A 115343-nucleotide genomic window follows, 5' to 3' on the forward strand; every position below is an offset into this window, starting at 1 on the left:
TCCAGACCACCTACTCGGCGTCCTTCGACGAGGGCTTCGCCAACTCCAATACCGCCGCGAAGTCATCGACGGATGCCTCGCCGTAACCGGTCTGAATCTGACGACATCACGCCTTCAAGCTCGTTAACGGGCTTCACAGCCCGGAGGAATCACCGAAGCAAGCTTTCGGGTCTACAACGGCCCTGCCCTCGCTCACCTCGAGCGAGGCCACACATACTTCTGCCGCGGCTGGCACGCCCAAGAAAAAGGTCAAGGCCCCGAAGAAGGCGCTGCCGCAGGAAGAACGCGCAGGCGTCAGGCGCCACGCAAGAACAGCGACCGCACCGCGGAGCGGCTCTTCGGCGATCATGGCTCAGATGGCGGCCGAGCCGCCTTGCGGTTCCTATGAGCCGTGGAGATATGGCGTCTATGTCGCGTACGGGACCGTGGTCCACTCCGACAGGCGGGTCTGGAAGGCCATCCAGAACATTCCCGCCAGCCTCAATACGTTCCCGCCGCATCGTGAACCGACAGGATGGTCGCTGATCGGCCCCTGCCCCCCGCCTCCCGCGCCGACGCTCACCTCGATGGCGCCGGACAACGGCCTGCAGCTGATGACCACCACTCCCACGTTGAGCGCCACGGCTACGACCTGGTCGGGGGGCACGATCAGTTTCGAGTTCGAGGTGTGTGAGAACCCGTCGATGTCCGGGTGCCGCACGTACGACGACTGCTGTTGGACGTCGTCCGGCAGTTGGACCGTGCCGGAGGGCACGCTGGCCTGGGGACGCCAGTACTGGTGGCGCGTCAAGGTCACCGACGCCTCCACCATCGGCGGCCAGGGCGCGTACTCCGAGACACGGACCTTCATCATTGGCGTGCGCCAGCCCACGATCACCTCGCACCTTGCGACACCTGGTGTGAACGGGCAGGAGTTCCACCAGGCGTCGGGCAACTACACCACCACCGTCACCGACGTGCAGGTGCCGGTGGCGGGGCCACCGCTTTCCGTCGTCCGCTCCTACAACAGCATGGATCCACGCCGCGACGGTGCATTCGGCGCGGGCTGGTCCACCCGCTGGGATATGCGCCTGGTGGAGGAAAGCATTCGCGGGCTGGCGTCGGCGCTGGTGACGTACCCGGACGGGCGGCAGGTGCGCTTCGCCAAGAAGGACGACGGCAGCTACCAGCCTCCCCCCGGCATGTTCGCCACCCTCGGCAAGAACACCGACGGTACCTGGCGGCTGATGGACAAGTCCTCCACCTCCTACCTGTTCGACACCAACGGGCGACTGCTGAAGGTCACCGACCAGCGGGGCCGCAGCCAGAACCTCCAGTACGGGAGCGACGGCAAGCTGGCCAAGGTGACCGCGCCCGGCGGCCGGTCGCTCAGCTTCACCTGGGCCGGCGCGCACGTCGCGACGGTGAGCACAGATCCGGTCGATGGCAAGGCGCTGACGTGGAGCTACACCTACAACGGCGACGTGCTGGAAAAGGTGTGCGACCCAGCGCAGGGATGCACCATCTACGGTCACAATCCCGGGTCGCTGTATCGCAGTACCGTGCTGGACTCCGACCCGATGGGGTACTGGCGCTTCGGGGAGACCTCCGGATGGAGCGCCAAAGGCTTAGGCTGGCTCGGCGATGCGGACTACAACAGCGACTACACGCTGGGCCAGCCCGGCGCGCTCGCCGGAACGCCGGACACCGCCGTCGGTATCCCCGCCTCGACCACAGGCGCAATCCACCTGCCTCCAGGGATCATCCCGCGCGCCGGCGCCTGGGCCTCGATAGAGGCCTGGTTCAAAACGGCCGAGAGCGGAACCATCATGACCGTTCAAGGCAACTGGTCCGTCTATACCTTCCCCATGCTGCAGGTGACCGCCGATGGCAAGCTGGCGGCCGGTTACGATGCCGCGTCCCGCATCGTCACCACCAAGGTGGTCAAGGACAACGCGTGGCACCATGCCGTCCTGACCGCCGAAGGAGACCGGCAAACGCTGTACGTGGACGGGGCGGCCGTCGGGACCTTCAGCGGTGAGATCACTGACACTGATCCCAGTTACGCGGATTACCTGATGCTCGGCGGCGTGTCCGGGACCGTCGACGAGGTCGCCGTCTACGACCGTCCGCTGTCCCCGGCGGAGGTCGCCCGCCACTACGCGGCAAGGGCCGAGGCGCCGCATAAGCTCACGAAGATCACCCTGCCATCGGGGAGGGTCTGGGCCGGCAACACCTACGACGCCCTCACTGACCGCCTTAAGACCCACACCGACAGCAATGGCGGAACCTGGCAACTAGGCGAGCTCGTCTACGACACCACCACGGGCATGTCCAGTGTTACGGTCACCGATCCCGCCAACGGCACCTTGAAGTCCGTTCATGACGCATGGCGCGGCTACCGGATCGTCTCAAGCATTGATCAGCTCGGCAAGACGACCAGCTACAGCTACGACACCGGTGGCTACCTCAGCGAGATCACCGACCCGAACTACAGCACCGTTGAGGTGGCCAACGACAAGCGCGGCAATCCCATCGCTAAAACCACCTGCCGCGACGTGGACTCTTGCCAGACGGTCTACACCGAGTACTACCTGAACAGCGACGACCAGTTCGATCGGCGCAACGACCTCGTCGTGAAGATCCGCGACGCCCGCTCAGCCAGCGCCACCGACAACACCTACGCCACCACGTTCGAGTACAACTCCTACGGCGAGCAAACCAAGGAGACCACCCCGGCCACACTCGACTTCCCACAGGGCCGATCCTTAACGATCACGTACACCGACGGTAGCGAGCCCGCGGTCGGGGGCGGCAGCACGCCCGCGGGCCTCGTGAAGACCAGGACCGACGCCCGGGGCAATGTGTGGCAGCAGCGCTACACCGCGGCCGGTGATCTGGCCGAGCAGGTGGAGCCGGAAGGGCTGATCACCAGGTACGAGTATGACCCGCTGGGCCGTCCGATCTCCCGCACAGAGATCTCGAAGGCGTTCCCGGACGGGATCAAGACCAGCCTGGCCTACGACGCGCTGGGCCAGCTCGTCAAGCACACGGGCGCTCCGGTCAAGAACGAGATCACCGGCAAGACGCATACCGTCGAGACCCGCCACACCTATGACCCGGACGGCAACAAGCTGACCGACACCGTGGTGGACCTGACGGGCGGCGATCCGGAACGGACGATCACCTACACCTACGACGCGTTCGGCCGCATGGAGACGGTGACCGGGCCGGAGGGCGGCGTCGTCCGCAGCACCTGGGACAACACAGGAGCCCGTACGTCGGTAACCGATGAGCTGGGCTCGGTGTTCGGCTACACCTACACCCAGCGTGGCGAGCTGGCCACCCGAACGTTGAAGAACTGGACGGGCAGCCCGGTCGACCCCCAGCCGGCCCGGGAGATCGTGCTGCAGTCGTATTCCTATGACCCCGGCGGGCGACTGGCGGCCCAGGTCGACGCAATGGGCCGCAAGACGTCCTACACCTACTTCTCGGACAACCGCCTGTCGCAGGTGATCGCTGACGACGTCAAGCTGAACGGCGCCACCACGGTCAAGGACGTGGTGCTGGAGACGAGAACGTACAACGCCGCAGGCCACCTGACGGGCCTTACCACCCCCGCAGCGCAGACCACATTCTCCCTCGATGCGGCCGGCCGGCTGACCTCGTCCACGTTCGATCCTGCGAAACTGGCGCGCAAGGTCACCAATGCCTACGACGCCAACGACAACCTCGCCAAGCAGACACTGACAGCGGCGGGCACGACGCGGGCCGAGAGCGTGGAGTTCGCCTACAACAAGGAGAACCAGCTGGTCCGCCAGACCGTGGAGAACGGCGACACGGACCTGACCACCACGTGGACGGTGGACGAGCGCGGCCTGGTCACCGCGAGCGTGGACCCGCGAGGCAACGTCAGCGGCGCCCCGGCAGCCGACTTCACGACAAGCTACCGCTACGACGCGCATGGCCGGCTGGTCGAGGTCAAGTTGCCCACGGTCAAGGCCGAGCGTGGCGGGACTGCTGAGCAGGTACGTCCCAGCACCCGGTACGGCTATGACAGCGCGGGCCGGTCGACGCACGTCATCGATCCGGAGGGCCGTCAGAGCACGACCTCCTACGACAGGCTGGGGCGGGTGACCGCGGTGACCGGCGCCCCGTACACGCCGCCGGGGGGCACCCAGCTCGTCCCTCAGCAGTCGTACGCCTACGACGCGGCCGGTCAGCTCACGAAGATCACCGACGAGCGCGGTCACAGCAGCACCGCCGAGTACGACGCACTGGGCAACCAGGTACGGGTCACCGAACCAGCGGTCGACGGGCAGCCGGCCGGTCAATGGGTCACCGAGTACGACTTGGCGGGCGAGCCGCTGGCACAGGTGGACCCGACGGGTGCCCGGACGCAGGCCACCTACGACGATCTCGGCCGCCTGATCACCCGCACCCTGGTCGAACGCCGCCCCGCCGCAGCCGCGTACACGACCAGATTCACCTACACCGACGCCGGCTTCCCGGCCGCCAGGACGCCGCCCATCGGGAAGCCGGCCGCCTACACCACCAACGCGGCGGGCGAGGTCACCAAGGTCACCGACCCGCTCGGCTACGAGACCTCGTTCGCTTATGACGCCGCAGGCCGGACGGTCAAGACCACCACCCCGCTGGGATACGCCACCGTGTCCGAGTTCGACCTGGCCGGGCGGCTGACCGCGCACAAGAACCTTGATACCACCGGCGCCACGCTGCGCACCGTCGGCTACGGCTACGATGCGGCCTCCAACCTGGTGCGCACCACATCGGGCGAGGGTCATGTCACCACCCGGGCCTACGACGCCACCAACCTGCTGACCGAGCTGGTCGAGCCGGTGTCGGCCACCGAGTCGATCACCACGACGTTTGGCTATGACGCCACCGGAGCGCCGACCCGCAGCACCGACGGCCGCGGCAACACGGTATGGACCGCCTACAACTCCCTGGGACTGGTGGAGACGGTCACCGAGCCCTCCACCGCCGCCCACCCGGCCCCTGCGGACCGCACCTGGACCCAGTCCTACGACGCGGCCGGAAACATGACCACCGTGCAGCAGCCGGGCGGCATCCGCATCGACCGGCACTACGACGCACTGGGCCGCCTGACGAAGGAGACCGGCCAGGGCGCCCCGGTGGCCACCCCGGAACGCACCTACCGCTACGACGCCGCCGGCCGCCGGATCGGCATCGGCGACTACGGCCTCGAATACAACGACCGCGGCCTGCTCACTAAGGTCACCCGCGGCAGTACACAGATCGCGGCCTTCACCTACGACGCCCTCGGCAACCCGCTAACCCGCGCCGATACCTCCGGCAACGCCACCTTCACCTGGGACGACAACTCCCGCCTGGCCACCGCGGCCGACCCGGTGACCGGCCGGAGCTTCACCTACGGCTACGACGAGAACAACCGGCTGAGGTCGCTGAACTCCACCAGCCCTGTCAACAGCCAGGACTTCACCTACGACCCGCTCAGCCGGTTGGCCACCCACACCCTGAAGAGCAGCACCGGCACCCAGCTCGCCAAAATCACCTACGGCTGGGACAAAGACGACAACCTCATCTCCAAAACCACCGCCGGCACCGCCGGAGCGGGCAGCAACGCCTACGGCTACGACCACGCCGGCCGCCTGACCTCCTGGACCGCCCCCAACGGCAACGTCACCACCTACACCTGGGACGCCGCAGGCAACCGGACCAAAGCCGGCGACCACACCTTCACCTACGACGAACGCAACCGGCTGCTGACCGGAGCCGGAACCACCTACACCTACACCCCACGCGGCACACTGGCCACCGAAACCACCGGCACGACCACCCGCACCCTCGTCTTCGACGCCTTCGACCGGATGGTCAGCGACGGCGAGGCCAGCTACACCTACGACGCCCTCGGCCGGCTCGCCTCACGCAAGCAGGGCACCGACGAGACCCGCTTCACCTACTCCGGCCTGGCCAACGACATTGCCACGGTGACGGACCAGACCGGCACGATCAAGGCCAAGTACGGCCGCGACCCCTACGGCGGCCTCCTCAGCCTCCAAGAAGGCACCAGTCCCGCCCTGGGCGTCATGTCCGACCTGCACGACGACGTGGTCGCCACCTACTCGAGCACCGCGATCGTCGACTCGGTCGCCTACAACCCCTTCGGCGAGCCGATCACCCGCACCGGCACGCAACGCTCGCTCGGATACCAGGGCGAGTACACCGACCCGGACACCGGCAAGGTCAACATGCACGCGCGCTGGTACCTGCCGGGCACCGGCGGATTCGCCTCACGCGACGACTGGACACTGTCCCCCGACCCGTCCAACCGGCTCAACCGCTACCTATACGGCCAGGGCGACCCGCTCGTTCAAAAGGATCCGTCCGGCCATGACATGTATATCAAGATCGATTTCTCGCCGCCGGCTCCAGGATTCAGAGCAGGATGGTCCGACAGATACTGCGGTGCCGGGTGGAGCAGCGCGGCATGCAACGCGGCTCAACATTACGAGCAGCGTGGCAAGACCGAGCGGCAGTTCTACGACAGAGCTATCGCACCAGCTTTGGAAGACCACGCAGCAACCGAGAAAGAGTTTTTACAGAAATGGGGGGACGGGAACGGGACGGGTGGTACCGGCAAGGGCCCCAGGGGCGGAAAGACCGCCGGTACCGGTAAGACCGCCGGTACCGGTAAGACCGCCGGTACCGGTAAGACCGCCGGTACCGGAAAGACCGGTCCTATCGGTAAGGCTTGCAAGAAGGTCAGGTGCAAGAAGGACCGTGACGGATCCGACGACGACGATCGAGTCACTACCCGGGACCGTGACGGGTCCAACGACCCGCGGAGCTGCACCCGTAACTGCCCGCGGAAGAAGACCACTGAGACTAGGAGACCGACTCAGCCCAAGAAGATTGTCTCGGGCTCGGCCAAGGCTGGTGCCGGCTCCTCATTGCCCCGTCGGAAAACCAAGCAGGAACGCATCGACGAGCAATGCCGCACCGGCCCCTGCTCGGGCAGTTACGGCGGTCACAGAGGCGTCGACCTCGGTCCCAGTGCCACCATCGGTCCGGAGGGCTCCCGTATCGAATGGAAAAAGGACGTCGTCGAAGAAATCAGGGAGACGACGACCGAATCCCTCATCGACGACATCCTCGACGACGTCGCCCCTGACCTGCCGCCGGACGTCCCTCCCGGCATCGGCCCCGGCCGCTGTACACCTGGCGGCAACAGCTTCGTGCCCGGCACCCAGGTGTTGATGGCCGACGGCAGCCACAAAGCCATCGAGGACATCGAAGTCGGAGACCATGTCCTCGCCACAGACCCGATAACCGGTCACACAACCTCCAAGCCGGTCACCACCTTGATCACCGGCCACGGCACCAAGAACCTCGTCAAGATCACCGTGGACGTTGACGGCACACGCGGCACTGCGACCGACGACATCACAGCTACCGACAACCACCCCTTCTGGGTGCCCGCCCTGAAGGAGTGGGTCGACGCCGGGCAACTACAGCCGGGCATGTGGCTGCAAACCTCCGCGGGCACGTACGTCCAGATCACCGCAACAAGGGCCCGAACGGTCGTCCAGCGGGTCCACAACCTGACCGTCGACGACCTGCACACCTACCATGTGGTAGCAGGCGATCAAGCCGTCCTTGTCCATAACACAAGCCCTCGTGGTGACTGTGGGCCGATTGACGACGATGCAGGCGCGCGGGCGAGATGTGAACGGGATAACGCAGGCAACGCCCTTGGAAAGAAACACGCCACTTACTGCGGTGGTTACGATGCTGATGGTAATGCATATGCTGGATGCTCTGGAAATCCGACCGGATGTGCTGAGAACGATATTGAGCGCCAGGCAGGTAGGGGTCCTGGCGGTGTGAGATTTGAAGGAGCTTTCGGCTGGCGCCAAGGCGAATGGACCGAAATTCCAGTATGTAAGAGGTGCCAGGAGAGATATGATAGGGATCAATTTCCTCCAGGCATAACGTTTGATCCCGGAGGGAGGTGGAGTCGTGAGCGATAGTATGGTTAGAACGGAGCTGAGCCGTCACGACTGGGGAGCGCTTCGGGCGATGGGGGGCGAGGCTGACCGTGTACCAGAAAGCATTCTGGCTCTCGTCTCAAGCGAAACCGAGGACGAAGCCTGGGCTGCATATTGGGAGCTCGAGAACTATGTCGTGGTTCAAGGGCAACTGTTCGAGGCGTCGCAGCATATGGTCCCTGTCTTGCTTGCGGCCCTTGCGGGGGAAATTCCGCAGGCAGCTCGCAAGGCTCTTCTTGAACTGCTTTTGCAGTTGGTTTCTGGTGAGTCCGATGCGGAAGAGATGGAGAGAGGGAATTCGGATCTCGGATCCATCTGTCGGAAAAACGCCCGGGAAGGAATCTGGATAATTTACCGAGAGCTATGCTCGGGGTACTATGATCTTGCCAGGGATATTCTTGAAGTGATCGATCTAGACAGGGATAGGCTTGCTCATTTTATGAATGCCTATCCAAGCGGCAAGCGAAAGAAGCAGCGGGGGCGAATTAGCTAGGGGAAAATGAGAGGGGGCCCACGCCCCGCTCTTTGGATATGCAGCGTGGGGTTCCTTATTTAGCCCTCAGCTGATCACCATCGTCCGCGACCTGATCGTCGAGCACCGCACCGACACGCTGACCGGCACGCTCGCCCACGAGTTGGCCATCGAGACCTGCAGCAACCACAAGCGGAGCCTGCCGGACTGGCTGGCCGCCGCCCGCGGCGTGCAGCTGATCCGCGTGCTCGAAGCACAGTGAAGGTCCCCATGGCGCGGGCTCTCGGAGTCCGGCTAATCCAGTCCGGTCTCAACCCGGACCAGGAAGCCGACGTCGGCGGGCAACCACCCCGATTTTCGGTCCGAGGGCTCTTCCGTAGGGGGAGATGAGGGACTAATCCGATACGATCTTGTCGAGAATCGAACGTTTCTCGACAAGATCACCAAGGCGCCGCGAATCCCTTGATCGACGCCGCGCGAGTGTCCAAGAAACGTGTTGAAAAGTCGGAGTGTCCAAGAACTCCGAAGGGGCCGTTTCTCATACAATGGCGCGGTGACGATCACCCCGCCCGCCGCCGGCCTTGCCGTCGACGACCCTCTGGCCGCCGAACCCGCCAACGCCAGCGGTGCCCTCATCGGTTACGCCCGAGTCAGCACGGCCGGGCAACTTCTGGACCGTCAGATCACCGCGCTTGAGGCGGCCGGTTGCATGCGGATCTTCTCCGACAAGAAGTCCGGCAAGAACGCCGAACGTGAAGAACTGGCCAAGGCGCTGGACTACCTCCGTGAAGGCGACACCCTCGTGGTGCCCTCCGTCGGGCCGCAGGGCGGCAGGGACCGTTTGACGGCTACGTTGACGGCTACAGCGGTCATGATCGTTTTTCGGACGGCTACGTTTTGGGGTGGTCGTTAAAGCGGTCCGCTACGCGGCCCGCCGCGCGTCGGGTGGTCGCTGGCCGCGCTGCGGCTCTTCGGCCGGTCGCGGCCGCGCCGCCCAAGCGCGCACTGCTGGACAGGCGCTCCTGCAAAGAACCGCCCCGCCAACGGCAGCGGTAAGACCACGAGGGCGATGCGTCAGGTACGCGGGAGAAGCTGCTGATAACCCAGGGGCTCCGTCCCTGTACCCTTGCCCTCCTCGGAGAGGAGAGGACATGGCCGGCGTGGAAGGGCGGCCACCACAAGGGAAGCCAGACCAGCCACCCGGGGTCAGACTGTCGTGTGCAGGCAGGGCAAGTAGTCGAGGCGGAAGGTCACCAGGAGTATGTACACGCGAACGACGGCTTGACCCCCGGGAGTCCGGCCCGGCATGGCGAAGCCTGCTCGACGAGGAGATGACCAGCCAGGCCGAGGACTGCGGGTGGAAGGCGAAAACCGGGCGCTGCAAGAGCGTCGGATGCCCGATAAGACCGCGCCCGATAAAACAGCGCCAGCGGAATGACGACCACATGCTTGAGCTCCCCGAGTTGATCGGAAGCTCCCAAGACTGGAAGGCTGGGAGCCAGGCCCGCCCAGGGGACGTACCCCTAAGAGTTGCATGATGGGGCCGCAAAAGATGGTTCGAGTTATGCGGCGTGGGTGTCGGTGCCGCGCAGGATGTACACGTCATCGCCGAACACGGCGAGATCTGGAGATGCCCGCCGAGGGCCTGTACGTAGCGGGCGATGGCCTCCACGGTGGACACCTCACCGCGTTCGATCTGCGAGACCTGGCTCTTGGTCACTCCCCATCAGGTCAGCGACCTCGGTCTCTGACAGGCCCAGGCTCTTGGCGCCGTTCGGCCAGCCGGTAGCCGTCGATGTAGGCCTGATTGCCCCGCCGGGCCTCAGCCACGGCCTCCTCGCCGCCGGAGGTGGCCATGTCGGCGCGGACGTCGCTCCACTTGGGAAAATTCGTCATCGGTCCTTCTCCTCCGCCTCGCGTTCGGTCATGTACTCCGCATACAGCTCTTCGGCGCAGGGGATGGCCTGCCGATACCAGCCGGACCAGTCACCGGACTTATCCCCGCCGACCAGCAAGATGGTCGGCCGCCACGGATCGAACACAAGCGCGATCCGAATCTCGGAGCGACCCGCCGGCTGGGACGCAGTTCCTTCAAGTTGTGAACCTGGGAGCCCTCCAACTTGTCGCCCAGCGGGCGGTACAGGTTCGGATCCACGATCTTGTTGGTGACGCGGATCTCCCACTCCTCCACATCCAGAAGTGTAGAAACTCCTTTACCCATGGCAGAAAACAGCACCCGCATACGATGCCTATCGTTGCGGTTCTCACCTGCGAGAACGACGATCGGCTTCCGCGTCGCCTTGACACGGGAACCTGCGTCTTGGCCCTGAAGTTGTAGCCTTCTTCGGGTTCGGCTCGGTTGTTCAGTTTCCGCGCCAAGCTGTGAGCAGCTTTTCCGGTCCGTATGCTGCCTGGAGCCCGGAGCAGTTGACGCCGCTGCGGGAGACCGCGACCAGCGGTACGGGATCATCGGTGATCGACGCCCGGTGCTTGTGCAGTGCGGCCAGGTCGTGGCTGTCGAATGCCGAGTTCTCCAGCCACTTGATCGATCCGAGGAAGAGCAGTCGCTTGGCCACCGGCTGGCGGTCGGCACCGACCAGGTCGATCTCGATGTCGTTGCTGCGGGTCCAGTAGCCGCCGATGGCTGGGGCGGCAGGGAGCCCGCCGTCGGGGAGGAGTCGGCCGAGGGATTCGCGGACGAGCGGCTCGACGGCCCGGCCTCGCCAACTCGTCCACTTCTCTTTGATCCGGCTCAGGGTCAGGTCGCCCCGCATTCGTTCGATCTCCGCCATGTGCGGGTCGAGGAAAGCCAGCCAGAAGCGCAGATACGGGTCGACCACCCGGTAGCGACGTTCTTTGGAGGGCCGCAGGGAAATTGGTAGTTCGGCGGCGACCACGCGTTTGTCGGCCAGGACGTCGGTTGCCCGGGTGAGGGTGGTATGTGCGATGCCGCCCGCGGCCCGAGCAATGTTGGTGAATGTGCGCTCTCCGCTCCCGATAGCCCGCAGTACTTCCCTGCTCATCGCCTGGGGCGGGAACTCGGCGGCCAGCGACCGCTCGGCCGATACCAGGAGCGCGGAGATGGGGTTGTCGAGCGAGTCGCGAAGGAACTCCCATAGTGAGGCATTCGGTCGCCACTCGGCGCAGATCAGCGGCAGTCCGCCTGTCACCAGGGCGGCATCGAATGCGGCAGCAGGCTCCAGGCTGAGCATGTCGCTGATGTCAGCGGGATTCAGCGGACCAAGGACCATCTCCGTCCCTCGCTGGTGGAAGGGCCGGTCGTAGCTGTTCAGGGCCTCCATCATCGATAGATCGGAACCGACCAGCAGCAGAAGCACCGGCTTGCGGCTGAGCAGGCGGTCCCATGCCCGCTGCAGCATGCCCTCGAAGGCGTCGACCCTTTCCATGAGGTACGGGATTTCGTCGATCACGACAACACTTGGAGCGTCATCGGGCAGGATTTCCGCCAGCAGCCTGAAGGCTGCGTTCCAATGCCCTGGCTTCTCCTCGGCGAAGAGGGACCGCTCCGGCAAAGTGGAGGATGCGACGGCGTCGAGAAGCTCCGCCAACTCGTCCGCAGCAGATCCGCTTGCTGCGGTGAAGAAGAGATAGGGGACCTCGGCCCTGCTGAGGAACTCCTCGACAAGGCTTGACTTGCCAACCCGTCGTCGGCCGCGCAGCAGGATGCACTGGCCAGGCTTCTGAGAGCCGACCCCCTCACGAATCTTCTCGAACGCCGCGCCCAATACGCGCAGCTCCCGTTCTCGCCCGATGAACCGACGCACCGCGCCCTCCAGCCTCTCGCTCGGAATAGTATCCAAGGAGATAGTATCATGCGCGATACTATCTTGGCCTGCTCAAGCGCCTCGCGAGCGCCGGGGAGAGATGTTCAGCACCAAACTCAGCGGCGCCGTGGGACACCGCGCCGCCGTGGGACACCGCGCCCTGGGACGCCGACCCCGACTGGGACTTCTACTCGGCCGCCGACGACAGCCCCGAAGACCTCTACGCGCTCTGGGACGCCACCGTCGAACGGTCCCGGGCGAAGCTCGACGCGGCCCTGGCCGCCGGCGGATTCGACCACCTCGTCCACCTCGCCTACCCCGACGGGCGCCGTTTCAGCCTGCGCCGGCTGGTCTGCGACCTGATCGAGGAGTACGGGCGGCACACCGGCCATGCCGACCTGCTCCGCGAGGCAGTGGACGGGCTGGTTGGGGAGGACCCTGCGGCTGGATGGCACGTGAAGTCCAACCGGCCACGCCTGCGCGGTTGACCGGTATACCCGGCAGGCGCGATCCGCCAAGTGTCATCGCGGCACTCGAGGGGTCGTCATGGCCCCGTCCTGCATCAGGGACTTCCTGATCTGCCGCGTGATCCGCTGACCAGACGTCCGGATGCCTACAGGATGCCCGGTGGCTCCTCGAAATCCGGATGGCATGACGTGAGGAAGGCGAAGGCAGCGGTGGCGTCCTTGGTCCGATAGAAATCAACCATCATGGCGTTGAACTCGGCCCGCCGCGCCGCCGGGACACTGATGGCGTCGATTCCATGCGTCATCAGGTGCCCGTTCATCATGGTCCGGCCGGTCCGCTTGTTGCCGTCGAAATAGAACTGCTGCAGAGCGGCGAACAGGAAATACGCCATGGCTTGCTCGAAGGGAGACTCTATCTCTGCCAGGATTGCCTTCACCCCTTGAGAGAAGATGCGACGCAGGTTTTCGCCGCCTGGCTCCGTTGGTGGAGGCATGTAGCGGCCATATTCTCCCAAATTGACGCCAGGCGTGAGGGTGAGCGGGCCTTCTCCCCGGAAATGACCCACCTCGAGTGCCTCGCCCTGAGCGATGATCTGCTGGAATCTATCCGAAGTCGGTTTGTCCAGCCTGAACTCCCCTGACTTCACCACTCTGGCGAGTTCTCTTGCGGACTCGGCAAGATTGATCACTTGGCGCTCATCGCTGAGTTTCCGCCCACCCACTGTGATGCCGTCCATGAGGGTCTGCACTTCAGGGTAAGTGAATGGGTTGCCTTCCAGGACCGCAGCATCCCATACGAAACCCGGAAGGGCATGCTGATATCGCCAGACAGCGCGCTCAATCGTGTGCATTCCAACGTCTTGTCTTATGGAGGCTCGGTCCCAGCGGAATCCCAAGGCCTCTGCCAGCTTGCCTACCATCGCTACTCCCAGAGTCGACGCGGGATCGGATGGCCTGTTCGCGCCCTACCGGAGGCGCCCAGCCTCTCACGCTCCCTCGGTGATTAAGGATAGGCCGTATCCCTTCACGATCACGGCCTTGTTGTAAGGAGATCCGCGGCCCGGTACGAGAGGAACGGCCTGGGCGGCGGGATCGTGGTTCACGCCCACTTCCTTGCCTCGACGGCCTCCGCCGCGCTGAACGCTAGGTCGTCGTCCCGCGTCACGTGGAAGCGCAGGGATCGACGAGCTGCCCCGAGACTCGCGCCGAGATTGAGAAGGGACGCCGGCGTTCTGAGCGCCACCCTCCGCATACCCGGTGCGCTGGGCGGAAGGTGACCACCCGATGGTCTGCATCGCCTTCTACTCCACCCGCGACGCGTGCGCCGTACTAGAGAAGATCGCTGGAGCCACCGGACTTCTGTACGCCATCAACGACCAGCTGGATCTCGTCGGAGCAGAGCGGCCCTTCAGAGAAAATGTAGAGAACACGATGGAGAAATTGTGGAGTAGAGCTTCCGCGAGTCCGATGGTATGGGAGTTGAGCCGCTCCGACCAGGACGTTCACGTCGAAGACCACGGGCACGGGGTCGACGATGGCTACCCCTTAATATCCGGCGAGTGATCTCCGGGATGTCCTCTAGGGGCATGCCCCGCTCGCCCAGCTTGCCGTGGGCGTAGGCCTGCAGCTCCCGAAGCTCCTCTGCCAGCTTCACGGATTTCATGACCCCGATCGTCGCCTGGAGGTAGGCGGAGCGATTGCCCTGGCTGAAGTAATCGACCAGTTCCTCGAGGTCGGTCAGATCCTCATCGCTTACCGCGAACTCGATTGTCTTGGTCGCCATGATTCACCATCTCCACTTCCCAGGAATAGCACGATAGATGCGATCTTCCGCATTCATGGATCGGACTGGTACCTCCCGCGCTGGTGCAAATCTGACCGGGTTGGGGCCGCGCAGGCGTACCTCTGCCGGCGGGGCGCCTGCACTCACCGGGGCTGCTCGACGGTCGGTCCGAACCGTCCCCAGTGTGGGGGCTGACACAGCCCTACTCACTGTCCTCTGATGAGGATCTTCAGTGATGGCGGGTTGGTGAGGATCGGGTCGGTGTATTCGTTGGTAGAGCGTTATGTTCCTGGCAAATGGGAGATTCCCTTTAATGTCTGGCAATCGATTGCGGGAAGCGTGTCCGGGGCACTTCTATGGAGATCGTGGTCGTTAACCGTGACGTGGTCAGCGATGCCCTGGCGAGTTATTTCGCCGCCGCCCCCAACCGACGCTTCGATGTGCTCCCTCTGCTCTCGGCTCTTTGTCACGATGATGATGTCGTCTCGCGCAAAACCTTTCCGCTGCACGTCACCTGTAGTGCGGCTGCGGTGGATGCCGTCGGTGACGTGTTGATGGTGCGTCATCGGTCGCTGGAGCGATGGCGCCTGCCGGGTGGTCATATCGAGCCGCAGGATCCGAGCATGTACGATGCGGCTCTGCGTGGGCTGGAGCAGGCGACCGGCATTTGCTGGCATCGCACCGCGTCCGCGGAGCCGCATGACGTTGTGCCGGTGGATGTTCGTATTCAGCCGGTTCCTGCCGATGAGGCCGGGAACGAGCCGGCGCACGTGCATGCGGACTTCCGGTACGCCTTCTGGGCCGGTGAATTTCAGATGTTCGATTCGGCCAAGAAAGGCGCTGCTTTCGCCTGGCGGCCACCGCTCGACTTGCCGAACCCTCGCTTCATGTTCTCGGCGTATGGGATCTGGGCAAACGGATCGATCCCATACTGAATCGGGGATCGTCTGCCGCGGGCTCCTCCAGGAACCGTCGAGCAGTCTGCGCGTACAACATCTCCACCGTCCGGAGGCTCAGGAGTTCGTGGTGGCCGTCCGGACTCTTGTCGAAGACGTTGTGGACGCCGTGGTCGAGGTGAGTCTGTCGGCGCAGCTGATCGCCCACACTTCCGGCCTGGCACGTACAAGCCGGAGTCATGGCGATCGCGCTGGACGCGTTGGAAGCTATCCCTGATTCCCACGTGTACGTAGGGTGATCTCCCAGTCGTGGAAGCAGCGGCGAAGCTCTTGCACATCTTCGTTGCTCAAGCCGTGGTTTCTTAGGGATTGATCATCGATGCGTCCGAGAGGGAGAGGGCAACCGCGAACATCCCCGCATCGAACCCCGGGTCTGCCGCTGCGGCCAAGGCCATCACCTGGGTGGCGCTGTAACGTCCGCTACGGAGGATAGCGAACACGTCGACGAAGTCTCGGACTTCGGCTCTGCCGTAGAGTGCAGCGATCTTGTTGCCCACCGCGTCGTCAGGGTGGAGCACCGGGCCGATTTCAAGCCGCACTGGTGGATGGGCCCGCCAATCAACGCCCATCTCGACCCTGACCGATCGATGCTCGGCGTCCGTGACGACCAATCTCGCGAACCCGGGTTCTGCAATTGGATCTCCGCCTTCAAGCCGGCATCACGATAGGCCGATTCGGCGGCGAGTACAGCCTTCTCGAACTCCCCGCCTGCAGTTGTGAAGAGATCGACGTCTTCGGACTGACGGGTGAGAAATCCATGGGCTTGTACGGCGTAGCCGCCGGCGAGCGCGAAACCGAACCGAGCTGTCGCCGCGAGGCCGATCTGTGCGACAAGTTCGTGCAGAGGCTCCATAGGAAGCTATGCCGCCCGTCGTAGCTCTGGAAAGATCGTTTCCCATGCTTGTCTCGCGTTGACCGGCAGATAGAGGCGAGGCCAGATCCGGACCAGCGTTTCTTGATTCAAGTATGTTCGTAGGTCGTCGAGATGAGAGGCTTCGCGGATCACGCGTTCGTACATCAGTACCACGTGGCTCTGGTTCGACAAGTCGTAAATGTGCTGCTCTGACCAGTCCAACCTGGTGGGCAATTCCACGACACCGGCGGCCGGACCCGTCAGTTCGCCTAGATCAGCGGGTACGAGGTAGACACGGTGGCTGGCGTAGCGGGGCCGGGAATCCATGCTTCTAGTGTGCCCTCTCATGACAGGGCATCGCACTACGGGCGAGAAGACGCGGCAGCGGAAAGACCGGTGAAGCTATGGGGCCGGGTGGGCAGGAGGTTTCCTGCCGGCGACTCGTTGGCTAAGCAGCGCTGGATCGGGACGGCTATGAATGAGGAGCGCGAGGGGCGGCCCCGTTAGGGAGTCCGAGCGAAGCGAGGTCTGGTCAGGGTGGGCTCCCGCCAGTCAGCCCGGTAACCAGGCAACGGGTGGGCTGGCGAGCGGAGCGAGCGTGGGTTTTCCGGGGTTCGAAAGGGGCTTGCCCCTTGGGAGGCGCTGCCTGGAGCTCAAAGGCGCGTAGCGCCCCCCATCGCGGAAGGCCTTGCCCTTCCAAGCGGCGCGAAGGCGAGGGCCTCCTTGCAGGTGAGGCCCTCGCCTGATCGCGCGACGGGGTTACTTGTACAGTTCGCCTCGCGGGCCGACGATCTTGCCGGACCACACGTTCTTCGCCGCGTTGTACACCGCCGCCGTCTCACCGTCGAAGTACGGGGACGTGATGTAGTCCACGCGGTCGTTCCCGTCCTGGTCCGCGAACGTGCTGGTCACGCCGTTCACGTACCCCAGCCGCTTCCCGTTGCTGTAGTTCATCAGCCACGGGCCGCCGTCGTACCCAGGGGTGACGGCGCACTTGAGGCCGATGTGCTCCTCGATCTTGAGCCAGGGGGCGCCCACGGCCTTGGCGGTGGTCTTGCCGTAGCAGTGCTTCGGGGTCACGCCGCTGTACGGCTTGTCGCCGTCGGGGTGCGGGGCCGCCGGGTAGCCGAAGGCGCGGACCGGCTTGCCGGTGGGCTGGTTCCAGGCGAAGCCCTGGCCGCCCACATTGTCGCCGAGGCGGCCGGCGTCCTTCGACAGCAGGATGTAGTAGTGGCCGCCCCAGCGGCGCTTCGGGCCGGTGAAGCGCTGGTAGTCGCGCTTGTCCACCTGCTTGACGCCGTCGAAGAGGATGCCGTTGTAGACGGTGACGAACGCGTAGTCGCGGTCGTAGTCCTCGTAGACGTCGAAGTCGTAGTGGGTGAAGGCCTGCTTGCCCACGTAGATGCCCCACGGGGCCTTGCCCTGGTAGTAGCCGGGCACGAAAACCCAGTTGTCCATGAGCGCCTTGTTGCTGTCCGTGTCGTAGACGCAGTGGCCGGCGGTGGAGACCAGGTTGCGGTAGTTCGACTGGACGGAGGTGGCGGAGCACCAGCGGAACTTGCCGCTGCCGTCGACGAAGAAGACCTTGCCGATGGTCTTGGGGAGGTTGACGTTCTGGGCTCGGCCGGTGGACTTCGACTCGCCGGTCGGGGCGGTGGTGCCGGGCCGGCCGTCGGGGGAGTATCCGCCCTTGGAGACGACCTTTCGCACTTCGTTCGCGTCCCAGGTGTACTGCGTTGCCGCGCGCAGGGCGGCGCCGTTCGACGCCAGCCAGAACGAGGCGACCGAGGCGGCCTCGGCGGTGTTGCGCGCCATGGGGTCGCGGGCGACGTCCGGCTCGGCCTGCGCGACGCCGGCGAGGCCGGACGCGAGCAGGCCGGTGACCAGCACGGCACCACCGGCGGGAAGAAGGATTCGCTTCAAGGTAACTCCAGGTTGCGCTGACATGAGGCGCCTCGTGCACCTCCAGATCTCAGCAAACGGTCAGCCCGGAATTTACAGGTCTGACACTGCTCCTGTGAGATTGGGGTAGATCATGTCAGCGTTCCAACACCCGTCGTGACCTTCCTGAGATGCAGGTCTGGGCTGATCACGGATGGTGATCGGGGCGTTGCAAGTGACTTATGTCACTTTTGGAGGGGTGCTCTGCGTGGCGGCGCGTCGGTAGACGTCTCCGGTGTCGTTGTCGAAGTACGGCGACGACACCGCGTCGTACGACCCCTTGGCGTCCCTGTTCCAGGTCAGGCTGTTGACGCCGTTGAGGCTGCCGATCCAGCGATCCCTGTCGAAGCCGATCACCCACGGGCCGCCGCTCGCGCCGGGGCTGAAGTCGCATGCCTGGAGCTGCACGCCCTTCTGCAGGTCGAGGTTGGGCGCAACGGTCCAGCGCGTCGGACCGGGGCGGCACATGAGCAGCTTCCTGCCGTCGTGCGGGCGGCTGCCGTCGGGCTGGACGCCCGCGGGATAGCCGAACGCGGCCACCGTGTACGTGGCCGGCTTCTTGTTCAGCTCGAGCCCCAGGCCGCCCACGTTGTCCTGGAGTCGCCCCACGTCCTCCCTGACGAAGCCGCCGTTCTTGGTCACCCAGGTGAAGCCGCGGTGCACGGTCACGAACGCGTAGTCGTAGTCGTAGTCGCCCTTGCCCGACCAGTCCTCGTGCATGCTGATCGACGAGCCCACATAGATGCCCTCCGGCGTCTCGCCGTTGGCGCCGGGGTTCGGGACGAAGATCCAGTCTTCGGCCGGCTTGCCCTGCCGCGGGTCGTACACGCAGTGCCCGGCGGTGGCGACCACGCTGAGGTTCTTGGCCGCGACCGCGCTGGCGGAGCACCAGAACTCCTTCTCCCCGAACCGGAAGAAGACCTTGCCCATGGTGCTGGCGGCCTTGCGGTCGCGCGGAAGCACGGGGGCGACGGTCTGCGCGGCCGACGTGCGCTTGGCTGCGGCGGCGACGGCGGCGGTGGCGGTGGCGGGCGCCGGAGGGCCGGCGGCGCCTCCGGCCGAGCGCGTCGGGGCGGCCTGGGCGCCGGGCGTGGCGGGGCTGAAGAGGTCGGCCTTGCGGAGCTTGTCGGGTTTCCAGTACTCGGCGACCCTCTTCACGTCCGCCGCGGTCTTGGCCAACGGGACGGTGAACACCTCGTTGGGCGCGGCGGTGGCGATCCCCGTGAAGGCAGGCAGCATCAGCAGCGCGCCGCTCAGAGCGGCGGCCACCACGTGCCTTGCCCGGGAGATCATCAAAATGCCTTTCTTAGGGTCGTAAGGGTGGATTTTTCCAGATGTACAGAGGGTATTGCAGCTTGGATAGGGATTCGTTACCTGATCTAGGGTCCACAGTGAACTATAAGGACATCGTCAGCAGACCACTCCCGATACACCCAAATGATCATTAGTAGGCCCGTGTAGCCGCAGGTCAGGAGGGGTGCGCACGGTAGCCGAATTCTGCGTGGCTTTCACTTCTCCGGCCGCCGGGGAAGGCCCCGGATCCCATACGGAACCCGGGGCCGAGGGTGCCGGCTCAGTGTCGCGGCATGTTGCCGGTCCACCGGTTGGCGGCGGCCTTGTAGACCTTGTAGGTGTCGGTGTTGAAGTACGGCGACGAGATGTGGTCGAACCGGTCGTTGCCGTCGGTGTCCCACGCGACGCTGTTGACGCCGACCAGGTAGCCGGTGCGCGACGCGCTCTTGTAGTTGTAGAGGAACGGCCCGCCGCTGGCGCCGGCGGTGAAGGAGCACTTGAACCCGATGTGCTCCTGCAGGTTGTACTTCCTGGCCTCGGGCATCGCCTTGGTCTTGCCGTAGCAGTACTTCATCGTGCGGCCCGTGTACGGCCGGTCGCCGTCGGGGTGCTCGCCCGCCGGGTAGCCGAACGAGAACACGTTCAGGTTCGTCTTCCTGTTCCAGGTGAAGCCCTGGCCGCCGACGTTGTCACCGAGCCGGCCGACGTTCTTGACCGTCCACTGCCACCGGCCGTTGACCTTCTCCCAGCCGACCTTGATGCCGTTGTAGACGTTGACGAACGCGTAGTCGAAGTCGTAGTCCTCCTTCACCACGAAATCGTCGTGGGCGTTGAAGGTCTTGGCGGCGTAAATGCCGTAGGGGGCCTTGCCGTTCCAGACCTTGTCGCCGTCCCAGTACGACGGAATGAAGATCCAGTTGTCGTAGAAAGTGTTCTTCTTGGTGTCGTACACGCAGTGGGCGGAGGTCGCCACGAGGTTGCGGTACTTGCCCTGCACGGAACTGGCCGAGCAGTAACGCCAGTTCTTCGGGTCGCGCGGGTCGGCCTTCGGCAGCGTGAAGAACACGCGGCCGACGGTGTTCGGCAGGTTGACGTGCTTGCTCTTCTTGGCCTTCGTCTTCTCCGCGCCGATCGGCGGCACGGAGCCGGGGGGACCGTCAGGGGCGTCGTTGCTCGCCTTGATGCCCTTGGTGGAAAGGTCCAGGCCGTCGTCGTGGTCGCTGGCGAGCTTGATGCGATCCGGGGTCCAGAACTGGACCGCCTGCTCGGCGGGGGTGGTGGCGTTCTGCGAGACGACGTCGGAGGGTGCCGTCGCGCTCGCGGAGGCGCCGCTGATCGTTCCCGCGGACAGCCCGATGGCCGCCAGGCCGGCGAGCGGGATCGCGATGCGCCTTGCTCGGGAAAACATGGAGCTCCTCTCAGTTCTCGGCGGCCCAGAGCGGGGTACTGCGCCCCGGTGGGCCAGGAAAACGATCGGAACGTTAATGAACGGCGCAATGGGGCGGCCAGGAAACGACGTGAAAAAGCATGGCCCGGTTCCATTCCGTTATAGAAATATCAAAATCGCATGTATGACGAGAAAGCATTTCCGCAGGTCCGGCGGGGTGCCTAAACGCCTCTCGCACCAGTGGTAACGCTGATTATCAAAGGCCACTTCTTATCAACCGAATGATGTTCTGGTTGAATGGGCCCATGGATCCACGCACCCCCTGTCTCATCGGCATCGCACAACGCACTATTCGCGAGCAGCCCGGCCCGGAACCGCTCGATCTGTGGGAGGAGGTGGCGCGTGCGGCCGCGGCCGACGCCCGGCTCCCCGTCGAGCGGCTCGACTCGATCCAGATCGTCTACACCGACTCCTGGCAGTACGACTCGCCGGTCGGCCGCCTCGCCGAGCGCCTCGGCGCGGCGCCGCGCCACCGGGCCTACTCCAAGGTCGGCGGTACGGCCCCGCAGTTGCTCATCGGTGCGGCGGCGGCCGGGATCGCGGCCGGAGAATTCGATTCCGCGCTCGTCGTGGGGGCGGAGGCGCTGGCGACCCGGCGGGCGTACCGGCTGGCGGGGGAGCACGCGCCGTGGAGCCACCCGGCCGACCCCAAGCCCCCGTACGGCTGGGAGCGCCCGCCCCACCCCGCCGAGCTGGCGCACGGGCTGTTCCTGCCGGTGCACACGTACGCGATCATGGAGACCGCGCGGCGGGCGGCACTCGGGATGTCGATCGAGGAGGAGATGCGCGACCGGGGGCGGATCATGGCGCCGATGACCGAGGTGGCCGCCGCCAACCCGTACGCGTGGCGCAGGGTCGTGCGGACGTCTGAGGAACTTGTGGCGGGAAATCGATTCGTCGGCTGGCCCTACACCAGGAACACGGTGGCCGTGCTGGAGGTGGACCAGGCGGCGGCGGTCGTCCTGGCCAGCTCGCGGCTGGCCGATCGGCTCGGCGTTCCGGCCGAGGGGCGGGTGTACCTGCGGGGGTGGGCGTACGGGGAGGACACCTGGGAGGTGGCCGCACGGCCCGCGCTCGGCGCCTCGCAGGCCATCCCGCGCATCGCCGAGGTCGCCTTCGAGCGGGCCGGGCTGGGGCTCGGCGACATGGACGCGATCGACCTCTACAGCTGCTTCGCGATCGCGCTGCGGCAGGCGTGCGACGCGATCGGGCTCGATCCTTTGGGCCGGCGCGGGCTGACGGTGACCGGCGGGCTGCCGTACGCGGGCGGGCCGGCCAGTGACTACGTGCTGCACTCGACCGCCACCATGGCGGGGCTGCTGCGGGCGCAGTCCGGGCACGGGCTGGTGACCGGGGTGGGGATGCATATGACCAAGCACACGTACGCGGTGTGGTCGAGCGAGCCGGGAGGGCGGCTGGGGAGCGCGGCGCCGGTGTTCGTGGCCAAGGGGGTGCCGATCGCGGGGGCCTATGAGGGGGCGGCGGTGGTCGCGGGGTACACGGTGGCGCACGGGCGGGACGGCGGCGCCGAGCGGGGGATTCTGGTGGTGGATCTGCCCGGGGGAAGCCGGGCCCATGCCGTGGTCGAGGATGCAGAGCTGCTGGCGGACGCGAAGTCTCGGGAGCTTGTGGGGCAAACCGTGCGGCTGACCTCCGATGGCAAGGTCAATGTGGCGGCGTGGTGATGTAACGGCGATGCAAATCGCGTGACCGTTCGACTACGCTCCGGTGTTGACATTTTTATGTCACGCGCGGACGCTGGAGTCATGCGGAGGACTACGGTGCGGATCGACGAGGCGCTTCTCAACGAGGCGAAGGCGTACGCGGCGCGAAACGGACGCAGTCTCAACTCGGTGATGGAGGATGCTTTGCGACAACTCATCCACCGCTCCGCCGACGTGGCGGAGCGCCCCCCGATCACATTGCCGGTCTCCGGGGCGGCCCAGGGGCCGAAGCTGTCCTGGGAGGAGATCAAGGAGCTCATCGACCAAGAGGACGTCGAGCGCGCTCTAGGGGGCGGCCATGCGAATGCTTGACACGAACGTCCTCCTCAGCGCTCATCGGCGGGACATGGAGCATCACGAGCAGTGCTACGCCGTGCTCATGGAACTGCTGCGCGGCGACGAGGCCTATGCCGTCAGCGACTTCGTGCTCAATGGCTTCATCCGCGTGGCCACCAATCCGCGCATCCCCGGTGCCACCTCGTTCGATACTGCGCGAGAGTTCGCCGACACCGTCCGGCACCAACCGCATGCGGTGGTGCTGCATGCCGGGCCGCGACACTGGGAGATCTTCGTCAACCTGTGTCTCAAGGCCGGCGCGCGAGGCAAGCTCGTCCCCGACGCCTACCTCGCCGCACTCGCCATCGAGCATGGTTGTGAATTTGTGACCTGCGACAAGGATTTCGCCAGGTTCGAGGGCTTGCGCTGGCGGTCGCCGCTCAACTGAACTTGAAGGCGAGGGCGCAAGCCGCACTACTCGGCAAGGAACGTCGGTGGCTGACCGGTTCGAGGTCATCGAGGCGGGACAGAGCGGGCGCCGCCGGTGGGTCGGGCTGGTGGTGGTCGTGGCGGTTGTGCTGGTCCCGGTCGTCGGGTTGATCGCCAGCCGGGAGCCGGAGCCCCGGCCGCCGGAGGCCGCGTCCGCGCCGATCAGGTCCCTGACCAGGGTCGAGAGCCCGCCGAACGTCCTGCAGGTGCCGCCCAGGGCCAAGGGCGGCGACGAGCTCATCGAGGTGGTGTTCCCGCACGGGGTCCGGGCCGAGGTGCGTTATCCGGCCGAGCTCGACCTGGCCGGGATGGGGTCGCGGCCGTTCCAAGGGGTGTGGATCGAGGGAACGTACCGGCAGTTCGTGGCGCCGTACGGTGGGGAGATCGAGGTCACCAGGGGAGGGGAGCCGATCAGGAGCTACGCGCCCCACGTCACGCTCTGGCCGCGTCAGGCGGGCAGCGGGGCCAACGGGCAGGTGCTGCTGTTCGCGTTCGGGAAGTGGCGGCTGGCGATGTACGAACGGGGCCAGGGGCTGACGTTCGACCAGCGGATCGCCGTGGCGCGGCAGGTGAGCGGACGGGTCACCAAGGACGGCTATCTGGTGCTGTCGGACCAGGGGACGGTGCGGCTGGCCGAGCCGGGCGACACCGTGCAGGACAATCCGGTCGGGCCGCAGCTGTGGTTCGGCGGCAGCGTGCGGGAGATGGTCGCGCTCGTGCCCACCCCCGGTTGCAAGAAGAATGCCAGGATGCCGTTCGTGATCGACGGGCGCGGGAGTCCCGCCGAGTCGGTGTGCCGCGGGGATGTGCAGGTCGCCGTCACGGGGCCGCCGCGGTTCAGGAAGACGGCGATCGACGGGATCCGGGTCACGCTGAATAGGTGAGCCCGGCCGGCATGAAACCTGCCCGTCGGACTGCCTTCCAACTGTCGGACCTGGTCAAGACCGTGGCGGCAGCCCGCTCAGCAGGTTTCTCATCGGTAGTAAGGTGCGGCCATGTTCGCCGTAACCGCCACACAGACCGATCCCGACAACCCACTCGCCGGGCTGACGCTCGGGGAGCGCCCCGAGCCGAAGGCGCCGGACGGATGGACGACCGTCTCCGTGCGGGCGGCCGCGCTCAACCACCACGACCTGTGGACGCTCAAAGGCGTCGGCATCAGGCAGGACCGGCTGCCGATCGTGCTCGGCTGCGACGCCGCCGGCGTGGACGAGGACGGCAACGAGGTCATCGTGCACGCCGTGATCGGCACGGGCGCCGACGAGACGCTCGACCCCAAGCGTTCGCTGCTGTCCGAGGTGTACGACGGCACATTCGCCGAACGCGTGGCCGTCCCGCGCCGCAACCTCGTCCCCAAGCCGGCCGCGATCAGCTTCGAGGAGGCCGCCTGCCTGCCGACGGCGTGGCTGACCGCGTACCGCATGCTCTTCGACAAGGCAGCGCTCCAGCCCGGCTCGACCGTGCTCGTGCAGGGCGCCGGCGGGGGCGTCGCCACCGCGCTCATCGCGCTCGGCCGGGCCGGCGGCTACCGGGTCTGGGCGACGAGCCGCTCCGAGGCCAAGCGCGAGCGAGCCCTTCAACTCGGTGCCGACCAGGTCTTCGAGACGGGCGCGCGGCTGCCCGAGCGGGTGGACGCGGTCATGGAGACCGTCGGCCAGGCCACCTGGGACCACTCGCTCAAATCGCTCAAGCCGGGCGGGCGCATCGTCGTCAGCGGCGCCACCAGCGGCGCGGTCCCGCCCGCCGACCTCAACCGGGTCTTCTTCCTGCAGTTGTCCGTCGTCGGCTCCACGATGGGCACCCGCGACCAGCTGCAGCGGCTGGCCGTGTTCCTGGAGCAGACCGGGGTGCGGCCGGAGATCGACAGGACGCTGCCGCTGACGGAGGCGCGGGACGGGTTCGCCGCCATGGCGGAAGGGGAGATCTTCGGAAAGATCGTCTTTATCGCCTGAATAAGTGAAGGGTTACTTCTGTGTCTCCCAGGTGATACAAGAAGAGTGACGTTGTATCAACCGGGAGGCCGCGATGATGGACGTTGAGCCCTTCGGCCCGGGTTCGATGCACTGGGACACGGCCGGCGAATATCGCAATCTGCTGGTGGCCGGCAGCGCGCTGGTCCTCCAGACCATGCATCCGGCGGTCGGCGCGGCCGTCGCCGAGCACTCGACGTACAAGGCGGACCCGTGGGGGCGGCTCACCCGCACGCTCGCGTCCGTGCAGAAGTGGGTGTACGCCGACGGGGCGGCCGAAGGGCAGCGGCTCCGGCAGGTGCACCGGTCGATCAGCGGCGTGGACGAGCACGGCCGGGCGTACCACGCGCTGAACGGCGAGGCGTGGGCGTGGGTGCACCTGTCGCTGTTCGAGCGCTTCATCGCGCTCAACCGGTACTTCGGTACGCCGCTCACCGTCGAGCAGGAGCGGCGGCTGTATGCGGAGTCGCGGCAGCTCGGCGCCATTCTCCAGGTGCCGGAGCGGGAGATGCCGGCCGACCTGGAGGGCTTCTGGCGGTACTTCGCCGACATGGTGGCCAACCGGCTGGAGGCGCACCCGACCGCGCTGGACGTGCTGGCGGTCCTGCGCGGCACGCCGGCACCGCCGGGGCTGCCCAGGCCGCTGCGCCGGCTGTGGACGCCGGTGGGGGTGGGGTCGGGGGAGTTCAACCACTTCGTAACCGTCGGCACCCTCCCGCCCGCCGTCCGGAAGAAGCTGGGGCTTCGGTGGACGGGCCGGGAGGAGCGGCGGCTGCGGCATCTCGGACATGCGGTGGCGGTGCTGACGCCGCGCCTGCCCGAACGGCTGCGGTACATGCCGATCGCCTACCATGCCCGCAAGGCGGCCCGCACCTCGCGCCGCCTGGACCGCCAGCTCCGCTCCGCCTAGCGCCCGTCGGCCTGCAGCCGGACCCGGAGGGCGCGTGCGCCGCCTTCCGGCTTTCAGGACGCCACCCGTGCCCTGCCCATCGGGGCCTGCCTCGTCGGCGAAGTGAGCGTCCTTGAGGGGTGGCTGGATGCGCTGGTGTTGCCCACTGCTGGGGCCGGCCCGGGAGGCGTGGGGACGGTGGTCTGCGGACGGCTGGGGCGATCGGCAGGCGTGGGCTGGGACGCGCTGAGAGGTGGTCTGAGATACGGCGGTGCTGAGCACTGCTGAGGCCGCGCTGAGGGGTGGCTGGGATACGGCGGTGCTGAGCACTGCTGAGGCGGCGCTGAGGGGATGGGCTGGGGGCCGTTGCGCGCCGCCGTGCTGCCCGAAGGTGGTGCTGCGGTGTTGCGGGCGCCGGGCGTGCCCAAGGGGCCGGCGGTGGGGGCGCCCACGTGTTACCGCGGTGGGGATGCCGCGGCACGGTGGGCCGTCGGGGCAGGTGCGAGGAGGAGGCGGAGGGTGGTGCGGTCGTCGTGGGCCGTCCGGGGTGCCGTCGGCGACGACCGGCCCGGGGTTCGTGGGCCGATCGTGGCTAGGGCTCAAGGATGTCGCGAATGCGGCGGCTCGCGTCGTCCAGCGCCGTACGCAGCTCCGCCAGCTTCTCCGGTGTCAGCCGGGCCTGCGACGCCTCCTGCCGGGCCTGGGCGACGAAGTCGGCCAGCAACTCGCCCAGCTCGGCGTCGAGTTCGGCGCGGTTGGTCGGCGCGCCGCCCAGCGTGGCCCAGACCTCAGTCCAGATCCTGCGCCACTCGCCGGCCAGCCGCTCGCCCTGGTCCTGCCACTGGTAGGCGTGCTCCATCCACTGGCGCTTCTGCTGCTCCCGCAGCCGCCTGAGGTCCTCCTTCTGGCGCTCCCTGAGCCGGCTGTTGTCGTCGCGGGCGCCGGTGCGCACGTCCTTGGCCATCCGCGTCAGCTCGTCGCGCAGGGACTTGACCGTGTCGCGGACGTCCTCCTTGACCTCGCGGGCGATGTCGCGTACGGAGGCGGAGATCTCCTGCTCCAGGTCGTTGAGCTCGTCGAGGCGGGCGTTGAGCTCGTCACGTCCCTTGTCGGTGATCGAGAACACCTTCTTGCCCTCGACCACCTCGTGCGTCACCAGGCCCTCCTCCTCCAGGCGGGCCAGGCGCGGGTAGATAGTGCCGGGCGAGGGCGAGTAGACGCCCAGGAAGCGGTCCTGGAGCAGCCGGATGACCTCGTACCCGTGGCGCGGGCTCTCCTCCAGCAGTTTGAGCAGATACAGCCGGAGCCGGCCGTGACCGAATACAGGGCTCATTCCTTCTCCCCCTTGAGCAGCGCGATCTCGCCTGAGATGGTGATCGCCGACAGCGAGGCCATGCCGCCGCCCAGCCGCCCGGACATCGTCTTCGTGCCCGGCCCGCTCGTGTTGGACAGTTCGTCGAACGTGCTCACCAGCCTGCCGGAGGTGCTTTTCGCGCTGACGTCCGCCTCCACGTTCTCCGGCAGTCTGACCAGGATGTCACCGGAAACGCTGTTGAGCGTCACATGACCCGTGGGTCGCAGCGCCAGGTCGGCGGTGATGCGGCCGGAGACCGTGTTGGCCTTCAGCCGGCGCGGCGTGCCGTCGGCCACGGTCAGGTCGCCCGAGACGCTCTTGAACGCCAGGTCGCCGTCCATCGCCCGGCTCTCGACGGGGCCCGAGACGGTCGAGGCGCTGACGTCGCCGCTGACCCCGTCCAGCACGATCTCCGCGGACAGGCTCCGCACCTGGGTCATCTTCTCGAAGCCGGCCACCACGGCGGGCGCTGACACCACTCCGGCGTTGACGGTGCAGGTCTTGGGCACGGTGATCGTGAGGACCGTCCTGCGCCGATCGGCTCGCAGCCAGCCGAGCAGGCCGTCCCAGGTGAGATCCTTGTACGTGATCGAGAGCTCTTTGGCGTTTTCGTCATAGGTCACCAGCAGCGGCGAGGCCGAGTCGAACTCGGCCACCTCCAGTGAGGGTGGCCCCTCGCTGGCGAGCACGGCGAGCCGCCCGGCGACGATGCGCACGTCGAGCGCCTCCACGGGGCCGAACGTCAGTTGCTCCGGCGCCTCGATCGTCCATTGCTGCATGATCCCCAGCCCTCCTGGCGCGACACTTCCTCTCACAAAACACGATATGTCGTGTTTTGTGAGAACTCAAGATGTATCGCGTCCGCGAGTGGCGGCTAGTCGTCGTCCCCGTCGTCCAGGCGCGCCAGCCACGTGGCCAGCCGCTCGATCGGGGTCTCGAACTCGGGGTTGAGGTCCACGAACTCGCGCAGCCGCTCGCCCAGCCACAGCAGGCTGACCTCTTCCTCGCCCCGCCGTTCGACCAGCTCCTCGATCCCCCGATCAGTGAAGTACATCGCTCTCCATTCAGTCAGTGCGCAATTGTGATGCGAGGTCGCCGACCGGAATCCACGTGTCGGCCCGCCCTCGCTCGACTCTAGTCAGTAGCCCACGATGCTCCAGCTCACGGAGGTCCGTTCTGGCGGTCTGGAGCACGGCTCCGTGGCTGGAGGCATGGGAAGCCACGGTGTATTCAGCGGCCGGGTGGTCGGCGGCGTGGGCGAGAAGGGCGATCAGTCGCGATCGGAGTGGCCGGATCGGCACACCCGAGCCATCTTGAGTCCGAGCCACCACTGTCGGTGCGTGAGGCCGGTCGGGGGCGTGCGCCACCTACCAAATTGGCAGTCGCCAACAGCTGATCAGCTGCTGACGACTGCCAATTCAGCAGGTCAGGCGTACACCTGGTGGAGGATCTCCTCCAGCTCGTTGTCGTGGGCGTTGTGCGAGCCCGTCGCCGGGGAGCTGTTGGGCGTGCGCGACACCCGGCGCACCGGCCGGCCGCCCAGCGTCTGCGGGTCTTCGGCCAGCTTGAGCGTCAGGTAGGGCCACGGCCCCATGTTGACCGGCTCGTCCTGGGCCCAGATCAGCTCCGCCTGCGCGGAGTAGCGGCCCAGCTCGGCGGCCAGCTCCTCGCCCGGGAACGGGTAGAGCCGCTCCAGGCGGACCAGGGCGACGTCGTCGCGGCCCAGCTTGTCGCGCTGCGCGGCCAGCTCGTAGTAGAGCTTGCCGGAGCAGAGGACGACCTTGGCCACCTTGGCCGGGTCGACGGTCGTGTCGCCGAGGACCGGCTGGAAGGTGCCCGAGGTGAAGTCGGACGCCTTGGACGTGGCCGCCTTGTGGCGCAGCAGCCACTTCGGCGTGAAGACGATCAGCGGCTTGTGCCGCTCCGACTCCACCTGCCAGCGCAGCAGGTGGAAGTAGTTGGCCGGAGTGGTGGGCTGCGCGACCGTCATGTTGTCGAGCGCGCAGACCTGCAGGAAGCGCTCGATGCGGGCCGAGGAGTGGTCGGGGCCCTGGCCCTCGTAGCCGTGCGGCAGCAGCAGCACGACCGAGGACTTCTGACCCCACTTCTGCTCACCGGACGAGATGAACTCGTCGATGATCGTCTGGGCGCCGTTGACGAAGTCGCCGAACTGCGCCTCCCAGCAGACCAGGGCGTCCGGGCGGACGACGCTGTAGCCGTACTCGAAGCCGAGCGCCGCGAACTCGCTGAGCAGCGAGTCGTAGACGTAGAACTTCGTGGTGCCCTGGTTGAACGCCTTGAGCGGCGTGTGGTCGGCGCCGGTCATCCGGTCGACCAGGACGGCGTGGCGCTGGGTGAACGTGCCGCGCCGGGAGTCCTGGCCGACCAGGCGCACCGGGTGGCCGTCGAGCAGCAGCGAGCCGAACGCCAGCGTCTCGCCCATCGCCCAGTCGATCGCGTCCTGCTCGACCATCTGGCCGCGGCGCTGCAGCACCGGCGCCAGGCGCGGGTGCGGCGTGAAGCCCTCGGGCAGGTTGAGCTGGGTGTCGACGATGCGCTTGAGCGTCTCGTGGGTGATCGCGGTAGGCGTGTCGTCGTGCGACCACTTGACGACCTCGGTCGGCGGCACCCGCATCGCGGCCGCCTCCTGAGGCTTCTTCGCCGCCTCGCGGACCTCGGTGAAGGCCTGCTCCAGCTTGGCCTGGTAGTCGCGCAGCGCCGACTCGGCCTCCTCGACCGTGATGTCGCCCCGGCCGATCAGCGCCTCGGTGTAGAGCTTGCGGGTCGAGCGCTTGGCGTCGATCAGGTCGTACATCAGCGGCTGGGTGAAGGCCGGGTTGTCGCCCTCGTTGTGGCCGCGGCGGCGGTAGCAGATGAGGTCGATGACGACGTCCTTGCGGAACGCCTGGCGGTATTCGTAGGCCAGCTCGCCCACGCGCACCACGGCCTCGGGGTCGTCGCCGTTGACGTGGAAGATCGGTGCCTGGATCATCCGGGCCACGTCGGTGGCGTAGACCGACGACCTGGACGAGGCGGGTGAGGTCGTGAAGCCGACCTGGTTGTTGACCACCACGTGCACGGTGCCGCCGGTGCGGTAGCCGCGCAGCTGCGACAGGTTGAGCGTCTCGGCCACGACGCCCTGGCCGGCGAAGGCGGCGTCGCCGTGGATGAGGACGGGCAGGACGCTGAAGCCCTCCTCGCCGCGCTCCAGGAGGTCCTGCTTGGCGCGGACGACGCCCTCGAGGACCGGGTTGACCGCCTCCAGGTGGGAGGGGTTGGCGACCACGGAGGCTGTGATCGTGTTGCCGCTCGGCGCGGTGAACGTGCCCGTCGCGCCCAGGTGGTATTTCACGTCGCCGGAGCCGTGCGCGGTGCGCGGGTCGATGTTGCCCTCGAACTCGCCGAAGATCTGGGCGTACGACTTGCCCACGATGTTGGCCAGCACGTTGAGCCGGCCGCGGTGGGCCATGCCGATGACGACCTCGTCGAGGCCCTCGTCGGCGGCGTCGCTGATCACCGAGTCGAGCAGCGGGATCAGGGACTCGCCGCCCTCGAGCGAGAAGCGCTTCTGGCCGACGAACTTCGTCTGCAGGAACGTCTCGAACGCCTCGGCGGTGTTGAGCCGCGACAGGATGTTGAGCTGCTCGTCACGCTCGGGCGACTTGTGCGGCTTCTCCACCCGCGCCTGGATCCAGGCCCGCTCCTCGGGGTTCTGGATGTGCATGTACTCGATGCCGACCGTGCGGCAGTAGGAGTCGCGCAGCACGCCCAGGATCTCGCGCAGCTTCATCAGCGGACGGCCGCCGAAACCGCCCGTGGCGAACTCGCGCTCCAGGTCCCACAGCGTCAGCCCGTGCGACTGGATGTCGAGGTCGGGGTGCTTGCGCTGCTTGTATTCGAGCGGGTCGGTCTCGGCCATCAGGTGGCCGCGCACGCGGTAGGCGTGGATCAGCTCGATCACGCGGGCGGACTTGGCCACGTCGTCGTCGTGGGAGGCCGAGATGTCCTGGACCCAGCGGACCGGCTCGTACGGGATCCGCAGCGCCTCGAAGATCTCGTCGTAGAAGCCGTCCTCGCCGAGGAGCAGCCGGTGGATCTGGCGCAGGAAGTCGCCCGACTGGGCGCCCTGGATGATCCGGTGGTCGTAGGTGCTGGTCAGCGTCATGACCTTGGAGACCGCCAGCCGCGACAGCGTGTCGGGGGAGGCGCCCTGGTATTCGGCCGGGTATTCCATCGCGCCGACGCCGATGATGGTGCCCTGGCCGGGCATCAGGCGCGGCACGGAATGCACCGTGCCAATGGTGCCCGGGTTGGTCAGCGAGATCGTGGTGCCGGAGAAGTCGTCGACGCCCAGCTTGCCCGCACGGGCCTTGCGGACGATGTCCTCGTACGCCATCCAGAACTGCCGGAAGTCCATCTCCTCGGCGCCCTTGATCGAGGGCACGAGGAGCTGGCGCTCGCCGTTGCTCTTCTGGACGTCGATCGCCAGCCCGAAGCCGACGTGCTCGGGCTTGATCAGCGTGGGCTTGCCGTCGATCTCCGCGTAGGAGTAGTTCATCTCCGGCATGGCCTTCAGCGCCTTGACGATCGCGAAGCCGATCAGGTGGGTGAAGGAGACCTTGCCGCCGCGGCCCCGCTTGAGGTGATTGTTGATCACAATGCGGTTGTCGATGAGCAGCTTGGCCGGGATGGCGCGCACGCTCGTCGCCGTCGGAACCGACAGCGAGAGGTCCATGTTGGCCGCCGTGCGGGCCGCGGCGCCGCGCAGCTTGACCTCCTCGGCGCCCTTGGGCACCGGGGTGGCGGGCTGCTTCGGCTTCTCGGCCGCCGGAGGCGCCTTGGGTGGCGCCGGGGAGGGGGCGGGGGCGGTCACAGTGCCGTTCGCCGCCTCCCTGACCGGGGTTCGGCCCGGTCCGTAATCAGGGTTGTAGTCAGCGAAAAAGTTCCACCAGGCCTTGTCGACCGACTCGGGGTCCTGGAGGTACTTCTGATACAGCTCGTCGACAAGCCACTCGTTCTGACCAAAGCTTGCCAGCGGGTTTGTCCGCGACGACTCAGACGACACGGCGGAAATCGCCCTCTTCCGCAGATCGGCGTTGATGTTAGAGAACCTGTCCAAGGCTACTCGCCCGGACCGGCAGCGCGCGCCGAAGAGCCCGTGCCGCCTCGCCCGATCCTCTCAGGAGCGCGCAAAGAGGTCACGACCGCCCTCCCCAATCCGGGTGGTGCAGCTTTTATTACTGTTTGGTATCAACGCTAGGACGAGGGGTTTATTTCCCTCTGGACATCAATCTGCTAGCGATCCGCACGTCAGGGGACAACTCGGACAGAAGGTCGGCAAGCTCCTCGCCGGCCTCCTTGAGCTCCTCCAGGGACATCGGCTCCAGGCGTTCCAGCAGGAAGATCGCGTTGGTGGTCTCCTCGGTGAGCCGGGTGCGCACGCACTGGCGCCAGTTCCACCGGCGGCAGGTGACGCCGACGTCGTCGCGCCAGATCACCTCGCCGGGCTCGGGCCGCCCCAGCGCCTCCTCCGAGGCCTCGTCGCCGGTGGCCCTGATCAGCCGCGCGGGGCCGACGTAATGGTCGAGGTCCTCGCCGCCGATCGGCAGCGCGTGCTTCACGCTGATCGAGTTGTACGCGTCAACGGCCCGGTTGATCTCCGGCAGCGGCATCCTGCGGGTGAGGGCGTCGACCGAGGGCCTGGTGCGCTGCGGCTTGGCCCCGAACGCCCGGTAGGCGTCCTTCCATGCGTCGATCTTCGCGGTCTGCGCCTCCGCCTCGGAGGCCGCCGCCAGCCACGCACGGGAGCGGTCGTCGGTGGGCCCGTTGCGCAGGCCGTGCGCGGTCATGAGCAGCACTGTGAAGTCCGGACGAAGGTCGAAAACGCCGTCGTCCACCCAGATGTCATCGAGCACCGGTTCAGTGTATGAGCCCATACCGCAAAATTCTCTTTGCAAAATTGGCTTTGCGGTTTACCGTGGGTTTCGTGGAGGAGCGATACAAGATCAGTGATCCGCAGGTGCTGAAGGCGGTGGCCCATCCGCTGCGGGTGCGCCTGCTCGGCCTGCTGCGTACCGACGGCCCGGCCACCGCCAGCGAGCTCGGCCGCAAGCTCGGCGAGAGCTCCGGCTCGACCAGCTACCACCTGCGCGAGCTGTTCAAGTACGGCTTCATCGAGGAGGATCCCGAGCAGCGCGACGGCCGCGAGCGCCGCTGGCGGCCCCGCCACCGCTACACCTCGTGGGACTCCGCCGAGATGTCCGCCACCGCCGAGGGTCGCGAGGCCGTGCGGATCATCCATATGCGCCAGGCCGACCTGGTCAGGCGGGTGATGGAGGAGTTCGACCTCGCCGACTGGTCCCGGGAGTGGGTGGACGTCGCCGGGATGAACGACCACATCTTCACGCTGCCGCCCGCCGCGTTGCGCGAGTTCAGCCACAAGGCCGAGGAACTGCTGAACGAACTCGCCGCCCGCTACGCGGACGACCCAGCCGCCACAAGAGTCCACGTCTGGCACGGCGCCGTTCCCCGCGCACCCCAGGAGGAGCCATGACCGCCCGCCGCGTTAGATGGTCGCGCTCACTCGGCCCTCGCTGGTCACGCGGGCTACCGCTCTCGGGCCTGAACGTTCGCCGCAGCTGTGTTGAATGGTCGCGCTCACTCGGCCCTCGCTGGTCACGCGGGCTACCGCTCTCGGGCCTGAACGTTCGCCGCTCCGCCTTACGCCGCTACGCGCTCGTCAGCTTCCTGACCTGGCTGCCGCTCGGGCTGATGATGCCCTCGATGGTGCTGCTGATGACCGGGCGAGGTCTCAGCCTGGCCCAGATCGGCCTGGTGGTGACCGCGTTCTCGATCGTCACCGTCAGCCTGGAACTGCCCACAGGCGGCCTGGCCGACGTCGTCGGGCGGCGCGTGGTGCTGGCCGCCTCCGCCGCGTTCTTGACGGCCGCGCTCGCGTTGATGAGTGTGTCCACGACGTTCTGGATGTTCCTGCTGAGCGGCGTGCTCAAAGGTGTGGCCAGGGCGCTGTCCAGCGGGCCCGCCGCCTCCTGGTACGTCGACACGCTGCACCGCGTCGAGGGCCACGACGCCGACCTCAAGCCGGGGCTGGCCCGCGGCGGCGCCATGGAATCGGTGGCGTTGTGCGTCGGCGTGCTGGCCGGCGGCGGCCTGCCGCTCCTGGTGCCGCCGGAGCTGATGTTCCCGCTGGCCGCGCCGAGCCTGGTGGGCGCGGTGGCGGCGGCGGTGCTGCTGGTCGTGGTGCTGCTCGCGCTGCCCGAGCCGCCCCATGCCCACAGGTCCCTGGCGAGCGTGCTGCGCGAGGTGCCCGCCACGGTGACCGCCGGCGTGCGGCTGGCGGCCGGCGGACCGATGCTGCGCCGCCTCCTGATCGCCTCGGCGAGTTCCGGCGTGATGCTGATGTCCATCGAACTGCTCACGCCGGGCCGCCTCGCCGAGTTGGCGGGGACGGCCGAGCAGGGCAGCATGGCCTACGCCGCCGTCGCCGCGCTGGGGTTCGCCGGCAGCGCGGCGGGCAGCACGCTCGCTCCCCGCGTGGCCCGGCTGGTCGGCGGCTCGGCACGGGGGGCGATCGCGGGATCCGTCCTGACCGCGCTGTCGGTGGGCACGCTGGCCGCCACGGCTGGGCTCGGCGGCGCCGCCGGGCTCCTGACCGCCGGGGGTGCCTACGTCAGCCTCTTCGTCGGCGGCGGCGTGACCGGGCTGCTGTGCCTGGAGATGACGCACAACGCGGTCACCGCCGCCGAGCGCACCACTGTGAGCTCGACGGCCTCCCTGTCCCTGCAGTCCGGCGGAATCATGGCCAACCTGACGCTCGGCGCGCTGGCGACCCAGGCGGGCGTGGCCGCCGCGTGGGCCGTGGCCGCCGCGGTGATGCTGGCCTCGGCCCTGCTGTTCGTGCGGATGCCCGCGGCTAGAGGCTCCAGTCGAGTTGCGGCCCCACCGGCACGATCCGGCTCGGGTTGATATTGGTCTGGGTGACGTAGTAGTGGCGCTTGATCTCGTCGAAGTCGGTGGTCTCGCCGAAGGCCGGGATCGCGTACAGCCTGCGCGCGTACGCCCACAGCGCCGGGTAGTCCGTCAGCCGCCGCACCATGCACTTGAAGTGCGCGTAGTAGACGGTGTCGAACCTGGCCAGGGTCACGTAGAGGCGCACGTCGCTCTCGGTGAGGGTGTCGAAGAGAAACTCCGACTCCGCCAGGCGCACCTCCAGGAAGTCGAGCGTGGTGAAGACCCGCGCCACCGCCTCCTCGTACGCCTGCTGGCCGCGGGCGAAGCCCGCCTCGTACACCGCGTTGTTGAGGCCGTGATAGAGGCGGTCGTTCATGATGTCGATGTCGGGGCGGAGGCGTTCCGGATAGAGGTCGGGCGACGTGGCCCATGACGTCTCAAGGTCGAGGGTGATCTGCGGGAAGTCGTTGGTGACGATCCGCTTGTCCCTGGTGTCCCAGACGCAGGGGACGGTGACGCGGCCCTCGTAGCCGGGGTCGCTGGCGTGGTAGAGCTCCGACAGGTACTCCGGGTCGCCGCCGGGGATCCGCCAGCCCTTCTCGTCGCGGATGGGGTCGACGATCACGACGTCCAGCAGGTCCTCCAGGCCCAGGAGCTTTCGGACGATCAGCACGCGCTGCGACCACGGGCAGGCGTAGGAGGCGTAGACACGGTACCTGCCCGGCTCCGGAGGGCCGAGCCGTTCGGTGAAACGGTTCGGCCGCCGGACGAAGCGGCCATCGTCTGAGATCTCGCGGCTCAGCTTCATGGGTCCAGTAGAACATGGTTCGGGCACAATCAGGTGCATGGCCAGATTTGCGGTGACCCCTGCCAGCCACGCGCAGCGGGAGGCGTGGGTGAGCGGGGCGATCCCGGAGGTCGAGCGGGTGCGCCCGGGACTGTGGTCGGTCCCGGTGCCGATCCCGGTCAACCCCCTTCGGTACGTCCTCGTCTACGTCCTCGAACTGCCCGACGGCGTGGCGATCGTGGACGCCGGCTGGAACACCGACGAGGCGTACGACGCGCTCGTCGCCGGGCTCGGCGTGGCCGGCTACTCCATCACCGACGTCAAGGGCGTGCTCGTCACCCACATCCACCCCGACCACTACGGCCTGGCCGGGCGCGTCCGCGAGGTGTCGGGCGCCTGGATCGCCCTGCATCCGGCCGACGCCCGCCTGGTCCGCGAGCGCTACGACGAGGAGGCCATCGACTCCCTGGTCCAGCGGGAACGCGCGCTGCTGGCCCGCTGCGGGGTGCCGCCGCTGACGCTGGACGAGCTGGCCGGCGCGTCCATGATGATCAGGCACATGGTCTCGATGGCGAGGCCCGACCGGCTGGTCGAGGACGGCGACGAGCTCCGCCTGCCCGGCTGGGACCTGAGGGCGGTCTGGACCCCCGGCCATTCGCCCGGTCACCTGTGCTTCGTCTCGCCGGAGCGCAGGCTGCTGTTCTCCGGCGACCACGTGCTGGCGAAGATCACTCCGATCGTGGCCGTGCACCCCCAGTCCGGGCCGAACCCGCTCGCCGACTACCTCGACGCGCTGGCCGCCGTGCGCAAGCTGGACGTCGACGAGGTGCTGCCCGCGCACGAATTCCGGTTCCTGGAGCTGGCCGAGCGCGTGGACACCGTGATCGCGCATCACGACGAGCGCCTGGCCGAGATCGAACGGGTGGTCGCCGCCGGCGACGGCGTCACGTGCTGGGCCGTGGCCACCCGGCTGAGCTGGTCGCGGCCGTGGGAGACGATCCCGCCGTTCATGCGGCGCGCGGCCAACAACGAGACGCTGGCGCATCTGGCCTGGCTGGCGGCCAAGGGACGGGTGACGAGAGTGCCGGGCGAGCCGGAGCTGTGGCACGCCGCCACATGACGCCGAGACGATCAGTAACACCGGCCTCGGCGCGCGTTATGGTACTCGTACTAGAACGTTGTTCTCCTGCGCTGGAGGTTCGATGCTTCGGTTCGATGACAGAGTCGCGATCGTCACGGGGGCCGGGCACGGCCTCGGCAAGGCGCACGCGCTCCTGCTGGCAGAGCGGGGCGCCAAGGTCGTCGTCAACGACCTCGGAGGAGCCCTCGACGGCACGGGAGCCTCCGCCGGGCCCGCCGCCGAGGTCGTCGAGCTCATCACGAAGAACGGCGGACAGGCCATCGCGAACGCCGACAACGTCGCCACCCCCGAGGGGGCGCGGGCCATCGTGCAGGCGGCCGTGGACACGTTCGGCACGGTCGACATCGTCGTCAACAACGCCGGCATCCTGCGGGACAAGTCGTTCGGGAAGATGACGGTCGAAGAGTTCGACGCGGTCATGGCCGTGCACGTGCGCGGGTCGTTCCTCGTCAGCCACGCCGCCTACCCGATCATGAAGGCGGCCGGCTATGGGCGCGTCGTCAACACCTCCAGCCCGGCGGGGCTTTTCGGAAACTTTGGGCAGGCCAACTACTCGACCGCCAAGATGGGGCTGGTCGGGCTGACCAAGACGCTGGGCATCGAGGGCGCGCGCAACGGCATCAAGGCCAACGCCATCGCGCCCGTCGCCTGGACCAGGATGACCGAGTCGCTGCTGCCGGCCGAGTTCGAGGCCAAGTTCACGCCGGAGCGGGTGAGTGCGCTGGTGGCGTACCTCGTGCACGAGTCGTGCGACGTCAGCGGCGAGGTCTTCACCGTGGGCGGAGGCCGGGTGGCGCGGGTCTTCGTGGCCGAGGGGCCGGGCTGGAAGGACGACGACATCACGCCCGAGGCGATCGCCGGCAACTGGGAGTCGATCATGGCCGAGCAGCCCTACGTGCTCACGGCCGGCGACTCGATGAAGGCGATGATCTGACCTCCCGCCGTGCGCCGGGGGCCGGTCTCCGTCCGTGACGGCGGGCGGCCCCTCGCGTCTGCCGGCAAGACCGGAGGCCGGTGCGCCCGAAATATCTGACAAACCCGTCTTTGTTCGATCTCCGGCGTAAGTAAGGGGAGTTTGGTCGATTCTCACTCTTGATTTGCCGCAACAGTGATCTTATTGTCGCGACATGACCCCCCAGCCGGGCTCCGCCGGTGATGTGCTGACGTTGATCAGTGCGGGTTCGGCGACGACCCGTTCCGATCTGGCGAGGCTCACGGGCCTGGCCAGGTCCACCATCTCTCAACGCGTGGACGCGCTGATCGAGCGTGGCCTGGTCGAGGAGACCGAGAGCGGCGAGTCCACCGGCGGGAGGCCGCCGCGCCAGTTACGGCTCCAGACCGAGGACCACGCCTTCGCGGGCGTCGACCTGGGCGCCACGCACTGCCGGGTCGCGTTGATGGACATCTCAGGCAATGTGCTCGCCGAGTGCGAGGACTCGCTGCAGATCGGCGAGGGCCCGGAAAAGGTGCTCGCGCACGTGGACCAGCGGCTCGAACGGCTGCTCGGCCAGGTCCGACGCACGCGGGCGACGCTGCGCGCGGTCGGCATCGGGGTGCCGGGGCCGGTGGAGTTCGCCACCGGGCGGCCCAACAACCCGCCGATCATGCCCGGCTGGAACGACTACCCCATCCCCGAGTACTTCGACGGCGTCAACGTCCTGGTCGACAACGACGTCAACGTGATGGCGCTGGGCGAGCACCGCAACGCCTTCCAGGGCATCAACCACCTGCTGTTCGTCAAGGTCGGCACCGGCATCGGCTGCGGCATCGTGGCCGACGGCAAGCTGCACAGGGGCGCCCAAGGCTCGGCCGGCGACATCGGCCACATCAGGGTCAGCGGGCACGACGACGCCGGCTGCCGCTGCGGCAACAGCGCGTGCCTGGAGGCCGTGGCCGGTGGGGCCGCGATCGCCCGCCGGCTGAGCGAGCTGGGGCTGCCGGCCGAGACCGGAGCCGACGTCGTGGCGCTCGTGCAGTCGGGCAACACGCAGGCGCTGCGCCTGGTCAGGGAGGCCGGCCGGCTCGTCGGCGAGGTGCTGGCCAGCCTGGTCAACTTCTTCAACCCCGAGGTCATCGTCATCGGCGGCGCGCTGTCGCGGGTGCACGAGCACCTCCTGGCCGGCATCAGGGAGACGGTCTACCGCAGGTCGCTCCCGCTGGCCACGCACCACCTGTCGATCACCCCGAGCCGTACGGGCATCAACGCCGCCGCGCTCGGCGCGGGACTGCTCGCCATCGAGCACTACCTGTCACCGGACAACATCAACCGCATCGTCAATGCCTGAAGCCAAACGCCTGACACAGACAAAAACGCCTGACAGATACAGATAAGGACCACCGATGCTGGTCATGAAGGGCATCGTCAAGCAGTTCCCCGGCGTGCGCGCGCTGGACGGGGTCGACCTGGATGTGCGGGCGGGCGAGGTGCACTGCCTGCTCGGCCAGAATGGCGCCGGCAAGTCCACCCTGATCAAGGTTCTGGCCGGAGTGCACCAGCCGGACGAGGGCACGATCGTCTTCAACGGCGAGCAGGTGCGGCCGGGCAGCCCGATCGACGCCATCAAGCTCGGCTTCGCCACCATCTACCAGGAGCTGGACCTGGTCGACGGGCTCAGCGTGGCGGAGAACATCTTCCTCGGCCACGAGCACGCCCGCTTCGGCTTCGTGCAGCGGGCGGCCGCCAGGAAAGCCGCCCGCGAGGTGCTGGAGCGGCTCGGCCACCCCGAGATCCGCCCGGCGGCCGAGGTCGGGCGGCTGTCCCCGGCCGCCAAGCAGGTCGTCTCGATGGCCAGGGCGCTCTCCCACGACGCCCGGCTGATCATCATGGACGAGCCGTCCGCCGCCCTCGCCCACGACGAGGTCGCGAACCTCTTCCGCATCATCCGCGAGCTCACCGCCCAGGGGGTGGCCGTCGTCTACATCTCCCACCGCCTGGAGGAGATCCGCGAGATCGGCGACCGGGTCACCGTGCTGAAGGACGGCCGCACGGTCGCGGTCGGCCTGCCGGCCCGCGACACGCCCACCGCCCAGATCGTGTCCCTCATGACCGGCAGGAACGTCGAGTACGTCTTCCCGCCGCGGGGCGGCCGCGAGCTGGGCGAGGAGGTGCTCCGCGTCGAGGGCCTGACCTCGCCGGGCGTCTTCGCCGACGTGTCGTTCTCGGTGCGGGCGGGGGAGATCGTCGGGCTGGCCGGGCTCGTCGGCTCGGGCCGCTCGGAGATCCTGGAAGCGGTGTACGGAGCCCGCCCCGCCACCGGCCGCGTCCTGCTCGGCGGTGAGCCGGTGCGCCGCGGCGTCGTCGGCACCGTCAGGCGCGGCATGGGCCTGGCCCCCGAGGAACGCAAGGCCCAGGCACTCCTCCTCGACCAGAGCGTCACGGCGAACATCACGCTGGGCAGCCTGCCGGGGTTCGCGAAGTTCGGCTGGATCGACCGCAAGCGGGAGCGCGCCGAGGCCAAGCGGTTGTCGGAAATGCTGGACATCCGCCCGCCCGACCCCGAGCGCCCGATCAGGACCCTGTCGGGCGGCAACCAGCAGAAGGCCGTGCTCGCCCGCTGGCTGCTCGGCGGCCGCAAGCTGCTCCTGCTCGACGAGCCCACCAGGGGCGTGGACGTGGGGGCCAGGGCGGAGCTGTACGCGGTCATCCACGAGCTGGCCGAGCGGGGCATCGGCGTGCTGCTGGTCTCCAGCGAGGTGCCCGAGGTGCTCGGCCTCGCCGACCGGGTGCTGGTGCTGCGCGAGGGGACGGTCATCCATCAGGGCGACGCCGCGGAGCTGGACGAGCACGACGTACTCGACATGATCATGAATGGGAGGGCGGCCTGATGAGCGAGCCCACAACGGACCGGCCTCGCGCGGGAGCGGCCCTGCCGGCTGCGGCGCGTGGCCTCGGGCTCGGTGAGATGCGCCATCTCGGCCTGCTCGGAGCGCTCGCGCTGCTGGTGGTCGTGGGGCTGGTCACCCGTCCGGAGAACTTCGCCACGACCTCCAACTTGGTCAGCATCCTGTCGCTGGCCGCCACCATCGGCGTGATCACGGTCGGCGCCACGTTCGTGATCATCGGGGGTGGCATCGACCTGTCGGTGGGCGCGGTCATGGCGCTCGCCTCGGTCTGGGCGACGACCTTGGCCACGCAGTCGTACGGTCCATGGGTCATGGCGATGTGCGCGATCCTCGTCGGCACCGGGGCGGGGCTGGTCAACGGGCTGCTGATCGCGTACGGGCGGCTGGTGCCGTTCATCGCCACGCTCGCCATGCTCGTGGCCGCCCGGGGTCTGGCGCAGCGCATGTCCGACCGCAAGACGCAGCTCATCCAGCCGGAGAACTCCGCGATTGTCGACCTGTCGACCACGCGGGTGCTTGGCATCCCGCTGCTGGTCTACATCTTCGCCCTGGTCGTGGTGCTGGGGTGGATCCTGCTCAACCGCACGACGTTCGGGCGGCGGACGTACGCGGTCGGGGGCAACCCCGAGGCGGCCCGGCTGGCCGGCATCGACGTGCGCAGGCACACGATGCTGCTCTACGCGCTGTCCGGGCTGTGCTGCGGCATCGCCGCCATCCTCATCATGGCCAGGACCACGACGGGCTCGTCCACACACGGCGACCTGTACGAACTCGACGCCATCGCCGCCGTGATCATCGGCGGCACGCTCCTCACCGGGGGGCGAGGGACGATCATGGGCTCGATTCTGGGCCTGCTGATCTTCACCCTCATCACGAACCTGTTCATCCTCAACGGCCTCAACACGAGCGACCAGCTGATCGCCAAGGGCCTGATCATCGTCGTCGCGGTTCTTCTCCAGCGGCGGAACCTGAAGGAGAGAGCACCATGAGCGAGAAGAACGAGAACGTCGCGCGCAGGGGATTCCTCGTCGGCGGGGCCGTGCTCCTGGCGGCCGGCTGCACCAGCAACGAGCCTGCGGCCTCGCCCACCAGCGCGGCCCCGGCGCCCGCCCCGGCGGCCAGCGGCAACGACCAGCCGGGCACGAAGGTCACCATCGGGTTCTCCGCACCGGCGGCCGACCACGGGTGGATCGCGGCGATCGCCAAGAACGCCGAGAGCACCGCGAAGCAGTATTCCGACATCGATTTCAAGCCCGTCGAGCCCACGAACGACATCAACCAGCAGATCTCCGCGGTCGAGTCGTTGATCGCGCAGAAGGTGAACGCGCTGGTGATCCTGCCGAACGACGGCCAGCAGTTGAACCAGGTCGCACTGCAGGCCACGGAGGCGGGGATCCCGGTCGTCAACCTCGACCGGATATTTCCGGACAAGCTGGCATATCGAACGTGGATCGGCGGCGACAACTACGGCATGGGCGTCGCGGCCGGGCACTTCATCGGCAAGCAGCTCAAGGACAAGGGCGTGACCAACCCGGTGATCGTCGAGATCCAGGGCATCGCCACGCTGCCTCTGACGCAGGACCGCAGCAGGGGCTTCGCCGACGCACTGAAGACGTACGGCTTCAGCGTCACGGCCAAGCAGGACGCCAAGTTCACCGTCGAGACGGGCAACCAGGTGGCCACCTCGCTGCTCCAGGCGCACAAGAAGATCGACGCGCTGTGGAACCACGACGACGACCAGGGCGTCGGCGTGCTGGCCGCGATCAAGGAGGCCAACCGCGACGAGTTCATCATGGTGGGCGGGGCCGGCTCGCTCAACGCGATGAAGGAGATCCAGTCGGGCACGTCGGTGCTGAAGGCCACCGTCACCTACAGCCCCACGATGGCCTCCTCGGCCATCAAACTGGCCCGCTTGATCGCTCAGGGGAAGGGCATGAGTGACCTGGTGGAAAACCAGGTGCCCCAGTCCATCACGCTCGCATCCGAGACCATTACGAAGGATAACGTCGAGAAGTACCTGGCACTCGGCTTCGAATCCTGATCGGGGGTTGCATGTCAGACAAGACCACCATCGGCGTGGGCATGGTCGGCTACGCGTTCATGGGCCGCGTCCACTCCCAGGCCTGGCGGAGCGTGGGGGCGTTCTTCGACCTGCCGCTGGCGCCCCGCATGGCGGTGCTCGCCGGCCGGTCGAAGGAGCGCACCGAGGCCGCCGCCGCGCAGCTCGGCTGGGACGCCGTGGAGACGGACTGGAGAGCGCTGGTCCAGCGTGACGACGTGCAGATCGTCGACATCTGCACGCCCGGCGACTCGCACGCCGAGATCGCCATCGCCGCGCTCGCCGCCGGCAAGCACGTGATCTGCGAGAAGCCGCTGGCCAACACCGTCGCCGAGGCCGAGGCCATGGTGCGGGCCGCCGCCGAAGCCCCCGGCAAGAGCATGGTGGCCTTCAACTACCGGCGGGTGCCCGCGGTCGCGCTCGCCCGCCGGTACGTCGAGGAGGGCAAGCTCGGCGAGATCCGGCACGTCCGGACCCAATACCTTCAGGACTGGATCGTCGATCCCGAGTTCCCGCTGGTGTGGCGGCTGCAGAAGGACAAAGCCGGGGCCGGGGCGCTCGGCGACATCGGCTCCCACATCGTGGACGCGGCCGAGTTCATCACCGGGCAGCACGTCGTCGGTGTGTCGGCGCTGACGGAGACCTTCATCAAGCAGCGCCCGCTGGCGGGCGAGTCGGCCGGGCTGGGCGCCACCCGTACGGAGGCCATGGGCGAGGTCACGGTCGACGACGCCGCGCTGTTCATCGGCCGGATGTCGGGCGGGGCGCTGGCCTCGTTCGAGGCCACCCGCTTCGCGACCGGTCGCAAGAACGCCATGCGCATCGAGATCAACGGCCAGCTCGGCAGCCTGGCGTTCGACTTCGAGTCCATGAACGAGCTGTGGTTCAGCTCCGGCGGCGGGTTCGAGCGGATCCTGGTCACCGAGCCCGATCATCCGTACGTGGGCGCCTGGTGGCCGCCCGGGCACGGGCTCGGCTACGAGCACACCTTCACCCACGAGATCAAGGACTTCCTGGAGGCGATCGCCACCGGGACCGACCCCGTGCCGTCCTTCGCCGACGGGCTGCGGGTGCAGCGGGTGCTGGAGGCGGTCGAGCGGAGCGCGGCTGAGGGCAGCCGCTACACCAACGTGGAGGATTGACATATGCGACCAGTCACGCTGTTCACCGGGCAGTGGGCCGACCTGCCGTTCGAGGAGATGTGCCGGCTGGCGGCCGAATGGGGCTACGACGGGCTCGAGATCGCCTGCTCCGGCGACCACTTCGACGTGGCCCAGGCCATGGCGGACCCGTCGTACGTGGAGCAGAAGAAGGCCCAGCTGGAAAAGCACGGGCTGAAGGTGTGGACGATCTCCAACCACCTGGTGGGCCAGGCCGTCTGCGACCACCCCATCGACGAGCGCCACAAGGCCATCCTCCCGGCCCGCATCTGGGGCGACGGAGAGCCCGAGGGCGTGCGCCAGCGCGCCGCCGAAGAGATGAAGAACACCGCGAGGGCCGCCTCGCTGCTGGGCGTCGACACCGTCGTGGGCTTCACCGGCTCGTCCATCTGGCACACGGTCGCCATGTTCCCGCCCGTGCCCGCCTCCGCGATCGACGCCGGCTACCAGGACTTCGCCGACCGCTGGAACCCCATCCTCGACGTCTTCGACGAGGTGGGCGTGCGCTTCGCCCACGAGGTCCACCCGAGCGAGATCGCCTACGACTACTACACGACGGTGCGGACGCTGGAGGCCATCGACCACCGTCTGGCGTTCGGCCTCAACTGGGACCCGTCCCACATGGTCTGGCAGGACCTCGACCCGGTGGGCTTCATCCTCGACTTCAAGGACCGCATCTACCACGTCGACTGCAAGGACACCCGCATGCGCGTCGGCGACGGCCGGCGCGGGCGTCTGTCCTCGCACATGCCGTGGGCGGACATGCGGCGCGGCTGGGACTTCGTCTCCACCGGGCGTGGCGACGTGCCGTGGGAAGACTGCTTCCGTGCGCTCAACTCGATCGGGTACGAAGGCCCGATCTCGATCGAGTGGGAGGACGCCGGGATGGACCGGCTGGACGGGGCGAGGGAGGCGCTGGCCTACATCCGCAAGCTCAACTCCATCACCCCGCCCGCGACGTCCTTCGACGCCGCCTTCTCCACCACGTAACCGGCTGCCAGGGCACGAGACGCCGTCTGGGCGGTCATTCGCCCGGGCGGCACACCGTGCCCTGAGGCGGGAGGTCGAGGGTCTCGACGTAGCGCACCACGTGGTCTGCCACGCAGCGGCTCGTTCCGGAGACGTAGAGGACGTGGCCGAAGCCCTCGTACCGGATCGTGACCGAGCCGGGCACCTTCCGCACGAGCCGGTCGGTCATGTCGAAGTCGCTCCACGTGCCGGTGCCCAGCAGGCGCGGCAGCCGCGTGACCGGCAGCGGGCCGGGCGGGTTCGCCGGGCGGTACGGCCACCCGGAGCACATCAGTGCCGCCCACAAACCGTTCCGGCCGAGGTCCGGCAGCTGTCTGTCCAGGTCACGCCGGAGCTTGGCGTACTGGTCATAGGACGTGATGCCGAAGCCGTCGCCGCACCAAGGCGCCACGGCGCGCGGCTGGGTCCCGTGGTAGGAGAGCCCCAGCACCTGCTCGCCGAAGAACGCGAAGTCGCCGCGCATGGCCTCGGCGATCGCGTCGGCGAACGGCTTCCACTGGTCGCCCCGCGTGTTGACGGCCATGCCGTATCCGATGGTCTGCAGGTGCATGCCGGTCAGGTGGCCGCTGCCGAACCGCGGCGAGGAGACGGGAACGGGATCGCGGTCGACGCGACGGATCAGACCCCGCCAGACCTTGTGGACGTCCTGCCCGTGGAGAGCGCAGGACCGGTCTTCCGCGCACCAGGCGGCGAACCTGCCGAGCATCCGCTCACCGGCGGCGACGGCGTAGTCGAGCTCCGCGGTGGTGTGGTCGGGGGTGCCGTCGAGGTGCATGGCGCGGATCCGCTGCGGGAACCGGCGGGCGTAGGCAGCCGCCGTGATGCCGCCGTACGACTCGGAGATGACGGTGATCCGGCGTTCGCCCAGGGCGGCGCGGATCGCGTCCATGTCCCCGGCCACCGCGTCCGCGTCCGCGTGGCGGAACAAGCCGGTGGCGTCCTCTGCGGCGCACTTCTCGAAAGCCGCCCGCTGACGGGCCGCCTGCCGGTCGAACTCCTCGCGGTCGCGCGGTTCGGCCAGCAGCGGGAGAGCCGTCGCGCATGATCCGGCCAGGTCCCTGATGACGAGCGTCTGGCGCGTGTCGAAGGCGACGACGTCGAAGTGGCGTCGCAGGGCGGCCAGGGTCTCGGCGGAGTCGCGGAGCTGCTGGATGCCGTCCTTGCCGGGGCCGCCGGGGGCGTAGAGCACCGTGCCCTTGCGGGCGCCGGTGGCGGGGAGGCGGGCCAGATCGAGTGTGAGGCCGGCCGGGACGTCGATGGTGCCGCATTCCATGCTGTGCGGCGGGCCGCAGGGCCGCCAGTCGATCGCGCTCGTGGAGGCGACGGCGGGTGTGGCGGTCGCCAGCAGCCCGACCGTCGCCAGAGCGACTGTCGTGCGTTTCATGCTGGGTCCTCCATTCGCATCTCGTTTCAGCATCCCTGCGGGGTGTGCCGATTTCCTGATGCGGAAGGAGGATCTCGACCTAGGAGCAGGCTCCTATCGAGAGGGGAGGGACGCCGGAGTCGTGCCGTCCGGCGCCTCGCCGTTGATCCGCGGCGGGTTCTGGGCCGCCACGCCTCCAATTCAGAGGCCCTGGGGGGCCTGTTGCCTGAGTTCAGCCTCGAGTTCGGCCTTGAGCTGCCAGTATGCGCGCCACTTGTACCAGTCGAGCCGCTTGTCCGCTTGCTTCCTGCGCTCCCAGGTGTCCCACTTGTCCAGGGTGGCCCAGACGGGCACCGGTGCGGTCCTGCTCGGGTCGTTGAGCGGTTCGTGCGGGGTCGTGGTCGGAGGCTGCGGTGTCCGGTTCCCCCGCCGGTGCTTGATCAGTCCATGAGGACGATCTGGCGCAGAACCTCGCCGGTGCGCAGGGCCGCGACGGCGTCGTTCAGGTCGCCGAGGCGGATGCGGGCGCTGATCATCGATTCGAGGTCCAGTTTGCCGGCCTTGTAGAGCTTGGCGAAGTACGGGAAGTCGTGGCGCACGTCCGCCTCGCCGTACAGGCTGGACAGCAGGTTCTTGCCCTCGAAGAGCAGGCTGAACGCCGAGATCGACACCATGTCGTCCATCGCGCCCGCGCCGACCACGATGACGTCGCCGCCCTGCCGCGTGATCTGCCAGGCGCTCTGTATGGTGGCCGACTTGCCGACCACCTCGAAGCCGTAGTCGAAGCCGGTGCCGCCGGTGAGCTCGCTGAGCGCCTCCGGCACCCCCTCGGGCGTGACCGCGTGCGTCGCACCGACCTTCTTGGCCAGCTCGTGCTTGGACTCCAGCGGGTCCACCGCCAAAATCATCCTGGCGCCGGCGACGCGGGCGCCCTGGATGACCGACAGGCCCACGCCGCCGCAGCCGATCACGGCGACCGTCGAGCCGGGGCGCACCTTCGCGGTGTTGAGGGCGGCGCCCACGCCGGTCGTGATGCCGCAGCCGATCAGGGCCGCCGCCTCCCACGGCACCTCCGGGTCGATCTTGATCGCGCCCTGCCAGGGCACGACGATCTCCTCGGCCCACGTGCCGCAGCCCGCCATCCCGAAAGCCGTCGCCCCGTCGCCCCCGAACCGGAAGTTGCCCTTGGTGAAGCCCTCGATCACGTACTTCATGCACAGGTACGGCTGGCCGCCCAGGCACAGGTCGCACTCCTGGCAGGACGGCCGCCAGTTGATGACCACGTGGTCGCCCGGCTTGACGGAGGTGACGTGCTCGCCCACCTCGACCACCTCGCCCGACCCCTCATGGCCGGGGATGAGCGGCACGGGCTGCGGCAGCACGCCGGACATGGCCGACAGGTCCGAGTGGCAGACGCCTGTGGCCTTGATCCGCACACGTACGTCGGCCGGACCCACCGGGGCCAGCGTGACGTCGTCGCGGATGTCGAGCTTGTCGTTGCCTACGGCGTGCAGGATTGCGGCGCGCATGGGGGGTTCCTCCTCCGGCTCGAAGGCTTGGTCCTCGAGGGGCTATTCCTCGATGGAGAGAGCGGCTTTGGGACAGGACCTCACCGCGTGGCGGACGCGGTCCTGAAGCTCGGGGGGTGGTTCTGGAAGAAGGATGTGCAGCTGGTCGTCGTCGTCGACCTCGAACACCTCGGGCGCGAGCCCCATGCAGACCGCGTTGGCCTCGCAGACCAGCTCGTCCACCTTGACTTTCATCTCAGCCTCCTGTGGTCCCATGAGACCACTTTGCTGCGCTCGACGACGTACGCAACCCGCTTGCGCCCGGTCTGCTCCACGTACGGCCGCAGCAGATCGTCCGGCACGTCCGGGGTCATCCGGCGGGCGACCGTCATGCCGATGGCCATGACGCGGTCCCGGTCGGTCACCTGCTCGGCCTTGCCGTACACCAGGACGCCGCGCAATTCGTCGTAGTCGTCGCCGGCCTCGACCAGGCAGCTCACCCGGGGGTCGCGGGCCAGGTTGCGGGCCTTCTGCGCCTTGCCGTAGGTCCAGAAGGCGATCCGCCCCTCCTCGAGCCCGTAGAACATCGTCACCAGGTGCGGCGTGCCGTCCGGGTTGATGGTGGCCAGCTGCAGCTTGCGTGAGCTCTCCAGGAAGGCGGCCACGTCGTCGTCCGACATCGCGATACGAGCGCGCTGATTCACGTGCCAAGTAGAACAGGTTCCAGAACGGGCCTGCAAGAGTTCGCCGGAATGTTGTTCGGTTCGGCTAGGGTGCACTTCCATGACGATGCCGTCAGAGCTGCTCTTCGCAGCGAAGCACGCCAAGGGATTCATGCCGGCCAACGAGGGGCTGGCCCTTTTCGCGGCGGCCTGTGAGTACGGCAAACTCGGGCCCATCTGCGAGATCGGCACCTACTGCGGCAAGTCCGCGATCTATCTCGGGGCGGCCGCGAGGCAGGCCGGATCCGTGGTCGTCACCGTGGACCACCACCGGGGGTCGGAGGAGATCCAGCCCGGGTGGGCCCACCACGACCCGACGCTGATGGACATCCGGTTCGGGAAGATGGACTCGCTGCCGACCTTCAGGGCCACGATCGCCGCCGCCGGGCTGGAGGATGAGGTGATCGCCGTCGTCGGCAGGTCGGAACGGGTGGCCGCGCTCTGGAACACGCCGCTCGGCATGCTCTTCATCGACGGCGGCCACTCCGACGAGCCCGTCACCCGCGACTACGAGGGCTGGGCGCCGCACGTGATGCCGGGCGGGGCGCTGGTCTTCCACGACGTCTATCCCGATCCCGCGGACGGTGGGCAGGCGCCGTACCGGGTCTACCTGCGGGCGCTGGAGTCCGGGGCGTTCAGCGAGGTGTCGGCGGAGGGGTCGGTCCGCGTGCTGGAGCGCGTCGGCCCGGGCATCTGACCGATGCCGAGCCCGCGACGATTTCACGAGGTCAAGGCCATGAGGTGCCGCCCTGGACGCGGTGGTTGCGGGTCCAGGCGTGCCGGATCTGGGCCTGCCAGCTGCGGAAGTCCTCGTGCGTACGCGCCTCGTGCCCGAGCTCGATGAGCGCCCGGTCGGTCCAGGACGCCGCCTCCTCCGGGTCGGCCCCGGCCAGGATCGGCACGGCCTGGGCCGCGTGATCCGGCAGCGTCCCCGACCGCAGCCGCGCGGCCACCGCGAACGCGCACCCCTGCGCCAGATGGGCGCGGAACCCGTCGGCCCCCGCGTGCTCGGTCAGCCACCACAGCTCGTCGGTCTCGGCGCCGCCGGTGTACGTGGCCGCGAACCCGACCCCGCTCCACAGGTCGGCCCGCCGCCCGGCGGGGAAGCCGGCGATCCTGGCGGCCACGTCGTCGGGACAGGCGCAGTCGTGGTACCAGAGCAGCCGCCCCAGCCCCTGGTCGAACACCGCGCAGTGGGCCCTGGTGAGCAGGTCGGGCATGGTCCGCTCGCCGACCATCCGATCGGCCCTGGCCAGGCTCCACTGGAATCCGAACCCGTCCACCGCGAGCCACCGCAGCAGCGGGTGGGCCCGCCGCGCCCCGCGTACGGGACGCAGGCGCAGCAGGGCATACCCGCGGCCGGCGCCGAGGTAGGCGGCGTGCCGGTGATGCTGGGCGGGGCCGGTGAGTAGCTCGTGAAGGCGCCGGCCCCGGGTCAGTGTGAGCAGGTCGAGCATGGTACAGGCCGCGGCGGCCCCCTCGTAGCCGAAGGGCCGCTGCTCGGCCGGGATCTCCTCGACCTTCTCTACTTCTCTAGAAATCACCGCGTTGAAGCCGAAAACGTAGGATTTTTCGGCCTTCGCGAAGGCTGTCCGAGAGACTCCATTCCTGAGCCGGAACCTTCGCCGGCCCAGATCGGACTCCAGCGGATCCTTGGCGAGGATCCTCCGCAGCCCCTTTGCCGGGGTCAGTGTCGGCCAGGTCCCGGCCCGGTCCAAGAACGTTGTCGTGCCCGTGTCGCCCACGCTTCCCCCGAAGACGCCTCGTACGTCACTCAGAAGCTAGTGAGCGCGTTGCGCCTTTCCGTGGCGGCACACCCGATTTCCCCGGCAAAGAATCCGCAAAAGCCCTTGCGGCGTCTGATCGGCCCGGGCCACGGGCTCTAGTGCACTTGCGGCGGCAGGACCGGCGACGTGCAGCCGCACACGTCGGGGTCGTACACCGACGTCCCGGCGACGTCGCGGAACAGCCCCGACCCGGGGGACAACTCCAGCAGCGCGTCCGCCGCCAGCACCGCCGCCGCGGCCGTGTAGCCGGAGCGCTCGTGCGGGAAGTGCTTGCGGTTGGCGAACTGCCACCCCGTCCAGTACGAGCCGTCCTCGTGCCGCAGGTGCTGCACGTCGGCGAAGAGCGCGGCGGCCCGCTCCCGGTCCCCCAGCGCGTCCAGGGCCAAGACCAGCTCGCACGTCTCGGCCCCGGTCACCCACGGCTGGTCGGACACGCACCGGATGCCGAGCCCGGGCACCACGAACGTGGCCCACTCCCGCTCCAGCAGCTCGAACGCCTGCCGCCCGCGTACCGCGCCGCCGAGCACCGGGTAGTACCAGTCCATCGAGAAGCGGCTCTTGTCGGCGAACGCCTCGGGATGCGCCGACAGCACGTGCGCCAGCCGGTCCGCGGCCAGTTCCCAGTGCGGCTGCGGGTCGCGCAGGTGCTCGGCCAGCAGCACGCCGCAGCGCAGCCCCTGGTGGATCGAGGAGCAGCCGGTGAGCAGCGCGTACGTCGAGGCCCTGCCCCGGGCGTCACGCTCCCAGACGATCTCGCCCCGCTCGGTCTGGAGCCCCGCCACGTAGTCGAGCGCGGCCTTGACCATGGGCCAGCTCTCCTCGGTGAAGGCCCGGTCGCCGGTGACGAGGTGGTGATGCCAGACGCCGACGGCGACGTAGGCGGCGTGGTTGGTCTCGCCGCCCAGCTCGGTGGGCACGCCGTCGACCAGCTTCATCGGCCAGGAGCCGTCGGCGCGCTGGTGGCGGGCCAGCCACGCGTACCCGCGACGCACCGGCTCCGCCAGGCCCGCCACGGACATCGCCATCAGGCACTCGATGTGGTTCCATGCGTCCACGTGCCCCTCGGGCCACGGGACGCCGCCGTCCTCCTGCTGTATCGCCGCGATGCTCTCGGCCGTCCGCACGACCTCCGCGGGCGAGATCATGGCTTCCTGACGTAGAGGACCACGCTCTTGCCGATGATCGGGTTGAGCACGGTCTCGGCGATCCTGGTGGCGGCGGGGCGCTTCATGATGTCCCAGACCAGCAGCTCGTGGTACGCCTTCGCGAGCGGGTGGTCGTCGTTGTTCACCCCGACCGCGCACTTGATCCACCAGTACGGCGAGTGCAGCCCGTGGGCGTGGTGGTGCGGGCCGATCTCGAAACCGGTGGACTTCAGCTTGGCCGACAACTCGGCCAGCGTGTAGATCCGCACGTGCCCGCCGGGCGCGGTGTGGTAGGCCTCGTCCAGCGCCCAGCAGATCCGCTCGGGCAGGAAGCTCGGCACGGTGACCGCGGCCGTCCCGCCGGGCTTGAGCACCCGGAAGATCTCGCGCATGGCCGTCATGTCGTCGGGGATGTGCTCGAGCACCTCGGCCGCGATGACCCGGTCGAAGCTGCCGTCCTCGAACGGCATGTCGAGCGCCGTGCCCTGGACGGTCTGGCCGGTCGCGCCGGGCGGCACCTCGCCCGCCTTGTCCATCGCCGCGAACATGGCCGCCACGCCGTCCAGCTCCGACTGGTCCATGTCGAACGCGATCACGTCCGCCCCGCGGCGCAGCACCTCGAAGGCGTGCCTGCCGGCGCCGCAGCCCAGGTCCAGCACGCGCACGCCGGGGCCGACGGGAAGCCGGGCGAAGTCCACGGTCAGCACTGGTCGCTATCTCCTCTTGTGGGTCTCGATGGCCTCGTGGTAGGCCTCGACGGTCCGCTTGGCCACGACGTGCCAGGTGAAGCGCTCCATCACACGGTCGTATCCCGCCTTGCCCACGCGCTCACGCTCCTCGGGGGAGTCGTGCAGGCGGCGCAGCACCGCGGCCAGCTCCTCGGCGTCGCCCGGCGGCACCTGGACGGCCGCGTCGCCGACGACCTCGGGCAGGGCGCCCGTCCGGCTGGCCACCAGGGGCGTGCCGCAGGCCATGTGCTCGACGGCGGGCAGCGAGAACCCCTCGTACAGCGAGGGCACCACCGAGATCTCCGAGGTGGCGATCAGCTCGCCCAGCTCCTCGTCGGAGATGCCGTGCACGAAACGTACGCGGTCCTGCAGCGACAACTCCTGCACGAGCTGCTCGGTGGGGCCGCCGGGAGTGGGTTTGCTGACGACGGTGAGATGTACGTCGCGCTCGGTGGCCACCTTGGCCACGGCGCGCAGCAGGGTCGCGACGCCCTTCATGGGCGAGTCCGCGCTGGCCACCGCCACGATCGAGCCCTTGCGCCTGGGCTTGCCGGGGCGCGGGTGGAAGTAGCGGGTGTCCACGCCGAGCGGGATCAGCCGCATGTTGGCCTGCGGGACGTTGAAGTCGCGGTGGATGTCGGCCAGTGACGACTCGCTGACGGTCAGGATCGGGCTGAGCCGGGGCGCGACGCGCGCCTGCATCTTCACGAACCCGTACCAGCGGCGCATGGTCAGCTTCTTCGCGCCGACGGCGGCCTCCAGCTCGATGCGCCGGTCCACGCTGATCGGGTGGTGGATGGTGCCGACCACGGGGAACAACTTCTTGATCCCGAGCAGGCCGTACCCGAGGGTCTGGTTGTCCTGGACGACGTCGAAGTCGCCGACCCGCTTCTTCAGCTCGCGGTAGGCGCGCAGCGTGAACGTCAGCGGCTCGGGGAACCCGGCCGTCCACATCGTGCCGACCTCGAGCCAGTCGATCCAGTCTCGGTATTCGTCCAGCTTGGGGGTTCTGAACGGGTCCTCGTCGCGGTAGAGGTCCAGGCTGGGCACCTCGCGCAGGATGACGCCCTCGTCCAGCTCGGGGTAGGGCTGGCCGGAGAACACCTCGACGTGGTGCCCGAGCGCGACCAGCTCGCGGCTCAGGTGGCGGAGGTACACGCCCTGGCCGCCACAGGTGGGCTTGCTGCGGTAGGACAGCAGCGCGATCCGCAGCGTTCGCTCCCGCACGGACACCCCTCTCCACCGAGTGAGATCGTAAATGTTGACCTTAGCCCGAGAAGGCTACCATTCGGTAGGTCGGCTGGAATTGTTCACATTCGGGCTGGCAGGCCGTGCGAACTGCGACGTTGCTGTGACCGAGCGTGGTTCGGTGGAACACGTTCTAGGTCGCTTGGTGCTCATTCCGGGCACATAGCTGTACATTCCCGTCCCAAAGGGATGCGGTTCGCGATAGTGGGAGGACCCCTTGGCCAGGCGCGCTCTGATCACCGGCATCACCGGCCAGGACGGTTCCTACCTGGCGGAGCACCTGCTCGAGCAGGGGTATGAGGTCTGGGGGCTGGCCCGGGGGCAGGCGAATCCGCGCGTGTCCCGGATGCGCAAGCTGCTCGCCGACGTGCGGGTGGTGCGGGGTGATCTGCTGGACCAGGGCTCGCTGATCTCGGCTGTGGAACGGGTTCAGCCGGACGAGGTGTACAACCTGGGCGCGATCTCGTTCGTCCCCATGTCGTGGGAGCAGGCCGAGCTCACGGCCGAGGTGACCGGGATGGGCGTGCTGCGCATGCTGGAGGCCATCCGGGTGTGCTCGGGCGTGTCGCGGGGCGGGGGTTCGGGTGCCTCCGGACAGATCCGCTTTTATCAGGCTTCGTCATCCGAGATGTTCGGCCAGGTCAGCGAGACCCCGCAGAACGAGCGCACCGCCTTCCACCCGCGCTCCCCGTACGGCGTCGCCAAGGCCTACGGGCACTTCCTCACCCAGAACTACCGCGAGTCGTACGGCATGTTCGCCGTGTCCGGGATCCTGTTCAACCACGAGTCGCCGCGCCGGGGCGCCGAGTTCGTCACCAGGAAGGTGTCGCTCGGGGTGGCCAGGATCAAGCTCGGGCTGGCTGCGGAGCTGCGGCTGGGCAACCTGGAGGCCAGGCGGGACTGGGGGTTCGCCGGCGACTACGTGAAGGCCATGCACCTCATGCTCCAGACCGGCACCCCCGAGGACTACGTGATCGGCACCGGGCGGATGAAGTCGGTGCGGGAGCTGGTGGAGGCGGCCTTCACCGCGGCGGGGCTGGACTGGGAGCAGTACGTGGTGACCGACCAGACCCTGCACCGGCCGGCGGAGGTCGATCTGCTGTGCGCCGATCCCAAGAAGGCGCGGGTGCAGCTGGGGTGGGAGCCGCGGGTGTCGTTCGACGAGCTCGTCGCGATGATGGTCGAGTCCGACCTGCGACTCCTCACCGACGGCGGCGACCCCGATCAGGACAGCTCCTGGCCATAAACGCCTTTCCTCGAGAACCGCACCGTATTTCGCATGGAAGCCGGGATCCTCATGCATTCGTCGAGCGAAAGATACGGCAAACAATAGGCGCGCAGGTGAAACCCATCAAACGCCACCCTTTGCTTGCCAATGGGTGACCTCACCCGTTTGCTGTTACTAACGTGGCGAGTTGAGTGACCTAGAGGGTCACAGATCGATCGGCATCCCGGGAGACCGATTCAACCGTCTGCCCCGGCCGTTCTGGCCCAAGGGGCGAATCTCATCGCGGTACGGAGTATCTCCATGTTCAAGGAAGCCCTTGCGGGGGGCGCATTGGTGGCCGCTGCCCTCGTCGCCCCGGCGACGATGCCGGCGCAAGCCGCCGCTGCCACTCCGACGATTCAGGTCGCAGAGTCCGCTGCACATCCGTGCAAATTCCACCCGAATCCTCAGAGGTGCCGAAATCTAGATCATCCGCAGCCCTGGGGTCACAACCTTCGGAAGCAGCAACAGCAGCAGCAGCAACAGCAGCAGCAGCAGCAGCAACAGCAACAGCAGCAGCAACAGCAGCAGCAACAGCAGCAACAACAGCAGCAGCAACAACAGCAGCAACAACAGCAGCAGCAACAACAGCAGCAGCAACAGCAGCAGCAACAGCAACAACAGCAGCAATAGGAGGTTGACTATTAGGCAGCTGGATACTTCTTTCAGCGCCATTCCGCCCCATGAGGAAGTCGCCTCATGGGGCGGCCTGTGTTCAAGGCCGGGTGTCTCCTATCCGCAGATGCTCGAAGAGCGGAGCCTGGAAGCCCTCACGGCTGCGGGCGCCGACCTATCGCCTGGGTGGAGATGCCGTCGTCCATGCGTGGGGTGACACGCTGTCCGCGGCTTGGCGGTAGGCGCCCGGGGTGAGGCCGAAACAGCGGGTGAACCAGCGGGTGAGGTGGCTCTGGTCGGCGAAGCCCGTCTGCGCCGCCGCCTCTGAGCGCGGTTCCGGCGGCTATGAGGGTCCGGGCTCTTCTCAGGCGCAGCTGGCGCTGGTAGTCGCTGGGCGGGAGGCCGTACTCCGCTTGGAAGGCGCGGTAGACGGCGTAGCGGCTGGCGCCTGTGGCCCTCGCCAGGTCCTCGATGGTGAGATCTTCGGTCATGCGGTCGTCGAGGAGCTGCCTGGCTTGTCTGGCGATCGTCGCCGACCTGCCGGGTCTGGCCGGGCCGGGGAGCCGCCTCGACGCGGCGCGGTGGACGATGCGGGAGATCGTGGCCGTGAGGAGCTCGTCGCGGCGCAGGGCCGTCGCGCCGTCGTCGAGGAGGGCCGCGTGGAGAGCGCGCAGGGCGGTCGCCAAGGGCGCGTCGCGCACCACGGGGGCCGTGAAGAGCGGCAGGCCCGTACGATGGCCCGTCACGTCCGAGAGGGCCGCCGAGACGAGCTCAGGGCCTATGTGGAGCATCCTGTACGTGAAGCCGAGGGTGTTCGCGGCGTGGCCGTCGTGGGCGTCGTCCGGGTTGAAGGCCATGACCATGCCAGCCGCGCTCGTGTGGGCCGCGCCCCGGCAGGTGAACGACTGCGCGCCGGTCTCCGTCACGCCGAAGGAGTAGGTCTCGTGGCTGTGGCGGTGGTACACGTGCCGCTCGAAGTGGGCGTGCATGGCCTCCAGCGGCCGGTCGGGCGACCGCCAGTATCGGGACCAGTCATGCGGCATCCCCTCATTGTCCCGCAGTCATTGACAAGTCAGATTTTTACGTAAAGGATAGTTTTTGCGATGAGAGATGTCCTGTACCTCGAAGAGATCGAGCAGGCCGAGGCGCTGCTCAAGCCGCAGCGCGTGGAGGTGCTGCGGCAGCTGGCCGAGCCGCGTACGTGCTCGGAGGTCGCCGAGCGGCTCGGGCAGACGCCGCAACGGGTCTACTACCACGTCAAGCGCCTGGTCGAGGCCGGGCTGGTGGAGCTGGTGTCCGAGCGCAAGGTGCGCGGGATCTCGGAGGGGATCTACCGGGCCGGCGCGCGCTCGTACTGGTTGTCGCCGCGCCTCGTCGGCCGGATCGGCGGGCTGCGCAAGGCACGTGACGAGCTCAGCCTCGGCTATCTGCTCGACCTCGTGGAGGAGGTCCAGGCCGACATCGCGGCGCTCGACAGGTCCGCGCCCGAGCTGCCGTCCATCGGCCTGTCGGGCGAGATCCGCGTACGACCGGAGGATCGCCAGGAGTTCCTGACCGAGCTGCGGACCACGCTGCAGGAGCTGTTCACGCGTTACGGCGGGGCCGAGGGCGACGCCTTCAAGCTCGCCCTCGTCTGCTACCCCAAGATCGAGCCATCACAGGGAGAAGACCATGACTGAGCCCATGACCCTGCGTGCCCGCGTCCAGGGGCCGCTCAAGGAAGTGCGGCAGGCGCTCACCGATCCGGCCGTGATGCGGATCTGGCTGGCCGAGCACGCAGAGGTGGAGTTGCCCGGCCGGTTCGGGTTCTGGGGGCGCACCACGCCCGAAGGCGACGCGCCGCACCAGCGGCTGGTGCACGCCGACGAGCGTACGGTGCGGTTCTCGTGGCTGCTCGACGGAGAGGAGACCACCACCGAGTTCACGCTAGAGGAGGAGAGCGCGGACGTCACCGTCGTGACGGTGTCCCAGACGCACTGGGACTTCCAGGACGTCATCACGGGCAAGAGCATCCGGGGCGTGCTGCAGACGTACTGGTGCCAGGCCCTGGCGAACCTGGCCGAGCACTTCGAGGGGCGCGAGCTCACGCCCAGGGCCGACTACACCTCGGCGGAGATGCGGGCCGAGGTCACGATCGACGCCTCGCCCTCCGACGTGTTCGACTCGTTGATCGATTCGGAGAAGGTGACGCGGTGGTTCGGCTTCCCGATCGAGATCGAGCCGTACGTGGGTGGGCGGTTCGCGATGGGCGGTCTGGCCAACGACCCGAACCCGGCGAAGGTGCTGGAGCTGGACCCCGGCCGTAGGTTCTCGCTGGGCTGGGGCGGCGGCACCGGTGTCGGGACGTGGGAGCTGGAGGGGTCCGGCGGGAAGACGCGGCTGACGCTGGTGCAGAGCGGGTTCGACGGGGAGCGGCCGCCGTACGCGGCGTGGGGCGGCATCCTGGCTGGAGTGGCTGAGCTGCGGCGCTACCACGAGGTGCCCGGTTGGCGGCCGGTCATAATGGCCTAGCGCGGACCGCACCAGCGTTCAAGACCCGGCCGGGGGCGGACGTGAAGACTTGCCGTCATGCGATTCGACACCAAGATCGGAATTGTGGTCCGTGCGGATCTGGCCGCGTGGCAGCGCCTCAACGTCACCGCCTTCCTGGCCGGCGCGGTGGCGGGCGGCGCCCCGGAGACCGTCGGGGAGCCGTACGAGGACGGGTCGGGTAACGCGTACCTGGCGATGTTCCGGCAGCCCGTGGTGGTTTACGTGGGCGGTCTGGAGGACTTGCGGGCCGTTCGGGAGAAGGCGGTGGGCCGGGGGATGGCGGTGGCCGTGTACGTCGAGGAGATGTTCAAGACCGGGCACGATGCGGACAATCGGGCGGTCGTGCGGGCGGTGGGAGCGGATGAGCTGGCACTGGTGGGGCTGGCGGTCTATGGGCCCAGGAACGGCGTGGACAAGATCCTGAAGGGCCTCGCCCTGCACCCTTGAGCCGCCCCAGGTACGCATCTTTGAGCCGGCCCGCTGGACTTGGCCCTGAGGCGGCCCAGGGCGCGCATCTTTGAGCTGGCCTGCAGGACCTGCACCTTGAGCTGGCCCGCCAGGACCTGTACTTAAGGGAACCCCACACCCTCATCTGAGCTTCTCGATTGCCTTCCCCGAACCTTTTCCACAGAATCCCGTTCGGCCTCTCGGCGCAGCGTCGCATCCCGGCACCCTTGGCGCCATGAACAAGTCCTTCGCCGACCGTGTCAGGCACATCACCCGCGCCGTCCCTCGGGCCGTCGCATGCCGCCAGACGGCCGCGTACATCTGGGGCCTCGATGTCACGTCGTCCCCCGGCGACGACTGGCCCGTCGAACTGACCGCCCCCACCCACCTGGCAGTCCCCGGTTGCGTCACGCATGTGGTGCCGCTGCCGGACGATGACGTCACTGAGCACGCGGGCGTCCGCATCACCACCATGGAACGCACGGCTCTCGACTGCGCCCGCTGGTTGCCCCGCATGGAGGGCGTGGCGATCCTCGACCAGTTCGCCAGGCGGGGAGTCGATCTGATGCGTTGTGGCACCGCGCCCTCAACACCTGGCGCGTCCGCGACACCCTCAGCCTGGCCGACCCAGGAGCCGCCTCTCCCAGGGAGAGCTGGCTCAGGGTCATCCTCGTGGAGGGCGGCCTCCCCAGACCCACCACCCAGATCCGGGTCGACCTGGGCGGCGACCGCTACGCACGGCTCGATCTGGGCTGGGAGGAGTTCAACGTCGCGGTCGAATACGACGGCCAGCAGCACCACACCTCGGCGATCGACCAGCTACGCGACACGGATCGCCGGGACGAGCTACGGCGGCGGGGCTGGCGGGTGATCGCCGTCCGCAGAGACGTCATCCCCGGCCAGATCGCCGATCTCCTCCACCACGTGGCCGACGCCTTGATCGAGCGGGGCTGGCAACCCGGGCCGGACGGCATGACCCGCATCCTGCGCCGCATCCGCGCCGCCCGCCGCGGCTCCCACTACACACCAGCCCCCCGAACCCGCCGCCACCATCACGACCTTGCCTAACCGCCCGGGCCTCGCAGCCGACATCACAACCGTGGCTGTGGTCAGGGTCAGCCGGTGAGGGCTCGGGTGGTCAGGATCAGACGGTGCAGGGCTCGTGTGGTCAGGATCAGAGGGTGCAGGGCTCGGGTGGTCAGGGATCAGCCGATGGTGACTGGGAGTTCCTTGATGCCGTTGATGAAGTTCGAGCGGAGGCGGCGGGCCGGGCCGGACTGGCGGAGGCGGGGGTGGCGGCGGGCCAGTTGTTCGAAGAGGACGCGGAGTTCCAGCTTGGCGAGGTGGTTGCCCAGGCAGAAGTGGGCGCCGCCACCGCCGAAGCCGATGTGCGGGTTCGGGTGGCGTCCGATGTCGAAGACCTCGGCGTCGGGGAAGACGGAGGTGTCGCGGTTGGCGGAGCCGTAGAAGACGACGACCTTGTCGTCGGCCTTGATCGGTTGCCCGCCGAGCACCTGATCCGTCGTGGACGTGCGGCGGAACAGGTTGACCGGGGAGACCCAGCGGACGATCTCGTCGGCGGCGGTCGTGGCGAGCGTGGGGTCGGCCACGAGGCGGTCCCACTGGTCGGGGTGCTCGAAGAGGGCGAGCATGCCGCCGGAGGCCGCGTTGCGCGTGGTCTCGTTGCCGGCGACCACCAGGAGGAGCACGAAGAGGTCGAATTCGTTCTCGTCGAGGGTTTCGCCGTTCTCGTCGGGCTGGAGGAGCTTGGTGACGATGTCGTTCTGTGGGTTGGCCCTGCGCTGTGCGGCCAGCTGGTTGGCGTAGGCGTAGACCTCCATGGCCGCGCCGGAGCCCTCCTCGGGGCTGGAGGCGTAGTCGGGGTCCTGGGCGCCGATCATGCGGTTGGACCAGGCGAACACCTTGTCGCGGTCGGACACGGGCGCGCCGAGCAGTTCGCAGATCACGTAGAGGGGCAGGGGCGCGGCGACCTCGGTGACGAAGTCGATCTCGCCCGAGCACTTGTCGAGGAGGTCATCGCAGATGTCGCGGATGTGTTGTTCGAGTGCGCCGATCGTGCGCGGGGTGAAGCCCCGGTTGACGAGGGAGCGGCGGCGCGTGTGCTCGGGCGGGTCCTGGTTGAGCATCATGAGCCGTTGCATCGCGATCTGGTCGTCCCCCAGCTCCTCGAACAGGGCGAGCTTCCGATGCGAGGAGAACAGGTCGGAGTGGCGGGAGACGTGCACGACGTCGTCGTAGCGGGTGACGGCCCAGAATCCGGGCTCGCCCTCGTGCCAGTGAACGGGGGAGTTCGCGCGCAGCCAGGCGAACTGGTCGTGCGGTGGTCCGGCGGTGGCGTAGCGGTCCCTGTCGACGAGGTCGATGTGCACCCGATTCACCTCTTGATCAAGCGCTTGGTTAGAGCGTACTGAAACGTGTTCTATTACGTCCCTGTACGACCGTCAAGGAGCCCGATGGACACTTCACGGGTACTTCGCAGGTGCTCGACAGGCCTGTTCGACCTCCGATGTCTTTCCGCCTGCCCCATTTCCAGGATGTGAAACCGGCTGTCAGGGCGGTAAACCCGCTTCACATGCTCTGGTTCTCCCTTTTGGGGGGTATGTCCAGGTCACGGATCGGATGTTTCGTTCTCCTCACCCTTGACACGCGCCATTCGATCGCAAGAGCATCATGGAACGAGACATCCGATGTATATGTGAAGGATGCGGTGTGAAGCTGCTGCGAGTAGGACCTGTCGGACAGGAACGGCCGGTGGTGCTGGACGACGCCGGTAACCTGCGCGACATCGGTGAGCCCGAGATCGACGGGGCTTTCCTCGCCTCCGGGGGAGTGGCGCGCGTCCGTGAGGCGCTCGAGCGCGGTGACCTGCCGGTTGTCGACGCCGAGGGGCTGCGCATCGGCGCCCCCATCGCGCGTCCGGGAAAGATCGTCTGCATCGGCCTGAACTACAGCGACCACGCCGCCGAGTCCGGCGCGGAGGTGCCGGCCGAGCCCGTCGTGTTCATGAAGGCCCCCAACACCGTGATAGGCCCGTACGACGAGGTGCTCGTCCCGCGGGGCAGCGTGAAGACCGACTGGGAGGTCGAGCTGGCCGTCGTCATCGGCCGGGAGGCCCGCTATCTGGGCGGAAGGGAGGAGGCGCAGGAGGTGATCGCCGGTTACGCGATCTCCAACGACGTCTCCGAGCGCGAGTTCCAGCTCGAGCGCGGTGGGCAGTGGGACAAGGGTAAGTCGTGCGAGACGTTCAACCCGCTCGGCCCCTGGCTGGTGACCGCGGACGAGGTGGGCGACCCGCAGAACCTGCCGCTGCGCCTGTGGGTGAATGGCGAGCAACGCCAGGACGGCGACACCAAGAACATGATCTTCGATGTGCTGGAGATCGTGCGGTATCTCAGCCAGTTCATGGTGCTGGAGCCGGGCGACGTGATCAACACGGGCACGCCCGCCGGCGTGGCGCTGGGGATGCCGGGGCAGCCGTACCTGCGGTCCGGTGACGTGATGGAGCTGGAGATCGAAGGGCTGGGGCGGCAGCGGCAGACGGTGGGGCAGGCATGACCGGGGCAGCAGGCACGTACAAGATCGTCGGGATGGAGACGCACGACGTGCGGTTTCCGACGTCGCGCGAGCTCGACGGCTCCGACGCGATGAATCCCGATCCCGACTACTCCGCGGCCTACGTCGTCCTGAAGACCGACGACGGGTTCGAGGGGCACGGGTTCGCGTTCACGATCGGGCGCGGCAACGACGTCCAGACGACCGCCATCCACGCGCTCGAGTCGTACGTGGTGGGCAAGGACGTCGAAGACCTCGGCGCTCTGTACAAGAGCATGGTCAACGACTCGCCGCTGCGGTGGCTGGGGCCGGAGAAGGGCGTCATGCACATGGCGATCTCCGCCGTGGTCAACGCCCTGTGGGATCTCAAGGCCAAGCGGGCGGGCAAGCCGGTGTGGCGGCTGCTGTCCGAGATGTCCCCGGAGGAGATCGTCGATCTCATCGACTTCCGCTACCTGAGCGACGCGCTGACCAGGGAAGACGCCCTGGAGATCCTGCGCAACGCGGCGCCGGGGAAGGAGGAGCGGATCGCGCGGCTGCTCGAGACGGGCTATCCCGCGTACACCACCTCACCTGGCTGGCTCGGTTACGACGACGAGAAGTTGCGGCGGCTCTGCAAGGAGGCCCTCGACCAGGGGTTCGGGCAGATCAAGCTCAAGGTCGGCGCCGACCTCGACGACGATCGGCGCCGCTTCCGGGTGGCGAGGGAGGTCTGCGGCCCCGACTACCCGATCGCGATCGACGCCAACCAGCGCTGGGACGTCGGCTCGGGCATCGAGTGGATCAACGCGTTGCGTGAGTTCAACCCTTATTGGGTCGAGGAGCCCACCAGCCCGGACGACGTGCTCGGGCACGCCGCCATCGCCCGGGGCATCGACCCGATCCCGGTGGCCACCGGCGAGCACGTACAGAACCGCATCGTGTTCAAGCAGTTGCTGCAGGCGAACGCCATCTCCTACCTGCAGATCGACGCCGCCCGGGTCGGCGGGGTCAACGAGAACTTGGCGATCCTGCTGCTCGCGGCCAAGTTCGGAATCCCGGTGTGCCCGCACGCGGGCGGCGTGGGGCTGTGCGAGCTCGTGCAGCACCTGTCGATGTTCGACTACGTGGCGGTCACCGGGACGATGGAGGGGCGGGTGATCGAATACGTCGACCACCTGCACGAGCACTTCGTCGACCCGGTCGTCGTCCGCGACGGCCGGTACGTCGCCCCGACCGCGCCCGGCTTCAGCGCGGAGATGCACCCTGAGTCGATCTCCGCCCACACCTTCCCCCACGGTGCGGTCTGGAGGGACGCGTGAGCCCGCAGAATCCGATCCTCAAAGCGGTGGTGACCGGCGGCGGCTCGGGCATCGGCCTGGCCGCGGCCACCCTGCTCGCCGAGCGCGGCATGAAGGTCGCCTGTCTGGACCTCGCCCCGCCGGGCGAGCCGTTCATCGGGATCAAGGTGGACGTCACCGACGACGCCGGCGTGCGGGCCGCGGTGGCCGAGGCCGCCGAACGGCTGGGCGGCGGCATCGACGTGCTCATCAACAACGCGGGCATCGGAGCCCAGGGGACCATCGAGGACAACCCGGACTCCGAGTGGCACAAGGTGTTCGACGTCAACGTGCTGGGCATGGTCCGGGTGGCGCGGGCCGCGCTGCCGTACCTGCGGAGGTCCCAGCACGCCGCGATCGTCAACACCTGCTCGATCGCGGCCACGGCCGGCCTGCCCGACCGCGCGCTCTACAGCGCGACGAAGGGCGCGGTGCTGTCGCTGACGCTGGCGATGGCCGCGGATCACATTCGCGAGGGCATCCGGGTCAACTGCGTCAACCCGGGCACCGCCGACACCCCGTGGGTCGCCAGGTTGCTCGACGAGTCTCCGGACCCGGAGGCGGAGCGGGCCGCCCTCAACGCCAGGCAGCCAATGGGCCGCCTGGTCAGCGCGGAGGAGGTCGCCGCGGCGATCGCCTACCTCGCCAGCCCCGAGGCCGGTGCGACCACCGGGACCGCACTCGCGGTCGACGGCGGCATGCAGGGGCTCCGGATCCGGCCAATCAACTAAGGAAGGTAACCCCCCATGAAGTTCGGACGGGTGGTCGCGAGCGCGGCCCTGGTGGCGGTCGTCACCGCATGTGGCTCGGGAACGACGACGGCTGGAGGAGGAAGCGGCGGCGGGAAGATCGGCATCGATCACCCCCGAGCCGACTCCGACTTCTGGAACTCCTACATCAAGTACGTCCCGCAGATGGCGAGCGAGCTCAAGGTGGACCTCATGCCCGCCACGAACTCGCAGAACGACGTGTCGAAGCTGGTCAACAACGTGCAGGCGCTGGTCGGCCAGGGAGCCAAGGCGATCGTCATGGCCCCGCAGGACACCGGCGCCATCGCCAACTCGCTGCAGCAGCTCGAGAACAAGAAGATCCCCGTCGTGACCGTCGACACCCGGCCGGACAAGGGCAAGGTCTACATGGTCGTCCGCGCCGACAACCGCGCGTACGGCACCAAGGCGTGCGAGTTCCTCGGCGAGAAGCTCGGCGGCAAGGGCAAGGTCGTGCAGCTCCAGGGCGCGCTCAGCTCGATCAACGGCCGCGACAGGTCGGAGGCGTTCCTGGAGTGCATGAAGACCAAGTTCCCCGGCATCACGGTCTTCAGCGAGCCGACCGAGTGGGAGGGCAGCAAGGCCGCGTCCATGCTGCAGACCCGCCTGGAGCAAAACCCTGACATCAAGGGCATCTACATGCACGCGGGCGGTGTCCACCTGGCGCCGACGCTGCAGACGCTCAAGCAGAAGGGCGTGCTCGTCCCGTCGACCGACCCCAAGCACATCTTCGTGGTCTCCAACGACGGCATCCCGCAGGAGTACGAGGCGATCCGCAAGGGCGAGATCGACGCCACGGTGTCGCAGCCGGCCGACCTGTACGCCAAGTACGCCCTCTACTACGCCAAGGCGGCGCTGGAGGGCAAGACGTTCAAGCCGGGCCCGACGGACCACGACAGCACCATCATCCAGCTCCCCAACGGGCTGGAGGACCAGCTCCCCGCGCCGCTGGTCACGAAGGACAACGTGGACGACAAGAGCCTCTGGGGTAACCAGGTCAAGTAGATGAACATTCACGTTGAAGCCCGAAACGTCGTCAAGCGCTTCGGCCCGACCGTCGCGCTCGACGGCGCGAAGATCGCGATCGCCGAGGGCGAGACGCACGCGCTCGTCGGCCGGAACGGCGCGGGGAAGTCCACCCTGGTGTCGATCCTCACCGGGCTCCAGCGGCCTGACGAGGGCGAGGTGCTGTTCTCCGGAGAGGCGGCGCCCGCCCTCGCCGACCGCGACGCCTGGCGGCAGCGCGTCGCGTGCGTCTACCAGAAGTCCACGATCATCCCGTCGCTGACGGTCGCGGAGAACCTCTTCCTCAATCGCCAGACCGACGGCGCCGGGCCGATCAAGTGGTCCGCGCTGCGGGCCAGGGCGCGTGAGCTGCTGGACACGTACGAGGTGGACGTCGACGCCCAGGCGCTGGCCGGTGACCTGAGCGTCGAGCAGCGCCAGCTCGTGGAGATCGCCCGCGCGCTGTCGTTCGGCGCCCGGTTCATCATCCTCGACGAGCCGACCGCGAGGCTGGACGGGCCGGCCATCGAGCGGCTGTTCGCCCGCATGCGGTCGCTGCGCGAGCAGGGCGTCACGATGATGTACATCTCTCACCACCTGGACGAGGTCTACGAGATCTGCCAGAGCGTCACGGTCTTCCGCGACGCCCGGCACATCATGACCAGGCCGGTGGCCGACCTGCCGCACGACGAGCTGGTGGCCGCGATGACCGGCGAGGCCACGGCCGCGTACGAGTCCCGCTCCCGGACACCGGGCGACAAAGTGGTGCTGTCGGCTGAGAACCTCTCACTCGATGGCCGCTACACAGATATCGATATTTCGGTTAAATCGGGCGAGGTTGTCGGCCTCGCCGGCTCCGCGAGCAGTGGCAAGGTCGGGCTGGCCGAGACGCTGGTCGGGCTGCGCAAGGCCGACTCGGGCACGGTCACGGTCAACGGCACGCGGGTCCGGCCGGGCGACGTGCCGTCGGCCATGAAGGCGGGGCTGGGGTTCGTGCCCGAGGACCGGCACCACGAGGGCTTCATCCCGTTGCTGTCCGTGGGAGAGAACGCCACGTTCCCGATCGCCCGGAAGCTGGGCCGGTACGGCCTCGTGTTCCCGGCGCGCCGCCGGGCCAAGGCCGAAGAGATGATCAAGACTCTGGACATCAAGACCGAAGGGCCCGATCAGCCGGTCGGCGACCTGTCCGGAGGGAACGCCCAGAAGGTGGTGTTCGCCCGGGCGCTCGTGGACGACCCGACGGTGCTGGTGGTGATCAACCCGACCGCCGGCGTGGACGTCAAGGCCAAGCAGGCACTGCTGGGCGCCGTCGAGGACGCGGTCGGGCGGGGAGCCGGGGCCATGGTGATCTCCGACGAGCCGGACGACCTGCGGATCTGCGACCGGGTGCTGGTGATGTTCCACGGCAGGATCGTGAAGGAAATGCCGCGTGGCTGGACGGACCACGAGCTCGTGGCCGTGATGGAAGGCATAGAAGATTGACCACTTTGTCACCGCCGATTCCTCGAGTACGACTGGCCAGGTTCCGTGACCTGACGCTCGTACCGGTGATCGTGATCCTGCTCGTCGTGGGCTCGCTCCTGGATCCGTACTTCCTGACCCTGGGCAACCTGACGAACGTGCTCCAGCAGCAGGCGGCGATCTCGCTCCTCGTGCTGGCCGAGGCCATGATCCTCATCGCCGGGAAGTTCGACCTGTCGCTGGAGTCGACGGTCGGCACCGCGCCCGCCATCGCGGTGATGCTGGTGATCCCGGTGTCGGCCGGCGGGTTCGGGATCGGGCTGCCCGGGGCGCTGGCGATCCCGCTCGCGCTGCTGATCGGCGCGGCCATCGGCGCCTTCAACGGGTTTCTGATCATCAGGTTCCAGCTGTCGGCGTTCATCGTCACGCTGGCCATGTTGATCATCGTGCACGGGTTCCTGCTCGGGCCGACCGAGGGCAAGACGCTGTTCCAGTTGCCCGACTCGATCAACTACCTGGGCAGCGCCACGTGGCTCGGACTGCCCGCGTCCATCTGGATCGCCGGGCTGCTGTTCGCGGTCGGCATCTTCGGTCTCGGCTACCTCCGGATCGGGAGGGCGCTGTACGCCATCGGCGGCAACACCGACGCCGCCCGTGCCGCCGGCATCCGGGTGGACCGGGTGCTGTACGGCGTGTTCATCGTGGGCGGGACGCTGGCCGCGCTGGCCGGCCTGCTGGAGACCGGGCGCCTCGGGGCGATCGGCAACAACATGGGCGTCGGCTGGATCTTCATGGTGTTCGCCGCTGCCGTCATCGGCGGCGTCAGCATGGACGGCGGCAAGGGCACGATCCTCGGCGCGCTCACCGGTGTGCTGGTGATCGGCCTGGTGCAGAACATCCTGACGCTCATCGGCGTCTCCGGCTTCTGGCAGCCGGTCATCTACGGCGGCATCATCCTGGTCGCGCTGATGATCAGCCGGATCGCGGGTGGAAAGGCACAAGATTGACGGCGCGTCCGGGGTGGTCACCTCCTGCTCGACGGGCTCCGGCGCGCCCCTTGGAGGCGCGGCCGGCCGGAGATCCACGAGGCCGGGTGCTCGCGGTCCTCAGCGGCGGAGGGCTGCCCGGACGACGGCCGGGACCGCCGCTGGAGTTCTCCGCCCCGACGGCGCGGCCGAAGCTCTTGGGCGTGCCGCGTGCTCCGCGCCCGCCCGTACTCTGTCGGCCGCGGGAATGCGCACCGCCGCCCCCGATCACGGGCGCGACGTCGCGGGGCGGGCCGTGCTGGACGGCTCAGGGGCTCCATGCGGAGTGATGACGACATTCGTGGATCGTTGTTCGGGAGGTGCGGTGTGCTGGTGACGCTCAGGGGTTGCCGTTCGGGAGGTGCGGTGTGATTGAGCTGCCCAGGCACGGATTCGGGGGCGCGCCGATCGGCAACCTGTTCCAGGAGGTGTCGGAGGAGCAGGCCCGGGCCACCGTCGACGCGGCGTGGGAGAGCGGCGTGCGCCTGTTCGACACGGCGCCGCACTACGGGCTGGGCCTGTCGGAGCGGCGCCTCGGGGCGGCGCTCGCCGGCCGCTCGGGCTACGTCCTGTCGACGAAGGTCGGCCGCCTGCTCGTCCCCTCGCCGTCCCCTTCCGGCCGCGATCAGGAGGGCTTCGACGTGCCCGCCCAGCTGGAGCGGGTGTGGGACTTCTCCCGGGACGGCGTACGCAGGTCGCTGGAGGAGTCCATGACACGGCTGGGCCTCCCGGCCGTCCACATCGCACTCATCCACGACCCCGACGACCACGTGGAGCAGGCGCTCGGCGAGGCGTACCCGGCGCTGGCCGAGCTGCGGGCCGAGGGCGTGGTGCAGGCGATCGGCGTCGGCATGAACCAGTGGCAGGTGCCGCTGCGTTTCGTCGAGGAGACCGACATCGACGTCGTCATGCTCGCGGGGCGCTACACCCTGCTCGACCAGTCCGGCCTGCCGCTGCTGGAGGCGTGCGCGGAACGCGGTGTCAAGGTGCTGGCGGCCGGTGTCTTCAACAGCGGGATCCTGGCCACCCCCAAGCCGTCGGGCACCTACAACTATCAGCCGGCTCCGGCGCCGCTGGTGGAGCGGGCCACCCGGATCGCCGAGGTCTGCGAACGCCACGGCGTCTCCCTGCCCCAGGCCGCCATGGCCTTCCCCCTGCGCCACCCGGCCATCGCCACGATCGTCCTTGGCGCCCGCACCCCGGAGGAGGTCACCACCAACGCCGCCCTGTGGTCGCAGCCGGTTCCTGAGGTGTTGTGGGAGGACCTGGAGTCTGGAGGGCTGCTGTCCAAGGAAAGATAGAACCACTACGCCGTGCCGCCGCAGGCTGTTCGCCGGCGTGCGACGGGAGACGGCGCCCCTCCAGCACCACGGAGGTGCCCGCTGGGAGCCCGCGAGGGGGAAGGCGGCCCGATGGCGTACGAGACTCTATCCGACCTCCCACAACACGCTCACGAGCATGGGGCCCGCATGCGGCCGCCAAAGGGAAGCGTTTGCGTGCCGACGTCGAGCGTTCGTCCGGCTGACCGCTTCAGAAACCCTCCAACCGTTCGTTGTCGTGGCCACTTGGCCGATATGATCACGGTGAGTTGGTCGCCAGGTGCGTGGTTACATGGTCGCCGCCATCGTGGTGAATCGGTCGCTATGTTGATGGTGGATCGGTCGATTCATGCGGGGATGAACAGCCAGGACTTCGACGGGCCCGGTTCGTACGGCGAGTCCAGGCGTTTGGCCACCACCCCCGGAAGCCCCTGCTCACGGGCTGCCTGCCGCACCGGCCCCGGCTCGCCGGGCCACGACGGGGCGGTCTGCCAGCGGGCCCCCGACACCCCTAGCGCCTCCAGGGCCGCCCGTCGCACCGTGAAAGGCTGCTCGACCAGCGAATGCCCGTCGTCGTACAGGAGGTCGTAGAACACCAGGATCTCCGCGCCCCCGAGCGTGGCGACCTCCCCGTCCAGCACCGCCGTGCGGCTGCCGAACGACTCCGCCAGCGCCCGCAGCCACGGATGCTCGCGGGCCGCGTCGGTGCGCCCGCCCTCGACGGGGACCAGGAGGCGGCGGCCGCCCCACGCGAACTCGAAGGCGTACGCGGAGGCGTCCTTCGGGGGCTTGGCCCGCTCCGTCGGCAGCATGGGGTCGAGGGAGGGGAAGGGCTCGCGGGCGGGACCGTCCATGCGGTGGATCATCCAGTTGTCGCCCCGCGTCCGGAACAGCACGAACCGGCCGGTGGCGCGCTTGCCGTGCAGGACGACCTTGACCTCGCGGTCCGACCACTTCTCCGTCTCGTAGGTGCCGGTGTCCCAGACGGTCATGGTGCCGCCGCCGTACTCGCCCTTGGGGATCTCGCCGTGGAAGGTGAGGTACTCCATCGGGTGGTCCTCGGTGTGCACGGCCAGGTGGTTGGTCTTGGGGTCGGCGGGCAGGCCCTTGGGGACGGCCCAGGAGACCAGGACGCCGCCGCGTTCCAGGCGCAGATCCCAGTGGAGGGACCGCGCGTGGTGCTCCTGGATGACGAACGCGTTGCCGCCCCCGCCGGACGGGCTCTTCTCGGGAACGGGCTCGGGGGTACGGGTGGGGTCGCGCTTGCTCCGATATCGCTCAAGTTTGTCCGACACGATCGGGTTTCTACCCGCCGGTACTCTCCCTCACCACGAGCCGGTGCGGCACCCGGATCTCCCTCGGCTCGGAGGCCCGCGACGCCATGCGGGCCGCCAGCAGGTCGACCGCCTGGCGGGCGATCGACTGCTTGTCGGGCGAGATCGTGGTCAGGGTCGGGGTGGAGTATCGCCCGTCCTCGATGTCGTCGAAGCCGGCCAGCGCCACGTCCCCGGGGACGGAGCGGCCCCGCTCCAGCAGCGTCCGCAGCGCCCCGAGGGCCAGCAGGTCGTTGAAGCAGAAGGCGGCGTCGGGGGCGGCGCCGGAGTCGAGCAGCCGGGCCATGGCGCGGGCCCCGTCGGCCCGATGGTACGCCTCCACGGGCACCACCAGTCGGTCGTCCCAGGGCAGCCCCGCCTCCTCCAGCGCCAGCCGGTAGCCCGCCAGCCGCAGCCGGGACGTCTCGGCGGCCACGTCGTCCTGGGCGCCGATGGCGGCGATGCGGCGGCGGCCGAGCGCGGCCAGGTGGAGGGTGGCCTCCTTCGCGGCGGTCACGTTGTCGACCACCAGGTGGTCGGCGGGCCCCTCGTACACCCGCTCGCCCAGAAGCACCGTCGGGATGGGGCTCGGGGAGGTGGGCGAGGCGTCCCAAATGGCGGCGAGGTCCTCGGACGACAGGGCGAGCGGGCTGAAGATCACGCCGTCGATGAGGTGGGCGCGGAAGCCCTCGGCGACGAGCTGCTCGCGTTCCCGCGAGGCGCCGGTCTGGTCGATCAGCACCGTGAGCCCGCGTTCCTCCGCCGCCGCCACCACGAGCCTGGCCAGCTCCGCGAAGTACGGAATGTCCAGCTCGGGCACCGCCAGCGCGATGATCCCGGTCCGGCCCTGCCGCAGGTTCCTGGCCGACAGGTTGGGCCGGTAGTTGAGCTCCTTGATGGCCGCCTCCACCCGGGTCCTGGTGGCCGGGGTGACGTGAACGTAGCCGTTGACCACGTTGGAGACGGTCTTCACCGAGACACCGGCCAGCCGGGCCACGTCCTTGAGGCCGACGCGAGGTCTGTCCATGAGGAGAAAGTGTACGCACTTCTTTACAACGTTGAATACAACGATGTATAGATGGGGCAAAACTCGAGGCTGCGCCAAGGAGGACTGCCCATGGATTCCGCCAAGCTGACGCTGGACCCGGCGTTCGAGGTCGGGCCGGTGGAACGGCGGCTGTTCGGATCGTTCGTCGAGCACATGGGACGGTGCGTGTATACCGGCGTGTTCGAGCCCGGCCATCCACAGGCCGACGAGCACGGGCTGCGCCGTGATGTCATCGAGCTGGCGCGGGAGATGGGCGTGACGGCCGTGCGCTACCCAGGCGGCAACTTCGTCTCCAACTACGAATGGGAGGACGGCGTCGGCCCGGCCGCCGAGCGGCCCACCCGGCTCGACCTGGCGTGGCGGCAGATCGAGACGAACGCGTTCGGCCTCGGTGAGTTCATGACCTGGCTGCGTGCGGTCGGCGCCGAGCCGGTGATGGCGGTCAACCTGGGCACCAGGGGTGTGCGCGAGGCCCGCGACCTGCTCGAATATACCAACTTCCCGGGCGGCACGCGCTGGTCGGACCTACGGATCAAGCACGGCGTACGGGAGCCGTACGGGATCAAGGTCTGGTGCCTCGGCAACGAGATGGACGGGCCCTGGCAGATCGGCGGGAAGACCGCCGAGGAGTACGGCAGGCTCGCCTTCGAGACCGCCAAGGCCATGCGCCGCGTGGACCCGACCATCGAGCTCGTGGCCTGCGGCAGCTCCAACGTGCGCATCCCTACGTACGCGTCGTGGGAGGCCACGGTGCTGGAGCACTGCTACGACCAGGTCGACTACATCTCCGCGCACAACTACTACGACGCGGCCTCCGGCGACCGCGCCGGCTATCTCGCCTCGGCCGTGGAGATGGAGCAGCAGATCGAGGGCGTGATCGCGACGGCCGACCACGTGGCCGCCAAGCTCGGCAGCCGCAAGCGGCTCAAGATCTCCTTCGACGAGTGGAACGTCTGGTCGCATTCCCGGTTCGGCGGCGAGGACAGCCTGGACTGGGCGCACGCGCCGCGCATCATCGAGGAGGACTACGACGTGGCCGCCGCGGCCGTCGTCGGCAGCCTGCTCATCACCCTGCTCAACCACGCCGACCGGGTCGGCATCGCCTGCCAGGCCCAGCTCGCCAACGTCATCGCCCCCATCCGCACCGAGCCGGGCGGGCCGGCCTGGCGGCAGACGATCTTCCACCCGTTCGCGCTCACGGCCGGCCACGCGCGGGGGCAGGTGCTGCGGGCGCAGGTCACGGCCCCGGCCATGGCGACCGAGCGGTACGGCGAGGTGCCCGTGCTCGTGGCCGCCGCCACCCTGGACGACGGCGAGTTGTCCGTCTTCGCGGTGAACCGCGGCGACCGGCCGCTGCCGATCGAGATCGACCTGCGAGGGCTGCCGCGGGCGACGGGGATCTCGCACGTCACGGTCGCCGACGACGACCCGGGCGCGCGCAACACCGAGCGGGAGCCGCGGCGCGTGGAGCCGCGCGCCCTGGCCGGCGCGGCCATCGACGGCGACCGGCTCACGGCCGTGCTCCCGCCGATCTCGTTCAACCTCCTGAAGGGGACGTTCAGATGAGCCCGCGATCCGGTGCGTGCTGCAGGTCCTGCGTACCGATGACCTTGAGCAGCCGCAGTGCCTCGTACGACGGCGAGCCCGGCGCGGCCGTGTAGAACACCACCCACTGGTCGCCCTCGGGCACGTGCAGCGTCTCGCAGTCGAGCTCCAGCCAGCCCAGCGCGGGATGCCGCACCCGCTTGCGCAACGACCTGCGCACCGTCACGTCGTGGCCGCCCGTCCACACCTCGGCGAACTCGGGACTGGCGGCCAGCAGCCGGGAGATGAGACGGCGCATGCCCTGATCGTCCGGGTAGCGGGCCGCGGCGGCCCGCAGGTCGGCCACGCATTCCCGGACGAAGCCCCACGCGTCGTCGTCCATCCGCCACCTGGCGTCGGGCTCGGTGAAGAAGAGCCAGACGATGTTGCGGTCGCCGGGGAGGGCGGGACCCTGCTGGCCTACAACTCCTCCAAGGCCGCGCTCAACGCCATCACCGTGATGTACGCCCGCGCGCTCCGCGACACCCCGATCACAGTGGTCGCGGTCTCGCCCGGGTTCTGCGCCACCGACCTCAACGGCCACCTCGGCGTGCTCACGGCCGACGAGGGCGGCGCGCACATCGCCCGCCAGGCCACCGGCCACCATGCCCGACGCCCCGAGCGGGGTCTTCCTCAGCGAGCTCGGCGGCACCTACGCCTGGTGATCAGTCCAGCTCCAGGGCCTTGCGCAGCCAGGACTCGACACCAGCCACGTGCACGGTCGCCCAGGAGCGTGCGACGTCGGCCCGGCGGGCGGCGATGGCCTCGTAGATGGCTGTGTGCTGCTCGCGGGTCTTCTCCATCGCGCCCTCCTGGGTGAGCCCCCGCCAGATCCTGGCCCGAGTGGTCGGACCTGACAGGCTCTCGATGAACGAGCAAAGCACGCTGTTGCCAGACCCCTGCGCGATCCGCTGATGGAAGCGCAGGTCGTTGGCCACCAGCTCCTCGACCGTGGGCTCGGCGGGCAGCGACTCCAGGATCACGCGGAGCTCGTCGATCTCCTCGTCGCTCATCAGCTCGGTGGCCATCGCCGTGGCGGCCGGCTCGAGGATCCGGCGCACCTCGAAGAACTGCAGCACCGTGTCGTCGCGGTGCAGGTCGAGCACGAACGACATGGTGTCGAGGAGCAGGCGCGGCTCCAGGCTGGTGACGTACGTGCCGTCGCCCTGGCGCACGTCGAGCACGTTGATCAGCGACAGGGCGCGTACGGCCTCGCGCAGCGAGTTGCGCGAGAGGCCGAGGCGCTCGGCCAGGTCGGCCTCCTTGGGCAGCCGATCGCCCGGGGCCAGCTCGCCCGAGACGATCATTTGCTTGATCTTGTCGATGGCTGCGTCGGTGACCGCCACGCTTTTCTCCCTAGACATCGGATGTCTAGGAGTCTAGAGCCTGGAAGCGTACGGGATCGAGCCCTGAAATCCGGCGCACCCCGCCTCTGGCCTCCAGCGTGCGCAAATGGGCCGCGGCCTCCCCGGCCGCCATGCTCCGCAGCACGGGGGACAACTCGCCCCACGGCCTGTTCCACGTCATCATCGCGGCGACCTCCCAGATGGTCAGCGGCTCCGGCCGCTGAGCCAGGAGGGCGCGCAGCCGTTCGAGCTTCTCCTCGTGATGGTGGCGGATCTCGGCGGCACGCGCGGCCACATCCGGAAATATCCACTCATGGGCAGGAAGCGCGTCAAGGGGCCCCAGCTCGCAAACCCGGTCCAAAGAGTCCAGGAAGTCGCCCAGAGGGTCAATGTCGTCGCGGTCGAAGGGATAGATGCCGATGTGCGGGGTGATGTCCGGCAGGACGTGGTCGCCGGTGAAGAGCCGGTCGGCGTCCTCCAGGTGCAGGCAGATGTGCCCGGGGGTGTGGCCGGGCGTATGCACGGCCCGCAGCTTGCGTCCCGGCAGGTCCACCAGGTCGCCGTCGCGGAGCCGGCGGTCGGGTTTGGCGGGCGGCGTCGGCCGGCTCACCGCCTCCATGGCCTCGCCGGGATCGGCCCCCGCCCGCTTGAGCATGTCGGACTGGAAGCTCGCGTGCTCACTCTCGCCGTAGGCGTGCATGAGGTCGACCAGCGCGGCGTCGCTCTCGTGCATGGCGATCCACGCGCCGGAGGCCTCCTTGACCTGCCCGGCGAGCCCGGCGTGGTCGGGATGGAAATGGGTGACGACCACCCCGCTCACCGTGCTCACGTCGATCCCGAGCGCCGCGAGGCCGCCGCTGAGCGCCTTCCACGCCTCCGGATGGTTCCACCCCGCGTCGACCAGCACGGGGCCCTTCGGCGACTCCACGGCGTAGACGAGCGTGTAGCCGAGCGGGTTGCCGGGAATCGGCACCGGCACACTCCACACCCCGCCGCCGAGGTCCTGCGGGCGCTGCTGCGCGTACGGCCTGCGTCTGCTCTTCAAACCACTCCCCCGATCAAGTGATCCGCTCCAGGATCGTGGCCGTGGCCAGCGCCCCGCCCGCGCACATGGTGATCAGCGCGGTCGACGAGTCCGACCGCTCCAGCTCGTGCAGCGCCGTGGTGATCAGCCGCGCGCCCGTGGCGCCCACGGGGTGGCCGAGCGCGATCGCGCCGCCGTTGACGTTGACGCGGTCCAGGTCGGGCTCGTGCACGCTCGCCCACGACAGCACGACGGAGGCGAACGCCTCGTTCACCTCGAACCTGTCGATGTCGCCGATCGTCATGCCGGCCGCCGTCAGCACCTTGGCCGTCGCGTCCACGGGGCCGTCCAGGTGGTAGTACGGCTCCGCGCCGACCAGCGCCTGCGCCAGGATCCTGGCCCGGGGCCGCAGACCATGCCGCCGCGCCGCCTGCTCGCTCATCACCAGCACGGCCGCGGCGCCGTCGGAGATCTGCGACGACGTGCCGGCGGTGTGCAGCGCGCCCTCCCGCACCGGCTTGAGCCCGGCCAGCCCTTCCACGGTGGTCTCCCGCAGCCCCTGATCTCTGCGTACGTCGCCGACCGGCACGATCTCCCGCTCGAACCGCCCGTCGGCCCACGCCTTGGCGGCCAGCCGCTGCGAGCGGGCTCCGAACCAGTCGAGCCGCTCGCGCGTCAGCCCGCGCCGCTTCGCGATCCGCTCGGCCGCGGTGAACTGGTCGGGCAGGTCGATGCTCCAGTCGTCCGGTTTGGGCTTGGCGGGCAGCACGTTGCTGCCGAGCGGCGCCCGGCTCATCACCTCGACGCCGCATCCGACGCCGACCTCGATCACGCCCGCGCCGATCATCGCCGCCGCCAGGTGCACGGCCTGCTGCGACGACCCGCACTGCGCGTCCAGCGTGGTGACGCCCGTCTGATAGGGGAGCCCCGCATACAGCCACGCATGGCGCCCGACGTGCCCACCCTGCTCGCCGGCCTGGGTCACGCAACCGGTGAACACCTGGTCGACGGCGGCCGGATCGATGCCCGACCGCTGGACGAGCCCGTTGAGCGCGGTGGCGAGAACCTGTTGCGGCTTGAGCTCGGCGAGCCAGCCCGCCCGCTTGCCGATGGGGGTGCGAACGGCCTCGACGATCACAGGTGTGCCCACAGTCGCCTCCAGAACGATGCTCTGGCGCGACTGTAACGCGTTCTACTTTGTCGCGGAAGCCTCCAGCGTCGACGGCAACCCGAAGGTCTCGAACAGCTTCTCCTCGAAGAACATGCCCACGTGGCGCACACGGCCCCCGGACAGCGTCACCACCATGATGGAGAACTGCCGGTAGACGCCGTTCTCGCGGAAGTACATCGCGAAGGCCGACTGGCCGTTGGCGGCGATCGGGACCAGCTTGAGCTCCCCATGGTGCTTGGCGGGGCACTGCCTCTTGATGAGCTCGACGATCGACTCCGGGCCTTGGTACCAGCCGACGAAGGGCGGCATCTCCCAGATCGCGTCCTTGGTGAACAGATCGACCAGGCTGTCGATGTCGTAGTTCTCGAAGGCGGCGACGTACCGGTCGAGCTGGGCCTTCTGCTCCTCGTCCAGCGGCTCCACCGGGTCGTCCATGCTCGGCGACACCTCGTTGAGCTGGGCCCTGGCCCGCTGCAGGATGCTGTTGACGGCCGCGGTGGACAGGCCGACGGCCTCGGCCACCTCGGCGGCCTTCCACCTGAGCACGTCGCGCAGGATCAGCACCGCGCGCTGCCGGGGCGGAAGGTGCTGCAGCGCCGCGATCAGCGCGAGCCTGATGCTCTCGCGCGAGGTCACGATCGCGGCGGGATCGTCGGCGCTCGCGCCGGCCAGCGCGTCGGGCACCGGCTCCAGCCACGGCACCTCGGTGTCCTGCACCAGCGGGCCCGTGGCGTCGGAGCTGGGCGCGCCCAGCCCGGTCGGCAGCGGCCGCCTGCCACGGCTCTCGAGCGCGGTCAGGCAGGTGGTGGTGGCGATGCGGTAGAGCCACGTACGCAGCGAGGAACGCCCCTCGAAGCCGTCGTAGGCCCGCCACGCCCGCAGGTAGGTCTCCTGGACGAGATCCTCGGCGTCGTGCACCGACCCCATCATGCGATAGCAGTGCGCCAGCAACTCGCGGCGCATCGGATCAGCCTGTCGGAGGAAGTCCTCGTTCGTCGGCTTGTCGCTCATACCCCCTGTATAGACCCCGCCACCGACAGCGCGATGAGTTTTCTCCCTCGGGCCGGTCATAAAGGGCGATCCCATGACGAAACGCAAGGGAATGACCATGACGACGGATCGCTCACGCCGGGTGGCGCTCGCCGTGCTTTGCACCGGGATGCCGTCGGCCACCAGAACCGAGCGGCCGGCCGCCGAGGGGCAGCCCGGGGCGGTGGCGCTGACCGGGGGCTACCAGCTCACGTTCCTCATCGGGGCCGGCCTCGTCGCCGTGTCCTTCGCCATCGCCCTGGCGGCGCTGAAGCCGGGCCGCCCGGAGACGGAGGACGAGCAGCACGACGAGCTCGTCCACGCCGCGGGCCTGTGAACCCGGCCTCCACCGGGATCCGCGGGGGCGCCCCGGCGGAGGCCGTACATCAGCGGGGGACCGAGAGGACGATCTTGCCAGTGGTGCGGCTGGTCTCGCCCAGTTCGTGCGCCTTGGCGGCCTCCGCCAGCGGCAGGACCGCCGCCACCTCGACGCGCATGCGTCCCGCCTCGACCAGCGCCGCGATCGCCCGCAGGGCGGCCTGGTCGGGCTCCACCAGCATGGTCTCCGAGCGGATCCCCAGCTCCGCCGCCACCGTGTGCACGCTCGGGTCGAACAGGCTGAGGGTGAGCGAGACGATCGTGCCGCCCTTGCGCATGGTGCGCAGCGAGCGCGGCCCGTAGTCGCCGCCGATCGTGTCGATCACCACGTCCACGTCCCGGACGATCTCGGAGAAGTCCTCGGTCCGGTAGTCGATGAGCTCGTCGGCGCCCAGACCGCGCAGGAAGTCGTGCTTGGCGGCGCTGGCCGTGCCGATCACATAGGCTCCCCGGGCCTTGGCGATCTGCACCGCCAGGTGGCCGACTCCGCCGGCCGCGGCGTGGATGAGCACCCGCTGGCCGCCCTTCAGCCCGGCCACGTCCACGAGCGCCTGGTAGGCGGTCAGCCCGGCGAGCGGGATCGCGGCCGCCTGGACGTGATCGATGTTCGCGGGCTTGCGGACGAAATGCCGGGACGGCGCGGTCACGTACTCGGCGTAGGCGCCGTGCCCCTGCGGATAGCGGAGCATGCCGAACACCTCGTCGCCCGGCTTGTAGAGCGCCTGCCCGAGGCCGACGGCCTCGACCACGCCCGAGACGTCCCACCCGAGGACGAACGGCGGGCGCAGCATCCCGCCGTTCGCGCGGAACTTCCAGTCGGTCGGGTTGACGCCGGCCGCCTCCACCCTGACGAGCACCTCGGTCGGACCGGGCTCCGGCCGGTCGACCTCAACCATTTTCAGCACGTCCGGGCCGCCCAGGACGTCCTGGCTGATCGCCTTCATCTTCATGCCGTCCAGCCTGCTCGGCTGCCGCTGGGCCCGCGAGTGGTCCAGAGGCCAGGAAGGGTAAAGATCGGGCCATGCGCCGGCTCCGTCGGGCGATGACGGCTCACGACTCGCCACGCGGGCGGCCCACTGTGCGCGACCGTAACGGCGGCGCGCCACTGACCGGTCAGCGGCCGTGCCCCTGGACAGACGCGAGCCGGCGACGGCGGGTGGCAGGCCACGGCAACGCGTAAAAGATCTCAGATGTCGGTGAGCAGCCGGGACGCGGCGGTCTCGATGCGACGCTGGATCTGATCATATGTACGGCGCCCGCGGAGCATCTCCAGCAGCTCCTGCACCCACACGCTGGCCAGCGACCCCGCCAGATCGCGCTGCTCCTCGCTCGCCTGCTCCAGCGTCAGCCCGTCGGCCGAGACCCGCAGCAGCAGCCCCGTCATGCGGTCGCCGAAGGGCGTCTGCACCTCGGCCATGATCAGGGAGCGGATGAGGGCGTCGGCCAGCTCGGGCTCGCGCATCAGCCCGCGGGTCGCGCGCATCAGCACGTCCACCGCGCGGCTCGACGGCGTGGCCGCCCCGGGCGGCCGGCGCTCGATGCTGTTTTCCAGAAGGTCGATCTCCTCGCCGACCACCGCCACGACCAGGTCCATCTTCGAGGGGAAGTAGCGATAGAGCGTGCCAAGCGCCACGCCCGCGCGCTCGGCAACCGTGCGCATCTGCATGGCCTCGACCCCGCCGCGCGAGGCCAGTGCGGCCGCGGCCTGGACGATGCGCTTGCGGCGCTGGTGCTGGCTGCGCGTACGAACGCTGTGCCCGCCCGTGGTGGCGTGGCTGTCCATGGTCCCCTCGGTGTCGCTGGATGAGGGCGCGGCGATTGTCGCATGCGGAGTGCGCATAAGAACACGTTATCTGATTTTGTGAGGCCACGACTTGTTACTGGTGAGTCACAAAGAAGCCTTATCAGCCCATGTCTACGGCGTTACCCGGATATGTCGACATCTACTCATATGGGCCCCCTCTGGACAACTATTAGAATCTGTTCTAGTTTGCGATTCGGCTGACCGAGCGCTTGGTGGAGGCGGCATGACCGCGAACACCCTCGCGGCCCTGCTACTCGCACGGGCCGAGGACGACCGACCTGGGCTGATGTTCGAGGACGCGACATGGTCCTGGCGCGCGCACGTCGCCGCCTGCCGGGCGGCCGGGGAGTGGCTCTCCGGGCGCGGCGCCGGGTTGCACGTCGGGGTGCTCAGCGAGAACGTTCCAGAGCTGCTCTTCCTGCTGGGCGGCGCGGCCCTCGGCGGGCACGTGGTCGTGGCGCTGAACCCCACGCGGTCGGTCGACGAGCTGATCCGCGACTCCCGCGCCACCGACGTCGACCTGCTCCTGTGGGACGCTCCCCACGAGGCCCTGGCCCGGCCGGTGTCCGAGGCGCTGGGCGTGGAGTCCGTACCCCTGTCCAGCCTCGACACGAGCGCCGGCCTGGGACAGCCGTCCGAGCCCGCGCCCGGCGACCTCGTCATGCTGATCTTCACCTCCGGCACCTCGGGCCGCCCGCGGGCCGTCCGGATCACCCAGCGCAAGATCGCCGTGCCGGGGACGAGCCTGGGCGCGCTGCTCACGCCCGACGACGTCGTCTACTGCTCGATGCCGCTGTTCCACTCCGGCGCCCTCATGGCCGCCTACGCCCCCGCGGTGGCGTCGGGTGCAGCGCTGGCCCTGCGGCGGCGCTTCTCGGCCTCGGGGCTGCTGCCCGACGTCAGACGGTACGGATGCACATACCTGCACTACGTCGGCAAGGCGCTCTCCTACGTCCTCGCCACGCCCGAGCGCCCGGACGACGCCGACAACCCACTCGAGATCGCGTTCGGGAACGAGGGGAGCGCGGTCGCGACCAGGCGGTTCGGGGAGCGGTTCGGGTGTCGCGTGATCGACGCCTTCGGCTCCACGGAGACGGCCATCTCGCTCACCCCCGACCCGTCCGGCCCGCCGGGCTGCCTCGGCCGGCTGCCCGAGGGCGTAGCGATCCTCGACCCCTTCACGGGACGGCCGTGCCCGCCCGCCCGTGTCGAGGACGGCCGCCTGCTCAACCCGGACGAGGCGGTGGGCGAGCTGGTCAACACCTCCGGGCTGGGCCTGTTCGAGGGCTACTACAACGATCCGGAGGCCGACGCCGAGCGGGTCAGGGACGGCGCGTTCTGGTCGGGGGACCTGGCCTACCAGGACGCGGACGGGTACGTGTTCTTCGCCGGACGCGGCACCGAGCGGCTGCGCGTGGACGGCGAGAACCTGGCCGTCGCCCCCATCGAGGCCGCGTTGCGGGAGTTCCCCGGGGTGATCGAGGCGGCCGTCTACCCGGTGCCCGACGCGGCGGCCGGCGACCAGGTCATGGCGGCGCTGGTGCTGGACGGGGTCTTCGACCCGGAGGCGTTCACCGCCTTCCTGGCCTCCCGCCGCGATCTCGGCGCCAAGTCCGCACCCCGCTACATCCGGCTCTCCGATCACCTGCCCCAGACGCCCTCGCACAAGGTGCTCAAGCGGGTCCTCGCCCGGGAGGGCTGGCGCACGGGCGACCCGGTCTGGTGGCGCACGCCCGCGGGGCTCCGGCGGCTCACCGACGCGGACGCCAAGGGGATCGAGGAGGAGTTCGTACGGCACGGCAGGCAACACCTCTTGGAGACGTAGTGGATTTCAACCTGGACGAAACGCAGCAGGATTTGCGGAAACTGGCCGCCGAGGTCCTCTCCAAGGAAGGGGATACCGGCGAGGAGCGGTTGCGGCAGGCCGGGCTGATGAGCGTGTGCGTGCCGGAGGAGGCGGGCGGCGCCGGGCTCGGGCCGGTGGAGATGGCCGTGGTGCTGCGGGAGGTCGGCGCGCGGGCGGCGCCGGTGCCCGCCCTGCCGACGCTGGCGGGCACCCTCGCCTTGGCCCGCTACGGCACCCTTGACCAGCAGCGACGCCACAGCGGCGACGTGAGCGGCGAGGGCGCACCGGACGGCCGCGTGACCCTCGCGCTCCGTGAGCCCGGCCGCGCCCTCGCTGACCCGCCCGTCACCGCCGCGCGGCCGGTCGGTGACGGTTGGGCTCTGACCGGGCGCAAGGTCTCGGTCCTGTATCCGGGAGCGGCGGTGCTGGTCAGCGCGGATGAGGGCCTGTTCCTGGTGGAGCCGCGGTCGGCCGCGGCATCCGGGGCGGCGCCGGCGTTCGCGCCGGAGTTCACCTCCACGGGTGAGCCCGCCGCCACGCTCGTGCTGGACGGCACGCCGGCCGAGCGGGTGGCGGGGCCCGAGGCGGTCGCCGGGACCGGGCGGCTCTTCACGGCCGCCGTCGCCGCGCAGGCGAGCGGCGTCCTGGCCGGGGCGCTGGAGCTCACCACGTCCTACATCAGGACCAGGAAGCAGTTCGGCCGGGCGCTGGCCGAGTTCCAGGCCGTGACCATGCAGATCGCCGACGTCTACATCGCCGGGCGGGCGCTGGACGTGGCCATGTGGTCGGCGGTCTGGCGGCTGGGCGAGGGGCTGCCGGCCGAGCAGGACCTGGCGCTGGCCGCGTACCACGTGAGCGAGGCGTTCAAGGCCCTCTACACCTGCCAGCACCTGCACGGCGGCCTCGGCCTCGACGTGACCTACCCGCTGCACCGCTACTTCGCCCAGGCCAAGCACCTGTCCCACCTGCTCGGCGGCGCCGACGCCCAGCTGGACCTGATCGGAGCGCTCGTCTGATGCTGATCGACCTGACCCCAGAGCAACGCAGGCTCCGCGACGAGCTCCGCGAGTACTTCCAGAACTGCCTCACCGACGAGGACCGCAGGAAGATCGCCGAGGACCCGTTCGGCGAGGCCTACATGGCGCACTGCCGCCGCCTCGGCCGCGACGGCAAGCTCGGCCTCGGCTGGCCCAAGCAGTACGGCGGCGGTGGCTACGGCCCCATGGAGCAGCAGATCTTCGCCAACGAGATCGCCCGGGCCGGCGTGCCGTATCCGATCATCACGGTGCAGACCGTCGGCCCGACGCTCATGCAGTACGGCACCCAGGAGCAGAAGGACCTCTTCCTGCCGCGCATCCTCGCCGGCGAGTGCCATTTCGCGATCGGCTACAGCGAGCCCGAGGCCGGCACCGACCTGGCGTCCCTGCGCACCACGGCGGTGCTCGACGGCGACCACTACGTCGTCAACGGCCAGAAGATCTTCACCAGCGGGGCGCACTACGCCCAGTACATCTGGCTGGCCGCCCGCACGAACCCCGAGGCCAAGAAGCACAAGGGCATCACCATGATGATCGTCTCCACGGACGACCCCGGCTTCTCGTGGACCCCGATCACGACCATGGACGGCCGCCACCACACCAACGCCACCTACTACTCCGACGTCCGCGTCCCCGTGACCATGGTGGTCGGCGAGGTGGACCGGGGCTGGGACCTGATCGTCAACCAGCTCAACCACGAACGCGTCACACTCGGCCCCGCCGGCAACATCGGCCAGACCTACGACCGCTTCCTGGCCTGGGCCAGGCGCACCGGCCTGGTGGAGCACCCCGACGTGCGGCGCGCGCTGGCCCGGGTGTGGGTGGCCCTGCGTACGAACGAGCTGCTCAACTGGCAGGTGGCCGCCAACATGGACCTCGGCTGGCTGGGCGCTCCCGACGCGTCGGCCACCAAGATCTACGGCTCCGAGCGCATGCAGGAGGTCGGCAGGATCGTCTGCGACGTCCTGTCCAGGTACGGCGACCCGGCCGACCCCGAGACGGCCGAGCTGCTCGAACGCCTCGACCACGGGGTGAAGGGCGCCGTGGTGCTGACGTTCGGCGGCGGGGTCAACGAGGTGCAGCGCGAGCTGATCGCGATGCTGGGCCTGAGCCTGCCGAGGCCGCCGCGATGACGGGGCCGATGACGGACGAGGAGCTCCACGACCTCGCGGAGAAGCAGGCGGCGCTGGGAGAGGTACGCGGCACCCCGGCGCCCGACCCGGTGAACGCCCCGATGATCAGGCATTGGCTGGCCGCCATGGGCGACGAGAACCCGGTCTACCTGGACCGGGGCGTCGCCCCGCCGGCGATGGCCCAGGTGTGGACCATGCAGGGGCTGAGTGCCACGGGCAAGGACCGGTCCCCGGTGGACGACGTGCTGACCGCGCTCAACGCCGCCGGCTACACGGGCGTGGTGGCGACCAACTGCGAGCAGACCTACCACCGGTACGCCCGCCTGGGGGAGCGCCTCACCCCGGCGACCAGGTTCACCGACCTGGCGGGGCCCAAGCGGACCGCGCTGGGCGTGGGCTACTTCGCCACCTGGAACGTCACCTGGTACGCCGAGGACGACGAGCCGGTGGCCGAGATGCTGTTCCGTGTCCTGAAATTTCGCCCGCCCGCCACGAAATCCCAGGAGCCGTATCCGCTCCAGCCCGCCGTCAACCAGGACACCGCGTTCTTCTGGGAGGGCGTGCGGAGCCGCGAGCTGCGCATCCAGAGCTGCGCCGACTGCGGCCTGCTGCGCCACCCGCCGGGCCCGCTGTGCCCGCACTGCCGCTCGGCCAACCGCTCGTACGTCCTCGCGAGCGGCGAAGGAACCCTCTACAGCTACGTCGTGCACCACCACCCGCCGGTGCCCGGCCGCGAGACGCCGTTCGTGGTGGGTGTGGTGGAGCTGCCGGAGGGCGTACGGATCGTGGGCAACCTCGTGGACTGCCCGATCGAGGAGGTGCGTGTCGGTATGTCGTTACGCGTGACGTACCGTCCCATGGACGCCGAGCTCGTCCTGCCGATGTGGGCGCCGGGGGAGCCATGACCGAGGAGCTCGCCGAGATCGGCGCCGCGCTGCCGGAGCTGTCCATCGACCTCACGCCGACCATGGTCGTCTCCACGGCCCTGGCGACCATGGACTTCACCCCGGTGCACCACGACCCGCAGCTCGCCCGCGCGCAGGGCTCGAAGGACATCTTCCTCAACATCCTCACCACGATGGGCCTGGTCGAGCGGTACGTCACCGACTGGGCGGGACCGGCGGCCGTCATCAAGCGCATCAACGTCAAGCTGGGCGTCCCCGCGTACGCCGGGGACCGCCTCAGCTTCGGCGGCACCGTGGTGTCGCGCGAGGACGGCCAGGTCACGGTCGAGGTGCACGGCAAGGTGAGCCTGGGCGCCCACGCCACCGGCACTGTCACGCTCACCTTCCCGAAGGAGGGCGAGCCGTGTTGAGCGGACGCGCCGCCATCGCCGGCATCGGCGCCACCGAGTTCAGCAAGAAGTCAGGGCGTTCGGAGCTGCGGCTGGCCGCCGAGGCCGTGCTGGCGGCGCTCGACGACGCCGGGCTGTCGCCGGGCGACGTGGACGGCCTGGTCACCTTCAGCCAGGACTCCAACCAGGAGATCGCCGTCGCGAGGGAGACCGGGATTGGCGACCTGACGTTCTTCTCCCGCGTCGAGTACGGCGGCGGGGCGGCCTGCGGCACCGTCGCGCACGCGGCCATGGCCGTGGCCACGGGCATGGCCAGGACGGTCGTCTGCTACCGGGCGTTCAACGAGCGCTCCGGCCGCCGCTTCGGCCAGCCGAACTCCCGCCTGACCGGCGAGCCCACCTCCCAGGGCCTGGAGATGAGCTGGCACGTGCCGTACGGGCTGATGACCCCGGCGGCGTGGGTCGCCATGTTCGCGCGGCGTTACATGCACGTGTACGACGCCACGTCGGAGGACTTCGGCCGGGTCGCGGTGGCCATGCGCCGCCACGCGGCCACCAACCCGGCCGCCTGGTTCCACGGGCGGCCGATCACGCTGGAGGAGCACCAGGCGTCCCGGTGGATCGTGGAGCCGCTGCACCTGCTCGACTGCTGCCAGGAGAGCGACGGCGCGGTGGCCCTGGTCGTGACGTCCGCCGAGCGCGCCAGGGACCTGCGCCGGTCGCCCGCGGTGATCATGGCGGCCGCCCAGGGATCCGGGGCCGGCCAGATGATGATGACCAGCTACTACCGCGATGACATGAGCGGTCTGCCCGAGATGTCCCTCGTCGGCCGGCAGCTCTGGGCGATGTCGGGGCTGTCGCCGCGCGACATCCAGACCGCCATCCTGTACGACCACTTCACCCCGTTCGTCCTGGCCCAGCTGGAAGAGCTGGGCTTCTGCGGGCGCGGCGAGGCGCCCGGCCTGATCGCGGACGGCGGGATCGAACTGGACGGCCGCCTCCCGGTCAACCCGCACGGCGGGCAGCTCGGGGAGGCGTACATCCACGGCATGAACGGCATCGCCGAGGCGGTGCGCCAGATCCGCGGCACCGCCGCCAACCAGCTCAGCGGCGTTGCCAACGTCCTGGTCACGGCCGGTACCGGCGTGCCGACGAGCGGCCTGATCCTCTCGGCGGCATAGGCCCGGCCTCCGCAGGTTCCCACGACCGCACGTCGGCAGAGGTCCTCTGAGGTAGAGGAGCCCGGCGGCCGACGGCGGCATGGGCGGGCACGCCTGGCGTGCCTCGGGCGGCCGCGCCTGACGTGCCTCGGGCGGCCGTGTGCGGCGTGCCTTGGGTGGCCGTGTGCGGCGTGACCGCGGTGCGGCTCAGCCGGTCCAGGCGCCGGCCACCTGACGGGTGGAGGCGTTGAGGCGGTTCCACAGGTTCACCGTGGCGATGCCCATGAGGAGCGTGCCCAGCTGGACCTCGTCGAAGTGATCGGCCGCCGCCTCCCACACCTCGTCGGACACCGCCTCCGGCCGGTCGCTCAACCGGGTGACGGCCTCGGCGAGCGCCAGCGCGGCCCTCTCCTCGCCGGTGAAGTACGGGGCCTCGCGCCACGCGGCCACCGACCACAGCCGCTCGTCGCTCTCACCGTTCTTCTTCAGGTCGCGGGCGTGCATGTCCACGCACACGCCGCAGCCGTTGATCTGGCTGGCCCGCAGGTAGACGAGGTCGAGCAGCTGCTTCGGCACGCTGCCGCCCTCGATGGTCTTGCCGAGGCCGAGCAGCGCCTGCATCGCGCCGGGCACGACCATCGCGGGGTGACCCCATCCGTGCTTCCATGGTTCTGTCTCCAATGCTTCGGGATTCGGTCCGTCACCTCCATGACGCGGCAGCACGGGAGAATGTGACCGATGAACGACAACGAGGTATTGACTGGCGTCTTCGAGGCGCACCGGGATCATTTGCGGGCGGTGGCGTACCGCATGCTCGGCTCGCTGAGCGAGGCCGACGACGCGGTGCAGGAGACCTGGATCAGGCTGGAACGCACCGACACCGGCGACGTGGAGAACATGGGCGGCTGGCTCACCACGGTCGTGGGCCGCGTCTGTCTCAACATGCTCCGCTCCCGCCGGACGCGCGGCGAGGAGCCACTGGAGACGCGCCTGCCGGACCCGGTGGTGAGCTCGGCGGACGGCGTGGACCCCGAGCACGAGGCGCTCCTGTCCGACTCCGTGGGCCTGGCGCTGCTCGTGGTGCTCCAGACGCTCGAACCGGCGGAGCGGCTGGCGTTCGTGCTGCACGACATGTTCGCCGTGCCCTTCGACGAGATCGCCCCCATCGTCGACCGCACCCCTGCCGCGACCCGTCAGCTCGCCAGCCGGGCCCGCCGCCGCGTGCGCGACGCGGCGCCGGCGCCGGACCCCGACGTGTCGCGGCAGCGCGAGATCGTGGACGCCTTCATGGCCGCCTCCCGAGCCGGCGACTTCGACGCCCTGGTGGCGGTGCTGGACCCGGACGTGGTGCTCAGGGCCGACCGCGGCGCCGTGGCCGGCGGCCGGTGGATGGAGCTGCGCGGGGCCCTGGCCGTGGCCAAGTCGGCGTTCATGTTCAGGCGGTTCTCGCCGTTCGTGCGGCCGGTGCTGGTCAACGGCGTAGCGGGCGTGCTCACCGTACCGGACGGCGAGCCGATGTCGATCATGGCGTTCACGGTCGCCGGCGGGAAGGTCGTGGCCATCGACATCCTGGCCGACGTGGACCGCCTGAAGACGCTCGTCCTTCCCGGCCTCGAGAACGACTAGGGATCGACGAACATCGGCACGGAGAAGAACACGATCATCGCGATCGCCACACAGATCAGGAAGCCGATCAGCTCCCAGGCCCAGTCGTAGTGGCGGTCCTTGCGGCGGTGTGTCTTCTCCGGCCGGGGCTTGACCACCGGGCGGCGCTGGGGGACGGGCCGGGCGCGGACCGGACGCGGCGCCAGGAGCGACTCCCCGGACACCGGGGCCTCCTCCTCGGCCGCCTCGTCCTCCCAGGGCAGCGGCATCCGGTAGACGGGCTCCGAGGGCTTGGGGCGCGGCTTGAACAGCGGCGCGGTGTTGCGGATCGGATCTTCCTCGCGCTGCGGCGCCGGATCTTCCGTCCGCTGTCGTCCCAGGTCCTCTGGCAGCTGTCGTCCTGGCTCCTCCGGCCGCTGTCGTGCCGGCTCCTCCGGTTGCTGGAGCGGCCGGGCCGGACCCTTGTGCACCAGTACGTCGTCCGCCGGGGACGGCTGCGGGCGCCTGCCGGGCCTGGGCGGTCTGCGCAGGCCCCCGCGGGAGGGACGCTCCGGGGGCTGGAACCCCAGGAAGCCGGGCGAGGGCTCCGGGGTGTCGTTGGGCAGCAGCACGTCACCCGTGGCGAACGGTTCGGGCGAGTCCTTCGGCAGGAGCACGTCACCCGTGGCGAACGGCATCGGCCCGTCCGCCGGCTCCGCCAGGAAGAACGGCCGCTCTCCGGACGGCCCCGAGGACGGTGCCTCCCCTCCCCACGGGTCCGCTCCGAAGGGGTTGGGGTCGCGCGAGGCCGCTCCGCCGGTTTCGAAGGGGTTGGAGTTGCGTGAGGCCGCTCCGAAGAAGTTCGCCTCGGTCGAGCCGGTTTCGAAGAGGTTGGCGCCGCGTGAGCCCGTTCCGAAGGGGTCCGCGTCGCGCGAGGGCGCTCCGAGCTGGTCCCTGCCGCGCGGATCCGTCTCGAACGGGTCCTGCTCGTGCGGGGAGCTCAGGACAGGCCGGGCGGTGTCCAGAGCGGCCAGCGGGTCCCTGAGGGAGCGGCCGAGGTCCTGCGGCGGGCCGTTCAGCGGGTTGCGGACCTTCGGCATCGGGGCCGTGGTGGCCTCGTACTGGGAGACCCGCGCCGGGCTCGGCGGCTTCAGCAGCTCTTTCGGGAAGATCATCGTGCTGCTCGCCGGGTCGGACTCGGCCAGCGGCTGCGGCCACACCGGCGGGCTGGGCCAGCGCGGCTTGACGAACAGCGGGGCGGGCGTCGGGGTACGCGAGCCCGCGAAGTGGATGCGCAGCGCGGCCGGCGGCTGGGGCCACGGCAGACGGCCGAGCACGTCATGCAAGGGCGCGACACCTAAGGCGCCGTAGACGTCGGCGATCGGCTTGGGCACGCGTAACCCGGTGGATGCCAGCGCGGCTCCCAGCGCCTGCCGGAACCGGTGCCCCGCCCCCACGGCCAGCTCCTCGGCCGTGTCGGGCGCGACGTCGAGCACCCAGGCGAGCTCCGCCTTGCTCAGCCCGCAGACCGCGCACAACACCAGCACCTCCCGCTGGTGCGGGCGCAGCTCCCGCAGAGTGCGCTCGACGAGGGCCGTGGCCGGGTCGATGAGCGGGTCCACAGCGGGGGGCGCGTAGACCACGTCCCGCCGGTGGATCTCGCGGCGGGCGAACGCATAGAGAGCGGCACGGGGTGGCTCCGTGTCCGGGATGCCGGAGAGCACCGACGCCAGGACGTCGGAGGCGGAGCCGAGGTCGCCGAGCTGGTCGGCGCAGTACGCGAACAGCCCGGCGGCATAACGGTCGTAGAGCTCTGCGATCAGTTCTGCGCGTGGGCGCTGATCGGTGAGCGGCTGGGACACAGGCCGGATCCTCTTGCTGTGAGCGGACGCTGGCTGAGGGTGTTGGTGCGAGGGGTGCTCGTTTTGCGATTGTGGAGGTAATCATGCCAACACCGACCGGTCTGGCGCACTACCAGATCAGGATTTAGGTAAATATGCCTGGTCAGTGAAGCGCTTAAGTCTGGCCCAAGGGGACAGCCCGGGTGGTGTCGCCGTAGTCTGTGGTCCAAGAGATCATGCGGCGGTCGTGGCAGGGGGGCCGCGGCCCTGCCCCGAGCGAGAGGTCGCGCGTGATCACATTCGACTCTGTCACCAAACGCTACCCAGACGGAACGGTCGCCGTTGACCGCCTCAGCCTCGAGGCACCCACCGGCGAGATCACCGTGCTCGTCGGCCCTTCGGGCTGCGGCAAGACGACCTCCCTGCGGATGATCAATCGCATGATCGACGCCTCGGAGGGCCGGATCCTGCTCGACGGCGTGCCGGTGCAGGGCATCGACCCCCCGACGCTGCGGCGCGGCATCGGGTACGTCATCCAGCAGGCCGGCCTGTTCCCGCACCGGAAGATCGTCGACAACATCGCCACCGTCCCCTACCTGCTCGGCTGGGACAAGAAGAAGGCCCGCGCGCGGGCCATGGAGCTGCTGGAGCGCGTCGGCCTCGACCCGGCGCTCGCCGGGCGCTATCCCTTCCAGCTGTCCGGCGGGCAGCAGCAGCGCGTGGGCGTGGCCAGGGCGCTGGCCGCCGACCCGCCCGTGCTGCTCATGGACGAGCCGTTCAGCGCGGTCGACCCCATCGTGCGCACCAGCCTCCAGGACGAGCTGCTCAGGCTCCAGGCGGAGCTGAACAAGACCATCGTCTTCGTCACCCACGACATCGACGAGGCCATCAAGCTCGGCGACCGCGTGGCGGTCCTGCGCGTCGGCGGCACGCTGGCGCAGCTCGCCGACCCGAAGACGCTGCTGTCGGAGCCGGCCGACGACTTCGTCCGCGAGTTCCTCGGGCACGACCGGGGGATCAGGCGGCTGCAGTTCATCTCCACCGAGGGGCTGCGGCTCCGTACCGACCTGACCGTCGAGGAGGGCGCCGAGCGCGGCACGTCCGAGCCCTGGCTGCTGGTCGTGTCGGGGGACGGCCGGCCGGTCGGCTGGGTCTCTGGGGCGCGCCCGGGGGAGCTGGAGCCGTACGGGACGTTCGTGTACGGCCGGGACTCGATGCGCTCCGCGCTCGACGCCGCGCTGCTGTCGCCGTCCGGCTGCTCCGTGGCCGTGGACGAGCAGGGCAAGGTCGTCGGCGTGGCCACCAGGGAGGCGCTCGACCAGGCGCTCGCGGAGGCCGCAGATGGGTGACGGTCCCCCCTCGATCTGGGAGTGGATCGCCCGCAACTGGGACACCGGGCGCGTCGACAGCATCCGCAACCTGCTCACCGACCACCTGACCATGTCCCTCGTGCCGATCCTGCTCGCGTTGGTCCTGGCGCTGCCCCTCGGGCTGGCCTGCGTCCGCTGGCGCTGGCTCTACCAGCCCACCGCGGGGCTCTTCAACGTGGTGTACGCGCTCCCGTCGCTGCCGATCTTCATGCTGCTGATCTCGGTGACCGGGCTGACGCAGACCACGGTGATCATTCCGCTGACCTTCTACGGCATGGCGGTGCTGCTCCCGGCCGTGGTCGACGGGCTGGGCTCGGTGCCCGACCACGTGCGCCAGTCGGCGGTCGCCATGGGGTTCACGCCGTTGCGCCGCCTGTTACTGGTCGAGCTGCCGATCGCGGTGCCGGTGGTGCTGGCCGGGCTGCGGGTGGTCGCGGTGTCCAGCATCAGCCTGGTGAGTGTGGGTGCGCTGATCGGACAGGGCGGGCTGGGCGGGCTGTTCACGCGGGCGTACCAGAACCCGTTCATGCCGCCGGTCGTCGTCGGCATCGTGCTGATCGTGGCGCTGGCGCTGGTCGCCGACGGCCTGATCGTGCTGGCGCAGCGGCTGCTCACCCCGTGGGTGCGGGCGCGGAAGGGGCAGGGAGCATGAGCGTGGGCTTCGGTGGGGAGGCGGCGTCGTGGGCTGGCTGACGGCGTTCTTCTCCTGGCTGGGTGAGTTCTTCGGCAACCCCGAGAACTGGTCGGGGCCCGACGGCATCCCCATGAGGCTGCTGGAGCACCTGGAGTTCTCCGCTCTGGCTCTGGCGCTGGCCGCGCTGATCGCGGTGCCGCTGGGCCTGCTGATCGGCCATACCGGGCGGGGCGAGGTGCTGGTCGTCGTCTCGGCGAACCTGGCCCGGGCGCTGCCCACCCTGGGCCTGCTGGTGATGTTCGTGCTGCTGCTGGGCGCGGCCTCGATCTGGCCGGTGATCATCCCGCTGGTGCTGCTGTCGGTGCCGCCGATCCTGGTGAACACGTACGAGGGGATCAGGGGGGTCGATCCGGAGCTGCGGGACGCGGCTTACGGGATGGGCCTGCGCGGCCCGCAGGTGCTCCTGCGGGTGCTGGTGCCGGTCGCGCTGCCGCTGATCCTGCTGGGCTGCCGGCTCTCGGCGATCCAGGTCGTGGCCACCACCACGGTCGCCGCCTACACCGGGCTGGGCGGCCTCGGACGTTACGTGATCGACGGTTTCGCGACAAAGGATTACGCGAGCGTCGTCGGCGGTTCAGTACTGATTGTGCTGTTCGCGCTGGTGGTGCAGACCTTGTTCACGCTCGCCCAGAGAGTGACGGTCTCGCCGGGGGTGAGCCAGCGACTCAAGGTTCGATAGTCTCCTGTATTACCTCCCGCTTAGAAGGGAAAAGCAAGATGAGACGCAAGTACGGCATCGCGGGGGCGCTGGTCTCGGCGATGCTCGCACTGGCCGCCTGCGGTGGTGGCGGCACCGGCACCGCGGGCAACCCGCTCGACACCACGAGCGCGGCACCCAGCGGCACGGCCTCTGGCGGGGGTGGTAAGGCCATCATCGGATCCGCCGACTTCGACGAGAACGTGCTGCTCGCGTCGATCTACGCCCAGGCGCTGGAGGCCAAGGGCGTGCAGGTCGAGGAGAAGCCGCGCATCGGCAGCCGTGAGGCGCTGTACGACCAGGTCAAGAGTGGCGGCCTGACCATCGTGCCGGAGTACAACGGCAACCTGCTGGCCTTCATCGACAAGACCGCCACGGCCGCGACCACTGAAGAGGTCGACGCGGCGCTCAAGGAGAAGCTGCCCCCCGAGCTGGAGGTGCTGGACTCCTCGCCGGCCGAGGACAAGGACAGCCTGTCCATCACCAAGGACACGCAGACCAAGCAGTCGCTCAACACGATGGAGGACCTCGCCAAGGTCTCCAAGAACATGATCGTCGGCGGCCCGCCCGAGTTCAAGGAGCGGTGGGAGGCGCGGTTCAAGGAGGTCTACGGGATCGAGTTCAAGGAGTGGAAGCCGACGGGGCCGACCACCGCGGACGCGATCAAGGACGGTTCGATCCAGGTCGGCAACGTCTTCACCACCGACCCCAAGATGACGGCCAACAACCTGGTGCCCCTGCAGGACCCCAAGAACATCTTCCCCGCCCAGAACGTGACGCCGCTGCTCAACAAGGCGGCCGCCACCGACACGATCAGGACCACGCTGAACTCCATCTCGGCGAAGCTCACCACGCAGTCCCTCCTGGACATGATGCAGAAGATCTCCGTCAACAAGGACGAGCCCGCCACGGTGGCCAAGGAATGGCTGACCGCGAACGGTCTCGCCTGACCGTTGAGAGGCCCTGGCGGTGAGCGAGTTCACGGAGGCAATGGCCCAGCTCGCCGCCGGGGTCGCGGTCGTGACCGTCCGCGACGGACGAGACGACCTCGGGACGACGGTGTCCGCCCTGATGTCCGTCTCCCTGGAGCCCCCGCTCGTCCTGGTCAGCCTGGCCAGCCGCAGCTATCTCAACGAGGTCCTGCTCCGGCAGGACCGCTGGGCGGCCTCCCTCCTGTCCTCCGGCCAGGCCGCCATCGCCAGCCGCTTCGCCACCCCGGGCCGGCCCAGCGCCCGCCTCCTGGTGGCCGGCATCCCGCACCACCGAGGGCCGCACACGGAGGCGTTGGTGGTGGAGGGCGGAGTGGCCGCTCTTGAGGCCGAGACCACAAAAGTGATCCCAGGCGGCGACCACACCCTCTTCCTGGCCGCCGTCCTGGCCGTCTCCTACGTGAACCCGGCCCTGCAGCCCCTGGTACGCCTTCGCGGCCGCTACCGCCCCATGGGGGCGTGATCATGCGCCGAGAACCCGCTCCCTAAACGACGTTGATCCTGGCCCAGACTTTGTGCCCCACCCCGTCGTCACCTTCGTAGCCCACATAGTCGGCGATCGCTCCGACCACAGCCAAGCCGCGCCCATGCTTTGCACTGGTCCGTCGAGGCATGTTGAGACGGGGAGTTCCGCCCCAGCCGCAGTCATAGACGGCGACGGTCACCGTGCTCGTGGTAGGGCCCGTCTCCCGTGACGTCGCCTCCTGGGAGGTACGTTGGATCGATACCTACCTGCCGCATCGTGTCCAGGAGACGATCTGGATCGCTCCCATAACGCCATGCGGGTTTCCTCGGGTCGAAGGAAGTGAGCCGATCTCCGTCGATGGCATACACGAACAGGTCGGTTGCGTAGTCGTGCCGTAGAACGGATACGAGCGAGACGTAGTTGTCCCGCCCTTGAGCCACTCTAGGATAGTTTGATCAAGAAAAGGTCCAGCTTCAGAACGCAGTTGTTTCCGTACCGATCTCGGTGTTGACCGATACAAGTCGGTGCTATCGCGAATTGGTCCTGTGTTTACCGCCTGCAGTTGCTTCAGCAGTCCCTCCGTGGCGATGTCCTGGGAAGCGGGCCGTTCCGGATAACCGCGGGAGCGTTCGTGGTCGTTCATGAACGCTTCCTGATCTTCGGGAGTCCGTGGCGCCGGTTCGCCCTTGTAGTAAAATCGCATCATTTTCGGCACGAGAATCACGAGTTCACGATGTGAAGGGGGCTCACGGATTATGGCCGTTGAACATGTAGAATGCGATGTTTTCCATCACCTTCAGTAAGCGATAGTCATCGTTCTGCCTCCGCTGGCCGACGACGACTTCCCGCGCTTGCCTGATCGCCGCCTTGCAGCCCGGGTACGGATCCATCGACAGCGGGGCGGCGAGCGCTTTCAGTGCGTGACGCTTCTATGTTTGTCAAGCGGCCTGCGCGGCGGGTGGCGGGTGTTCGAGGGCGCGGTAGATCTTGCGGGCGAGGTAGCGCTTGAGACAGTGGATGCCTTCGCGCCGGGTTTTGCCGTCGCTGATGCGTCTGGCCAGGTAGTCGCGGGGTTTCGGGATCGCAGCGCTCGAGGGTGAGGGCGATGTGGTGCAAGGCGCGGTTCAGTGCGCGGTCGCCGAAGGGGTTGAGCCGGTGGCGGGTGTGTTTGCCGCTGCTGGCCTCGATGGGGTTGACGCCGGCCAGGGCGGCGAAGGCTGCTTCGTTGCGGAAGCGGCCGGGGCCGGACCAGGAGACCCAGCATTGGGCGGCGGTGATGACGCCGACGCCGCGCATCTGCAGCAGGTGGCCGACATGCCGGACGACGAGCTCGGCCAACTCGTCGTCGGCAGCGTGCACTTCGGCGGTCAGGTCGCGGATGCGGCGGGCCAGGCGCTGCATCACGGTGCGGCGGATGCGTTCTTCGGCATCGGCGACGGCCGAAGGGCGTAGGCGCAGGCAGGCGTCGATCAAGGCATGCCTCTTCAGGGCGCGCAGTCGTTGCCGCAGGGGTTCGGGCGCGGTCAGGATCAGAGCCTTGAGCTGGTTGAACGCGCCGGTGCGCGCCTGAATCGCGCTTTCGCGGGTGACCAGAAGCATGCGTGTCGCCTCTCGCGGACCGTCAGCGCGTGGGAACGGCGGTCTGCTCTCGGCCGAGCGCTTCTCGGGCGGCCCGGCGGGCGTCCAGCGCGTCGCTTTTGCCGCTGCCGCGACGTCGGACGCGCTTGGGCCGGTCGGACTCGATGACCTGCTGGCCGACCTGGCGCAGGGCACGCACGAGACCGGCGCCGTGGCTGCGGGTGCCCTCGATCGCCCACACGACCTTCGGGCCCGGGGTGTGCTCGCTGGCCCAGCGCACCAGCCGCGCGTACCCGTCGGCATCGGCTGTGACGGTGATGGCGGCCAGCTCGCCACCCACCGGGTTGACCAGGCAGGCGCTGTGACTATCGCGGTGGGTGTCGACTCCGATGACGGCATCTACTGACTCCGACAGCATGGCCATCTGCGGCTCCCTTGCGTCCGGCGGTGTTGGGGGCGTGGCCTGGACGATGTCACCCGCGCGGACACATCTGTGAGGAGTCACACCAGCGGCGGACAGGCTTCTGATCAAGTCAGCGGGGGTGAGCCGGGCCGGTATCGGCGACCATGGGGACACGTCACGCGCAGGGCACACCACGGGGTGGCCAGATCCTTCGAGAGTCACCCGAGATCGCCGATACCGAGCCTGTCAGCGCTTCGCCTCAAGCGCCACCACCAGACTCACAGATCCTTCATCAGGAGCCTGCCCCAGTCGGTGTCTGGATCAGGCAGTCCGGCATTCGCGTTCTCGTCCATGACCTCGGTGGCCCGCCCCCGGAAATCGTCGGCCAGCGTCACAAGACGGTCGTTCAGCGCTCGTACGGATTCTCCACGACGGCCGGCCCCGATGGCGGCCAGGGCTTCGTCGATGTCAGGGCCCTCCAGCCCAGCTGCACGCACAACCATCTCGGACGCGATCAGCGGCATTTCAGTAAAATCGTCCTCCGGAGGGTTCGCCGCGATGGCCTCGACGCGGGGATGGCGGGCGACCAGCTCCCGCTTTTCCTCATTCAGCGCCAACGGGGTTCTCGCGGCCGGCTCCTCGTCGTCCTGCCGGATGATGTTGAGCACCAGGTGGGTTCGCTCTTCCACGCCTGGTCGACGGGCAGACCGGTGATCTGTTCGGCGAGGGTGAACGACACGGCCAGCCAGTCGTCGCCCCACTGCTCGGCCGTGACACCGTAGGTCTGCGCCCAGTCCAGGTACTCCGGCTCGGCCGCCGTGGTGCCCTGCCGGACGGGGTCGAAGATGTTCTCCAGCTTCCCGTCCGCAGCGTAGGCGAGGGTGGCATCGAGTTCGATGGTCCACGCCAGGGCCAGGGCCTCACCACCGGCTGACAGGCGTCGGAGCATGTCACGGCGGGCCCCCATGTACCGGGTGAATTCAACGACCATAAGCCAGCCGGGCGACTGAGTTATGAGAATAATGGCCTCGTCGTCATCCAACTCATAGGATTCGTACAGGTCATTGAAGTCGCCTTCGGCGAGTTGCTCCGGTCGCCCACCGAACGCTTGGACGACGTCACGGATATTCTCGCCGCGCACCCAAGTAAGACAGGCCGGGTCTTCGAATATCGAGTGAATCGTTTCCTTGTACAACAGAAAGCTGGACACTCTTCTCGCCTCAGGGTAGACGTAGCCACTAAATGGCGAATGGTGCGGGGCGCTTCGATCTCGACGCGCTTGTTGTCTTTCTTGGCTTGGGCTAACGCGGCGTCGGTCGGGGCGTTGGCGTTGGCCGGCGGGGTTGTGGGGTGGGGGATGGCGTGGGGGCCCCGGGCTGAGGCTCACCAGGCTGGAGTCAGGGAGGGGACGTGGCCATCAACCGTGATCAGCGCCGGCTGCGAGAGATGGAGGGCGCGCGAAAGAAGCCGGCTGTCCGTTCCTGTTGGGTCGCAGTCGTGATATTGGGCCTGTGTGAAACTCTTCTGATTCCGTCGCATCGAAGGATCGTGGTTGGCTTCTGTGTGATCGTGAGTCGGGTCCTGCTCGGCGCGGTGTACTACTCCCACCTCTGGTTGGAGTTGGTCCTCGCCTGCGGCCTGGGCTGTCAGGCCGCGCGTCCGGCGGCGATCCGGGGCCTCCGCCGTGCGATGACGACATGAGCCGATCTTCGTCAGACTTAACACGTGCCCTTCGGCAGATTTAACGCAGGACCTTCGGCAGACGTAACGTCGATGCTAGTCTGGCACCGTGCGAGAAGCGATCGACTACCTCCCTCGACGTGCTGCTTCACTTGTCTACGAGGCGTTGGAAGACACGCGGGTCGTCGTCATCAACGGAGCGCGCCAGGTGGGCAAGAGCACACTCGCGGAAAGGGTGCTGCGGCAGGTTCCCGGCGGTGTCGCACGCTTCCTCGACGAGCCGGTCACACGGACGGCGGCGCAGGAAGACCCGGTCCGTTTCGTACACCACGACAGTCTCATGCTGATTGATGAGGTCCAGCGAGTGCCAGACCTCTGGCTGGCGATCAAGTACATGGTGGACCGCGATCCGCGTCCTGGCCGCTTCCTTCTCACCGGCTCTGCTCGGCTACTCGCGTTGAGGAGCCTTCCGGACGCGTTGCCCGGCAGGTCTGAGACCATCGAACTCTGGCCGCTCTCACAAGGCGAGATCGAGGGCCATGAAGACGGTTTCGTCGACGCCGTCTTCGCATTGGGCGCTGATCTGCGCGCGGAAGAACGTGGGCTGAGGCGTAAGGACTATCTGGCACTAGCCACCCGGGGTGGGTACCCCGAGGCGGTGAAACGGACCGCCCCCCGACGACGTAAGCGCTTCTTCGAGGGCTACATCGCAGATTTGATCGTCCGCGATGTGAAGCAGATCGCTGAGATCGAGCGCACAGCCGACATGCGCAGGCTCATGTCCTTGCTCGCCGCACAGACCGGCGGCCTGCTCAACATCAATCGCCTCGCAAGCGAGTTGGGACTGCCCAATCCGACCGTACGCCGCTACGTCGACATTCTGGAGATCATCTTCCTGGTCCGCTTCATTCCCGGATGGTCATCGAACGCCACGACACGAGCCGTGGCAACCCCAAAAGTGATCTTCGTGGACCCCGGCTTGGCGGCCTACCTCACCGATGGGGACGTCAGCGACAGCCGCGTCGGCGGTCTGCTGGAGAACTTCGTGCTTAGCGAGATCACCAAGCAACTGACCTGGGCCAGGACGTCGGCTCGCCTCTACCACTACCGTGACCGCGACCAATACGAGGTGGACGCGATCCTGGAGAACAACGCGGGCGAGATCATCGGCATCGAGGTGAAGGCGGCGGAGACCGTCCGCCGCGACGACTTCCGAGCCCTGAGACTACTCCAAAGGCGCCTCGGGGATCGCATGAAGGGAGGCTTCGTCCTCTACTGTGGATCTGAGTCGTTGAGCTTCGGTGAAGGCCTCACCTGCCTGCCCATCTCCGCGCTGTGGACGACGCAGGCGGAAACCTGATCCTGCTCGCGTGAGTCGCTTGGACAAGAGCCCGCCGTGAGATCACAGAGGGCCTCTGACGTGAAGTGGCCTTGGGCGTCACGCAGTTCACTCAGGCTTGGCGAGGAGGAAAGCCGACGACCGATTTCAAGAAGTGGAGCGATGTCCGTGACGGACATATCGAGCGGGCCGGGGGAGAGAAGGCGCTGGCCGAGACTCGGGGCATGATCGAGGCGTATGTGCGCGCATGGCACCTGGCCGAACGGCGCAAGAACGCCGGGCTTACGCAATCCGAGGTGGCCGAGAAGATGGGCGTGACCAAGATGCGCGTGTCCCAGATCGAGAACGGCGATGTGACCTCGGTAGAAGTGCTGGCTCGCTCCGTCGAGGCCATCGGAGGGCGGGTGGGGTTGACCGCCACGTTTGATGACGGCAGGTATCGCATGGGCGACGCGACCGCGGCCATGTGACCGTTTGAAGCCTTGAGCGTTCTTCCCGATGGTCGTTTCGGGATGAGCAGGGCTTGCAAGTGCTGGGTCAGCGGATCGTGTACCACTCCGGCAGGATCAGCGGGCCGGCGGCGGGCAGCCCCAGTTCGGCTGAGAGGCGAGCCAGCGGGCCCCAGGCGTCCAGGCGGACCCGCGCCAGCGCGGCCGACTTGTCCTCGCTGGACTCGGGTCCGCGCAGCCGCTCCAGCACGTTGAGGCGCGGATACATGCGGACCGGGGCGTCGTCGGCCAGCCCTGCGCGCTTCCTGGCGAGGGTCAGCGCGTCCTCCAGGCCGCCCAACTCGTCCACCAGGCCGTGCTTGTGCGCGTCGGCGCCGGTCCAGACGCGGCCGCGGGCCAGCTCGTGCGTACGCTCCCGGGTGAGGTTGCGGCTCTTGGCGACCTTGCCGACGAAGTCGTCGTAGATGCGGTCGAGCCAGACGTTGATGCGTTCCCACTGCTCGGGGGAGAAGCCGCGGGAGGTGGAGAACATGCCGGCGTTGGCGCCCTCCGCCACCATTTCCGAATTTATCCCCATTTTTCCGAGCAATTCGGAAAGGACGGGCTTGCCGCCGTACACGCCGATGGAGCCCGTCAGTGTGCCCGGCTGGGCCACGATCACGTCGGCGGCCATCGACACGAAGTAGCCGCCGGACGCCGCCAGGTCACCCATGGAGACGATCACCGGCTTCACCTTGCGGGTCAGCGACACCTCGCGCCACACGGTGTCGGAGGCCACGTACGAGCCGCCGGGGCTGTCGACGCGGAAGACCACGGCCTTGATGTGCTCGTCGCGCCGGGCCGCCCTCAGCGCGGCGCTGATCGTGTCGGAGCCCATCGCGCCGCCCCCGCCGAGCGGGCTCCGGCCGCTCCGCCCGGTCTTGATCATGCCGGTGCCGTGGACCAGCGCGATCCCGTCCGCCATCGGGTGCGGCAGCTTCCGCACGGCCGCGGCGCGGGCGTACCTGGCCACGTACAGCAGATGTGCGTCACCACCGGTGGCCTGCTTGACCTCGTCGTGCACTTCGTCCCGGTACGCCAGTCCGTCGACCAGCCCGGCCTCCTGCGCCTCCGCGGCCGTGAACGGGCCCCGGTCGATCAGCTCGCGCACCTTGCCCGGGTCGAGCCGACGCCCGTCGGCGATGCCCGCGATCATGGTCTCGGTGACCGACTCCACGATCCTGCTCATGGACTCGCGGTGCGGCTCGGTCATGTGGTCCTGGGTGAAGGTGTTGACGGCCGTTTTGTACTCGTGCCGCTGCCCCGCCTCGAACCCCACGCCCAGCTTCGTCAGCGCCCCCTTGAGGAAGCGCTGCTCCAGCGCCACCCCGGTCAGCCCGACGTCGCCGCTGGGCTGGAGGTAGAGGCGCTCGAACGCGGTGGCCAGGTAGTAGGGCACGGTGCCGCCGCCGAACTCGCCGAACGTCTCGGCGAAGGCCACCGTGAGCTTGCCGGAGGCGCGGAACTGGGTCACCGCCTGGCGGATCTCCTGCACCATCGCGAGCCCCAGCGGATTGGCCCCGATCTTCACGACCAGCGCCTTGACCCTGGAGTCCTGCCTGGCCCGCCGCAGCCCGGACAGGATGTCGGACAGGCGCGTCTTGCGCATGGACAGCACCGCGGCGAGCGGATCCGTCGGCGGGCCCTCCGTGACGCCCTCGGTGAGATCGAGCTCCAGCACCAGCGGGCCCGTGCGCCGCTGGCGAAGCTTGTCGACGGTTTCGAAGATCGCCTTGCCTGCGTCCATAGAGCCACCCTAAGCGACACATTCCGAAATGGGCTCAGGTGTACGGAGGGAAATGGTGTAGACACGTTTCGTGAAAATCATGCCCAAGCCGGCTCGCATCTTCGAGCGAGACGAGGAATGGGCGGGCCTGGTCAGGTTCGCCACCTCGCCCTGCTCGGACGTGCGGCTCGGCATCGTATACGGCAGGCACCGCCACGGGAAGACGTTCCTCCTCGAGGGTCTGGTCCGGGAGGTCGGGGGGTTCATCTTCACGGCGGCGGAGGCGACGCAGGCCGAGGCACTGGCCCGCTTTGGCCGGGAACTGGCGGCAAGGACTGAGGGCGCGCAATACGCGTTCGCCAACTGGGACGAGGCGTTGGAGCGGCTCTTCGCCGTCGTTCAGGAGGGGATCATCGTGATCGATGAGTTTCCCTACCTGACCAAGGCGTCCCCTTCTCTGCCCTCACTGATTCAGCACGCTCTGGATCCGAGGGGGTATGCCCGGCGTGGCAATGCCCGTCTGCTGCTGTGCGGCTCGGCGATGGGGGTGATGGGCCGCCTGCTGGCGGGGAACGCGCCGTTGCGTGGGCGCGCGAGCCTGGAGTTGATCGTCAGGCCGCTGGACTACCGAGCCTCGGCGGAGTTCTGGGGGATCGACGATCCGCGTCTGGCGGTGCTGGTCCACTCCATCGTGGGCGGCACGCCGGCATACCGTCGCGAGTTCGTGGCCGGTGACGCGCCGGCATCGATGAAGGATTTCGACGCGTGGGTCCTGCGTACCGTGCTCAACCGGCAGGTGCCGCTGTTTCGCGAGGCGCGTTATCTGCTCGCCGAGGAGGCCGACATTCGCGACATGGCCCTGTATCACGCGGTGCTCGGCGCCATCGCCGCGGGAAACGCGACCCGGGGTGGCATCGCGAACCACATCGGGCGGAAATCTCCGGACATCGGGCATCCGTTGGCGGTGCTGGAGGACTCTCACCTGATCGCTCGCGAGGCCGACGCGTTCAGGAAGGGCAAATCTCTCTTCCGTATCTGCGAGCCCTTGATTCTCTTCTACGAGGCCGTCATGCGGAGCGAATGGCCGCGGCTGGAGCGCGGCAGGTCCGAGGCGGTCTGGCGCGATGCCCGCGGCCGATTTCTTTCCCAGGTGGTCGGGCCGCATTTCGAGGGGCTGTGCAGGGAGTGGGCTCTGCTCGCCGAGCCCGAGGTCTTCGGCGAGTTTCCTGGAGAGGTGGCCGCGGGCACCGTCGCGGATCCGGGCAACCGGGCGCAGATCGAGATCGACGTCGCGGTTCTCGCCCCCGAGGAGCATGGCCTCCGCGGCGCATCCTGTCTCTCGGCGAGGTCAAGTGGGACAAGGTGATGACGGCAGCGCATGTGGATCGGTTGCGGCGGGCGCGCGACCTGCTGTCGGTCAAGGGCTACGACACCAGCGGCACGGTGCTCGCCTGCTACAGCGGGGCCGGGTTCCAGTCGGACATGCCGGGGGACGTCCGCCGGATCGGGTTGGAGGAGCTCTACGTGCCTCCTTCCGCGTGATCGACCGGGTCGGAAACCGGTGGCGGCGGATCGTGAACTTTTCCCGCTCCCACAGGCTCCAACAGGGAAGCCACCACGTTGAAGCGGGGGAATCATGAACCTCACCACGCGCATGAGGGCCGCTGCCGTGATCACGCTCGCGGCGACCGGCGTCGTCGTGCCCGCGTCGGCCGCGGGGGCGGCCGCGCCCGGCCGGCCGCCGGCCCTGCCGGACTCGGGATCCGGCACCGCCGCCTTCGCCTACCTGTGCGTCAACCCCAAGGACCGCGACGAGATCCCTTCGGGCACCTGCGACACCTGGCGGCTGGTGACGGCCGACGGGCAGATCTTCTCCGTGCCCGAGGCGTTGGGCTGGGAGAAGAGCAAGGATCCCAACTTGCTGGGCGAGGCGGGCTCCTTCGCGATCAGCCCGGACGGAACGCGTGTCGCCTACCACCGGGCCAAGGACGACAGAGTCGTGGTCCGCGATCTGACCTCCGGAGAGAGCTGGACGATCCCCTACCGGGTGCCGCGCGGCTCGCTGGGCTCGCCGTTCAGACTGAGCTTCATCAGGGACGGGAGCCAGTTGGCGATCGACTCGGATGATGCCCCCGCCACGCTCGCCCAGGTGGAGGCCGGCACAGTACGCCGCATGCCCAAGGGCTGGACCCTGCTCGACGCCGATCCGGAGACCGGGCGGATCACTCTGCTCCAGGCGCCCGGGTTGCAGGAGCGCGGGGTGTTCCGCACCGTGGAGGACGGTCGCAGCGTCACCGCCAAGATCCCCGCCAGAGCCGGCAAGCATCTCATTTGGGGCGCGTTCGCCGCACGAGACGGGCGAGCCGCCAACCTGGTGCCCAAGGATCCGCCTGCCTGCGGCCCCGACATGACCCCCGTCTGGCTGGCGGTCTTCTCCACCCGGACGGGCAAGATGACCACGGTCAAGCCGCGGCTGCCGGCGGACGTCCACCAGGCCGACGTGATCGACTGGCTCGGCCCCGAAGAGATCGTCGCGGCCGCGGGACGGGAGCGCCCCGGCAAGACACCTGACACGCCCGTCGGCTCGTACGTCTATGCCATGAACGTCACGACCGGCCAGACCCGCCTCCTCGCCAAGCTGTCGACCGCCGAGCGGATCTACCAGAACCGCCTGGCCGTGGGCGGCTATGCCGCGGCGCAGGGCGAGCCGGCAGCCGGCGCGGTGGCCAAGCCGGGCAAGCGCGGCTGCGAATAGGCAAAAGGGGTGGGTGCGCCAAGAGCGACCCACCCCCTGTCGCGTTTGTCAGCGTACGGCCCGCAGGGCCGCGTACACGTTGATCCTGGGCGTCGTCACCTCGGCGCCCGCGCTCCCGTACGCGATCGGCTTGCCCGTGCGCTTCAGCGCCTCCAGCAGCCGGTCCACGTCGGCGCGGGGGCGCTTCTGGTGGAGGAGGGCGAAGGCGCCCGCCACGTGCGGGGTGGCCATCGACGTGCCGCTCAACGACCCGTACGTGTCATCGACCACCGCGGCCTTGATCGCCATGCCCGGCGCGAACACGTCCAGCAGCGCGCCCCGGTTCGAGAACGAAGCCACCGCGTCCTGCTTGTCCGTGGCCCCGACGGCGACGGCGTTGGAGACGCACGCGGGCCAGGACACCGCCGCGTCGTAGCCGTTGTTCCCCGAGGCGACCACCGTGGCCACGCCCTTGGCCAGGAGCTTGTCCACCTCGGCCTTGAAGTCGGCCCCGTCGCCCGCATCGCAGGCCGTGTCGTACTTGCCGCCGCCCAGGCTCAGGTTCACCGAGGCGAGGTTGTACTGGTCGGCCAGCAGGTCCGCGTACGCCATGCCGGTCAGGATCGAGGAGTCGTACGCCAGGACGCAGACGGGACGGCCCGCGCAGTACGGCGAGTTGTCGAACCGGCTGAAGACCTGCACCGGGATGATCCTGGCCTTCGGGGCGACGCCGTCGGCCGGGAAGTCCGCCGTGGCCTGACCGGCGGCGATGCCGGCGACGTGGGTGCCGTGGTAGCACAGACCGTGCTGCGGCTGCGGCGCGCCCGTCATGCACGCGCTCGTCTCGGCGTCGGCGGCGCCGTCGCCGATCTGGAACTGGCTGCCGTTCGGGCACAGCGGCGTGGAGCCGTCGGCGGGGTCGGCGGCCGAGAAGCAGGCCTGGGCCACGATGCGGCCGCCGAAGGCGGGGTGGTCGGCGTCGATGCCCGTGTCCAGGATGGCGACGGCCGTGCCTCGGCCCGTGAAGCCCTGCCGGTGCGCCCGGTCGGCCCCGATCAGCGGGATGCTCTCCGTCAGCGTGGGCTCGTTGACCTTGTCCTTGCGGATGGAGACGACGCCGGACTGCTCGGCGATCTTCTCCAGTTCGGCCCGGGTGCCGCGGTAGACGAAGAAGTCCAGCTTGCCGGCGACCTCGGAGGGCGGCTCCGCGGTGACGTTTCTCCTGCCCGGCTTGACCTGTTCCGCGTTGGTCTGTACGGAGTCGACCTGGGAGGGTTCCTGCACGCGGACGATGGCGCGGTGCTCGCCGGTCGCGGTGATCGAGGGGTCGATCTTGGAGTCGGGGTCGGCGAGCGCGGGTGTGGCGACCAGCGCGGCCGAAACGGCGGCTAACGCGATGGCGCCGGCCAGCAGAGACGGGAGTCTCAACTGTTTCCTCCGGGGGTTCAGGGGGACTTTGTCACCCGGAGTCTAGTAATGTGACAGCTGGTGTCAGAAGGGGGATCGGGCCGGATTCACGAAATCCGGCCCGATACACGACCTCCCGGCCCCGGTCTGCGGCTCAGGCGGCGGCACGCGCGGCGGAGGCGGAGGCGGTGGCGCGTTCCGCGTCGAGCCGCGCCGTGATCACGGGGATGCCGTCCGCGCGGTACTGGATCGGCGCGCCCGTCACCTGCAGCTGCTGCAGGCTCTGCGCGACCGTGAAGTCCGGGTACGCCTGCTTCATCAGCGCGAACATCCCCGCCACGTGCGGCGCGGCCATCGACGTGCCGCTCATGTCGTAGTACATCCCGCGCGGCACCGCCGAGGTGATGCGTACCCCCGGCGCGAGGAGGTCCAGGAGCGGCCCCCGGTTGGTGAATGCGGCCAGCGCGTCGGAGTTGTCCGTGGCGCCTACCGTGACGGCGGTGGAGACGCAGGCGGGGGCGGAGACGCCGTTCGCGAAACCGTTGTTGCCGGCCGACACCACGGGCGCCACCCCCAGCGACACCAGCGTGTCGAACTCGGGCTTGACCGCGGCGTCGCTCGGGTCGGCGTCGCAGGCCGTGGTGTGGGGGCCGCCGCCGCCCAGGCTCATGTTGACCGCCGCGATGTTGTGGGTCCTGGCCAGCCGTGCCACGTACTCCAGCGCCAGCTTCTGGTTGGAGGTGTAGCTGAGGAGGCACGGCGCCGTCGTGCCCCCGATCCGGCACGTCAGAGGACTGTCCACGCGGCTGAAGACCTGGATCGCGAGGATGCCGGCCGCAGGGGCGACCCCGTTGGCCGGCGCCCCGCGGGTCATCCTGCCCGCCGCGATGCCGGCCACGTGCGAGCCGTGGGCGCAGATGTTGTCCGCCCCGACGACGCACTGAGCGGTCTCGGCGTCCGCCGCCCCCCGGCCGGTCTGGCTGGGCTGGTTGTTCGGGCAGAGCGAGACCGTGCCGTCGCCGGCGTCGGAGGAGGAGAAACATGCCTCGTCGACCAGCCGGCGGGCGAAGAACGGGTGGTCGCGGTCGATGCCCGTGTCCACGATGGCGACCGTCGTGCCCTTGCCGGTCCAGCCCGCTTGGTTCGCCCGGTTCGAGCGGATCAGCCTTGTGCTGGCGTCGAGGGCCGGCGCGCGCAGCTCGTCCTTGTAGACCGACTGGACGCGGCCGTCCTCCTTCAGTTTGGCCAGCATGGGCTGGTCCACCTCGGCGACGAAGAAGTTGGGCGACGCGGCGGCCTCCAGGATCCGGCTGCTCGTGGACGCCTGCCGGAGGTCGTTGGCGACGGCCTCGACGCTCTGGCCGGGCTTGAGCTGGATGATGGAGCGCACCCTCGTCTTGGCTTGGACCTCCTGGGCGAGCGTGGGGCTGATGATCGGGCCGGTGTGGTCGGCGGCGCCGGTGGCGGTGTCGGCGGGCGTCTTGGTCTCGGCGTCGAGCGGCGCGGTGCCCGGCGTGACCGAGACTCCGGGCGCGGTCGAGGTGTCCGGCTGGTCGATGGTGTCGGCGTGGAGCGCCGGGGCCGCGCAGACCAGGACGGATATGGCGGCCAGCGCGGCGGCGCAGGCCGGCAGGGACCGTAGCCTCACTGATTCCTCCGAGGGTCGGCTGTGACGTGCTGATGAGGCTGGAGCCGCGAAGCTCTTCCTGCTCCCGGCTTGCGTACAGCCGCCTACATCCCCACCTGCGACAACTGTGATGTCAGTGACGGATGTGACCGAGGAGAACCATGGATGCGTTTTTGCCTGTTTGAGGCCAAACAGAAAGGCCGGTCAGATACGACCGGCCTTTACCCCGACATTTGGTTACTTGACGGTTTTGAGGACGCTCTTCGCCGCCTTCTTCAGCGCCGCCGTGGACGGCTTGGAGCTCATCCGCACCTTCTCGGCCGCGCCCAGCGTCGTGGTGCCGTTCGTGCCGTGCGCCCAGTTCAGCCAGCCCGTGAGCAACGCGCTGTCCAGCTTGCCCTTGCCGGTCTTCGCGCCCTTCAGCACCCGGTACGCCTTGCCGAGCGACGAGGCCTTCGTCAGCTCGGGGAACACCTTGCTCGACTTGCCGATCAGCTTGAGATAGCAGGCGAGCGTGGCGTCGGGGATCGTGCCGCTGCTGCGGTGGATCTCCACGGCCCACTGCTTGGCCGTCATCTTCTTGGCCGCCGTGCCACGCGTGCAGACCGCGGCCGTGGTGGCAGGCGTCGGCGTGACGGTCACCGTGACCGTGACGGTGGGCAGCGGGACCGGCGAGGCGGACGACGACGGCTCCGGCTCCGGGTCGTCCGCAGGATCATCGGACGGCTCGTCCGTGGGCTCGTCCGACGGCTGGTCGGGCTCGGGGCTCGGGCCGCTCTCCGAGGGCTCCGGGGTGGGGGCGATCGGCGACTGAGAGATGGGCGGCTGCTGCGGTGTCCCGGCCAGGGCCGCCGCCAGGTCCAGGCGCGGCGTGGTGACCTCCGCGCCGTTGGCCTGGTACACGTACGGCCGGCCCGTCTTCTTCAGCGTCTCGATGAGGTCGGTCATCGGCGTCTGCGGGTTGGCCTGCTTCATCAGCGCCAGCGCGCCGGCTACGTGCGGCGTCGACATCGACGTGCCGCTGTGGACGGTCGTCTGGTTGTCCGGCACCGACGACTCGATGCCCACGCCGGGCGCGAAGAGGTCGAGCAGCCCACCCCGGTTGGAGAAGTCCGCGATCGCGTCGCTCCCGTCGTTCGCCCCGACGGCCACCGCCGAGGTGATGCAGGCCGGGTACGAGGCCCCTTCGGAGAACTCGTTCCCCGCGGCGACCACGGTGGCGATGCCCTTGGCCAGCAGCGCGTCGATCTTCGGCTTGAAGATCACGCCCTCCTCGCTGCCGTCGCACTGCGTCTCCGACACCGCCCCGCCCAGGCTCAGGTTCACCGCGGCGACCGGCTGGGTGAGCCCGGCCACGTAGTCCATGGCCAGCCGCAGCGACGACTCGAACGCCAGCAGGCACGACGCCTCGCCGCAGATGCCCTCGTCGTTGACCCGGCTGAACACCTGCACCGCCACGATGCCCGCCCCCGGCGCCACACCGCCCGTGCCTGCCGCGATGCCCGCGACGTGAGAGCCGTGGTCGCACATGTTCACGCTGCCGGCCAGGCACTTCGCCGTCATGGCGTCGGCCGCGCCTTCGCCGATCTGCTCGGCCTGCCCGTTCGGGCACAGCGACTCCACGCCGCTCTCCACGGCGGAGAAGCACGCCTCGGCCACGATCCGGCCGGCGAACCACGGGTGGTCGCGGTCGATGCCCGTGTCCAGCACGGCGACCGCCTGCCCGGTCCCGGTGAAGCCCTTGCCGTGCGCCTGGTCGGCGCCGATCAGCTTGAGGTTGGGCGTCACGTCCGCCGGCGTATACGTGCGGTCCCGGTGGATCGAGGTGACCCGCGGATCCTCGGCCAGCTTGGCCAGCTCTTCCACGGTGCCCTCGACGACCATGAACGACTGGTTCTGCGGCCGCAGCAGCACGTCCAGGCTCTCGGCCGCCGCCTGGCTCGCCACCGGCTCGTTCTGCGCCGGATCGGTCAGCTCGACGATCGCCCGCTCAGTGCCGCCGTCGGCGCCTAAGCCCTCCTCGACCTTCTGCGAAACGCTGGGGGTGGGGGTCGGTGTCGGGTCGTCTGCGTAGGCCGGGCCCGATAACGGGATCAGGGCCAACGCGATCGAGCACACGATCAGGTGGCGAAGTCGCACGCGTCTTCCTCCGAGGGGGATGATCTCGGAGTTTATGGTGATTTTCCTGGCAGAGACAGGCCCCGGGTCCGCTTTCTCACCGAACTTTCAGCCGACGCACCCGAATCGTTCAGGGCCGCGACCACGGCGGCGAGGGCCAGCCCCGCACCGCCGGCACGCCACACGCAGCGGCACGACCCCGATCGCGGCCTTCACACCTGCACCGGCGTCACCTGGTCTCCACAGAGTTTCACCATGTCATCCACGGCCGAGGTCAGTAACCGACTACTGAGTCCCCTCGTGCGTGAGCCACACCGCGCCCAGCGGCGGCACCCGGAGCGTGGTCGAGTACGGCAGCCCGTGGCACGCCTCGACGGCCGCCTCGACCGTCCCCATGTTGCCGACGCCGCTGCCCCAGTAGTCGTAGGCGTCGGTGTTGACCACCTCGGTCCACTGCCCGGCGTACGGCAGCCCGAGCCGGTAGTTCTCGTGCGGCGCGCCGCTGAAGTTGACCACGCACGCCACCGCGGCCCCGTCCTTGGCGTAGCGCACGAACGAGAAGGTGTTGCCCGAGGCGTCGTCGGCGTCGATCCACCGGAACCCGTCAGGCGTGGCGTCCAGCTCCCACAGCGCGGGCGTCTCCCTGTAGGTCCTGTTCAGGTCGCGGACCAGCCGCTGCACGCCCTGGTGCCCGTCGAACTCCAGCACCCACCAGTCCAGCCCGCGCTCCTCGGACCACTCGGAGCCCTGGCCGAACTCGCCGCCCATGAACAGCAGCTGCTTGCCCGGATGCGCCCACATGAACGCCAGCAGCGCCCGCAGCTGCGCGAACCGCTGCCACTCGTCACCCGGCATCTTGCCGAGCAGCGACCCCTTGCCGTGCACGACCTCGTCGTGCGACAGCGGCAGCACGTAGTTCTCCGAGTACGCGTACAGCAGCGAGAACGTCATCTGGTGATGGTGGTACTGCCGGAAGACCGGCTCATGGCGGAGATACTCGAGCGTGTCGTGCATCCAGCCCATGTTCCACTTGAACCCGAACCCGAGCCCGCCCAGGTGCACCGGCCGCGACACCCCCGGCCAGGCCGTCGACTCCTCCGCCACGGTGGAGATGCCGGGCGCCTCGCGGTAGCACACCGCGTTCATCTCCTTGAGAAACTCGACCGCGTCGAGGTTCTCCCGGCCGCCGTAGACGTTCGGCGTCCACTCGCCCTCGCGCCGCGAGTAGTCCAGGTAGAGCATCGACGCCACCGCGTCCACGCGCAGCCCGTCGATGTGGAACTCCTTCAGCCAGTAGAGCGCGTTCGCGACCAGGAAGTTGCGCACCTCCCTGCGGCCGAAGTCGAAGACGTACGTGCCCCAGTCCGGGTGCTCGCCCCTGGCCGGGTCGGCGTGCTCGTACAGCGGTGTGCCGTCGAAGCGGGCCAGCGCCCAGTCGTCCATCGGGAAGTGCGCGGGCACCCAGTCCAGCAGCACGCCGATGCCGCGCTGGTGCATCCGGTCGACGAAGTGGCGGAACTCGTCGGGGGTGCCGAACCTGGCCGTCGGCGCGTAGTACGACGTCACCTGGTAACCCCACGACCCGCCGAACGGGTGCTCGGCCACCGGCAGCAGCTCCACGTGCGTGAACCCCATGTCGGCGACGTACTCGGAGAGCTGGTCGGCCAGCTCCACGTACGTCAGCCCCGGCCGCCACGACCCCAGGTGCACCTCGTAGACGCTCATCGGCTCGGCCTGCGGGTGCTTGTCCCGCCGGTCCGTCATCCAGTCGTCGTCCTGCCAGCTGTAGGCGGACTTGTCGATCACCGAGGCCGTCATCGGCGGCACCTCGGTGCGCCTGGCCATCGGGTCGGCCTTGTCCCGCCAGACGCCGTCGGCGCCGAGGATCTGGTATTTGTACCGCTCGCCGACCCCCAGCCCGGGAACGAACAGCTCCCACACCCCCGAACGGCCCAGCGACCGCATCGGGTAGGCGGTGCCGTCCCAGTGGTTGAAGTCGCCGACGATCCTGATGCCGCGCGCGTTCGGCGCCCAGACGGCGAACGCGGTGCCCTGGACGTCCTCGTGCTCCATCACGCGGGCGCCGAGCGCCTCCCACAGCCGCTCGTGCCGCCCCTCGCCGATGAGGTGCAGGTCCACCTCCCCCAGCGTGGGCCAGTGCCGGTAGGGGTCGCGGACGGTGTGCGGCTCCGCGCCGGCGTACTTGACGCTGAACGTGTAGGCGGGCACTTTGTCCAGGCCCGGGACCGTGATCTCGAACACCCCGTGGGCCTGGTGTTTCATATCGTGGGCCGTACCGTCGTCCAGCACCACCGTCACCCGCTCGGCGAGCGGGCGGAGCGCGCGGAAGACGACGCCGCCCGCGGCGGGGTGCGCTCCCAGCACGGAGTGCGGATCGTGGTGTGCCCCGCCCGCCAGGCGGTCGAGCTCTGTCCTCATCGGCATGCTCCCAACACTGCCCTATGATGACCGTCCATCCCAGGCACTGCCCGCTTTCATTGCGACAATCACAGAAAGTGCAAAATCCCGGCTTGATCACAAGGGGATGCCGAGACGGATAACTGATCCTTTCCCGGCTCTTGGCTCGACATACTGGTGCGCCGCTCGTCACCCCTCGAGGAAGGCCCGAGCCATGTACCCGCCACCGCCCTCAGCCGGATACCCGCCTCCGCCCCCGCCCTTACGCCCGGTCCGCGGCCTCGCGATCTTCGCGGTGGTGACGCTGGTGTGCGACTCGATCGTCGGCCTCGCCGCCGCGGGGATCGACATCTGGTACGCGGCCCTGATCGACCGCGTGATCGCCGACCCCGACTCCGTGCCGGACACGGAGATCGGCACGGGCGACCTCGTCTACGGGTGGTCCGGCATCGTGGAGAGCGTCGTCTACCTCGTCACGGCGGTGGCGTTCCTGGTCTGGCTGTTCCGGGTCAGGGCCAACGCCGAGATCCTCGCGCCGGACGGGCACCGGCGGGCCGCGCCGTGGCTGATCTTCGGCTGGGTCGTGCCGATCATCTCGTTCTGGTTCCCGAAGCAGATCGTGGACGACATCTGGGACGCCTCCGCCCGCACTCCCTCACCCCCCAAAGGCCTGTTCCACGCCTGGTGGGCGGCCTGGGTGGTGGGAAGCCTGATGTCCAGTGTGGGCTCGCGCCTGCTGTTCAACGCCGATGAGCTCGACCAGATCGCCGCGGCTGCCCGGTTCGACGTGGTGTGCATCGGGGTGATGCTGATCGCCGCCGTGCTCGCGATCTTCGTGGTCCGGCGGATCAGCGACGTGCAGGAAGAGCACCGGTCGGCGGCCTCCAGCGGCTTCCCCGGGGCGTACCCGGCGTACTAGCCACACGCGGCCGGCGGCGCCCTGCTCGTACGACGGGCTGGTCTTACGCGTACGCGGCCAGGAGATCGTCCAGCGGCAGCGTTGTGCCCCGCGCCATCGCGGTCGCGACCCCGTCCCGGCCGAGGGCGGCTTCCACTCCGGTGGTGATCCGGTTCACGTCCCCCCGCTCGGCAGGCGGCAGCGGGGCGCCCACGGACGCCCTGAGGGCCGACGCCTGTCCCAGCAACAGCGCCGCGTCCTCGGGCCGGTCGGCGAGCGCCCGCGCGCCCGCCAGCCCCTCCAGCGCCAGCGCGACGGCCCGCGGGTCGCCGATCTTGCGGGCGGCCGCCAGGCCCCGCAGGTGCAGCTCGAGCGCGGCCGCCGCGTCGCCCCGCTGCTCGGCCGCGAACCCCAGCTCGGCCAGGATCAGCGCCGCCCCCGGCTCGCCCGCCACGTCCATGACCCAGTCCAGCCACTTGCGCAGCAGCCGCTCGGCCTCCTCCAGCCGCCCCTGCCGCCGGGCCGTGAGCGCGAGGCCGAGCTCGGCGAACTCCTCGGCGGGCCGGTTCGACTGCGCCACGGCCAGCCGCCTGGCCCGCTCGTGGTAGTCGTCGGCCGCCGCGTGGTCCCCGTTCAGCATGGCGATCCTGCCCAGCCGCGACAGCGCGTCGCACACCGAGCTCCACAGCCCGAGCTGCTCCGCCATGCGCAGCACCTCCGTGCGGAGCGCGGCGGCCCGTTCGTAGTCGCCGGTGATCTCGGCGAGCGTGCCGAGGTTCTCCGCGGCCCGCATCTCGCCCCACCGGTCGCCGACCTCGCTGAACAGCGCCATCCCCTGCTCGCCGTAGCGTCGCAGCGTCTCGAGGTCACCTCGCATGGCGGCGTATTTGGCCAGCACGTTCAGCGCCGCGGCCGTGCCCCAGGTGTCGCCGAGCGCCTCGAAACCCTCCAGCGCGCTCCGCGCGAGGTCTGCACTCGCCGACAGGTCGTCGTAGCCGAACATCGCGAATCCGATGAACCACCGCGCCCTGGCCCTGGCGAGAGGGTCTTCGATGGCCTCGAACACCGCGGGGTCCGGCACACTGAGCTGCCCGGCCAGCATTCGCAGCCCGCTCAGCCACGTCTCGGCCTCGGCTGCGCCGCGGACGGGCTCCGTGGCGATGGACAGGGCGGCCTCCAGCGCCCGCCGACCCTCTCCGAGTCTGCCGCGCAGCACCCAGTACCAGGCCATGGCGTTCACCAGCCGCACCGCCTCCTCGGCAGCGCCGAGCCGTACCGCCGTCTCCAGCGCCGTCCTCAGGTTGGCGCCCTCGGTGTCGAGCTGCGCGAGCGTGCGCCGCTGCTCGCGCCTCCTCAGGTACGGCTCCGCCCGCTCGGCCAGCGCGGTGTAGTAGCGCAGGTGCCGCGATCCGATCAGGTCGTGCTCGCCCGCCTCCCGCAACCGCTCCTGACAGTAGGCCGCGACCGACTCCAGCAGCCGGTAGCGGGGCGCGGCGGAGCTCCGGAACCCATCGGCCCCAGATCCATCCGCTCGGGGCACGGCGGCCCCAGCGGTGCGCACCACCAGGGAGCGGTCCACCAGCCGGGCGAGCGTGTCGAGCACGTCCACGCCCGGTTCGGCGCACACCTCCTCGGCCGCCTGCAACGTGCAGCCGTCGGCGTGCACCGCCAGCCGCCGCAACACCACCCGCTCGGCCTCGCCCAGCAGCTCCCAGCTCCAGTCGATCATCGCCCGGAGCGTCCGCTGCCGCGCAGGCGCGTCGCGCAGGCCCGCCCCCAGCACCCTGAAGCGATCATCGAGCCGATCGGCCAGCTCACGGACCCCCAACGCCCGCACCCGGGTGGCGGCCAGCTCCAGCGCCAGCGGCAGGCCGTCGAGCCTGGCGCAGATCTCCGCCACGGTGGCGTCCGGCTCGATGCCCGCCCGTGCCGCGAACAACTCCACCGCCGCCTCCGATGCCAGCGGCGGCACGCTCCACAGCGCCTCGCCCTCGATGCGCAGCGACTCCTGGCTGGTGGCAAGGACCCGCAGCCGGGGTGCGGCCCGCAGCAGCCGGGCGGCCACGGCGGCGACCTGCTCGACCACGTGCTCGCAGTTGTCGAGCACGAGCAGCGTCTCCTCGCCGTCCAGGGCGGCCGTCAGCCGGTCGACCATGGAGTCCGCCAGGTCGTCCCGCAACCCGAGCACACCGGCGACCGCCTCCGCCACCTCGACGATCCCCGCCCCCGGCCGCAGCGCCGCCATCTCGACCAGCCACACACCGCCGCCGAACCGGCCCGCGCCGCCGTTGCCCGCCCCGGGGGCTCCCGTGCCCGTGTTGAGTGCTCCGCTCCCGGCGGCGGGTGCGTCGGGCGTCGCCGCGGCCGCCAGGGCCAGGCGGGTCTTGCCGACGCCCCCTGGCCCTGTGAGGGTGACCAGACGGTGGGCCCGGAGCAGGGCGCGGACCTCGGCCAGCGCCGACTCCCGGCCCACCAGGGGCGTCAGCGGCGCGGGCAGGTTCGTACGGGGCCGCGCGGGAGCGTCGAGGGCAGGATCCTGGCGCAGGATCGCCTGGTGCAGCGCCGC

105 protein-coding genes and 2 pseudogenes (1 of these 107 running past the window's edge) are annotated in these 115343 nt (G+C 68.8%); 56 read left to right on the forward strand and 51 right to left on the reverse strand.

Annotated elements, in window-relative coordinates; translation table 11 throughout:
- Nucleotides 1-406 precede the first annotated feature (406 nt).
- Nucleotides 407-877, reverse strand: a complete 471-nt coding sequence (locus ID574_RS60065) for a hypothetical protein (protein ID WP_223167135.1) — start codon at nt 875-877, stop codon at nt 407-409.
- Between the two features lie 22 nt (nt 878-899).
- Between ID574_RS60065 and ID574_RS62860 the strand changes: the two are divergent.
- The 4 genes and pseudogenes from ID574_RS62860 to ID574_RS62400 form a co-directional block, all read left to right on the forward strand.
- A pseudogene (locus ID574_RS62860) lies at nt 900-1130 on the forward strand (DUF6531 domain-containing protein); the annotation flags it as partial.
- Between the two features lie 213 nt (nt 1131-1343).
- Entirely contained in the window at nt 1344-8015 is a 6672-nt protein-coding gene (locus ID574_RS61715) for a polymorphic toxin-type HINT domain-containing protein (protein ID WP_442939328.1), read from the forward strand.
- The gene (locus ID574_RS25250; RefSeq protein WP_188191460.1) at nt 8005-8526 is read left to right on the forward strand and encodes a hypothetical protein; all 522 of its coding nucleotides are present in this window, start codon (nt 8005-8007) and stop codon (nt 8524-8526) included. The genes ID574_RS61715 and ID574_RS25250 overlap by 11 nt, the downstream gene beginning before the upstream one ends.
- A 532-nt stretch (nt 8527-9058) precedes the next feature.
- Nucleotides 9059-9418 carry a recombinase family protein gene (locus ID574_RS62400; RefSeq protein ID WP_336245541.1) on the forward strand — a complete coding sequence of 120 codons (360 nt, stop codon included), beginning with the start codon at nt 9059-9061 and terminating at the stop codon, nt 9416-9418.
- A gap of 818 nt (nt 9419-10236) precedes the next feature.
- Here the strand turns inward: ID574_RS62400 and ID574_RS60080 are convergent.
- From ID574_RS60080 to ID574_RS25270, 3 genes are all read right to left on the reverse strand, one after another.
- The gene (locus ID574_RS60080; RefSeq protein WP_223167051.1) at nt 10237-10401 is read right to left on the reverse strand and encodes a hypothetical protein; all 165 of its coding nucleotides are present in this window, start codon (nt 10399-10401) and stop codon (nt 10237-10239) included.
- Nucleotides 10398-10547, reverse strand: coding sequence for a hypothetical protein (locus ID574_RS61720; protein ID WP_262496043.1), 150 nt, complete (start codon nt 10545-10547; stop codon nt 10398-10400). Before ID574_RS61720 ends, ID574_RS60080 begins: the two co-directional genes overlap by 4 nt.
- Nucleotides 10548-10868: 321 nt before the next feature.
- The gene (locus ID574_RS25270) at nt 10869-12290 is read right to left on the reverse strand and encodes an ATP-binding protein (RefSeq protein ID WP_188191461.1); all 1422 of its coding nucleotides are present in this window, start codon (nt 12288-12290) and stop codon (nt 10869-10871) included.
- Between the two features lie 68 nt (nt 12291-12358).
- On the opposite strand from ID574_RS25270, the gene ID574_RS25275 reads away from it, so the two are divergent.
- Nucleotides 12359-12778: a mycothiol transferase gene (locus ID574_RS25275; protein WP_188191906.1), complete on the forward strand. Its 420-nt coding sequence runs from the start codon at nt 12359-12361 to the stop codon at nt 12776-12778.
- 125 nt (nt 12779-12903) lie between these two features.
- Here ID574_RS25275 and ID574_RS25280 read toward each other — a convergent pair whose 3' ends face one another.
- On the reverse strand, nt 12904-13608 hold the full coding sequence (locus tag ID574_RS25280) for a Fic family protein (protein ID WP_223167053.1): 705 nt from the start codon (nt 13606-13608) through the stop codon (nt 12904-12906).
- A 557-nt stretch (nt 13609-14165) separates the two neighbouring features.
- Nucleotides 14166-14540 carry a hypothetical protein gene (locus ID574_RS25285; protein WP_188191463.1) on the reverse strand — a complete coding sequence of 125 codons (375 nt, stop codon included), beginning with the start codon at nt 14538-14540 and terminating at the stop codon, nt 14166-14168.
- Between the two features lie 356 nt (nt 14541-14896).
- Between ID574_RS25285 and ID574_RS25290 the strand changes: the two genes are divergently transcribed.
- A complete protein-coding gene (locus ID574_RS25290) occupies nt 14897-15475 on the forward strand; it encodes an NUDIX domain-containing protein (RefSeq protein ID WP_188191464.1) in 579 nt (192 codons plus the stop codon).
- Nucleotides 15476-15798: 323 nt separating this feature from the next.
- On the opposite strand, the gene ID574_RS25295 is transcribed toward ID574_RS25290, so the two are convergent.
- The 5 genes from ID574_RS25295 to ID574_RS25315 form a co-directional block, all read right to left on the reverse strand.
- The gene (locus ID574_RS25295; RefSeq protein WP_188191465.1) at nt 15799-16107 is read right to left on the reverse strand and encodes a nucleotidyl transferase AbiEii/AbiGii toxin family protein; all 309 of its coding nucleotides are present in this window, start codon (nt 16105-16107) and stop codon (nt 15799-15801) included.
- Nucleotides 16108-16355: 248 nt separating this feature from the next.
- Nucleotides 16356-16676: a hypothetical protein gene (locus ID574_RS25300; RefSeq protein WP_188191466.1), complete on the reverse strand. Its 321-nt coding sequence runs from the start codon at nt 16674-16676 to the stop codon at nt 16356-16358.
- A 432-nt stretch (nt 16677-17108) separates the two neighbouring features.
- A complete protein-coding gene (locus ID574_RS25305) occupies nt 17109-18272 on the reverse strand; it encodes a trypsin-like serine peptidase (RefSeq protein ID WP_188191467.1) in 1164 nt (387 codons plus the stop codon).
- Between the two features lie 198 nt (nt 18273-18470).
- Complete coding sequence (locus ID574_RS25310) at nt 18471-19583, reverse strand: trypsin-like serine peptidase (RefSeq protein WP_188191468.1); 1113 nt, start codon at nt 19581-19583, stop codon at nt 18471-18473.
- Between the two features lie 280 nt (nt 19584-19863).
- Complete coding sequence (locus ID574_RS25315; protein WP_188191469.1) at nt 19864-20991, reverse strand: trypsin-like serine peptidase; 1128 nt, start codon at nt 20989-20991, stop codon at nt 19864-19866.
- A gap of 284 nt (nt 20992-21275) precedes the next feature.
- On the opposite strand from ID574_RS25315, the gene ID574_RS25320 reads away from it, so the two are divergent.
- The 6 genes from ID574_RS25320 to ID574_RS25345 all read left to right on the forward strand — a co-directional run bounded on the left by ID574_RS25320 (nt 21276) and on the right by ID574_RS25345 (nt 26399).
- The gene (locus tag ID574_RS25320) at nt 21276-22715 is read left to right on the forward strand and encodes an acetyl-CoA synthetase (protein WP_188191470.1); all 1440 of its coding nucleotides are present in this window, start codon (nt 21276-21278) and stop codon (nt 22713-22715) included.
- A gap of 96 nt (nt 22716-22811) precedes the next feature.
- Complete coding sequence (locus ID574_RS25325; protein ID WP_188191471.1) at nt 22812-23066, forward strand: hypothetical protein; 255 nt, start codon at nt 22812-22814, stop codon at nt 23064-23066.
- A 34-nt stretch (nt 23067-23100) separates the two neighbouring features.
- A complete protein-coding gene (locus ID574_RS25330; protein ID WP_262496045.1) occupies nt 23101-23478 on the forward strand; it encodes a type II toxin-antitoxin system VapC family toxin in 378 nt (125 codons plus the stop codon).
- A 46-nt stretch (nt 23479-23524) separates the two neighbouring features.
- The gene (locus ID574_RS25335; protein WP_188191473.1) at nt 23525-24403 is read left to right on the forward strand and encodes a hypothetical protein; all 879 of its coding nucleotides are present in this window, start codon (nt 23525-23527) and stop codon (nt 24401-24403) included.
- Between the two features lie 111 nt (nt 24404-24514).
- Nucleotides 24515-25471, forward strand: a complete 957-nt coding sequence (locus tag ID574_RS25340; RefSeq protein ID WP_188191474.1) for a zinc-binding dehydrogenase — start codon at nt 24515-24517, stop codon at nt 25469-25471.
- Nucleotides 25472-25544: 73 nt separating this feature from the next.
- On the forward strand, nt 25545-26399 hold the full coding sequence (locus ID574_RS25345) for an oxygenase MpaB family protein (protein ID WP_223167054.1): 855 nt from the start codon (nt 25545-25547) through the stop codon (nt 26397-26399).
- A 571-nt stretch (nt 26400-26970) separates the two neighbouring features.
- Here the strand turns inward: ID574_RS25345 and ID574_RS25350 are convergent.
- The 5 genes from ID574_RS25350 to ID574_RS25370 form a co-directional block, all read right to left on the reverse strand.
- Nucleotides 26971-27711 carry a PadR family transcriptional regulator gene (locus tag ID574_RS25350; RefSeq protein ID WP_188191475.1) on the reverse strand — a complete coding sequence of 247 codons (741 nt, stop codon included), beginning with the start codon at nt 27709-27711 and terminating at the stop codon, nt 26971-26973.
- Nucleotides 27708-28511 (reverse strand): DUF4097 family beta strand repeat-containing protein, encoded by an 804-nt coding sequence (locus ID574_RS25355; protein ID WP_188191476.1) that lies wholly within the window; start codon nt 28509-28511, stop codon nt 27708-27710. The genes ID574_RS25350 and ID574_RS25355 overlap by 4 nt, the downstream gene beginning before the upstream one ends.
- A gap of 95 nt (nt 28512-28606) precedes the next feature.
- The gene (locus ID574_RS25360) at nt 28607-28786 is read right to left on the reverse strand and encodes a DUF6104 family protein (protein ID WP_188191477.1); all 180 of its coding nucleotides are present in this window, start codon (nt 28784-28786) and stop codon (nt 28607-28609) included.
- A 372-nt stretch (nt 28787-29158) separates the two neighbouring features.
- Nucleotides 29159-32797: a multifunctional oxoglutarate decarboxylase/oxoglutarate dehydrogenase thiamine pyrophosphate-binding subunit/dihydrolipoyllysine-residue succinyltransferase subunit gene (locus ID574_RS25365; RefSeq protein ID WP_188191478.1), complete on the reverse strand. Its 3639-nt coding sequence runs from the start codon at nt 32795-32797 to the stop codon at nt 29159-29161.
- 205 nt (nt 32798-33002) lie between these two features.
- The gene (locus ID574_RS25370; RefSeq protein WP_223167055.1) at nt 33003-33647 is read right to left on the reverse strand and encodes a B3/B4 domain-containing protein; all 645 of its coding nucleotides are present in this window, start codon (nt 33645-33647) and stop codon (nt 33003-33005) included.
- A 71-nt stretch (nt 33648-33718) separates the two neighbouring features.
- On the opposite strand from ID574_RS25370, the gene ID574_RS25375 reads away from it, so the two are divergent.
- Together ID574_RS25375 and ID574_RS25380 are read left to right on the forward strand one after the other, a co-directional pair.
- The gene (locus tag ID574_RS25375) at nt 33719-34285 is read left to right on the forward strand and encodes a helix-turn-helix domain-containing protein (protein WP_188191480.1); all 567 of its coding nucleotides are present in this window, start codon (nt 33719-33721) and stop codon (nt 34283-34285) included.
- The gene (locus ID574_RS25380; protein WP_223167056.1) at nt 34282-35718 is read left to right on the forward strand and encodes an MFS transporter; all 1437 of its coding nucleotides are present in this window, start codon (nt 34282-34284) and stop codon (nt 35716-35718) included. The genes ID574_RS25375 and ID574_RS25380 overlap by 4 nt, the downstream gene beginning before the upstream one ends.
- On the opposite strand, the gene ID574_RS25385 is transcribed toward ID574_RS25380, so the two are convergent.
- Nucleotides 35666-36511: a glutathione S-transferase family protein gene (locus ID574_RS25385; RefSeq protein ID WP_188191482.1), complete on the reverse strand. Its 846-nt coding sequence runs from the start codon at nt 36509-36511 to the stop codon at nt 35666-35668. The two genes, ID574_RS25380 and ID574_RS25385, sit on opposite strands and share 53 nt — an antisense overlap.
- A gap of 37 nt (nt 36512-36548) precedes the next feature.
- Between ID574_RS25385 and ID574_RS25390 the strand changes: the two genes are divergently transcribed.
- The 8 genes from ID574_RS25390 to ID574_RS25425 all read left to right on the forward strand — a co-directional run bounded on the left by ID574_RS25390 (nt 36549) and on the right by ID574_RS25425 (nt 45683).
- Nucleotides 36549-37610 (forward strand): MBL fold metallo-hydrolase, encoded by a 1062-nt coding sequence (locus ID574_RS25390; RefSeq protein ID WP_188191483.1) that lies wholly within the window; start codon nt 36549-36551, stop codon nt 37608-37610.
- Between the two features lie 82 nt (nt 37611-37692).
- Nucleotides 37693-38565, forward strand: a complete 873-nt coding sequence (locus ID574_RS25395) for an SDR family oxidoreductase (RefSeq protein ID WP_188191484.1) — start codon at nt 37693-37695, stop codon at nt 38563-38565.
- A 193-nt stretch (nt 38566-38758) separates the two neighbouring features.
- Nucleotides 38759-39916, forward strand: a complete 1158-nt coding sequence (locus tag ID574_RS25400; RefSeq protein WP_188191485.1) for an ROK family transcriptional regulator — start codon at nt 38759-38761, stop codon at nt 39914-39916.
- A gap of 55 nt (nt 39917-39971) precedes the next feature.
- Nucleotides 39972-41456, forward strand: coding sequence for a sugar ABC transporter ATP-binding protein (locus ID574_RS25405; RefSeq protein ID WP_188191486.1), 1485 nt, complete (start codon nt 39972-39974; stop codon nt 41454-41456).
- Nucleotides 41456-42463 carry an ABC transporter permease gene (locus tag ID574_RS25410; protein ID WP_188191487.1) on the forward strand — a complete coding sequence of 336 codons (1008 nt, stop codon included), beginning with the start codon at nt 41456-41458 and terminating at the stop codon, nt 42461-42463. Before ID574_RS25405 ends, ID574_RS25410 begins: the two co-directional genes overlap by 1 nt.
- A complete protein-coding gene (locus ID574_RS25415; protein ID WP_188191488.1) occupies nt 42460-43515 on the forward strand; it encodes an ABC transporter substrate-binding protein in 1056 nt (351 codons plus the stop codon). The genes ID574_RS25410 and ID574_RS25415 overlap by 4 nt, the downstream gene beginning before the upstream one ends.
- A gap of 11 nt (nt 43516-43526) precedes the next feature.
- Complete coding sequence (locus tag ID574_RS25420) at nt 43527-44675, forward strand: Gfo/Idh/MocA family protein (protein ID WP_188191489.1); 1149 nt, start codon at nt 43527-43529, stop codon at nt 44673-44675.
- Nucleotides 44676-44678: 3 nt separating this feature from the next.
- Entirely contained in the window at nt 44679-45683 is a 1005-nt protein-coding gene (locus ID574_RS25425; RefSeq protein ID WP_188191490.1) for a sugar phosphate isomerase/epimerase family protein, read from the forward strand.
- Between the two features lie 34 nt (nt 45684-45717).
- Here ID574_RS25425 and ID574_RS25430 read toward each other — a convergent pair whose 3' ends face one another.
- The 5 genes from ID574_RS25430 to ID574_RS25450 all read right to left on the reverse strand — a co-directional run bounded on the left by ID574_RS25430 (nt 45718) and on the right by ID574_RS25450 (nt 49297).
- On the reverse strand, nt 45718-47106 hold the full coding sequence (locus ID574_RS25430) for an alpha/beta fold hydrolase (RefSeq protein ID WP_188191491.1): 1389 nt from the start codon (nt 47104-47106) through the stop codon (nt 45718-45720).
- Nucleotides 47107-47286: 180 nt separating this feature from the next.
- Nucleotides 47287-47439, reverse strand: coding sequence for a hypothetical protein (locus tag ID574_RS25435; RefSeq protein WP_188191492.1), 153 nt, complete (start codon nt 47437-47439; stop codon nt 47287-47289).
- Between the two features lie 86 nt (nt 47440-47525).
- On the reverse strand, nt 47526-48614 hold the full coding sequence (locus ID574_RS25440) for a Zn-dependent alcohol dehydrogenase (RefSeq protein WP_188191493.1): 1089 nt from the start codon (nt 48612-48614) through the stop codon (nt 47526-47528).
- A gap of 42 nt (nt 48615-48656) precedes the next feature.
- A complete protein-coding gene (locus ID574_RS25445; RefSeq protein WP_138716482.1) occupies nt 48657-48848 on the reverse strand; it encodes a ferredoxin in 192 nt (63 codons plus the stop codon).
- On the reverse strand, nt 48845-49297 hold the full coding sequence (locus tag ID574_RS25450; protein ID WP_188191494.1) for a pyridoxamine 5'-phosphate oxidase family protein: 453 nt from the start codon (nt 49295-49297) through the stop codon (nt 48845-48847). Before ID574_RS25450 ends, ID574_RS25445 begins: the two co-directional genes overlap by 4 nt.
- Before the next feature lie 85 nt (nt 49298-49382).
- Between ID574_RS25450 and ID574_RS25455 the strand changes: the two genes are divergently transcribed.
- Nucleotides 49383-50012 (forward strand): class I SAM-dependent methyltransferase, encoded by a 630-nt coding sequence (locus ID574_RS25455; protein WP_188191908.1) that lies wholly within the window; start codon nt 49383-49385, stop codon nt 50010-50012.
- A gap of 31 nt (nt 50013-50043) precedes the next feature.
- Here the strand turns inward: ID574_RS25455 and ID574_RS25460 are convergent, their stop codons facing one another.
- The 4 genes from ID574_RS25460 to ID574_RS25475 form a co-directional block, all read right to left on the reverse strand.
- Nucleotides 50044-51060: a DUF1702 family protein gene (locus ID574_RS25460; RefSeq protein ID WP_223167057.1), complete on the reverse strand. Its 1017-nt coding sequence runs from the start codon at nt 51058-51060 to the stop codon at nt 50044-50046.
- A gap of 137 nt (nt 51061-51197) precedes the next feature.
- Nucleotides 51198-52247 carry a glycoside hydrolase family 15 protein gene (locus ID574_RS25465; protein ID WP_188191496.1) on the reverse strand — a complete coding sequence of 350 codons (1050 nt, stop codon included), beginning with the start codon at nt 52245-52247 and terminating at the stop codon, nt 51198-51200.
- Nucleotides 52244-52954, reverse strand: coding sequence for a class I SAM-dependent methyltransferase (locus tag ID574_RS25470; protein ID WP_188191497.1), 711 nt, complete (start codon nt 52952-52954; stop codon nt 52244-52246). The genes ID574_RS25465 and ID574_RS25470 overlap by 4 nt, the downstream gene beginning before the upstream one ends.
- Nucleotides 52955-52960: 6 nt before the next feature.
- The gene (locus tag ID574_RS25475; protein WP_188191498.1) at nt 52961-54208 is read right to left on the reverse strand and encodes a glycosyltransferase family 4 protein; all 1248 of its coding nucleotides are present in this window, start codon (nt 54206-54208) and stop codon (nt 52961-52963) included.
- A 232-nt stretch (nt 54209-54440) separates the two neighbouring features.
- On the opposite strand from ID574_RS25475, the gene ID574_RS25480 reads away from it, so the two are divergent.
- Nucleotides 54441-55469: a GDP-mannose 4,6-dehydratase gene (locus ID574_RS25480; RefSeq protein ID WP_188191499.1), complete on the forward strand. Its 1029-nt coding sequence runs from the start codon at nt 54441-54443 to the stop codon at nt 55467-55469.
- A gap of 444 nt (nt 55470-55913) precedes the next feature.
- Here ID574_RS25480 and ID574_RS25485 read toward each other — a convergent pair whose 3' ends face one another.
- Both ID574_RS25485 and ID574_RS62865 read right to left on the reverse strand, forming a co-directional pair.
- The gene (locus ID574_RS25485) at nt 55914-56165 is read right to left on the reverse strand and encodes a hypothetical protein (protein WP_188191500.1); all 252 of its coding nucleotides are present in this window, start codon (nt 56163-56165) and stop codon (nt 55914-55916) included.
- 95 nt (nt 56166-56260) lie between these two features.
- The gene (locus ID574_RS62865) at nt 56261-57148 is read right to left on the reverse strand and encodes an AraC family ligand binding domain-containing protein (protein ID WP_442939323.1); all 888 of its coding nucleotides are present in this window, start codon (nt 57146-57148) and stop codon (nt 56261-56263) included.
- A gap of 60 nt (nt 57149-57208) precedes the next feature.
- Between ID574_RS62865 and ID574_RS25495 the strand changes: the two genes are divergently transcribed.
- The 4 genes from ID574_RS25495 to ID574_RS25510 all read left to right on the forward strand — a co-directional run bounded on the left by ID574_RS25495 (nt 57209) and on the right by ID574_RS25510 (nt 60152).
- On the forward strand, nt 57209-57784 hold the full coding sequence (locus ID574_RS25495) for an ArsR/SmtB family transcription factor (RefSeq protein WP_188191501.1): 576 nt from the start codon (nt 57209-57211) through the stop codon (nt 57782-57784).
- Nucleotides 57777-58616 (forward strand): SRPBCC family protein, encoded by an 840-nt coding sequence (locus ID574_RS25500; RefSeq protein ID WP_188191502.1) that lies wholly within the window; start codon nt 57777-57779, stop codon nt 58614-58616. Before ID574_RS25495 ends, ID574_RS25500 begins: the two co-directional genes overlap by 8 nt.
- A 57-nt stretch (nt 58617-58673) precedes the next feature.
- On the forward strand, nt 58674-59084 hold the full coding sequence (locus tag ID574_RS25505; RefSeq protein WP_188191503.1) for a DUF2000 domain-containing protein: 411 nt from the start codon (nt 58674-58676) through the stop codon (nt 59082-59084).
- A 570-nt stretch (nt 59085-59654) separates the two neighbouring features.
- Nucleotides 59655-60152, forward strand: coding sequence for a DUF559 domain-containing protein (locus tag ID574_RS25510; RefSeq protein ID WP_188191504.1), 498 nt, complete (start codon nt 59655-59657; stop codon nt 60150-60152).
- A 137-nt stretch (nt 60153-60289) separates the two neighbouring features.
- Here ID574_RS25510 and ID574_RS25515 read toward each other — a convergent pair whose 3' ends face one another.
- The gene (locus ID574_RS25515; RefSeq protein ID WP_188191505.1) at nt 60290-61474 is read right to left on the reverse strand and encodes a cytochrome P450; all 1185 of its coding nucleotides are present in this window, start codon (nt 61472-61474) and stop codon (nt 60290-60292) included.
- 340 nt (nt 61475-61814) lie between these two features.
- On the opposite strand from ID574_RS25515, the gene ID574_RS25520 reads away from it, so the two are divergent.
- The 7 genes from ID574_RS25520 (at nt 61815) to ID574_RS25550 (ending at nt 69535) form a co-directional block, all read left to right on the forward strand.
- Nucleotides 61815-62660 carry a fumarylacetoacetate hydrolase family protein gene (locus ID574_RS25520; RefSeq protein ID WP_188191506.1) on the forward strand — a complete coding sequence of 282 codons (846 nt, stop codon included), beginning with the start codon at nt 61815-61817 and terminating at the stop codon, nt 62658-62660.
- Nucleotides 62657-63958 carry an L-fuconate dehydratase gene (locus ID574_RS25525; protein ID WP_188191507.1) on the forward strand — a complete coding sequence of 434 codons (1302 nt, stop codon included), beginning with the start codon at nt 62657-62659 and terminating at the stop codon, nt 63956-63958. Before ID574_RS25520 ends, ID574_RS25525 begins: the two co-directional genes overlap by 4 nt.
- Nucleotides 63955-64707 carry an SDR family NAD(P)-dependent oxidoreductase gene (locus tag ID574_RS25530; RefSeq protein WP_223167058.1) on the forward strand — a complete coding sequence of 251 codons (753 nt, stop codon included), beginning with the start codon at nt 63955-63957 and terminating at the stop codon, nt 64705-64707. The genes ID574_RS25525 and ID574_RS25530 overlap by 4 nt, the downstream gene beginning before the upstream one ends.
- A gap of 15 nt (nt 64708-64722) precedes the next feature.
- On the forward strand, nt 64723-65748 hold the full coding sequence (locus tag ID574_RS25535) for a sugar ABC transporter substrate-binding protein (protein WP_188191508.1): 1026 nt from the start codon (nt 64723-64725) through the stop codon (nt 65746-65748).
- A complete protein-coding gene (locus ID574_RS25540) occupies nt 65749-67230 on the forward strand; it encodes a sugar ABC transporter ATP-binding protein (RefSeq protein ID WP_188191509.1) in 1482 nt (493 codons plus the stop codon).
- 65 nt (nt 67231-67295) lie between these two features.
- Nucleotides 67296-68216, forward strand: a complete 921-nt coding sequence (locus ID574_RS25545) for an ABC transporter permease (protein WP_223167059.1) — start codon at nt 67296-67298, stop codon at nt 68214-68216.
- Between the two features lie 386 nt (nt 68217-68602).
- On the forward strand, nt 68603-69535 hold the full coding sequence (locus ID574_RS25550) for an aldo/keto reductase (protein WP_188191510.1): 933 nt from the start codon (nt 68603-68605) through the stop codon (nt 69533-69535).
- A gap of 365 nt (nt 69536-69900) precedes the next feature.
- On the opposite strand, the gene ID574_RS25555 is transcribed toward ID574_RS25550, so the two are convergent.
- Both ID574_RS25555 and ID574_RS25560 read right to left on the reverse strand, forming a co-directional pair.
- Nucleotides 69901-70848 carry a DNA polymerase ligase N-terminal domain-containing protein gene (locus ID574_RS25555; protein WP_188191511.1) on the reverse strand — a complete coding sequence of 316 codons (948 nt, stop codon included), beginning with the start codon at nt 70846-70848 and terminating at the stop codon, nt 69901-69903.
- A 10-nt stretch (nt 70849-70858) separates the two neighbouring features.
- Nucleotides 70859-71893, reverse strand: coding sequence for a LacI family DNA-binding transcriptional regulator (locus tag ID574_RS25560; protein WP_188191512.1), 1035 nt, complete (start codon nt 71891-71893; stop codon nt 70859-70861).
- 90 nt (nt 71894-71983) lie between these two features.
- Between ID574_RS25560 and arfA the strand changes: the two genes are divergently transcribed.
- On the forward strand, nt 71984-73480 hold the full coding sequence (arfA, locus tag ID574_RS25565; protein ID WP_188191513.1) for an arabinosylfuranosidase ArfA: 1497 nt from the start codon (nt 71984-71986) through the stop codon (nt 73478-73480).
- Here the strand turns inward: arfA and ID574_RS60095 are convergent.
- The 5 genes and pseudogenes from ID574_RS60095 to ID574_RS25595 form a co-directional block, all read right to left on the reverse strand.
- Nucleotides 73473-73904 (reverse strand): annotated as a pseudogene (locus ID574_RS60095) (MmyB family transcriptional regulator); the annotation flags it as partial. The gene arfA and the pseudogene ID574_RS60095 sit on opposite strands and share 8 nt — an antisense overlap.
- 259 nt (nt 73905-74163) lie before the next feature.
- Nucleotides 74164-74844 (reverse strand): FadR/GntR family transcriptional regulator, encoded by a 681-nt coding sequence (locus tag ID574_RS25580; protein WP_188191515.1) that lies wholly within the window; start codon nt 74842-74844, stop codon nt 74164-74166.
- Between the two features lie 25 nt (nt 74845-74869).
- Nucleotides 74870-75889, reverse strand: a complete 1020-nt coding sequence (locus ID574_RS25585; protein WP_188191516.1) for an MBL fold metallo-hydrolase — start codon at nt 75887-75889, stop codon at nt 74870-74872.
- 13 nt (nt 75890-75902) lie between these two features.
- Nucleotides 75903-77018, reverse strand: coding sequence for a steroid 3-ketoacyl-CoA thiolase (locus tag ID574_RS25590; protein ID WP_188191517.1), 1116 nt, complete (start codon nt 77016-77018; stop codon nt 75903-75905).
- A gap of 42 nt (nt 77019-77060) precedes the next feature.
- A complete protein-coding gene (locus ID574_RS25595; protein ID WP_188191518.1) occupies nt 77061-78050 on the reverse strand; it encodes a sigma-70 family RNA polymerase sigma factor in 990 nt (329 codons plus the stop codon).
- A gap of 97 nt (nt 78051-78147) precedes the next feature.
- Here ID574_RS25595 and ID574_RS25600 point away from each other — a divergent pair, with 97 nt between their 5' ends.
- Nucleotides 78148-78405 carry a hypothetical protein gene (locus ID574_RS25600; protein ID WP_188191519.1) on the forward strand — a complete coding sequence of 86 codons (258 nt, stop codon included), beginning with the start codon at nt 78148-78150 and terminating at the stop codon, nt 78403-78405.
- Between the two features lie 49 nt (nt 78406-78454).
- Here ID574_RS25600 and ID574_RS25605 read toward each other — a convergent pair whose 3' ends face one another.
- Complete coding sequence (locus ID574_RS25605; protein WP_188191911.1) at nt 78455-79390, reverse strand: NADP-dependent oxidoreductase; 936 nt, start codon at nt 79388-79390, stop codon at nt 78455-78457.
- A 242-nt stretch (nt 79391-79632) separates the two neighbouring features.
- Complete coding sequence (locus ID574_RS25610) at nt 79633-80229, reverse strand: TetR family transcriptional regulator (protein ID WP_223167127.1); 597 nt, start codon at nt 80227-80229, stop codon at nt 79633-79635.
- Between the two features lie 244 nt (nt 80230-80473).
- On the opposite strand from ID574_RS25610, the gene ID574_RS25615 reads away from it, so the two are divergent.
- Genes ID574_RS25615 through ID574_RS25640 form a run of 6 tightly spaced genes read left to right on the forward strand, consistent with a single transcriptional unit; the run spans nt 80474 to nt 86741 of the window.
- Nucleotides 80474-82075: an AMP-binding protein gene (locus ID574_RS25615; RefSeq protein ID WP_188191521.1), complete on the forward strand. Its 1602-nt coding sequence runs from the start codon at nt 80474-80476 to the stop codon at nt 82073-82075.
- Nucleotides 82075-83112: an acyl-CoA dehydrogenase family protein gene (locus ID574_RS25620; protein WP_188191522.1), complete on the forward strand. Its 1038-nt coding sequence runs from the start codon at nt 82075-82077 to the stop codon at nt 83110-83112. The genes ID574_RS25615 and ID574_RS25620 overlap by 1 nt, the downstream gene beginning before the upstream one ends.
- Nucleotides 83112-84266, forward strand: a complete 1155-nt coding sequence (locus ID574_RS25625; RefSeq protein ID WP_188191523.1) for an acyl-CoA dehydrogenase family protein — start codon at nt 83112-83114, stop codon at nt 84264-84266. Before ID574_RS25620 ends, ID574_RS25625 begins: the two co-directional genes overlap by 1 nt.
- An 8-nt stretch (nt 84267-84274) precedes the next feature.
- Nucleotides 84275-85171 (forward strand): bifunctional MaoC family dehydratase N-terminal/OB-fold nucleic acid binding domain-containing protein, encoded by an 897-nt coding sequence (locus ID574_RS25630; protein WP_188191524.1) that lies wholly within the window; start codon nt 84275-84277, stop codon nt 85169-85171.
- Nucleotides 85168-85581 (forward strand): MaoC family dehydratase, encoded by a 414-nt coding sequence (locus ID574_RS25635; protein ID WP_188191525.1) that lies wholly within the window; start codon nt 85168-85170, stop codon nt 85579-85581. The genes ID574_RS25630 and ID574_RS25635 overlap by 4 nt, the downstream gene beginning before the upstream one ends.
- Complete coding sequence (locus tag ID574_RS25640; RefSeq protein WP_188191912.1) at nt 85578-86741, forward strand: lipid-transfer protein; 1164 nt, start codon at nt 85578-85580, stop codon at nt 86739-86741. The genes ID574_RS25635 and ID574_RS25640 overlap by 4 nt, the downstream gene beginning before the upstream one ends.
- Before the next feature lie 186 nt (nt 86742-86927).
- Here the strand turns inward: ID574_RS25640 and ID574_RS25645 are convergent, their stop codons facing one another.
- Entirely contained in the window at nt 86928-87359 is a 432-nt protein-coding gene (locus ID574_RS25645; RefSeq protein ID WP_188191526.1) for a carboxymuconolactone decarboxylase family protein, read from the reverse strand.
- A gap of 99 nt (nt 87360-87458) precedes the next feature.
- On the opposite strand from ID574_RS25645, the gene ID574_RS25650 reads away from it, so the two are divergent.
- Nucleotides 87459-88346: a sigma-70 family RNA polymerase sigma factor gene (locus ID574_RS25650; RefSeq protein WP_188191527.1), complete on the forward strand. Its 888-nt coding sequence runs from the start codon at nt 87459-87461 to the stop codon at nt 88344-88346.
- On the opposite strand, the gene ID574_RS25655 is transcribed toward ID574_RS25650, so the two are convergent.
- Nucleotides 88343-90166 carry an RNA polymerase sigma factor gene (locus ID574_RS25655; RefSeq protein ID WP_188191528.1) on the reverse strand — a complete coding sequence of 608 codons (1824 nt, stop codon included), beginning with the start codon at nt 90164-90166 and terminating at the stop codon, nt 88343-88345. The two genes, ID574_RS25650 and ID574_RS25655, sit on opposite strands and share 4 nt — an antisense overlap.
- Nucleotides 90167-90435: 269 nt before the next feature.
- On the opposite strand from ID574_RS25655, the gene ID574_RS25660 reads away from it, so the two are divergent.
- The 5 genes from ID574_RS25660 to ID574_RS25680 are packed head-to-tail and all read left to right on the forward strand — an operon-like array spanning nt 90436 to nt 94358.
- Nucleotides 90436-91494 (forward strand): ABC transporter ATP-binding protein, encoded by a 1059-nt coding sequence (locus ID574_RS25660; protein WP_188191529.1) that lies wholly within the window; start codon nt 90436-90438, stop codon nt 91492-91494.
- Nucleotides 91487-92167, forward strand: a complete 681-nt coding sequence (locus ID574_RS25665; protein WP_188191530.1) for an ABC transporter permease — start codon at nt 91487-91489, stop codon at nt 92165-92167. Before ID574_RS25660 ends, ID574_RS25665 begins: the two co-directional genes overlap by 8 nt.
- 28 nt (nt 92168-92195) lie before the next feature.
- Nucleotides 92196-92888 (forward strand): ABC transporter permease, encoded by a 693-nt coding sequence (locus ID574_RS25670; protein ID WP_188191531.1) that lies wholly within the window; start codon nt 92196-92198, stop codon nt 92886-92888.
- 38 nt (nt 92889-92926) lie between these two features.
- Nucleotides 92927-93856, forward strand: coding sequence for an ABC transporter substrate-binding protein (locus ID574_RS25675; RefSeq protein WP_188191532.1), 930 nt, complete (start codon nt 92927-92929; stop codon nt 93854-93856).
- A 19-nt stretch (nt 93857-93875) separates the two neighbouring features.
- Complete coding sequence (locus tag ID574_RS25680; protein WP_223167060.1) at nt 93876-94358, forward strand: flavin reductase family protein; 483 nt, start codon at nt 93876-93878, stop codon at nt 94356-94358.
- 182 nt (nt 94359-94540) lie between these two features.
- Here the strand turns inward: ID574_RS25680 and ID574_RS62870 are convergent, their stop codons facing one another.
- The 5 genes from ID574_RS62870 to ID574_RS25700 form a co-directional block, all read right to left on the reverse strand.
- A complete protein-coding gene (locus ID574_RS62870) occupies nt 94541-94801 on the reverse strand; it encodes a DUF6461 domain-containing protein (RefSeq protein ID WP_223167061.1) in 261 nt (86 codons plus the stop codon).
- Between the two features lie 370 nt (nt 94802-95171).
- Complete coding sequence (locus tag ID574_RS60110; protein ID WP_223167062.1) at nt 95172-95960, reverse strand: transposase; 789 nt, start codon at nt 95958-95960, stop codon at nt 95172-95174.
- A 22-nt stretch (nt 95961-95982) separates the two neighbouring features.
- Nucleotides 95983-96363, reverse strand: a complete 381-nt coding sequence (locus tag ID574_RS60115) for an IS110 family transposase (protein ID WP_223167063.1) — start codon at nt 96361-96363, stop codon at nt 95983-95985.
- 257 nt (nt 96364-96620) lie between these two features.
- Nucleotides 96621-97010, reverse strand: coding sequence for a hypothetical protein (locus ID574_RS25695; protein ID WP_188191534.1), 390 nt, complete (start codon nt 97008-97010; stop codon nt 96621-96623).
- Entirely contained in the window at nt 96950-97552 is a 603-nt protein-coding gene (locus tag ID574_RS25700) for a DUF6461 domain-containing protein (RefSeq protein ID WP_188191535.1), read from the reverse strand. Before ID574_RS25700 ends, ID574_RS25695 begins: the two co-directional genes overlap by 61 nt.
- A 200-nt stretch (nt 97553-97752) precedes the next feature.
- On the opposite strand from ID574_RS25700, the gene ID574_RS25705 reads away from it, so the two are divergent.
- The 3 genes from ID574_RS25705 (at nt 97753) to ID574_RS25715 (ending at nt 99831) form a co-directional block, all read left to right on the forward strand.
- Nucleotides 97753-98043, forward strand: coding sequence for a hypothetical protein (locus tag ID574_RS25705; protein ID WP_188191536.1), 291 nt, complete (start codon nt 97753-97755; stop codon nt 98041-98043).
- 88 nt (nt 98044-98131) lie between these two features.
- Nucleotides 98132-99382 (forward strand): ATP-binding protein, encoded by a 1251-nt coding sequence (locus ID574_RS25710; RefSeq protein WP_188191537.1) that lies wholly within the window; start codon nt 98132-98134, stop codon nt 99380-99382.
- A 71-nt stretch (nt 99383-99453) separates the two neighbouring features.
- A complete protein-coding gene (locus ID574_RS25715) occupies nt 99454-99831 on the forward strand; it encodes a helix-turn-helix domain-containing protein (protein WP_223167064.1) in 378 nt (125 codons plus the stop codon).
- A 67-nt stretch (nt 99832-99898) separates the two neighbouring features.
- Here ID574_RS25715 and sppA read toward each other — a convergent pair whose 3' ends face one another.
- Nucleotides 99899-101596, reverse strand: coding sequence for a signal peptide peptidase SppA (gene sppA, locus ID574_RS25720; protein ID WP_188191538.1), 1698 nt, complete (start codon nt 101594-101596; stop codon nt 99899-99901).
- Nucleotides 101597-101675: 79 nt separating this feature from the next.
- Here sppA and ID574_RS25725 point away from each other — a divergent pair, with 79 nt between their 5' ends.
- The 3 genes from ID574_RS25725 (at nt 101676) to ID574_RS25730 (ending at nt 104330) form a co-directional block, all read left to right on the forward strand.
- On the forward strand, nt 101676-102941 hold the full coding sequence (locus ID574_RS25725) for an AAA family ATPase (protein ID WP_223167065.1): 1266 nt from the start codon (nt 101676-101678) through the stop codon (nt 102939-102941).
- Nucleotides 102941-103117 (forward strand): hypothetical protein, encoded by a 177-nt coding sequence (locus ID574_RS60120; protein WP_223167066.1) that lies wholly within the window; start codon nt 102941-102943, stop codon nt 103115-103117. Before ID574_RS25725 ends, ID574_RS60120 begins: the two co-directional genes overlap by 1 nt.
- Before the next feature lie 94 nt (nt 103118-103211).
- The gene (locus ID574_RS25730) at nt 103212-104330 is read left to right on the forward strand and encodes a hypothetical protein (protein ID WP_188191539.1); all 1119 of its coding nucleotides are present in this window, start codon (nt 103212-103214) and stop codon (nt 104328-104330) included.
- Nucleotides 104331-104378: 48 nt separating this feature from the next.
- Here ID574_RS25730 and ID574_RS25735 read toward each other — a convergent pair whose 3' ends face one another.
- From ID574_RS25735 to glgB, 4 genes are all read right to left on the reverse strand, one after another.
- On the reverse strand, nt 104379-105737 hold the full coding sequence (locus ID574_RS25735) for a S8 family peptidase (RefSeq protein ID WP_188191540.1): 1359 nt from the start codon (nt 105735-105737) through the stop codon (nt 104379-104381).
- A gap of 133 nt (nt 105738-105870) precedes the next feature.
- Nucleotides 105871-107364 carry a S8 family peptidase gene (locus ID574_RS25740; protein WP_188191541.1) on the reverse strand — a complete coding sequence of 498 codons (1494 nt, stop codon included), beginning with the start codon at nt 107362-107364 and terminating at the stop codon, nt 105871-105873.
- A 216-nt stretch (nt 107365-107580) separates the two neighbouring features.
- The gene (locus tag ID574_RS25745) at nt 107581-109482 is read right to left on the reverse strand and encodes a S8 family peptidase (protein WP_188191542.1); all 1902 of its coding nucleotides are present in this window, start codon (nt 109480-109482) and stop codon (nt 107581-107583) included.
- Between the two features lie 264 nt (nt 109483-109746).
- Nucleotides 109747-111900: a 1,4-alpha-glucan branching protein GlgB gene (gene glgB, locus ID574_RS25750; protein ID WP_188191543.1), complete on the reverse strand. Its 2154-nt coding sequence runs from the start codon at nt 111898-111900 to the stop codon at nt 109747-109749.
- A gap of 193 nt (nt 111901-112093) precedes the next feature.
- Between glgB and ID574_RS25755 the strand changes: the two genes are divergently transcribed.
- Entirely contained in the window at nt 112094-112798 is a 705-nt protein-coding gene (locus ID574_RS25755; protein ID WP_188191544.1) for a DUF4328 domain-containing protein, read from the forward strand.
- A 43-nt stretch (nt 112799-112841) separates the two neighbouring features.
- Here ID574_RS25755 and ID574_RS25760 read toward each other — a convergent pair whose 3' ends face one another.
- A protein-coding gene (locus ID574_RS25760; protein WP_188191545.1) for an AfsR/SARP family transcriptional regulator crosses the window boundary here: on the reverse strand, nt 112842-115343 show its 3' portion. Its footprint extends 690 nt past the window's final position; 2502 of the gene's 3192 nt are visible here — the last part of the coding sequence; its start codon lies beyond the right edge, outside the window; it ends in the stop codon at nt 112842-112844.

The sequence above is a fragment of the Nonomuraea sp. SYSU D8015 genome (assembly GCF_008065375.1).
Classification (GTDB): domain Bacteria; phylum Actinomycetota; class Actinomycetes; order Streptosporangiales; family Streptosporangiaceae; genus Nonomuraea.

Bases quoted from the DNA above. Each gene is read 5' to 3' on its own strand.
- ID574_RS60080 (WP_223167051.1), bottom strand. From the start codon at position 10,401: ATGACGAATTTTCCCAAGTGGAGCGACGTCCGCGCCGACATGGCCACC.
- ID574_RS25280 (WP_223167053.1), bottom strand. From the start codon at position 13,608: ATGCACACGATTGAGCGCGCTGTCTGGCGATATCAGCATGCCCTTCCG.
- ID574_RS25285 (WP_188191463.1), bottom strand. From the start codon at position 14,540: ATGGCGACCAAGACAATCGAGTTCGCGGTAAGCGATGAGGATCTGACC.
- ID574_RS25290 (WP_188191464.1), top strand. From the start codon at position 14,897: ATGGAGATCGTGGTCGTTAACCGTGACGTGGTCAGCGATGCCCTGGCG.
- ID574_RS25300 (WP_188191466.1), bottom strand. From the start codon at position 16,676: ATGGATTCCCGGCCCCGCTACGCCAGCCACCGTGTCTACCTCGTACCC.
- ID574_RS25310 (WP_188191468.1), bottom strand. From the start codon at position 19,583: ATGATCTCCCGGGCAAGGCACGTGGTGGCCGCCGCTCTGAGCGGCGCG.
- ID574_RS25315 (WP_188191469.1), bottom strand. From the start codon at position 20,991: ATGTTTTCCCGAGCAAGGCGCATCGCGATCCCGCTCGCCGGCCTGGCG.
- ID574_RS25320 (WP_188191470.1), top strand. From the start codon at position 21,276: ATGGATCCACGCACCCCCTGTCTCATCGGCATCGCACAACGCACTATT.
- ID574_RS25330 (WP_262496045.1), top strand. From the start codon at position 23,101: ATGGAGCATCACGAGCAGTGCTACGCCGTGCTCATGGAACTGCTGCGC.
- ID574_RS25340 (WP_188191474.1), top strand. From the start codon at position 24,515: ATGTTCGCCGTAACCGCCACACAGACCGATCCCGACAACCCACTCGCC.
- ID574_RS25345 (WP_223167054.1), top strand. From the start codon at position 25,545: ATGATGGACGTTGAGCCCTTCGGCCCGGGTTCGATGCACTGGGACACG.
- ID574_RS25350 (WP_188191475.1), bottom strand. From the start codon at position 27,711: ATGAGCCCTGTATTCGGTCACGGCCGGCTCCGGCTGTATCTGCTCAAA.
- ID574_RS25355 (WP_188191476.1), bottom strand. From the start codon at position 28,511: ATGCAGCAATGGACGATCGAGGCGCCGGAGCAACTGACGTTCGGCCCC.
- ID574_RS25360 (WP_188191477.1), bottom strand. From the start codon at position 28,786: ATGTACTTCACTGATCGGGGGATCGAGGAGCTGGTCGAACGGCGGGGC.
- ID574_RS25380 (WP_223167056.1), top strand. From the start codon at position 34,282: ATGACCGCCCGCCGCGTTAGATGGTCGCGCTCACTCGGCCCTCGCTGG.
- ID574_RS25385 (WP_188191482.1), bottom strand. From the start codon at position 36,511: ATGAAGCTGAGCCGCGAGATCTCAGACGATGGCCGCTTCGTCCGGCGG.
- ID574_RS25390 (WP_188191483.1), top strand. From the start codon at position 36,549: ATGGCCAGATTTGCGGTGACCCCTGCCAGCCACGCGCAGCGGGAGGCG.
- ID574_RS25395 (WP_188191484.1), top strand. From the start codon at position 37,693: ATGCTTCGGTTCGATGACAGAGTCGCGATCGTCACGGGGGCCGGGCAC.
- ID574_RS25400 (WP_188191485.1), top strand. From the start codon at position 38,759: ATGACCCCCCAGCCGGGCTCCGCCGGTGATGTGCTGACGTTGATCAGT.
- ID574_RS25405 (WP_188191486.1), top strand. From the start codon at position 39,972: ATGCTGGTCATGAAGGGCATCGTCAAGCAGTTCCCCGGCGTGCGCGCG.
- ID574_RS25410 (WP_188191487.1), top strand. From the start codon at position 41,456: ATGAGCGAGCCCACAACGGACCGGCCTCGCGCGGGAGCGGCCCTGCCG.
- ID574_RS25415 (WP_188191488.1), top strand. From the start codon at position 42,460: ATGAGCGAGAAGAACGAGAACGTCGCGCGCAGGGGATTCCTCGTCGGC.
- ID574_RS25420 (WP_188191489.1), top strand. From the start codon at position 43,527: ATGTCAGACAAGACCACCATCGGCGTGGGCATGGTCGGCTACGCGTTC.
- ID574_RS25425 (WP_188191490.1), top strand. From the start codon at position 44,679: ATGCGACCAGTCACGCTGTTCACCGGGCAGTGGGCCGACCTGCCGTTC.
- ID574_RS25430 (WP_188191491.1), bottom strand. From the start codon at position 47,106: ATGAAACGCACGACAGTCGCTCTGGCGACGGTCGGGCTGCTGGCGACC.
- ID574_RS25440 (WP_188191493.1), bottom strand. From the start codon at position 48,614: ATGCGCGCCGCAATCCTGCACGCCGTAGGCAACGACAAGCTCGACATC.
- ID574_RS25445 (WP_138716482.1), bottom strand. From the start codon at position 48,848: ATGAAAGTCAAGGTGGACGAGCTGGTCTGCGAGGCCAACGCGGTCTGC.
- ID574_RS25455 (WP_188191908.1), top strand. From the start codon at position 49,383: ATGCCGTCAGAGCTGCTCTTCGCAGCGAAGCACGCCAAGGGATTCATG.
- ID574_RS25465 (WP_188191496.1), bottom strand. From the start codon at position 52,247: ATGATCTCGCCCGCGGAGGTCGTGCGGACGGCCGAGAGCATCGCGGCG.
- ID574_RS25485 (WP_188191500.1), bottom strand. From the start codon at position 56,165: ATGGCGCTGAAAGAAGTATCCAGCTGCCTAATAGTCAACCTCCTATTG.
- ID574_RS62865 (WP_442939323.1), bottom strand. From the start codon at position 57,148: ATGCCGCATGACTGGTCCCGATACTGGCGGTCGCCCGACCGGCCGCTG.
- ID574_RS25495 (WP_188191501.1), top strand. From the start codon at position 57,209: ATGAGAGATGTCCTGTACCTCGAAGAGATCGAGCAGGCCGAGGCGCTG.
- ID574_RS25500 (WP_188191502.1), top strand. From the start codon at position 57,777: ATGACTGAGCCCATGACCCTGCGTGCCCGCGTCCAGGGGCCGCTCAAG.
- ID574_RS25505 (WP_188191503.1), top strand. From the start codon at position 58,674: ATGCGATTCGACACCAAGATCGGAATTGTGGTCCGTGCGGATCTGGCC.
- ID574_RS25525 (WP_188191507.1), top strand. From the start codon at position 62,657: ATGACCGGGGCAGCAGGCACGTACAAGATCGTCGGGATGGAGACGCAC.
- ID574_RS25535 (WP_188191508.1), top strand. From the start codon at position 64,723: ATGAAGTTCGGACGGGTGGTCGCGAGCGCGGCCCTGGTGGCGGTCGTC.
- ID574_RS25540 (WP_188191509.1), top strand. From the start codon at position 65,749: ATGAACATTCACGTTGAAGCCCGAAACGTCGTCAAGCGCTTCGGCCCG.
- ID574_RS25560 (WP_188191512.1), bottom strand. From the start codon at position 71,893: ATGGACAGACCTCGCGTCGGCCTCAAGGACGTGGCCCGGCTGGCCGGT.
- arfA (WP_188191513.1), top strand. From the start codon at position 71,984: ATGGATTCCGCCAAGCTGACGCTGGACCCGGCGTTCGAGGTCGGGCCG.
- ID574_RS25595 (WP_188191518.1), bottom strand. From the start codon at position 78,050: ATGAGCGACAAGCCGACGAACGAGGACTTCCTCCGACAGGCTGATCCG.
- ID574_RS25600 (WP_188191519.1), top strand. From the start codon at position 78,148: ATGACGACGGATCGCTCACGCCGGGTGGCGCTCGCCGTGCTTTGCACC.
- ID574_RS25605 (WP_188191911.1), bottom strand. From the start codon at position 79,390: ATGAAGGCGATCAGCCAGGACGTCCTGGGCGGCCCGGACGTGCTGAAA.
- ID574_RS25610 (WP_223167127.1), bottom strand. From the start codon at position 80,229: ATGGACAGCCACGCCACCACGGGCGGGCACAGCGTTCGTACGCGCAGC.
- ID574_RS25615 (WP_188191521.1), top strand. From the start codon at position 80,474: ATGACCGCGAACACCCTCGCGGCCCTGCTACTCGCACGGGCCGAGGAC.
- ID574_RS25625 (WP_188191523.1), top strand. From the start codon at position 83,112: ATGCTGATCGACCTGACCCCAGAGCAACGCAGGCTCCGCGACGAGCTC.
- ID574_RS25630 (WP_188191524.1), top strand. From the start codon at position 84,275: ATGACGGACGAGGAGCTCCACGACCTCGCGGAGAAGCAGGCGGCGCTG.
- ID574_RS25635 (WP_188191525.1), top strand. From the start codon at position 85,168: ATGACCGAGGAGCTCGCCGAGATCGGCGCCGCGCTGCCGGAGCTGTCC.
- ID574_RS25645 (WP_188191526.1), bottom strand. From the start codon at position 87,359: ATGGTCGTGCCCGGCGCGATGCAGGCGCTGCTCGGCCTCGGCAAGACC.
- ID574_RS25650 (WP_188191527.1), top strand. From the start codon at position 87,459: ATGAACGACAACGAGGTATTGACTGGCGTCTTCGAGGCGCACCGGGAT.
- ID574_RS25665 (WP_188191530.1), top strand. From the start codon at position 91,487: ATGGGTGACGGTCCCCCCTCGATCTGGGAGTGGATCGCCCGCAACTGG.
- ID574_RS25675 (WP_188191532.1), top strand. From the start codon at position 92,927: ATGAGACGCAAGTACGGCATCGCGGGGGCGCTGGTCTCGGCGATGCTC.
- ID574_RS60110 (WP_223167062.1), bottom strand. From the start codon at position 95,960: ATGCTTCTGGTCACCCGCGAAAGCGCGATTCAGGCGCGCACCGGCGCG.
- ID574_RS60115 (WP_223167063.1), bottom strand. From the start codon at position 96,363: ATGGCCATGCTGTCGGAGTCAGTAGATGCCGTCATCGGAGTCGACACC.
- sppA (WP_188191538.1), bottom strand. From the start codon at position 101,596: ATGGACGCAGGCAAGGCGATCTTCGAAACCGTCGACAAGCTTCGCCAG.
- ID574_RS25725 (WP_223167065.1), top strand. From the start codon at position 101,676: ATGCCCAAGCCGGCTCGCATCTTCGAGCGAGACGAGGAATGGGCGGGC.
- ID574_RS60120 (WP_223167066.1), top strand. From the start codon at position 102,941: ATGACGGCAGCGCATGTGGATCGGTTGCGGCGGGCGCGCGACCTGCTG.
- ID574_RS25730 (WP_188191539.1), top strand. From the start codon at position 103,212: ATGAACCTCACCACGCGCATGAGGGCCGCTGCCGTGATCACGCTCGCG.
- glgB (WP_188191543.1), bottom strand. From the start codon at position 111,900: ATGAGGACAGAGCTCGACCGCCTGGCGGGCGGGGCACACCACGATCCG.
- ID574_RS25755 (WP_188191544.1), top strand. From the start codon at position 112,094: ATGTACCCGCCACCGCCCTCAGCCGGATACCCGCCTCCGCCCCCGCCC.